General features: G+C 33.3%; 104 protein-coding genes and 2 tRNA genes (2 of these 106 only partly in view). 45 read left to right on the forward strand and 61 right to left on the reverse strand.

Translation table 11 applies throughout. The features are described 5' to 3' along the window. On the reverse strand, nt 1-224 hold the 5' end (the start) of the coding sequence (locus ABTV69_RS09165; protein WP_433835640.1) for a hypothetical protein. 598 nt of this gene lie to the left of the window's left edge; only the first 224 of its 822 coding nucleotides appear in the window; it begins with the start codon at nt 222-224; its stop codon lies off the left edge, out of view. A gap of 377 nt (nt 225-601) precedes the next feature. Between ABTV69_RS09165 and ABTV69_RS09170 the strand changes: the two genes are divergently transcribed. Beyond that, nucleotides 602-1,066 (forward strand): lysostaphin resistance A-like protein, encoded by a 465-nt coding sequence (locus ABTV69_RS09170; RefSeq protein WP_433835642.1) that lies wholly within the window; start codon nt 602-604, stop codon nt 1,064-1,066. Nucleotides 1,067-1,244: 178 nt separating this feature from the next. Here the strand turns inward: ABTV69_RS09170 and ABTV69_RS09175 are convergent, their stop codons facing one another. Further along, the gene (locus ABTV69_RS09175; protein ID WP_433835644.1) at nt 1,245-1,724 is read right to left on the reverse strand and encodes a hypothetical protein; all 480 of its coding nucleotides are present in this window, start codon (nt 1,722-1,724) and stop codon (nt 1,245-1,247) included. A gap of 318 nt (nt 1,725-2,042) precedes the next feature. Between ABTV69_RS09175 and ABTV69_RS09180 the strand changes: the two genes are divergently transcribed. Continuing rightward, nucleotides 2,043-3,035 carry a phosphotransferase gene (locus ABTV69_RS09180; RefSeq protein ID WP_433835646.1) on the forward strand — a complete coding sequence of 331 codons (993 nt, stop codon included), beginning with the start codon at nt 2,043-2,045 and terminating at the stop codon, nt 3,033-3,035. A gap of 709 nt (nt 3,036-3,744) precedes the next feature. On the opposite strand, the gene ABTV69_RS09185 is transcribed toward ABTV69_RS09180, so the two are convergent. From ABTV69_RS09185 to ABTV69_RS09230, 10 genes are all read right to left on the reverse strand, one after another. After that, the gene (locus ABTV69_RS09185) at nt 3,745-4,755 is read right to left on the reverse strand and encodes a DNA/RNA non-specific endonuclease (protein ID WP_433835648.1); all 1,011 of its coding nucleotides are present in this window, start codon (nt 4,753-4,755) and stop codon (nt 3,745-3,747) included. Nucleotides 4,756-4,758: 3 nt separating this feature from the next. Then, the gene (locus ABTV69_RS09190; RefSeq protein WP_433835650.1) at nt 4,759-5,607 is read right to left on the reverse strand and encodes a hypothetical protein; all 849 of its coding nucleotides are present in this window, start codon (nt 5,605-5,607) and stop codon (nt 4,759-4,761) included. Next, nucleotides 5,589-6,182 (reverse strand): hypothetical protein, encoded by a 594-nt coding sequence (locus ABTV69_RS09195; protein WP_433835652.1) that lies wholly within the window; start codon nt 6,180-6,182, stop codon nt 5,589-5,591. The genes ABTV69_RS09190 and ABTV69_RS09195 overlap by 19 nt, the downstream gene beginning before the upstream one ends. Nucleotides 6,183-6,733: 551 nt before the next feature. After that, nucleotides 6,734-7,819: a hypothetical protein gene (locus ABTV69_RS09200; RefSeq protein WP_433835654.1), complete on the reverse strand. Its 1,086-nt coding sequence runs from the start codon at nt 7,817-7,819 to the stop codon at nt 6,734-6,736. Between the two features lie 77 nt (nt 7,820-7,896). Then, nucleotides 7,897-8,640, reverse strand: coding sequence for a hypothetical protein (locus ABTV69_RS09205; protein ID WP_433835656.1), 744 nt, complete (start codon nt 8,638-8,640; stop codon nt 7,897-7,899). An 86-nt stretch (nt 8,641-8,726) separates the two neighbouring features. Continuing rightward, nucleotides 8,727-8,948: a hypothetical protein gene (locus ABTV69_RS09210; RefSeq protein ID WP_433835658.1), complete on the reverse strand. Its 222-nt coding sequence runs from the start codon at nt 8,946-8,948 to the stop codon at nt 8,727-8,729. A gap of 433 nt (nt 8,949-9,381) precedes the next feature. Further along, entirely contained in the window at nt 9,382-10,317 is a 936-nt protein-coding gene (locus ABTV69_RS09215; RefSeq protein WP_433835660.1) for a hypothetical protein, read from the reverse strand. A gap of 16 nt (nt 10,318-10,333) precedes the next feature. Beyond that, on the reverse strand, nt 10,334-12,169 hold the full coding sequence (locus ABTV69_RS09220) for a DUF262 domain-containing protein (RefSeq protein ID WP_433835662.1): 1,836 nt from the start codon (nt 12,167-12,169) through the stop codon (nt 10,334-10,336). A gap of 39 nt (nt 12,170-12,208) precedes the next feature. Then, nucleotides 12,209-12,682 (reverse strand): exonuclease domain-containing protein, encoded by a 474-nt coding sequence (locus ABTV69_RS09225; protein WP_433835664.1) that lies wholly within the window; start codon nt 12,680-12,682, stop codon nt 12,209-12,211. After that, nucleotides 12,682-13,581 (reverse strand): helix-turn-helix transcriptional regulator, encoded by a 900-nt coding sequence (locus tag ABTV69_RS09230; protein ID WP_433835666.1) that lies wholly within the window; start codon nt 13,579-13,581, stop codon nt 12,682-12,684. Before ABTV69_RS09230 ends, ABTV69_RS09225 begins: the two co-directional genes overlap by 1 nt. 408 nt (nt 13,582-13,989) lie before the next feature. Between ABTV69_RS09230 and ABTV69_RS09235 the strand changes: the two genes are divergently transcribed. After that, on the forward strand, nt 13,990-14,409 hold the full coding sequence (locus ABTV69_RS09235; RefSeq protein ID WP_433835668.1) for a hypothetical protein: 420 nt from the start codon (nt 13,990-13,992) through the stop codon (nt 14,407-14,409). A gap of 352 nt (nt 14,410-14,761) precedes the next feature. Here ABTV69_RS09235 and ABTV69_RS09240 read toward each other — a convergent pair whose 3' ends face one another. Then, entirely contained in the window at nt 14,762-15,226 is a 465-nt protein-coding gene (locus tag ABTV69_RS09240; RefSeq protein WP_433835670.1) for a JAB domain-containing protein, read from the reverse strand. Between the two features lie 628 nt (nt 15,227-15,854). Between ABTV69_RS09240 and ABTV69_RS09245 the strand changes: the two genes are divergently transcribed. From ABTV69_RS09245 to ABTV69_RS09255, 3 genes are all read left to right on the forward strand, one after another. Next, on the forward strand, nt 15,855-16,346 hold the full coding sequence (locus ABTV69_RS09245) for a hypothetical protein (protein ID WP_433835673.1): 492 nt from the start codon (nt 15,855-15,857) through the stop codon (nt 16,344-16,346). A 158-nt stretch (nt 16,347-16,504) separates the two neighbouring features. After that, nucleotides 16,505-17,314, forward strand: coding sequence for a hypothetical protein (locus ABTV69_RS09250; protein WP_433835675.1), 810 nt, complete (start codon nt 16,505-16,507; stop codon nt 17,312-17,314). Between the two features lie 164 nt (nt 17,315-17,478). Next, the gene (locus ABTV69_RS09255; RefSeq protein WP_433835677.1) at nt 17,479-18,273 is read left to right on the forward strand and encodes a DUF1444 family protein; all 795 of its coding nucleotides are present in this window, start codon (nt 17,479-17,481) and stop codon (nt 18,271-18,273) included. A gap of 328 nt (nt 18,274-18,601) precedes the next feature. Here the strand turns inward: ABTV69_RS09255 and ABTV69_RS09260 are convergent, their stop codons facing one another. Further along, the gene (locus ABTV69_RS09260; RefSeq protein WP_433835679.1) at nt 18,602-20,398 is read right to left on the reverse strand and encodes an ATP-dependent nuclease; all 1,797 of its coding nucleotides are present in this window, start codon (nt 20,396-20,398) and stop codon (nt 18,602-18,604) included. 311 nt (nt 20,399-20,709) lie between these two features. On the opposite strand from ABTV69_RS09260, the gene ABTV69_RS09265 reads away from it, so the two are divergent. Next, nucleotides 20,710-21,684, forward strand: a complete 975-nt coding sequence (locus tag ABTV69_RS09265) for a DNA cytosine methyltransferase (protein ID WP_433835681.1) — start codon at nt 20,710-20,712, stop codon at nt 21,682-21,684. After that, nucleotides 21,674-22,420 carry a hypothetical protein gene (locus ABTV69_RS09270; RefSeq protein WP_433835683.1) on the forward strand — a complete coding sequence of 249 codons (747 nt, stop codon included), beginning with the start codon at nt 21,674-21,676 and terminating at the stop codon, nt 22,418-22,420. The genes ABTV69_RS09265 and ABTV69_RS09270 overlap by 11 nt, the downstream gene beginning before the upstream one ends. 53 nt (nt 22,421-22,473) lie before the next feature. Here the strand turns inward: ABTV69_RS09270 and ABTV69_RS09275 are convergent, their stop codons facing one another. Both ABTV69_RS09275 and ABTV69_RS09280 read right to left on the reverse strand, forming a co-directional pair. After that, nucleotides 22,474-23,724 (reverse strand): relaxase/mobilization nuclease domain-containing protein, encoded by a 1,251-nt coding sequence (locus tag ABTV69_RS09275; RefSeq protein WP_433835685.1) that lies wholly within the window; start codon nt 23,722-23,724, stop codon nt 22,474-22,476. Further along, on the reverse strand, nt 23,709-24,104 hold the full coding sequence (locus ABTV69_RS09280; protein WP_433835687.1) for a plasmid mobilization protein: 396 nt from the start codon (nt 24,102-24,104) through the stop codon (nt 23,709-23,711). The genes ABTV69_RS09275 and ABTV69_RS09280 overlap by 16 nt, the downstream gene beginning before the upstream one ends. Before the next feature lie 451 nt (nt 24,105-24,555). Here ABTV69_RS09280 and ABTV69_RS09285 point away from each other — a divergent pair, with 451 nt between their 5' ends. Together ABTV69_RS09285 and ABTV69_RS09290 are read left to right on the forward strand one after the other, a co-directional pair. Continuing rightward, nucleotides 24,556-25,017, forward strand: coding sequence for a hypothetical protein (locus ABTV69_RS09285; protein ID WP_433835689.1), 462 nt, complete (start codon nt 24,556-24,558; stop codon nt 25,015-25,017). Between the two features lie 41 nt (nt 25,018-25,058). Next, complete coding sequence (locus ABTV69_RS09290) at nt 25,059-26,096, forward strand: hypothetical protein (RefSeq protein ID WP_433835691.1); 1,038 nt, start codon at nt 25,059-25,061, stop codon at nt 26,094-26,096. Nucleotides 26,097-26,308: 212 nt separating this feature from the next. Here ABTV69_RS09290 and ABTV69_RS09295 read toward each other — a convergent pair whose 3' ends face one another. Further along, nucleotides 26,309-26,701 carry a helix-turn-helix domain-containing protein gene (locus ABTV69_RS09295; protein ID WP_433835693.1) on the reverse strand — a complete coding sequence of 131 codons (393 nt, stop codon included), beginning with the start codon at nt 26,699-26,701 and terminating at the stop codon, nt 26,309-26,311. Between the two features lie 173 nt (nt 26,702-26,874). Between ABTV69_RS09295 and ABTV69_RS09300 the strand changes: the two genes are divergently transcribed. The 5 genes from ABTV69_RS09300 to ABTV69_RS09320 all read left to right on the forward strand — a co-directional run bounded on the left by ABTV69_RS09300 (nt 26,875) and on the right by ABTV69_RS09320 (nt 30,433). After that, nucleotides 26,875-27,732, forward strand: a complete 858-nt coding sequence (locus ABTV69_RS09300; protein WP_433835695.1) for a hypothetical protein — start codon at nt 26,875-26,877, stop codon at nt 27,730-27,732. An 11-nt stretch (nt 27,733-27,743) separates the two neighbouring features. After that, nucleotides 27,744-28,091 (forward strand): hypothetical protein, encoded by a 348-nt coding sequence (locus tag ABTV69_RS09305; RefSeq protein WP_433835697.1) that lies wholly within the window; start codon nt 27,744-27,746, stop codon nt 28,089-28,091. 19 nt (nt 28,092-28,110) lie between these two features. Then, entirely contained in the window at nt 28,111-28,428 is a 318-nt protein-coding gene (locus ABTV69_RS09310) for a hypothetical protein (RefSeq protein ID WP_433835699.1), read from the forward strand. Nucleotides 28,429-28,647: 219 nt separating this feature from the next. Next, nucleotides 28,648-28,920, forward strand: a complete 273-nt coding sequence (locus tag ABTV69_RS09315; protein WP_433835701.1) for a hypothetical protein — start codon at nt 28,648-28,650, stop codon at nt 28,918-28,920. Then, a complete protein-coding gene (locus ABTV69_RS09320) occupies nt 28,877-30,433 on the forward strand; it encodes a recombinase family protein (protein ID WP_433836687.1) in 1,557 nt (518 codons plus the stop codon). Before ABTV69_RS09315 ends, ABTV69_RS09320 begins: the two co-directional genes overlap by 44 nt. Here ABTV69_RS09320 and ABTV69_RS09325 read toward each other — a convergent pair. From ABTV69_RS09325 to ABTV69_RS09335, 3 genes are all read right to left on the reverse strand, one after another. Next, nucleotides 30,393-30,465 (reverse strand) — tRNA-Met (locus ABTV69_RS09325). The genes ABTV69_RS09320 and ABTV69_RS09325 overlap by 41 nt on opposite strands. Before the next feature lie 91 nt (nt 30,466-30,556). Next, nucleotides 30,557-31,081: a DUF4269 domain-containing protein gene (locus ABTV69_RS09330; RefSeq protein ID WP_433835703.1), complete on the reverse strand. Its 525-nt coding sequence runs from the start codon at nt 31,079-31,081 to the stop codon at nt 30,557-30,559. Beyond that, nucleotides 31,074-32,606: an ArnT family glycosyltransferase gene (locus tag ABTV69_RS09335; RefSeq protein WP_433835705.1), complete on the reverse strand. Its 1,533-nt coding sequence runs from the start codon at nt 32,604-32,606 to the stop codon at nt 31,074-31,076. The genes ABTV69_RS09330 and ABTV69_RS09335 overlap by 8 nt, the downstream gene beginning before the upstream one ends. Nucleotides 32,607-32,835: 229 nt before the next feature. On the opposite strand from ABTV69_RS09335, the gene ABTV69_RS09340 reads away from it, so the two are divergent. Beyond that, nucleotides 32,836-33,255, forward strand: a complete 420-nt coding sequence (locus tag ABTV69_RS09340) for a hypothetical protein (RefSeq protein ID WP_433835707.1) — start codon at nt 32,836-32,838, stop codon at nt 33,253-33,255. Between the two features lie 66 nt (nt 33,256-33,321). On the opposite strand, the gene ABTV69_RS09345 is transcribed toward ABTV69_RS09340, so the two are convergent. Beyond that, nucleotides 33,322-33,870, reverse strand: coding sequence for a DUF4494 domain-containing protein (locus ABTV69_RS09345; RefSeq protein ID WP_433835709.1), 549 nt, complete (start codon nt 33,868-33,870; stop codon nt 33,322-33,324). A 398-nt stretch (nt 33,871-34,268) separates the two neighbouring features. Between ABTV69_RS09345 and ABTV69_RS09350 the strand changes: the two genes are divergently transcribed. Then, nucleotides 34,269-34,511, forward strand: a complete 243-nt coding sequence (locus tag ABTV69_RS09350) for a hypothetical protein (protein WP_433835711.1) — start codon at nt 34,269-34,271, stop codon at nt 34,509-34,511. 28 nt (nt 34,512-34,539) lie between these two features. On the opposite strand, the gene ABTV69_RS09355 is transcribed toward ABTV69_RS09350, so the two are convergent. Together ABTV69_RS09355 and ABTV69_RS09360 are read right to left on the reverse strand one after the other, a co-directional pair. Further along, complete coding sequence (locus ABTV69_RS09355) at nt 34,540-35,478, reverse strand: hypothetical protein (protein WP_433835713.1); 939 nt, start codon at nt 35,476-35,478, stop codon at nt 34,540-34,542. 88 nt (nt 35,479-35,566) lie between these two features. Next, nucleotides 35,567-36,106, reverse strand: a complete 540-nt coding sequence (locus tag ABTV69_RS09360) for a helix-turn-helix domain-containing protein (protein WP_433835715.1) — start codon at nt 36,104-36,106, stop codon at nt 35,567-35,569. Between the two features lie 187 nt (nt 36,107-36,293). Here ABTV69_RS09360 and ABTV69_RS09365 point away from each other — a divergent pair, with 187 nt between their 5' ends. Then, a complete protein-coding gene (locus ABTV69_RS09365; RefSeq protein ID WP_433835717.1) occupies nt 36,294-37,760 on the forward strand; it encodes a glycoside hydrolase family 130 protein in 1,467 nt (488 codons plus the stop codon). A gap of 140 nt (nt 37,761-37,900) precedes the next feature. On the opposite strand, the gene ABTV69_RS09370 is transcribed toward ABTV69_RS09365, so the two are convergent. Together ABTV69_RS09370 and ABTV69_RS09375 are read right to left on the reverse strand one after the other, a co-directional pair. Continuing rightward, a complete protein-coding gene (locus tag ABTV69_RS09370) occupies nt 37,901-38,677 on the reverse strand; it encodes a TIGR03915 family putative DNA repair protein (RefSeq protein ID WP_433835719.1) in 777 nt (258 codons plus the stop codon). 5 nt (nt 38,678-38,682) lie between these two features. Continuing rightward, nucleotides 38,683-39,939: a putative DNA modification/repair radical SAM protein gene (locus ABTV69_RS09375; protein ID WP_433835721.1), complete on the reverse strand. Its 1,257-nt coding sequence runs from the start codon at nt 39,937-39,939 to the stop codon at nt 38,683-38,685. A gap of 294 nt (nt 39,940-40,233) precedes the next feature. Between ABTV69_RS09375 and ABTV69_RS09380 the strand changes: the two genes are divergently transcribed. Further along, nucleotides 40,234-40,479 carry a hypothetical protein gene (locus tag ABTV69_RS09380; protein ID WP_433835723.1) on the forward strand — a complete coding sequence of 82 codons (246 nt, stop codon included), beginning with the start codon at nt 40,234-40,236 and terminating at the stop codon, nt 40,477-40,479. On the opposite strand, the gene ABTV69_RS09385 is transcribed toward ABTV69_RS09380, so the two are convergent. Together ABTV69_RS09385 and ABTV69_RS09390 are read right to left on the reverse strand one after the other, a co-directional pair. Further along, on the reverse strand, nt 40,476-41,237 hold the full coding sequence (locus ABTV69_RS09385) for an alpha/beta fold hydrolase (RefSeq protein ID WP_433835725.1): 762 nt from the start codon (nt 41,235-41,237) through the stop codon (nt 40,476-40,478). The two genes, ABTV69_RS09380 and ABTV69_RS09385, sit on opposite strands and share 4 nt — an antisense overlap. Continuing rightward, on the reverse strand, nt 41,231-42,133 hold the full coding sequence (locus tag ABTV69_RS09390) for an EamA family transporter (protein ID WP_433835727.1): 903 nt from the start codon (nt 42,131-42,133) through the stop codon (nt 41,231-41,233). Before ABTV69_RS09390 ends, ABTV69_RS09385 begins: the two co-directional genes overlap by 7 nt. A gap of 161 nt (nt 42,134-42,294) precedes the next feature. Here ABTV69_RS09390 and ABTV69_RS09395 point away from each other — a divergent pair, with 161 nt between their 5' ends. Then, a complete protein-coding gene (locus ABTV69_RS09395; RefSeq protein ID WP_278022657.1) occupies nt 42,295-42,753 on the forward strand; it encodes an Lrp/AsnC family transcriptional regulator in 459 nt (152 codons plus the stop codon). Between the two features lie 73 nt (nt 42,754-42,826). Here ABTV69_RS09395 and ABTV69_RS09400 read toward each other — a convergent pair whose 3' ends face one another. Then, on the reverse strand, nt 42,827-44,407 hold the full coding sequence (locus tag ABTV69_RS09400) for a tetratricopeptide repeat protein (RefSeq protein ID WP_433835730.1): 1,581 nt from the start codon (nt 44,405-44,407) through the stop codon (nt 42,827-42,829). A 436-nt stretch (nt 44,408-44,843) separates the two neighbouring features. Here ABTV69_RS09400 and ABTV69_RS09405 point away from each other — a divergent pair, with 436 nt between their 5' ends. The 8 genes from ABTV69_RS09405 to ABTV69_RS09440 all read left to right on the forward strand — a co-directional run bounded on the left by ABTV69_RS09405 (nt 44,844) and on the right by ABTV69_RS09440 (nt 52,283). Beyond that, entirely contained in the window at nt 44,844-46,067 is a 1,224-nt protein-coding gene (locus tag ABTV69_RS09405; RefSeq protein ID WP_433835732.1) for a DcaP family trimeric outer membrane transporter, read from the forward strand. A 43-nt stretch (nt 46,068-46,110) separates the two neighbouring features. Then, complete coding sequence (locus tag ABTV69_RS09410; protein WP_433835734.1) at nt 46,111-47,559, forward strand: aspartate ammonia-lyase; 1,449 nt, start codon at nt 46,111-46,113, stop codon at nt 47,557-47,559. 24 nt (nt 47,560-47,583) lie between these two features. Further along, nucleotides 47,584-48,651 carry a type II asparaginase gene (locus tag ABTV69_RS09415; RefSeq protein ID WP_433835736.1) on the forward strand — a complete coding sequence of 356 codons (1,068 nt, stop codon included), beginning with the start codon at nt 47,584-47,586 and terminating at the stop codon, nt 48,649-48,651. Nucleotides 48,652-48,767: 116 nt separating this feature from the next. Next, nucleotides 48,768-49,247 (forward strand): YybH family protein, encoded by a 480-nt coding sequence (locus tag ABTV69_RS09420; RefSeq protein ID WP_433835738.1) that lies wholly within the window; start codon nt 48,768-48,770, stop codon nt 49,245-49,247. 64 nt (nt 49,248-49,311) lie between these two features. Beyond that, nucleotides 49,312-49,965 carry an outer membrane beta-barrel protein gene (locus tag ABTV69_RS09425; protein ID WP_433835740.1) on the forward strand — a complete coding sequence of 218 codons (654 nt, stop codon included), beginning with the start codon at nt 49,312-49,314 and terminating at the stop codon, nt 49,963-49,965. A 24-nt stretch (nt 49,966-49,989) separates the two neighbouring features. After that, nucleotides 49,990-50,469: a hypothetical protein gene (locus ABTV69_RS09430; RefSeq protein ID WP_433835742.1), complete on the forward strand. Its 480-nt coding sequence runs from the start codon at nt 49,990-49,992 to the stop codon at nt 50,467-50,469. Between the two features lie 61 nt (nt 50,470-50,530). Continuing rightward, on the forward strand, nt 50,531-51,595 hold the full coding sequence (locus ABTV69_RS09435) for a hypothetical protein (protein ID WP_433835744.1): 1,065 nt from the start codon (nt 50,531-50,533) through the stop codon (nt 51,593-51,595). Between the two features lie 397 nt (nt 51,596-51,992). Then, nucleotides 51,993-52,283, forward strand: a complete 291-nt coding sequence (locus ABTV69_RS09440; protein WP_433835746.1) for a hypothetical protein — start codon at nt 51,993-51,995, stop codon at nt 52,281-52,283. A gap of 31 nt (nt 52,284-52,314) precedes the next feature. Here the strand turns inward: ABTV69_RS09440 and ABTV69_RS09445 are convergent, their stop codons facing one another. The 7 genes from ABTV69_RS09445 to ABTV69_RS09475 form a co-directional block, all read right to left on the reverse strand. Further along, complete coding sequence (locus tag ABTV69_RS09445; protein ID WP_433835748.1) at nt 52,315-52,734, reverse strand: arsenate reductase ArsC; 420 nt, start codon at nt 52,732-52,734, stop codon at nt 52,315-52,317. Beyond that, nucleotides 52,735-53,208 (reverse strand): DUF6428 family protein, encoded by a 474-nt coding sequence (locus ABTV69_RS09450; RefSeq protein WP_433835750.1) that lies wholly within the window; start codon nt 53,206-53,208, stop codon nt 52,735-52,737. Nucleotides 53,209-53,266: 58 nt separating this feature from the next. Then, on the reverse strand, nt 53,267-53,593 hold the full coding sequence (locus tag ABTV69_RS09455) for an ArsR/SmtB family transcription factor (protein WP_290973630.1): 327 nt from the start codon (nt 53,591-53,593) through the stop codon (nt 53,267-53,269). Nucleotides 53,594-53,724: 131 nt separating this feature from the next. Next, complete coding sequence (locus ABTV69_RS09460; protein ID WP_433835753.1) at nt 53,725-55,128, reverse strand: DUF1254 domain-containing protein; 1,404 nt, start codon at nt 55,126-55,128, stop codon at nt 53,725-53,727. 213 nt (nt 55,129-55,341) lie between these two features. Next, nucleotides 55,342-56,634 carry a nucleoside hydrolase-like domain-containing protein gene (locus tag ABTV69_RS09465; protein ID WP_433835755.1) on the reverse strand — a complete coding sequence of 431 codons (1,293 nt, stop codon included), beginning with the start codon at nt 56,632-56,634 and terminating at the stop codon, nt 55,342-55,344. Between the two features lie 142 nt (nt 56,635-56,776). Beyond that, nucleotides 56,777-57,874: an exopolyphosphatase gene (locus ABTV69_RS09470; protein ID WP_433835757.1), complete on the reverse strand. Its 1,098-nt coding sequence runs from the start codon at nt 57,872-57,874 to the stop codon at nt 56,777-56,779. Nucleotides 57,875-58,203: 329 nt separating this feature from the next. Beyond that, nucleotides 58,204-59,706 (reverse strand): hypothetical protein, encoded by a 1,503-nt coding sequence (locus tag ABTV69_RS09475; protein WP_433835759.1) that lies wholly within the window; start codon nt 59,704-59,706, stop codon nt 58,204-58,206. Between the two features lie 128 nt (nt 59,707-59,834). Here ABTV69_RS09475 and yiaA point away from each other — a divergent pair, with 128 nt between their 5' ends. Further along, nucleotides 59,835-60,308: an inner membrane protein YiaA gene (gene yiaA, locus ABTV69_RS09480; protein WP_433835761.1), complete on the forward strand. Its 474-nt coding sequence runs from the start codon at nt 59,835-59,837 to the stop codon at nt 60,306-60,308. Nucleotides 60,309-60,425: 117 nt separating this feature from the next. On the opposite strand, the gene ABTV69_RS09485 is transcribed toward yiaA, so the two are convergent. From ABTV69_RS09485 to ABTV69_RS09515, 7 genes are all read right to left on the reverse strand, one after another. Next, a complete protein-coding gene (locus ABTV69_RS09485; protein ID WP_433835763.1) occupies nt 60,426-60,962 on the reverse strand; it encodes a porin family protein in 537 nt (178 codons plus the stop codon). Nucleotides 60,963-61,070: 108 nt separating this feature from the next. After that, on the reverse strand, nt 61,071-62,207 hold the full coding sequence (locus tag ABTV69_RS09490; protein ID WP_433835765.1) for a helix-turn-helix domain-containing protein: 1,137 nt from the start codon (nt 62,205-62,207) through the stop codon (nt 61,071-61,073). 273 nt (nt 62,208-62,480) lie between these two features. Beyond that, nucleotides 62,481-62,777, reverse strand: a complete 297-nt coding sequence (locus tag ABTV69_RS09495) for a hypothetical protein (RefSeq protein ID WP_433835767.1) — start codon at nt 62,775-62,777, stop codon at nt 62,481-62,483. A gap of 324 nt (nt 62,778-63,101) precedes the next feature. Then, nucleotides 63,102-63,524, reverse strand: coding sequence for a GNAT family N-acetyltransferase (locus tag ABTV69_RS09500; protein ID WP_433835769.1), 423 nt, complete (start codon nt 63,522-63,524; stop codon nt 63,102-63,104). A gap of 60 nt (nt 63,525-63,584) precedes the next feature. Next, nucleotides 63,585-64,163 (reverse strand): Crp/Fnr family transcriptional regulator, encoded by a 579-nt coding sequence (locus ABTV69_RS09505; RefSeq protein WP_433835771.1) that lies wholly within the window; start codon nt 64,161-64,163, stop codon nt 63,585-63,587. Between the two features lie 131 nt (nt 64,164-64,294). Then, nucleotides 64,295-69,145: a RecQ family ATP-dependent DNA helicase gene (locus ABTV69_RS09510; protein WP_433835773.1), complete on the reverse strand. Its 4,851-nt coding sequence runs from the start codon at nt 69,143-69,145 to the stop codon at nt 64,295-64,297. A gap of 338 nt (nt 69,146-69,483) precedes the next feature. Beyond that, nucleotides 69,484-69,556 (reverse strand) — tRNA-Met (locus ABTV69_RS09515). Between the two features lie 115 nt (nt 69,557-69,671). Here ABTV69_RS09515 and era point away from each other — a divergent pair. From era to ABTV69_RS09530, 3 genes are all read left to right on the forward strand, one after another. Beyond that, complete coding sequence (gene era, locus ABTV69_RS09520; protein WP_144215214.1) at nt 69,672-70,553, forward strand: GTPase Era; 882 nt, start codon at nt 69,672-69,674, stop codon at nt 70,551-70,553. Nucleotides 70,554-70,782: 229 nt separating this feature from the next. Next, nucleotides 70,783-72,096: a ribosome biogenesis GTPase Der gene (der, locus tag ABTV69_RS09525; RefSeq protein ID WP_433835776.1), complete on the forward strand. Its 1,314-nt coding sequence runs from the start codon at nt 70,783-70,785 to the stop codon at nt 72,094-72,096. 157 nt (nt 72,097-72,253) lie between these two features. After that, nucleotides 72,254-75,001 carry an outer membrane beta-barrel protein gene (locus ABTV69_RS09530; RefSeq protein ID WP_433835778.1) on the forward strand — a complete coding sequence of 916 codons (2,748 nt, stop codon included), beginning with the start codon at nt 72,254-72,256 and terminating at the stop codon, nt 74,999-75,001. Nucleotides 75,002-75,320: 319 nt separating this feature from the next. Here the strand turns inward: ABTV69_RS09530 and ABTV69_RS09535 are convergent, their stop codons facing one another. The 8 genes from ABTV69_RS09535 to ABTV69_RS09570 all read right to left on the reverse strand — a co-directional run bounded on the left by ABTV69_RS09535 (nt 75,321) and on the right by ABTV69_RS09570 (nt 82,818). Further along, complete coding sequence (locus tag ABTV69_RS09535; RefSeq protein WP_433835780.1) at nt 75,321-76,061, reverse strand: DUF2490 domain-containing protein; 741 nt, start codon at nt 76,059-76,061, stop codon at nt 75,321-75,323. A 151-nt stretch (nt 76,062-76,212) separates the two neighbouring features. Then, nucleotides 76,213-78,759 carry a TonB-dependent receptor gene (locus ABTV69_RS09540; protein WP_433835782.1) on the reverse strand — a complete coding sequence of 849 codons (2,547 nt, stop codon included), beginning with the start codon at nt 78,757-78,759 and terminating at the stop codon, nt 76,213-76,215. 250 nt (nt 78,760-79,009) lie between these two features. Next, the gene (locus ABTV69_RS09545) at nt 79,010-79,423 is read right to left on the reverse strand and encodes an RrF2 family transcriptional regulator (protein WP_008467009.1); all 414 of its coding nucleotides are present in this window, start codon (nt 79,421-79,423) and stop codon (nt 79,010-79,012) included. Nucleotides 79,424-79,516: 93 nt separating this feature from the next. After that, the gene (locus tag ABTV69_RS09550; protein WP_433835784.1) at nt 79,517-80,353 is read right to left on the reverse strand and encodes a TPM domain-containing protein; all 837 of its coding nucleotides are present in this window, start codon (nt 80,351-80,353) and stop codon (nt 79,517-79,519) included. Between the two features lie 3 nt (nt 80,354-80,356). Further along, entirely contained in the window at nt 80,357-80,794 is a 438-nt protein-coding gene (locus ABTV69_RS09555; RefSeq protein WP_433835786.1) for a TPM domain-containing protein, read from the reverse strand. Between the two features lie 47 nt (nt 80,795-80,841). Beyond that, complete coding sequence (locus ABTV69_RS09560) at nt 80,842-81,426, reverse strand: LemA family protein (protein WP_095928713.1); 585 nt, start codon at nt 81,424-81,426, stop codon at nt 80,842-80,844. A 34-nt stretch (nt 81,427-81,460) separates the two neighbouring features. Further along, nucleotides 81,461-81,793, reverse strand: coding sequence for a MerR family transcriptional regulator (locus ABTV69_RS09565; RefSeq protein ID WP_012023968.1), 333 nt, complete (start codon nt 81,791-81,793; stop codon nt 81,461-81,463). A 47-nt stretch (nt 81,794-81,840) separates the two neighbouring features. Further along, nucleotides 81,841-82,818 carry a peptidoglycan DD-metalloendopeptidase family protein gene (locus ABTV69_RS09570; protein WP_433835788.1) on the reverse strand — a complete coding sequence of 326 codons (978 nt, stop codon included), beginning with the start codon at nt 82,816-82,818 and terminating at the stop codon, nt 81,841-81,843. Nucleotides 82,819-83,098: 280 nt separating this feature from the next. Here ABTV69_RS09570 and alaS point away from each other — a divergent pair, with 280 nt between their 5' ends. After that, a complete protein-coding gene (gene alaS, locus ABTV69_RS09575) occupies nt 83,099-85,729 on the forward strand; it encodes an alanine--tRNA ligase (RefSeq protein WP_433835790.1) in 2,631 nt (876 codons plus the stop codon). A 388-nt stretch (nt 85,730-86,117) separates the two neighbouring features. On the opposite strand, the gene ABTV69_RS09580 is transcribed toward alaS, so the two are convergent. Then, nucleotides 86,118-87,863 (reverse strand): ABC transporter ATP-binding protein, encoded by a 1,746-nt coding sequence (locus ABTV69_RS09580; RefSeq protein WP_433835793.1) that lies wholly within the window; start codon nt 87,861-87,863, stop codon nt 86,118-86,120. Nucleotides 87,864-88,139: 276 nt separating this feature from the next. Here ABTV69_RS09580 and ABTV69_RS09585 point away from each other — a divergent pair, with 276 nt between their 5' ends. The 5 genes from ABTV69_RS09585 (at nt 88,140) to ABTV69_RS09605 (ending at nt 98,312) form a co-directional block, all read left to right on the forward strand. Next, nucleotides 88,140-88,913, forward strand: a complete 774-nt coding sequence (locus ABTV69_RS09585; protein ID WP_433835795.1) for a hypothetical protein — start codon at nt 88,140-88,142, stop codon at nt 88,911-88,913. A 92-nt stretch (nt 88,914-89,005) separates the two neighbouring features. Continuing rightward, nucleotides 89,006-89,956 carry a GSCFA domain-containing protein gene (locus tag ABTV69_RS09590; RefSeq protein WP_433835797.1) on the forward strand — a complete coding sequence of 317 codons (951 nt, stop codon included), beginning with the start codon at nt 89,006-89,008 and terminating at the stop codon, nt 89,954-89,956. 203 nt (nt 89,957-90,159) lie between these two features. After that, nucleotides 90,160-95,271, forward strand: coding sequence for a translocation/assembly module TamB domain-containing protein (locus tag ABTV69_RS09595; protein WP_433835799.1), 5,112 nt, complete (start codon nt 90,160-90,162; stop codon nt 95,269-95,271). After that, the gene (locus tag ABTV69_RS09600; protein WP_433835801.1) at nt 95,255-97,570 is read left to right on the forward strand and encodes a BamA/TamA family outer membrane protein; all 2,316 of its coding nucleotides are present in this window, start codon (nt 95,255-95,257) and stop codon (nt 97,568-97,570) included. The genes ABTV69_RS09595 and ABTV69_RS09600 overlap by 17 nt, the downstream gene beginning before the upstream one ends. Nucleotides 97,571-97,682: 112 nt before the next feature. Beyond that, the gene (locus ABTV69_RS09605) at nt 97,683-98,312 is read left to right on the forward strand and encodes a DUF4230 domain-containing protein (protein WP_433835803.1); all 630 of its coding nucleotides are present in this window, start codon (nt 97,683-97,685) and stop codon (nt 98,310-98,312) included. 199 nt (nt 98,313-98,511) lie between these two features. Here ABTV69_RS09605 and ABTV69_RS09610 read toward each other — a convergent pair whose 3' ends face one another. From ABTV69_RS09610 to ABTV69_RS09645, 8 genes are all read right to left on the reverse strand, one after another. Next, on the reverse strand, nt 98,512-100,281 hold the full coding sequence (locus ABTV69_RS09610; RefSeq protein WP_433835805.1) for an aromatic amino acid hydroxylase: 1,770 nt from the start codon (nt 100,279-100,281) through the stop codon (nt 98,512-98,514). 137 nt (nt 100,282-100,418) lie between these two features. After that, complete coding sequence (locus ABTV69_RS09615; protein ID WP_433835807.1) at nt 100,419-100,865, reverse strand: hypothetical protein; 447 nt, start codon at nt 100,863-100,865, stop codon at nt 100,419-100,421. A gap of 76 nt (nt 100,866-100,941) precedes the next feature. Beyond that, nucleotides 100,942-101,352, reverse strand: a complete 411-nt coding sequence (locus tag ABTV69_RS09620) for a group III truncated hemoglobin (protein WP_433835809.1) — start codon at nt 101,350-101,352, stop codon at nt 100,942-100,944. A 79-nt stretch (nt 101,353-101,431) separates the two neighbouring features. Continuing rightward, a complete protein-coding gene (gene ilvA / locus ABTV69_RS09625) occupies nt 101,432-102,676 on the reverse strand; it encodes a threonine ammonia-lyase IlvA (RefSeq protein ID WP_433835811.1) in 1,245 nt (414 codons plus the stop codon). A gap of 259 nt (nt 102,677-102,935) precedes the next feature. After that, nucleotides 102,936-103,475 (reverse strand): DUF4136 domain-containing protein, encoded by a 540-nt coding sequence (locus ABTV69_RS09630; RefSeq protein ID WP_433835813.1) that lies wholly within the window; start codon nt 103,473-103,475, stop codon nt 102,936-102,938. Nucleotides 103,476-103,504: 29 nt separating this feature from the next. Then, nucleotides 103,505-105,481, reverse strand: coding sequence for a urocanate hydratase (locus ABTV69_RS09635; RefSeq protein ID WP_433835815.1), 1,977 nt, complete (start codon nt 105,479-105,481; stop codon nt 103,505-103,507). A gap of 590 nt (nt 105,482-106,071) precedes the next feature. After that, nucleotides 106,072-107,046, reverse strand: coding sequence for a 2-hydroxyacid dehydrogenase (locus ABTV69_RS09640; RefSeq protein ID WP_433835817.1), 975 nt, complete (start codon nt 107,044-107,046; stop codon nt 106,072-106,074). 11 nt (nt 107,047-107,057) lie between these two features. Then, complete coding sequence (locus ABTV69_RS09645; protein WP_433835819.1) at nt 107,058-107,237, reverse strand: DUF5522 domain-containing protein; 180 nt, start codon at nt 107,235-107,237, stop codon at nt 107,058-107,060. A 114-nt stretch (nt 107,238-107,351) separates the two neighbouring features. On the opposite strand from ABTV69_RS09645, the gene ABTV69_RS09650 reads away from it, so the two are divergent. The 4 genes from ABTV69_RS09650 to hemL all read left to right on the forward strand — a co-directional run bounded on the left by ABTV69_RS09650 (nt 107,352) and on the right by hemL (nt 110,877). Beyond that, nucleotides 107,352-107,687, forward strand: coding sequence for a hypothetical protein (locus ABTV69_RS09650; protein WP_433835821.1), 336 nt, complete (start codon nt 107,352-107,354; stop codon nt 107,685-107,687). Then, nucleotides 107,684-108,592, forward strand: coding sequence for a 1-aminocyclopropane-1-carboxylate deaminase/D-cysteine desulfhydrase (locus tag ABTV69_RS09655; protein WP_433835823.1), 909 nt, complete (start codon nt 107,684-107,686; stop codon nt 108,590-108,592). The genes ABTV69_RS09650 and ABTV69_RS09655 overlap by 4 nt, the downstream gene beginning before the upstream one ends. Then, nucleotides 108,585-109,484 carry a glucosaminidase domain-containing protein gene (locus ABTV69_RS09660; RefSeq protein ID WP_433835825.1) on the forward strand — a complete coding sequence of 300 codons (900 nt, stop codon included), beginning with the start codon at nt 108,585-108,587 and terminating at the stop codon, nt 109,482-109,484. Before ABTV69_RS09655 ends, ABTV69_RS09660 begins: the two co-directional genes overlap by 8 nt. Before the next feature lie 106 nt (nt 109,485-109,590). Next, nucleotides 109,591-110,877: a glutamate-1-semialdehyde 2,1-aminomutase gene (gene hemL, locus ABTV69_RS09665; protein WP_433835827.1), complete on the forward strand. Its 1,287-nt coding sequence runs from the start codon at nt 109,591-109,593 to the stop codon at nt 110,875-110,877. Nucleotides 110,878-110,923: 46 nt separating this feature from the next. Here hemL and ABTV69_RS09670 read toward each other — a convergent pair whose 3' ends face one another. Together ABTV69_RS09670 and ABTV69_RS09675 are read right to left on the reverse strand one after the other, a co-directional pair. After that, nucleotides 110,924-111,655, reverse strand: a complete 732-nt coding sequence (locus ABTV69_RS09670; protein ID WP_433835829.1) for a hypothetical protein — start codon at nt 111,653-111,655, stop codon at nt 110,924-110,926. 153 nt (nt 111,656-111,808) lie between these two features. Further along, the gene (locus ABTV69_RS09675) at nt 111,809-112,225 is read right to left on the reverse strand and encodes a hypothetical protein (protein WP_433835831.1); all 417 of its coding nucleotides are present in this window, start codon (nt 112,223-112,225) and stop codon (nt 111,809-111,811) included. Between the two features lie 321 nt (nt 112,226-112,546). On the opposite strand from ABTV69_RS09675, the gene ABTV69_RS09680 reads away from it, so the two are divergent. From ABTV69_RS09680 to ABTV69_RS09690, 3 genes are all read left to right on the forward strand, one after another. Continuing rightward, entirely contained in the window at nt 112,547-114,016 is a 1,470-nt protein-coding gene (locus ABTV69_RS09680) for an MFS transporter (RefSeq protein ID WP_433835833.1), read from the forward strand. A 6-nt stretch (nt 114,017-114,022) separates the two neighbouring features. Then, nucleotides 114,023-115,072 (forward strand): MFS transporter, encoded by a 1,050-nt coding sequence (locus ABTV69_RS09685; protein WP_433835835.1) that lies wholly within the window; start codon nt 114,023-114,025, stop codon nt 115,070-115,072. An 88-nt stretch (nt 115,073-115,160) separates the two neighbouring features. Next, nucleotides 115,161-115,343: the start of a molybdopterin oxidoreductase family protein gene (locus ABTV69_RS09690; RefSeq protein WP_433835837.1), read on the forward strand. The gene runs 2,034 nt beyond the window's last position; 183 of the gene's 2,217 nt are visible here — the first part of the coding sequence; the start codon lies at nt 115,161-115,163; the stop codon falls past the right edge of the window.

Below are 115,343 nucleotides of genomic sequence, written 5' to 3' on the forward strand. Positions count from 1 at the left end.
TTAAATGTAAAATCAGAATTAAAATTTGACATATCCGATTCCATAAGAATGATATCAGGTTTTAGATTTTCTAAAACAGAATAAATGGTGTCCGAATTGATCTGTTTTGTTGGAAAATGTACTGTTCCAATAACGGTTAGTTCTGTTTTCTGTTTTTTATCATTTATTTGAGCATGGCAAAATAGCGAAGCTAAGCACAGAGGAATAAATAAGAATGTTTTCATGAAAGTTTGTTCGATTTTTATTGATTGATTTAAATGATTGAGAAATTTTTATGACGATATGCCATAAGTAGTTTTTTACAAAATTTGTTACACAGGGATATTGCTTAAATTATATTTGTTGAACAAACGCAAAGTCAGTCCGCGAAAGCTTACGGGATTGCGTAGTGCGTTTATAAAATAAAATCCTATTTTTGAAAGTAAGAAAATACTGAAATTATCAGATATAGCATTCACTCTGTAAAGAGTTCTAAAACTGAAAAACTTTCGGGATTACGTAGCGTGAAGTTTGGAGGAATGATAAGGAGTACATAATAAATTTTTAAATAATTTTTAAAATTAAGAAGCGTTAATAAGCGTCTTTATTATAAAGGAAATGTATGATCGCAAAAATTAAAAATACTATACTTGGTCTTAGGCAGTGGGAATTAATATTGCTAATAGTTCTTTTAAATTTTTTAAACAGTTACATATTTTCTATCATTTCCGATTTTTTTGGAATCGCTTTGAACAAGGGTTTTAATGATCAATACACTATCAAAGAAAAAATAGTTTTATTTGTTATAGTTGCACCGTTAATGGAAACTTTATTATTTCAATACGCCGTTATAGAAATTTTTAAAAGTTTGAAAGTGAAATTGAAGTATTGTTGCTTTATATCTGCCTTGAGCTTTGCGTTAATGCATTTGTATAATATTTTTTATTTTTTATATGCTTTTGCAGGTGGTTTATTGTTTGCGTTTTTATATATAAGAGGCAAAAACCAAAAAAATGCGATAGTATTGCCGTTAATAGCCCACACTATATATAATGGAATAGTTTTTATTTTGAAGATTTATTTTTGATAAAATAATTTAAACAAAAAACGTCGCTCTGCAAAAAGCTCAAAACTGAAAAGTTCTGCAATCCCGAAAGCTTTCACGGACTGACTTTCCACAATTTTTTCATCTTGTTTTGAATAATAAGATTATGGAAAGTCTCTGACTTCGCACCCACAATCTGAATCGAGCCCTCGTTAAAAAGTCAGTTTTCTGGTTTTATTTTCCCATTTGAAAAATCCGTAATGAATTGAATAGGATTTGCAACAAACTTTAGAGCACTACTATTTTCAATACTCGGTCTAAAATTATCTATCTGAGGCTCAAATAAATTTTCATTTTGGTCTAAAATTAAAAAATCAAATTCTCTGCAAATTTCAAGAAAGGGCAGAAGAAAAGAATCTATTTCCCCTCTTAAATCGAGTCGAAAACTAATATGAATAATTATATTTTTGTCTAAGTTACAAGTAATGCCAATATCCGATTGATCACTAGGACCCCAACTTTGAAACTGACTCATACCCCATGATCTTTCGATAAAAGAATCTAGTTTGCTAAAGAAAAAGTCTTTATCAATGCGCATAATACTTGACCAGTCATCTTCATAAAGGTCTACTTGATTACTTTTGGAATATTCGTAAAAACTCCTTGGAATTGCGTTATAGTGTACTTGCCAAAGTGCCATATAATTTTATCTAAAAATCATTGGTTTATGATGCTGTAGCAATATAAAAAAGTCTCCCAACTTTTGCGAAAGGGTGTAAAAAGATTGTAATAACGATAAATTTACTTAAAACTAAAAAGCTTTAGATTTCTTTGAAGTTTTTTGGCTTAATAAGCAGGACGCATTCATTATTTAAACAGCTTTTTTTGTTGAGTATTATTAGTATTTGAATAGAATATTCTTTTTTAAAACAATCTGAGTCATTTGTCATGTATTTCTTTTCTGAATAAATTAATATAGATTTGTTTGCTTCAAAAAAAAATACCAACGGATTTAAAAATGAAACAAGAATTTTCAGTTATAAACAGTACTCTTTCTGCAAATAAACTTTGTGAAGTAGTACAAAATAAATATAATCTTGGTCAAAATACAGATTGTAAGCTTTTCAGAGCGGCAATGAATCATCTCTATGTAGTTGCTGATGGAGTAGAAAAGTATGTTTTTAGGGTATACACGCACGATTGGAGGACTAAAGTAGAAATAGAGGAAGAATTAAGACTTTTATTGCATCTAAAAAGGAGCAATACTTCTATAGCATATCCAATAGCAGATATCTCTGATGAACTAGTTCAAGAGTTCGACGCTCCTGAAGGAAAAAGATATGGTGTGTTATTCTCTTATGCAAAGGGGGTTAAAATAGCAAAATTTAGTGCAGATGCTAGTTTCATTATAGGAAAAGGATTGGCGAAGGTCCATAAGGCATCAGAAAATTTTACTTTAAAGAGGATAAATTATAATGAACAAACTTTACTAGATGAATCCTTGATTAGAGTAAAACTCTTTTTTAAAGATACATCTGATGAAATTCAATTTTTAGAAAGTTTGTCACGTTTTCTTAAGACTAAGTTTAAGAATGTAAATAAAGAAGAAATAAGATCTGGAGCTGTCCATCTGGATGTTTGGTTTGATAATATGCACATTGATCAAGATAAGGAAGCAACTTTTTTTGATTTTGATTTTTGTGGCAATGGTTGGTTGTGTCTCGATATTTCGTATTTCTTATACCAGCTTTTTTTAACTAATCTTAACGAAAATGACTATCTAATAAAAGCAGAACAATTCCTAAAAGGATATGAAAGTGAAACTGCTATATCAGAAGAAGAAAAAAAGGTATTGCCATATCTCTGCCTCGCTATTATGATTTACTATATTAGTATTCAGTGTGATAGATTTGATTACTGGACAAATATATTTTTGAATGAGGATCATCTAAAAAGATTTGTGACTAATCTGAAACGTTGGTTAACTCATAATAAAATTGAACTTATATAGGTATAATGGAAAAAAAAGTTTCAGATAAATCTTGCAAACTAAGTTTTTAAATAAAGAAGAGTTGAATGTTGAAGGACATGGCAAAAAATATAAATATGGGGATGATTTATTCCAATTATTTAATAACTGAAAAAGAAAAACTTCGAAGGCTTGCAAAAGCATAAAAAATCAAATTTATAACAGTTGCTAAAAGGTATTTAGGTGTGAACTACAAAAAACAAAAAAAGCTCCAGATTTCTCTGAAGCTTTTTGTTAGTAGCCCTAACGGGACAATTCTCGAACCGTTTTGTAGGTGATTTAAAAAGAATTAATGTTATTGAATATAATTTTTTTCGGTTCAAATAAAACCTTGAGTAATATTTAAAGTAAAAAATGCTTTAGTGAGGGAGGGGGCTGAATCCTTGACCTCAGGATTATGAAAACTGTTTTATTGATTTTTAATTTTTGTAAAATATTGATTTTTAATTGATTGTGTTTTTGTTAAAATTTGGTTTTATGGTGTTTTTTGGGTTTTCCTCACTTGAGTTCCTCACTTGAGAATTGCTGATGATTTAAATTCTACATTTAGATTTTCCAATTCGGAAATTTAATAAAAAGATTTGTTTGATCAAGCGACATCCAGTTTCTTATATAGTTTTTTAGCAAATCTAAACCATTATAAGTAAACACATCAATAACGTGCTAAAACTTAAATATGTAATTCTTTTTCTTAGTTATTAATAATTTGCTTAGAAAAGTATTCACCGTCAATTCGATAAGAGACATAAAATTTATCAGGTCTGCCACTTTTTCCGGTATACTTGGGAATAACAGTATAGTCTTTTACTGTTTTACCTTGTAAAATAGCTTTAGAAATGTTATTTTCAATTTCTCTGAAATGAACCTTATTAGCATTACTAGTCATAGGCAGAACATTAATCTGTTCTGAAATTCCACCGTGAATATTGGCTAAAAGATGTCCTCCATCATCACTATATCTGTAATAACCTGCTTTTACTCTAATTGGATTTCCTAGTTCATTAATTACTATCTTGCCATCTTTTAGTTTCTTAGAAAGACCTTGTTGAATTGGACTTCTTTCCACTTTTGTTAATTTTGACATTAAGGGACATGTCATTTTTTCGATTCTTCCAAAATTATCACTATAGGTTGAATTAATACCTATTTTGTATTGGGTATTGGGGATTAAAGGGTGAATATTTAACAACGGATTTAATTTTTTTCCACCTTCTCCAGCAAAAGCAGTGATCTTATCGTTCTCAAATATACCAAGTAATTTATTGGTTTTTGTATCTAAAATATTCACGTTTCCATTGACGTTCTTTAAAGTGAATTTTTCATTTTCTAGCATTCTGTGTATCCAACTTAATTGGTTAGGATTTGATCCAAACTGAGTTTCCGAAAATATTTTCCAGGTCTTAAGGAATTTTGGGTTTCTTTTTACCGTATTTATAAAATTCTTGTTTTCGGAGGCAACTTTTAAAAATTGTTTAGCTAAATCGTCGTCAAAATTATTAGCGATAAATTTAGAAGCTTCCTTAGATAATCCTAATTCAGCTATTTCTTTTGCTGAATTTTTAGTTAGTTTTTCTAGAACTTCAGTTCCGGCTTCTTTTAAAACAGTCTTTTCAATAAAATCTGTCGAAGTTTTTCTACATGATGAAACTAAAAACAAAAGCGATAATACAAAAAAAGAGAAAGTATTATTAGATAACGTCATCATTTATTTTTTTAATTGTGAATAATAATCAAAAGTATTTTTGTTTAAGTGATCTAAATAATCAATTCTGGTGCTGCTTATAACTTTATTGCATTCCAATTTTAAAATTTCTCTAATTTCGTTTTGACGAATATGTGATCTCCAAAAGAAGATACCAGCAATAATAATAAAGACAACTGTGGATATTGGCCAGGGTAATTTTGCACCGATCACACCTATTAGTCCTAATAGTACTATTATTATTTCTGGTGTAAATCCCAAGACTGCATCGGATAACTGATCAATTATTTCCGTATTAATTTTATTAATGATTTCTTTAACTGTTTTGTCTTTACTATGGAAAGAATCTATTGATGCAATAGGCAATCTCAAAAAGGAAGGATTTCTTACGCCTAATATTTTTGAGATACCATTGTTGCGCTGATTATTAACTCCGTCTGTATAAATTTCAACTTCGTTTCTGATATAGGTTAAATATGATGTACTTCTAAAATGGCGATCAATTTTTAGTTTCCAAATTACTTTTCTTGTGTTCTCGGATTTGAATGGAATGTCCCACAATTCACCAAATAACCTTAGAAAACTTGTCTCATTTTCAATAAATTTTTCAATAGTGTTTTCATAATATTGTTTAGATTTTATTTGTAGCTCCTCTTGAAAAAGTTCGTTATGCTTCAATTCAAACTCTTCGGATTTTTCAATTAAATATAGTGATTCTTCTTTATTTATTGGTTTTCGGGAAAGATTGAATTCTTGTTTTGATTTTACTAATTCGGTTTTGTTTTTATTGCAAGAAGAGAGAATTACAACAATAATAGCACAAAAGAATAATTTTACTTTAAAATTTCCCATATAGGATCATATGTGTTTTTGAATTTATCAACCAGTAGAGGTGGATCAGTAAACCATATAAAAGCCATGTCAATAATATAGATTAAAATGGCTAATAAGATTGCTATGGAAAATGCGATAGCAATAATTGAGAAAAAATTAATTTCTACCAATTCAATAGATACCAAAAGAAAGATAATGCATAGCATTATAATCAGCCAGATATAGTGGTTTTCAATAAAAAATCTACTTTTAAAGATCCAGGATTGTTTTGACGGATCTATTTCATCTAAAGTTTTTTCTTTTGCAATTAAAGTTTGATTCAATACATTTTTAAATTGTTTTTCTGCTTCAGGCGTATTAATTGTTTCACCATTTAGTATTCTAATTAAAGAACTTGGTGAACAATCAAAAATTCTTGCTAACTGATTTATGTCATTATCATTTTTAATTAGTAATTCCCTTATAATTTCCTTTCCGGTCATTGAGTCTAGTTTTTCTTCGATCAAGGAATCTGTGCCATTGTCTTTTGAGCAGGAAATTGATATTAAGCAAGATAAAATTGTAAAAAGTAATAAATATATTTTTTTAGTCATGTTAAATTTTTAAAGTTCAAATATAACGCTTTATAACAATCTTTTTTTTGATGAGACTCAGTTTTTCTGCTATTCTTAATTAAAAGTATTTTGCCCTTTTATAATCATATTTTTATTTCTTCTTCAAATTTAAATTGTCGAACTGCCATTTAGTGTCGGTATTGTTTGTTTTCCAATTTTATTTTAGAGCGACACAAAATGACAGATTCAAGTGCTAAAATTGCATCATAACTAAAAAAATCAAACATATGTTATTTCAATTTTTATTAAACATTGTAGCATTTATTATAAAATGCATAGCCTGGATAGTTGTCGCATTTTTGGCAATTCCATTTGGAGTCTATTATTTTCTCATGAGCTATTTTCCACAATTTACATTGGCCTATGATTTTTCTTTTTGGACAGTGTTCTCAATTTTATCAATTATCGGTTTTGTTATTCTTTGGAAACCAATTGTATGGACAGTTGGTATTATCCAAACGTTGAGAGCAGGGGCATAACTTTTAGAAGAGGTTTCGGCTTAAACTGAAACCTTTTATTTTGCTTTAAAGTTATTTAGCATCTAATATTTCATCGTGTTTATTTACTAATGGATCTAGCCAATCTGCTTTATCATTTGCCCATTTTAGCCATTCTAATTTTTCAGCTGTCAAATTGTTGTTAGAAATCAAGTTTTGATGTTCCGCTTTGATGTATTCTCTAATTAATAATGACTGATTATATTGTCTGGAAAGTTCGACAAGTTTATTAAATTTTTGAATTTCCTCATCTTTTCGTTTTTTTATTTGATTATTTCGCTCTTTTTCTTCTTCATATCTCAACCAGTAAATTCGAGATTCTTCCTTTCGAATTATTTCTTTGTCGGCATCGATTTCGAGTTTTGCTACTATTTTTGCTAGCTGATTCTCTAGTTTGACTGTTCCATCTCTCCATTCTTGGGCTCTGAAACTTTCTCCAATTTTTAAAACTAGTATTCCGGTAGGAAGATATGTTGAACCGTATGAGCCTTTTTCAGCCGGAATTCTCTTTTGTGCTTCTCGCAAGCTAAAGGGGAAGGGAATTTCTTTGATCATAATATGAGGGCCATCTCCATTAATATCTCTTTTGAATGAATGTCCTCTATAACGGAGAAGTTTTACGAACATATCCATAATTATTAGAGCTCGAGTGAAATGTTCTTTTTCAATTCCGTAAATTGATAGTAGATTTATTTTACTTGTTCGGTAGTTATCATGACTATACTGCCCTTTTGTTTTATATTCTCTTGTTTGGGTTATTAAAATATCTGGTTTTGTTAGTTTTTCGGGAACTTTCAAGGGGGCATTTTTATCACTAAGAATTTGTTTCGTCAATATGGTTAAGGGAGTTTGATCAATATTGATAATACTTCCTTCTTCTCGTATTGTAAACTCAATTTCATTTTCACCATTAAAATTAAGATTTAGAATTTCTTTTTTGAAAGGTTTGTTATGTTTTAATTTTAGCCAGTATCCATTTCCAGGAAGAGGAATTTCGTACTTCTTACAGATTTTCTTAAATCCATCATTTGATAAAGCATATTTTTCCAAAATTTTTGAAATAGTAGTCGACCAAACTAAATCGTATAGTTCTGTTCTAGTCAGTTTAGTAGTTTCCATCTGTCAACAGTTTATAATTAAAAGTAATCATAAAATTGAAAATTGAAAAGGGATAATTGTATTGCTGTAAACTAATATTAAATTGATTTATGAGCCATTTTACTTAGTTTGTTGTGACGTTCTTTTGTAGCTACTAGTAATTCGAGTTGAATTGTAATTTCTTCAGTTTCTTTTTTACTTTCTAATTCTAATTCGATCATTTTTATTGTTGCCGGATTAACTAGTTTTTTTAGGAATTGAATGAATTTTGAACCTGATTTTTCAGACCTTAGTTTATCTTGTAAATTTTCTATTTCGGATGTATAATAATTATGAAAAAAATCTACTATCAAATTATACTCGATTATTTGTTTCTCATTAAATTTTGCATTTAAAAATAGTATTAAATTAGTTAGCTCAAAATAAATTTCTTCTACTGTAAATATAAGTTTTTTGATTTTTTCTTTTATTTCTAAAACATGATTTAGATGTAATGAAGAAAAAATCCATAAGTCATTTTTTAGTTCGTCATAGTCCTTTATAAGTTGTTTTAAGCAATATAGCAAATCATCTGCAATGTTTTTGGTTTGATACGACTTCTTCAAAAAAACTAATTTTTCACCGTACAACTTACTTTCAAGATGATTGTTTTTAATCTTCTCTTGATAATATCCGATATAATTTAAAATTTGTAATTCTAAAAGTTGCTGTTGTGATAGTAGTGTTTTTGCATTCGCAAAATCTAATTTAAAAATGTGTTTTTGTTGTTCTTTTTTTAGTTTAGAAATTTGCTTTTCTATGTTTGTTATGCAAATTATTAATTCATTATAATTTCGAATCATAGGTAAAAATGGTTAGTTTACTTTGGAGTAAAAATAAAACGACACACTGTCAAAGTATGTCGCTTTTAATAATTCGGGAAGAGGAATTAGTTTCTTTTATGCCAACTTCTTCCATTTGTAGTTGAATAGTAAAGGCCTTTAGAAGTAGTAGCAAGGATCTCTTTGCCATTGTCTGTTAAATCTTGAAAATTACCGTATGAAGATCCAGAATATCTTACATGCCATGACCTGCCAGATGTTGTTGAGTATTCGATCTTATTAGTGTTGCTAGGGTTAATTCTAATTAATTCATTGTCTTTGGTAATCATTTGTGACATAGTTTTTGTTTTTTAGTTGATGCCTACTTTAGATTTGGTTTTCGGCTTTCCCACTAACAAAGAAATGATATTGGTGTGCCAAAGTGTGACTGTTGAATTATTTATCAAATGAATATTTAATTGATATTGCTTCAAATTTTTTATCATTTAATGATTTTGCTTGGGTATGAATAGTTTGCTGATGCAATTAGTGTTACAGCTAATTTGTCACACAGTATATAATCGACATTTGTAGGTATTGTGATAGCAGCATTATAATTTTTCTTTTTTTAAAATATATTTATAATTGTAATTTTTTTGTAAAAATATTTTTGTGCTATGCCGAATCGTATCTGTGAAATTTTATAAAAAAAAACTGTTACGGAAGTAACAGTTTTTTGAGACTCAGCCTATAATAGATATATACTTAATTGTTTAAATAAGATTATTTATCTTCTAACTTCATGTAGCTGTGCAAAGTTCTTTCTAAAATATCTTTATTGATTTCTTTGCTTTCTATTACAGGGGATTTATTTTGATCATTATAGTATGTCTTCATATGTACCTGCTCGTAGATGTCAGCAAATCTTTTAAAGTTAGTTAATTGGAGCTCTTGATTGTGTGCCCAAGCTTTCATAAAAATATTAACCTTTTCAATTTCAAAATTTATCATTTCTTCATCATCAGAAATACCATAGCGACTTTTAATGTCGACAAGAGCAGATCCATATTGATCAGCAAATACAACTGCGTATTCCTCAGATTTAGCTTCACTTATTGCTTTGTCGTAGGCGTAAGCATACTCCTCGCAGTAGATTTTACTGAATTCTTCGTTTGCTATTAGATCAGCATACTGATGGGCATAGATTTTTGATTTTCCTTCTGTCAATTTTTTTTTATAGATTTCAGAATACTTTCTAGCTCTTTTTGCATAATTAAAATAATCACAGCCTTTTTCAAACTTAGAAATGAAATATTTTTCAAAAAAATCATCACCTGAATATGATTTGCAAAGAATCAATAGTTCTTTTTTAGCCAATTCAGGATTTATATTTTTTAATTCATTGTAAACAAAAATATGGGCTCTTTCATCTTCTTCTGTGCAATTAGCTATTGCAAATGCCCATTCATCTCCATGACCTTTTGAAATTTCTTTCATGACTAACTCGATGTGTATCTTTGTGACAATAAGAGCGTCTGATTGAACAGATTCTCCTTCAGCGAAATCCTCATCTCTATATTGTTCATTCTCTTTCAAAAAATCCTTAAAGCAAGTTTCATAATACATTAAAAATTGGTCAAAGTATTTTTCAGGCATGCCGCTTTCTTCAAAAATTGCTGTTAATTCAGTTGTAGTGTGTGCTGTTCTTAAATGACTCATGTTTTTTAATATTAACTTACTTCCAGATACCTTCTTTGTTTATTATGCGCTCTTTTACAAACTCTCTAATAGATTCGTTTCTTTCTGTTATTTTTTGAGCAAATTCATTTGGATCTGTCCATGTTTCAATTTGTTCTACAGTCTTGACCAACCCAAATTTCCTGAAGGAATGTAAATGTTTACTTGGTGATCTATTTGAATCAGATGAATTTGCACTTGAGGTGGATAAGGAGAGGTTTCCGATACCATTGATAACATTGTTAATCTCTTTCCATATTAAATCTGCCTGGTCTTTATTTTCTGAATAGTTTTCAATTCCTAAATCCTTCCATTCAATACTTCTAGCAACAATATGGTCTATTGAAATGGAATCTTTTTTATAAATATTCTTTCTTATATCTTTGTAATCTGCACCATGTTCTATTTCAAATTTATATAGAAAATAGGCAGTTTTATTCCAGCCATAAGCATGCTTGACCCATTTCTTTTTCTCAACTTCAAATAACTTATTTGCATTATTTCCTAGGTGCTCCCAGTGGTATGAAAATTTTTTTTCTCCTCTGTAAAAGCTTGATAGTAAATCATTACATTTATTTAAATCAGATCCGTTTTCAATTGCTTTGTAAATACTTTGAAATGTACTTCTAAATGCTTTTGCATTATAATAATATCCATTCCAGTATATTATTTCATAACATATTAGAAAATTTTCCCAACGTTCGATTAATTTATTTTCAATTGGATTTCCCGACCTGAAAGCTCGAAATAAAAATATAATGCTTCGGTTTTTATCTAATAACAATACATCTCCAATTAGAGGGTTTTCTTCATCAGCTTTTGGTATTTTATTTACCAGAATATCCATGGATTTTCCAAATTGCTCAGCTACATTTATCGCATAATCAACAATTTTAGTCTTTTCATTTCTCTTAGTTAGTGCTTTTTTTACATATTCAAACGAACCATTGTCGCCAGCTACTCCTTGAGGTAAGCTAAATTCTTCATTTTTATATCCGTCTTCAACAGCTTGTAAATGATACATCAAAATATTGTCTAAGGATAAATCCCCACGTAGCCATACATCACTTGCTTTCTCTTCCATTTCAAAAATACGAGCAAAAGCATTTTGAATTTTCTCAATGTCTTCATGTGGGTTTTGTGAGTTGATGTAAACATTTTTCATCAATAAAGCCTTCACTTTTTCAGTCTCAGAAAGTGCTATCCCACGTGTATTATGTAATTCAAAAATCTGTGAAGCAACCGCTTTATCATTATAGATGGCAACAGAACAATGCGCTTTGTCTATTACTGCTACATATTTGTCAATTTTATCAACATTCAATTTTGGCAACTTTTTCTCCCCTGAAAAAGAATCAATAAATAATTTGACGGCTTCGACCATTCTGATGAAAGACATGGTCTTTGTTTTGGTATCGTTTAGTAATTCCGTTAGTTTTTTATTTATATTTTCTCCACTTGTTTCTAGAATGTTTATAATAATATTTAAACCATTTTTGTCATAAGAAACGGGTGTCAAATTAATCTGTTTATAGTATTCACAGTCTTTCTTCAGGTGATTGCATACTAACAAAAATAAATAAACAGTACTGATACGTTGTTGTCCGTCTATTAGTTCATAATTATTGGATCCAAGTTCTCCTTCCAAAATATAATGACCCAGATAATAATTTTTATCTGCAGATTCCATGTCATTTGTTTTATCGTAGTATTCCAATATATCATTAATGAAAGGTATTATTTGCTTTTCACCCCAGGAGTAAGCTCTTTGATAATCAGGAATTGTAAAGAAATAAGGCTTAATTATCTCGCCAAATGTTTTTTGTAGCTCCAAAATTCTAGTTTTTTTTAGGTTAATGTTTTTTTCTTTTTATTAAATATTGTAACATCTTAAATACAACTCCGCACAAGCCTTAGCATCACTCAGTGCATCGTGATGGTTTAGCAGAATGTTATGTTGCTTGCATAAGTTTGATAAGTTTGATCTGTAAATTTTATAAGTACAGATTTTATTATAGTTAGGAATAGGTAAATTAAAATGCAGAAGTGTTTTTTCTAGAACAGGAAAATCAAATCCAAAACCATTATGAGCCACTACATTTTGATTCTCTATAAATGGCTGTATGAGTTGCCAGATTTGATTAAAACTAAGAGCGTTAATTGTTTTCTTTGATGAGATTCCATGAATGTCACTAAATTGGCTCCAATAGAAATTTCCGGGTGGTTGCACTAGTAAATCTATTTCTTTAGAAGTTATTCCATTTTCAATTCTAACCAATCCGATTTGACAAATACTATTTCTATAACCTGTGGCAGTTTCAAAATCTATCGCAGTAAATGTGTTCATTAAATATAAAGATTAGTCATTTGTGAAATTCTATTTTTTATCTCTTTCTGAAGTCTGGTAGGAGAGACGACTTTTACATCTGCACCGTATTTCAATAGTTCCATTACAATATCATTAGTGGTATGTAAGTAAATTTCTACAAGTAGCGTATCATCATTTTCTGTTATAATCTTTTGAGATTCATGAAGAGGAAAGGTTTTAATGTAATTACCTTGTTTGTTAACAAATTCGAGAACTACTTTTTCTGCTGGAGAATAAGTTTCTACACCGAAGGCGTGCTGAAATTCTTTTTCCACATTATATTTAATCGGTTTAAACTTAGTGTCCGTAACATTTAAATTTGAAATTCGATCAAGTCCGAAAGTTTTCACTTTATCGTCTTTTTTATCTAAAGCGATTAAATACCATCGCTGATGAGATTCTTTTATAGCAATAGGATAAACTTCACGATTAGTGCTAAAGTCATCCCAATGCTTCTGGTGAGTGAATTTTATAATATAAAGATTCTGTATGGCATGAATAATACCGTGAATGTTTTCCGTACCGGATGATTTTCTTTTTTCTAGAAAAACACTAGGGGATAACTTGTTTCCTTCTTGCAAAGCATGATGAATAGAAAAAGCATCCATTATTCGTGTAACCGATTGATCTTCTATTTCTTCTTCATCAATACTATAGGTTTTGTCTTTTCGGTTGTAATTAATTACAATTCCAAAAATATCTAGTATATCTTTTTTGTCACGCTCAAACGTTCGAACGGAATATTCAAAATTAGTGTCAATGTCTTCATTTTCTAATTTACGAATAATATGCTTTTGTAAATCTTTAAAGTCACAGTTGTGGCTTCTTAAGCGATCTATAATATACAGATATCTTTTGAAATAAATTAATTTGGACATAGTTGTTTGGTTTTATTTTTCAAAAGTAAATCACATGTCTGTCATTTTGTGGCAGAGCAATATAGATGTGAAAATAAGAAATAAGATACTGAGTGAAGTACGGTTTTCCGTAAAATAGTATATTTTTCTATAATAAGACCTTGTATTATTAATATCAACAAATTTCGTAATTCCGTCATTTGCATTTTATAGTAAAACTACCTGATTTTAGATCATTATGTAAAAAATAAGTCAGACATCATAAAGGTATTTATATAATAAAACACAAATTGACTCTCGAAAGTGAAATTAAATGAAACAATGTAGTTTTTTTAAATATTCAAATATTTTTACTCCGACGTATTATGGCAGTAAATGTTGTTTTATTTGTATTATTAGTTTTTATCAAAATCATTTAAGATTATAATTATGCCAGATTTAGTTTATGAGATGAAAGAGCATCAGACATTACATTGGTTGCTTCAAAGTAACGAATTTGCTTCGTCTTTGGTCTATTTAGTTTGCGGTATACAATATGACAATTTGTATGTAATTAGCGGTCATAATTCAATAGAAATTTTCAATGACGAAGTGAAGGTCGTTATTCTTTTCTCAGTTGGTTATGTAAATAAAAATTACCTTAAAATTAAGGATGTACGACGCGTGTATTATATTATCTTTTCTCCTCTCTTTAAATATGAATCGTTGCTTAATGGTTTAGATATTATTATGATAAGTCTGAAAGAGTGGTTTTATTTGATTAGTCGTTCTAAAAACGAAGATGCTAATAGATTGCACCGACTTAGTAATTTGGAAATTAAAGTGATAGTGGAGGACTTACCTAGTTGAGGAAATTAATGTGATAATTATTTAGATGTTAATTACCATACCTTAAATAAATATACTTAAATATTGTGCAACTTCATGATATCTGTCTTTGTGAAATGGTTAGCCTAAGTATAGAAGATCGTATAGTAGACGACGTTTGAGCAAATTTAGATTATAACTATATAGTTCAAAATTTAAACAAAATAATTTCAATAAAAAGGCACTATTCTAATTTATCATCATTGGATGAGCAGAGCCAGCAATGGATAATTTGGCCTGAAAAAAAATCAATTGGATGGATCACCATATCTGTACCTCTGGTGAAATCTTTATAGAACATGACTTGAAGCAATATAAAAATGGTAAATGGCGCCTACAAGGCGCCTTCATCCGCAAAGGAGTAATAAGTCTCCGAGGTGATGATCAGATGATCCAATAGTTTTATATCAAGCAGTTCGCCTGCCTGTCTGATCTTTGCAGTCATATGTTTGTCTGCTTCTGAGGGATTTGTATTGCCTGAGGGATGATTATGTGCAATCATAATGTTTGTGGCATTTGCTTTCAGAGCTGCCGAAAAGATCATCCGAAGATCTACTATTGTTCCTGTAATTCCTCCTGAGGACATTTCGTAAAGCCCTAAGACTTTGAATGAATGGTTCAGGAATAGTATTTTAAACTGTTCAAAGTAATCTATCTTGTCCTGATCCCATGAGGAATTCAAAAGATGGTAAACGTCTTGAGAGGATTTGATGTGTGGCCTTTCTGAATTTTTTACCTTTGATCTGTAGACTAATTCAATTTCCGATACGATCTGCCAATTTTGATTTAAGGTTTCCATAATTTCTAAATTTTAATTAATTATGGAACATCAATCGGGATTCATCCAGCAAGCGCAAAAAGCAACGCAATAAAGCAGGATTTTTATCCTGCATTTATGGGGGAATTTTTTGCAAGCGCCCGCAGGTGATTCCCGAACTTTGTGACGAAATTAAATGAGATATTATAATAATGTGCCTTTTGTACAGTCAAAAAACAAATTCAATATAACGATGGTTCGAATCCCTCCACGGTCACATTTAATAACAAAAGTCTAGCCGTTATTAAATTTGTAGATTTTTAAATTTCTAGTGACCTTGACGGTACAGAATTCGAACCATTTAATGCAAGATTTAAAGATTTTAAATGAGGATTAATTTATGATTCGGGGAGTAAATATATTCCCAACCAAACATCTAGAGGAGAAAAAATAAAACAATAAGATGGTGGCTGAAATTTTAAATCGCAATAAAAGCTATAAGTTAACAACTCTTTGAACTAATTTCTGGATTTAGTGGAGTTATTATTTTTATTCCTATTTTCGTTTAGCCGAAAATACTCGGTTTCATAACCAGCAAACCGCTTGTAGCATCAACATATTTGCGGTATTCCTAAGAAGAAAGAAATTCAATAATTTAACAATGTAAATAATGCTTACAACTGGGAGAACAATTTATCTAGATTCAAAAATTGTAAAAGGAAAAAACGAAATAAGTCTAGATTTTCAAGATAAACTTAAATTTATTGGAGTTCATCTTTATTTTGATTCCAAACCAGAAATCTACTTATTTTCCTCTGTCAATGATATACTTTCCCACGCCGAAAATAAAGACAACTATTATTGTTATTTAGAATACGACGAAAAAATAGCTTTCATCTTAGAAAAAATAGACGATCAAACTGTTATTGGTGGTAAAAATGTTTATTCTGATAGTGGTGAATGGAGACTATTTATCAATTCAAAAACAAATATTGTTGTTCAACAAGATAAACCCACAATATCAAATACTTATTTTAGACATTTTCCTTCTAATATAAATTTTTATATAAGTCTGAGTTATCTTTATTATGTTCTTAGAAATTATAAAATTGATAACAATTTAATTATTAAATCAAAATTTGAATCACTTACAAAAAAATAAGATCTGTCGTCAGCTGCCTTTATAATCGATTTTCGGATTCAGTGAAATTACCATTAAAAATAGTATTTTAGTTACCCCTAAAATACTCAGTTTCAAAATCCCAAAATCGCCCATAACATCAGTACGTTAGAACTCATTATCACAATTACATAACTAAAATGACAGCAGAATTTGATATAGAAAAAATAGTGCAGTATTTAGATAAATATAAATCTGAATTGCCGAATTTGTATAATTGGAATGCGAAAATTGAACGATTAGTCGAACTTGAAACCTTGACAAAAGAACAAATCACTGTTATTAACAAATTGTCTCCTTATGAAAAAGAACTTCAGCTTAAAAAAATCGTTGGACAAAAATTAAACGAAACTCTAAAAACAAATAAGACTTTATTTAACCAACTATGTCTATGGGTTATTAAAGATTGGGGAGGAATCATAACCGCTAACGATAATGACACTATAAAACTTATCGAAAAGTTTTTAAACCAAGATAAGCCCGATTTTAACAGAATTGCAAGCTCTTCAAAAGTTGGAGCTTACTTGTTTCCTAATAAAAATATAATCTATGATTCTCGCGTTACATATTCACTAAATTGGATTATTCTTTCCGAAAATGCTGGTCGCCAATTCTTCCCTATTCCAGAAGGCAGAAATTCAAAAATGTCAGCTTTTGACTTAAATGTTCTAATAAGACTAAAAAATATTTATGCATTTCAACCGACAGACATAAAACAATTAGACAACAGGCTTTTTATCAAAAATGCAGACAAAAGGCTCTTCATAGACAAAAAGGTAGCTTATTATGAGTTGAACCAACTGGTAAGACAGATAAATCGAAAATTATGGGAAGGTGACAGTGAAAAAGAAAAAGACTTATACTATACCGAGATGTTACTGTTTTCAATCGCAGATCGAGAAATATTTATAGACATAACGAAAAAGTGGAAGGAACTGAAGGAAAAATAACTAGTGCAAACAGTAGTTACAATCCATTTATGGATTTAGTAAAATTATCGTTCTTATTCCTATTTTCGTTTACCCGAAGATATTCAATTTCATAACTCGCAAACCGCTTATAGAGTCAGAACGTTAGTTTCAATATCACATATCACAAAAAACTTAATTAGTAAATGTTTTTCAAAAAGAAAAAAATTACACCTAAAGAATTTTCTCAAAAATTTTTTAAAACTCTAAAATCAAAAGTTGATAGATTAGAAATAATTGTAATTACGGATTGGGAAATAACAACCAAATGCGGTGAAAGAGAACATACTCATTTTATGAATAATGCATATTCTGAATACCAAAGAGAACCAAATGAACTTAAAGATATTTTAAATAGATATGTTAATGCCACCGCAAGTCTATATGAAGAGGAAAAAGCAATTACATTAGAAAACATAATTCCTATTGTGAAAGACATTAGATATATCGCAGAGCTTGAGCGTTTAAATTCTGATTATAAAAGCAAACATGTTTTCGAACAATACAATGAAAACCTATATATATTTTATGCAGAAGATAACGAATTAAACATAAAATATTTGACTCAAGAAGCTTTTAATAATTTAGAAATTCAATTTGATAAATTGAAAGAATTAGCGATTGAAAATTTAAAGCGCATATTGACAATTGAGAGACATGGTGAAAATGGTTACTTTATGCTAACTGCTGGCGGAAATTACGAATCAAGTTTAATTCTTTTGGATATTTGGACTGAAGAAAATTTCGACGTAAAAGGTAATATTATAATAGGTATTCCCTCGAGAGATTTACTGTTAATAACAGGCAGTGATGACATTGAAAATTTAAAAAAAATTATTGAAACAGTCGCTGAAATAAATGCCGAAGGTGATCATTTAGTTTCAGAAAAAATATTTGAATATATTGATGACCGTTTTGAAGTCTCTGAGTTAGGCCGTTAGTCACCTTTTTTAAATTTGAAAATAAGCGCTAGAAAAGATTTTAAAAATGATATTAACTACAAAATTGATATAAAAGAAAGCCTTGACGGGGTTCGAACCAAAATTTCCTTTAAATATGGCTGTTTTCAAAATATAGAATAAAATCTTAAAATCTTCGAACCATAAAAAAGCCTGCAAAATATACGCTTTGCAGGCTTTCATTTTTTATAGTGACCTTGGCGGTACAGAATTCGAACCTTTTACTAGAAGATTTAAAAATTTTAAATAAAAACTTTTAAACTGGCAATTTGAATAATTCCATTAGCATATTTGGCATTTAAAAAAAAAATTAATCTTCATCTTTTCCAATAAATGGAGGCAAAACTATTACAGCTGCTAACATTTCATGTAAATTGTCAATATCATTCCATTCTGTACAATTTTGAGGTAATTCCTTTTCATGATCAATTAATGCATTAAATAATTTTTCAACTAACTCTCTCTTACCAGAATCTGTTTTTATAGTTTCTAAAGCATTATAAGGTTTATCCTTTTTAACTTCTTCTCCAAAATATGCCTCTTCAAAGTTTGGTAACGAAGCAATTAATCTAACACGTACATTAACAGGCTTTTTTTCTACTTCTGCTAGAATGTTTGGGTTATTTCCCCAAGCGGGACTGCGTTTCGTTCCTTCTTCGTTCCATGGTCTATCGCTATCATGTAATATAGAGTAATTTGTGCCAAATTGGTTTAAAATTTTAATCAAAGAAACAATAGTGGCTTTACCCCTCGCTCTAATAATATGAATATTATTATACTTGTCAGGATTTAGGTTTTTAATATAGTTAAAAGCTGTATATTCGGTATCTCCTTCTACGATTACTACTGAACCACCGAAGAAAAATTCGGCTACATAAGGATCGCAGATGTTTAATAGCTTTAAGTTTTCCTTATCATCTTCACCTAGTTTAATTTTATCAGGTCTAAAAACAGTTGTTCCTTTAACAATTCCTTTTTTGTTTTTTTCTACCCTTATGATAGTGGTATTATCTCTGTCGAAATTAATAAAGATTGGAGAATGAGTAGTTGCCATCACTTGCCAATTACTATTTTTTGGTAATTCATACAATACATTACTTGCTTCTCTAATTGCATTCGGATGTAAACAAATCTCAGGTTCGTCAATAAGCAGTAAATGTGGTCTTGTTGGTCGCCCATCAACTGAATTTCTGTTTGATTCTGATAAATACTTTAAAGCAGTCCATAATAGTGTTCTTCTAGCCCCACTTCCTTGTTTATCAATAGAGCTTTTATAGCCATCCTTAGGTCCCATCAATAAATTTGTTGTAACAGATTTAAATAAAGAGATAGATTTATCAATATTGTTGTTGGCATCTAATTCAAAGTCGATAATGTAATTCGGAAAAACTTGAGATATCAATTTAGACAGCTCTTCATTTGCTGTTTTTATTTGTTCTTGTGACTCGTCGATTATCTTATTTTGCAACACTTTTAAACTATCCAAAAGTTTAAAATATTCGTTTTCTTCTCCGTCAGATTGCAAACCCAATACCTTTTCATTGATTGCTGTCATTAGCAGATCTGCAATTGCTTTTGCCTGTACATCTGGATTATCAAAAGCCAGCACGGGATGAGGTTCGGGTCTTCTTAGATTTGCAACATTTGCAAAACCAAAGGGAGCTTTTGTATCCCAATTCTGAATATCAACATTATATCCAACTCTATTTGGTAATTGTCCAGGTCCATTCCAGGTCCATTTTTCTTTTACTAAAAGTTCATTTTTTTCTGTTTTATGTAACCAATGTGCGCCGACTCTTTCTTCAAATACAATTGAATGCAGTTCAACCTCTGGTAGATTTTCCGGATCGACAACATTGTTTGGGAAATCATCAATACCTAATATAGACTTTTTTGAACCATCATGCATTACTGTTTCGTATGCTTTAAGAATTGAACTTTTGCCAGCATTATTAGGACCTACTAATACAACGATATCATTTAAATCAATATGCACTCCCTCAGCCCCAATACTTCTAAAATTTTTAATGATTAATTTGACAAGCCGTGGATTCGGCATTGAAAGAATTATTTTTTCTTCTTCTGATATTTCATTTTTTTTTGCCATGTGTTTGGTTAGTTAGATTATTAATTAGTTACAGGATTATTAACAAATTTGATATAAATCATTGGATTAATTATCAGTGTTTTTACGTGATTTAATTAATGTTTTTATTATTAATTTTAATTCTTTAAAGGGTAATTCCGTAATTTAGATTTTTTTACTCAACCACAATTTCTTGAAATTTGAGAGTGGATGTAAAAAATGAATAGTAAATTTGCATCTTAATTGCTCAAAACAATCATAAAGAGTTAAACATTCTGTTCAAAAAGGTAAGAAAATCAACATTTGAATAGGTAAGAATCATATAAAAAGACATGGAAAAAATTAAATTTATAGATCTATTTTGTGGAATAGGTGGTTTTAGAACTGCTATGGATCAATCATGTATAGAAAACAATATTATTCCAGAATGTGTTTTTTCATCAGATATTGATAGTTTTTGTCAAGATAGCTATGAGGCTAACTTTGGAGAACGACCATTTGGAGATATTACAAAAATTGATGAGAATGATATTCCTGATCATGATATATTGTTTGCTGGTTTCCCTTGTCAATCATTTAGTATAATAGGTAAAATGAAGGGCTTTGATGATGTTCGCGGAACGTTGTTTTTTGACATAGCAAGGATATTAAAACATAAAAAACCGAAGGCTTTTGTGTTAGAAAATGTAAAGCAACTCCTAGGTCACGATGGAGGGAATACTTTGAAAACTATTGTAGATGTTTTAGAAAAAGAATTAGGTTATAGCGTAAGATTCGCCGTCCTAAATGCACTTGATTATGGTTTGCCTCAGAAAAGGGAAAGAATAATAATCGTTGGACATAAAGAGCCTATTTTATTTAATTTTCCTTCACCAATAAAACCATTTAAGCCACTAACTGAAATTCTGGAAAAAAAAGTTGATGCAAAGTATTTTGCTTCAGATATGATATTAGAAAAAAGAAAAAACAAACATAAATCTGCATATAATTTATCCATTTGGCACGAAAATAAATCAGGAAATATAACTTCATATCCCTATTCTTGCGCCTTACGTTCTGGTGCTTCACATAATTATTTACTAGTAAACGGAGAAAGAAGATTAACTCCGCGAGAAATGTTCCGTTTACAAGGTTTTCCAGATAGTTATAAGATTGTTGTGTCAGATGGACAAGCAAAAAGACAGGCAGGAAATGCTGTGCCTGTAAATCTTGTTAAAGCAGTTATACTAAAACTTTTGCCGTACGTCGCAAATAATATGGATATGACATCAGTATTAAGAGATTATGAAGTAGGTTATGGAGAGTAATCGATCGCCAAAACTAAGAACTGTCAATAAATCAGTATCAGCATTTCCATTAAATGATTTTCCGAAACAATTTCCTTTTTTATTAGGAAAAGAAATTATTTATCTTCTTGCTTCAAAAGGGAAACCTGAACTAGAAGGTTCTGAATGGGAGTGCATTTTTGCTAATTGCATCGGAGCTGACTGGAAGCCCTCAAATGTTGGTTTAGATGATGTAGTAATGGGCAATACTGCTTGGGGAGCAAAATCAATTAAGTCAAAGTATCCCTCAAAACAAAAGAAGGTAAGATTAATTTCGGGCAGAAATTCACCAAATTATTCTTTTGGAGAACGAAGTGATCATAAAGCTGATCCTAAACTAATTGGGGAGCTTGTATTAGAAATTTGGAATGAGAGAGTGTCGTCAATTCGTGAAAAATATAAGCACTTAAGAACAGTTGTGCTTATGAAATCCGAAGATTTAACAGAAGTAGTGGTCTTTGAATTTGATACTATTAGATATGACCATGAGCTTTATAAATGGGAATGGAATAAAAATGGCAATTTAACAGGGTATAATATCAAAACAAATGAACACTGTTTTACTTGGCAACCCCATGGCTCTCAATTCACGATTATTGAAGACGTTCCAGAAAAATGTTTGGTTATTAAAATCAAGCAACCAGAAAAGTTAGATAAAAATGTTATTTTAGAAGCATTAGGATTTGATCAATCTTGGGTTACTGTTTCAAAAAAGTGATCTAAAATGAATTTAAAATAAAAAGGAGACAGATAGTTAATCTGTCTCCTTCTTTAATTCTTCATCCCTCTCATAATTCTCTTTTTCTTTTTTTGTTTAAACTGTTTTGAAACATAGTCATTCATTTTTTCACCACGCAGCAATATATCTGCGAGATTTTCTTTCACATAATCTCTTAAGTCAATATTTTGAAAGTTTTCTGAGTTTGCGGAGAGGGAATTTTGATGCTTTCTTTCAAGTGAAAGAATGTTGATAGCAAAGCTTTCCTGAATTCCTTTTGCACTGAATTCTTTTCCTATAGTGCTTCCATTGACAACCGTCTGTGTTTTGAAGTCGATAAAAGTAATTCCATAAAGTTTTCCCTCACTGCTTTTTCTTAAAATAGTATGAATCGCTTCATCTTTGAGCCTTTCGGATAATCTCTCGACAGAAGTCATTCTTTCATTAAACAGAGCCTGTCTCAAAGCATTTTTAACGTGGCTTTTGCCGTATTGTTTTTTTGTTTCATTTATCCTGAATTTTTCCTCCAGAAATTTTAAGGTAGGTCTGCTATAGAATTCGCTGGCTTTTATCGGCACACCTATCGGTTTTGAATTCTGGTCAAGTATCTTGTAAAGCAGTCCATTGTTTTTAAAAACTCTCGATTCTTCACTTCCTCTGTCAGCATGAACATTATAGAGGTTTAAAACCGCGTTGAGTTCAGGCAGACTCGAATATTTATAATCAAATAAAACCTTATTTAAAACTGAATTTATTGCCTTTCTGGACTCTGCTTTTCCATATTGGACTCTGCCGACATCTATCGGATTTAATGAAAAGTTTTCTTTCTGTTTTCTTCCTACGGCTTTTACCAGCCCGAAAAGCTCTTCAATTTCTTTTCTCGCAGGCTCTGATTTTTTAACGCCTATAAGGTGCAGATCAATTCTTTTTCCGTTTCTCTGAATGTTGTTTGTCACTATATGGCAGTGAGGATGCCCCGCATCATAATGCTGATATACCAGATAAGGCTGTCTGCCGAATCCCAGTTTTTCCATATAGGTGTCTGCAATTTCAATCAGCTTTTCTTTAGAATGATTTTCCGACGGGTCAAAATTGAGCGATATGTGAACACTGTTCCGCTTTGCATTTTCATTCAATGAAGACAGTTTTAAAAAACGGTTCAGCTTCTGGGTAAAGTTTAATTTCTCTAATTCAAGAGGATAGTTCACGGCGTTAATGCACTCAGCCACTCCTTCCTTAACTTTATTTTCGTTATAGTTGAGAATGCTGTTTATCGAACGGCTGGTTTTTATGACTGCAACCATTGTTCCGATATTTTTTGGGTATGACTGCTGATTGCTTCTAATTTATTAGAAAGTGCTTTTCTTTCCAGATCAAATAAAAACAGCTGTGTCTTAAACTCAGGAATCATTTTCAGCGTATTTACTTTTCTGGCAATCTGGTTGATGTTGTTTCCAATTGAACGGAGTTCTGAAGAAAGCACGACAGTTTCTTCCATTAAATCATCTAAAGACTGGTTGCGGTAAGTGCTTGTGATTGGTCTGCTGAATATGTGCCTACGGATATAGTCGCTTAGTTTTCTGCAAGTGCTTGCCTTGAACTGGCTTTCAATTTTTGCATACTCTTTCTCTGTCAGGCGCAGGGTTATCCTGCGTGATCTGTTTGAATTTTCTCTTTCCATCATTTTTCCTTTTCATTGTTTTCAAACTCTCTTCTTTTAAGATTCTCCACCGTCGAGTTCCGAGGCAGAAGGTGGCAAGATAGGCGGTTGTCAGACAACCGTACATCTTGCTGATTGCAGGAACGTGGCAATCTTTGGAGATTTTTAAAAGCAGGCTTCTAATTTAAATAAAATATTTGAATCGATCATGCGCAAAATATGTGCATGATGGCTGTAGAATGTGACAATGGATAAATGCTTAAAAAAAGAAAAAGGAAAAAAAGAAAGCAGTCTTCCATTGGACAGTCAGACAGTTGAAGTGCTATAAGTCCCGAAGGGCATTTTTTGAGGAACGAAGAAAAATGTTATGCGCACTTCTATGGCTATGTCCAATACCTTGCTTTACTTTTTTTTTCTTTTAAAGAACTTTATTAGAATTTTAGTTTATTTTTATAATCGAACATTACAGGAATTTATGGAAGAATATAACGATTTTGATAAACTAACTTTAATATTATCTGAAAACAAAATATCTTCATTAGTTGATGATTCAAATGGATCAAATATGAAATCATTTCATAAAAGATTGACAAAAAAGAATATTCCAAAAATTTATGTAATTAAAGAAGGCGATTTATTTCTTTATATTGGCGTAACATCACAATCTTTAACCTCTAGATTTAGATATGGTCTAAATGCTAATGGGAAAAATGGTTATCATGGCTATAAGTGGAAAACAAATGAAAGAGTACAATTATATGTTTGGTGCTTAGAAACATTAAACAAGGAACAAATTGAAAATATTGAGTCAGAACTGGTCTTTATTATAAGAACAAAAACTGGAAAATGGCCTTTAAATCAGAAAGAAATTCACTTTAATAATGAATTTGATGATGGAAAGGTAATCGCGAAAAAAATATTTAGTCAAATCCAATAATGCATTTAGTATAAAGTAATAAACATTCAAAAGATTAATAGATGAGTAGAAAAGGACGAGAATTTGAGATTGAATATGAAAAGTATTACAGAATGCTTGATCCATCAATATATAAAGTTGAGTCTCCAAGCTTCTTAATAGATAAAATTACAGGAATCAAAAGGGAGGTTGATATATTAATTAGCTTTAAGGATGAAAAAAATATTGAAAGAAAGATTTCCATTGAATGTAGGGATCGACCAAACACAGTGCAGGATGTCACGTGGATTGAGCAACTTGCCACAAAAAAAAATGATTTAGGTATAGATATTACCATAGCGACAACAACAAATACATTTACTAAACCTGCAATTTTGAAAGCACAAGCTTATGGGATTGTTGTCCAGACATCTATTAAAGTAGATGAAAACTTTATTAAAAAGTTAGCTCAGGTTCATTATTATACTGTTTCATTTTTAAAAGTAAAGGCTATTGATCTGATGTTTTTTGATGATTCAGGTTTAATGAGAGACAAAAATTCTATAAAACTTAGTACCACACAAGAGGAAAAAAATACTATTGAAGAATATATTAATGAGTCGTTTATGTGGTCTAACTTTATAAATACAAATTACCAGAAAATATATAGCTTTACTGAGACTGGTATTGAATGTTTTATGAACAATCATAAAATTGATATTGGTGTAGATCATAAAATCGCAAAAAGGATATTTAAACACAAGACAATTGCAAAAATTAATCTTGAATTGGGAATAAAAGCAGTTAACATTGAGATACCTTTACTTGAGGGGTTAATAATTAATGACCCCATTTCAGAATCTTTATCTGGTTATAGGAAAGAATTTGAGAATTTGGATTTTAATATAGAAGAAGTTAATTCAAGTGATCAGGATTTATTTAAACTAAAAATAGATTATAAAAGTGTAATTAATGAATATTTAAAACTTGTTTCCATTTTATCTCCCCCAAATTTGGAAGATCTTATGATGAAAGAAGGGACTCAGATACAAATGATTATGGATAATTTTAAAGGGGATTATTTTTTTGGAAAAGTGATTTTTAAAGAAATCTGGACATAAACAGTCTTATATAGCATAGAATAATTTTCAATGGATATTATAATGCAAAGACATGAATTCCTAAAAAGGTTACTTAATTCTTTATCCAATTATTTTACCCGTCAAAAATAAAACTACAATAGAATTTGATATAGATAAAATTGTGAAAACAAAAAATAAAGAGACTAACGAGTCTCTTTATTTTTTTGAATTAATATATCTTTAAAAAAAACTTATTTGTCTTTTAGTAATTTTTCCAAATATTCTACTTTGTCTTTTTCTGCTTGAACCAAACGTTCATAAAGCTCAACAACCTTATCTAGCGGATTAAAGTTAATAGTATCTTGTCGCCCAAAATTATTATTTGCAACAGCTTCATTAAAAGTGTTGAAATAATTAATTACACCTTCATCAGAAAAATTCTTAATTGCTTCCACACTTACATCTAAAGCTTTTGCTACTTCTTTTAATTTTTCATCATCAATGGTTTCGCTGTTTTCCAAAATAGAAACAGCCTGCTGGTTTGTTCCCATAGCCTGCGCCAGCGCTTCCTGCTTCATGTCTTTCAGTTCACGGATACGGCTGATCTTGCGCCCCATGTGATTTGGTTTTGTTAGTGTGCTCATAGCTCAAAGGTAATAATTAAGAATAAAAAAGCCAGATTTATGTATGATACATATTTTCTTATGTACGGTACGGAACAATTTGATAGCGTACCATACGGGTAATTGCTTACTTGCCAGTGTGTTTAGCAAAAATACAATTTTTCAGACAAGTATTAACTAAAATGAGTAAAATTATGAAAGCAATTCAAAACACCGCATCCGATTTAATTTATCGAGTTATTTCACAGAACATCGATCCGATAGGCATTTACTGTTTTGCAGAGAAGAAAAGCAGTTATACTTTTAATGAGCCTTTCCAGAAGCCCAACCAGAAAGAAAAGCATGTCCATCTTTATCTGCTGGTCATAGCAGAAGAGTTCGAAGATAATATCGGCAATGACATCACCGATAAAATAAAGAGCAGATCAAGAGGTAAAATATCCGTAACTATTCTGCTTCATAGAGTGAGAAATATTATAAAACTATATGGAGACCAGCAGTATTTCTTCTGGAATATTTTTAAGAATGCGCAGAGAATCCATATAGACGCATATAGATCGCCTATAATCTGGGCTAAGAATCCAGAAAAGAGATATGTGAAAAGCACTTCAGCTTACGCAGGAGATAGAAAAAATGTTACTGAATCGATCTGGGATCTTATCTATAATAACGACCAGTATTTTTCATATGAAGTCAGAATGTGCTCCCTTCATCAGATAGTTGAACAGACCTGCCTTTCCCTTATAAGGGTATTTCTGGGATATACGCCTAATCATTTTTCTCTTGGCTACTTATTTGAGCTTTGCGAATACTTCACGAGCTTGACTTCCGAATACTTTCCGAGAAACAGCAGGGATGAAAAAAATATGTTCAAGCTTCTGAAAAAGAACCCAAACACGCTTCGATTCAGCAGAAGGAATAGTTTTGATTATCTGTACTATGGGCTGATGGAAGACAGATGCCGTGATTTTATGAAAGAGGCAGAAGTTCTGATTCAGAAAGAACTGGAGAGGCTTGAGAGAATTCATCTGGAAGAAGCTTTATCAGCATAAAAGCCGAAGTTATGGAAACCGATGAAATCAAAAAACTGGAAGACATCAGGAGGTTAAGCGGAAAACTGCTTAATACCCTGAAAAAAGCAGAGGATAAAAGAGGGATGTATAATGCAGAGATCAGGGTTTATGGCTATTGCGAACTTGGTTCAGTTGTTAGAAACCTAATGAAGCTCTGCATTATCGCTTTAGATTACGACAGCGCAGAAGTTCCGCCTACGATTCAAAACCAATACATTGATGTTGGACTTATACTGGGTATTGCATTGCAGTTATTTCCAGTTGACGAACTTGAATTTTTAAATGAGATTACGGATCTGTTTTCAGAAAATAAAGAAGAAACAGAATGTCAAGATTAAGATTTAATATTTGAAAATTATGGAGACTGACAAAATAAAAACACTGGAAGAATTTAAAGATTTTGCATCCTATCATTTTAAGCTTCTGAAACCTGCTGAGGAAAAAGATGGGGTATCAATACGAGAGATAAGATTTTATGGTTATGCAGATATGACTTGTCTTGGAGTGAATCTGATTAGAATGTGCCTGAACATTGTTTATTCGGATGAACTGGATAACAGGGATATTTACATAGGTTCAGTTCTGGAACTTGCACTTCAGCTGATTCCAAGTGCAGAAATAGAAGTTCTGGATGAAATATACAGAATGCTCAATGAAAAAAAAGAAGATAAATGAATACTGGGCATATCAATGGTTTAAGTACCGTTTTCATGAACATATTATGTCCATGACATTGAGAGAAAAGCATTTTATCTTTGTTAGAATCAAAAATTGGATTGAGTGATGATAGGTAAATTTTACTTATGATTCTCAGTTGATTAGATTTTATATTTGTATTATCCTGCCCAAATTTTGCATAGGATAAAATGAAAAAAGTGTTTTAACTTTATAGCGATGAATGATTGTGGAACAAAAAAGACCGAGACTCGGTCTTTTTTTAATGAAGAGGAATTTCAAATGGAGAAGGATGGAAGAGAAGAAAGAGGAAAAATGACGGCAGAAAAGACCAGAAAAATGCTGAAAGATGAAGGAGTGGAAGTGACGCTGGAACAGGCGGAAATGATTTTAGAATTTTTAAGAAAACTGGCAAACATGGCAGTTTCAAACTATTTAAAGAAAAAAGATGAGAAAAATAGCAGACCTATACGTGAGAGTGAGTACCGATGAGCAGGCTGACAGGGGCTACTCACAGAGAAATCAGGAAGAAATGCTTCGCAAGTACTGCGGAATAAATGCAGTTGAAATAAGACACGTTATTTATGAAGACCATTCGGCAAAGACATTCAACCGTCCGCAGTGGAAGAAACTGCTTGCGGATTTAAAGAAGCATAAGAATAAAACCGATCTTCTCCTGTTTACCAAATGGGACAGGTTCAGCAGAAATGCAGGAGATGCATACCAAATGATCAGTATCCTCAGAAAATTGGGAGTTGAGCCTCAGGCAATAGAACAGCCTTTGGATCTATCAATACCTGAGAACAAAATGATGCTGGCTTTTTATCTGGCTGCTCCCGAGGTGGAGAATGACCGTAGAGCCCTGAATACCTTTCACGGAATGAGAAGAGCTAGAAAAGAGGGAAGATACATGGGAATTGCTCCCATTGGTTATGTTAACCGAGTAAAAGAAGATGGCACAAAATATATTGCATTCGATCAGCCAGAAGCCTCTATTTTAAAATGGGCTTTTGAAGAACTTTCCAAAGGAATTTTCAATACGGAACAGGTGCTTCACATGGCAAAAGAAAAGGGGCTTAAAGCAGGCAAGAACCATTTTTGGAGAGCGATCCGCAATCCTCTTTACTGTGGAAAGATAGAAGTTCCTAAATATAAGGATGAGGAACGCACTTTAGTGCGAGGACAGCACGAAGCTTTAATTTCGGAAATACTTTTCTATAAAGTTCAGGATGTGCTTGACGGGAGATCCCGCAAGTATCTTCCAAAAGCTCTTTCAGCCAAGCCTTTTCCGCTGAGAGGTTTTTTTATCTGTCCCGACTGCGGGAAAATCTTGACTGGAAGCATATCTAAAGGACGACATAAATATTATCCGTATTACCATTGCAGTGGAGGTTGCAGATACAGGATTAATTCGGAAACAGCCAATGAGATATTTATACAAAATCTGAAAAAGTATATACCGATTCCTGAAATCAAAAATATCTATGCCAATGTTATAGGCGACTGTTATAAAGAACAGATTAAGGATGTGTTGGAGGAAAAAAATAAAATCATAAGCCAGATCAAAGATTATGAGACAAGAATTTCAAATGCACGAGATCTTCTTGCAACAAAACAGATAGATGCCTCGGACTACCGAGATATGAAGTCAGATTACGGAGAAATGGTAAGAAGACTTGAATTAAAATTATCTGGTATCGACGATGAGAATAAAGATATTCAAGAACTTTTAAAAGCGGGAGTAGACAACCTGATGAAGCTTAACGAATATTATGAAAACGGCAACTGGATTGAATCGAGAGATTTATTAGGTTCGATTTTTCCTGAGAATTTTACGATCTCAGAAAACGGGTTTCGAACCGCTAGAGTAAACGAAGTAGTGCATCTCATCTACAGTATTAACAGGCTTATAGGGCTAAATAAAAAAGGGACAAAGAAGAAGTTTTCTTCTTTGTCCCAATTAGTAGCGGGAACAGGACTCGAACCTGTGACCTTCGGGTTATGAGCCCGACGAGCTGCCTACTGCTCTATCCCGCGATGTTTCGGGTGCAAAGATACACACTAAATACGGTTATGCAAGTTATTTTGGGATTTTATTTTTTTTAATTTAAAAAAAGAACGTTCATTTTTACAATTTATAATCTAATAATTCTTCGTAAACGTTTCCTTTTAAGCCTAATAGCAAGCCAAATGCAGGTTCGGTTTTTATGCCATTTTCTTTTAGTTTTATGATCTCTAAACGGAAGTTTTCGTCTTTTGAGCATAGAATTTGGTGTTCAATTAGCATATGTCTGTAGCCGTTTTGAAGTTCGGTTGGCGTATTTTGTCCGAAGATTTCGATTTCAAAAGTGTCTATGAAGAAATTTGCAATAACAGATTCTTGGTTATTTATCAGATCTTCTCGAATCGAAAAACGATTTTCTTTTCCGAAAAGCTGTTTTACTTTCGCAATAAAATCAGCTTTGTTTTTCCAGTAGCAGACAACATCCAAATCGCTATTTTCAACATCAATATTTATAGGAATCGTGCCAACTAAAATAGGATCAAATTCGGCAAGATTTTCTAAAACTTTATGTTGGGTTAAAACAGCAAATGCGGCTTGCTGTTTCAAATTTCCCGTTTGTAAATAAGATAAGTCTTTGAAATTAATCATTTATGATTTCGTTTTTTTCTTCGTTGATTTCTTGTTCTAACCTCTTATTGATATCGATTTTGGCATTCCTAAAAACAAAAATTGTAGCGCCATATCCTCTAGCATATTGATTGGTGACTTGACCACCCATAACCGCCGTTTCAAAATACGGACTCGTTTCTTTCATTTCTTTGTCGTTTTCTTCAAAATCCTTAACACGAATCAGGTTTTTATATGTAATGCTGAGGTCAAACCAATTGAGATAATCGGCATTAAAAGAAACGGCTTTGATTCCTTTTTTAGAATAATAGTTAATCGCTCCAGCTTGTCCGTAATTATCGCAAATCACAATAGTTTCTTTTTGATTTGGAATTAAGGCATAAAGCGAGTCTGTTTTTCTAGCCAATTCTTTCCATCCCAACATGTCGGCAAAATCCTGTGGCAGATGATGCTCTTTTCCGTCTTCCCAGCGAAGCATTCCAAGTTTTTTATATGATTCAGAATGTGCGACCATATATTCAGGACTTTTATTTGGAAAAGCAACTTTGTAAATCGGAATAAAAAGCAATATCGGAATCAAAATAAAAACAGGTTTTAGATAACGTTTCCATCCATTGTTTACAATGTCTGAAATATAAACAGCTCCAAAAGCCAGATAAATAGGATATAAACCAATCGCATAATACGCTTTTGCTTTGAAATAAATAAATATCAAAAGTGTGAAAACAAACGAAGCAAAAAACAGCTGGTATTTTTTGAAAGGCTGATAAAATAAAACGGCATAAAGTCCGGCTAGAATCACAAATAAGCCACCAATGAAAAATAGAATCTGTTCTTTTAGAAAATCGCCTAGATTGACATTCACCAATTGTGTTTTGGTCAATTCTTTCATGTGATGCACAATAGGAAAATGATTGCTGTATTGCCAATAAAGATTGGGTAAAATAATAAGGAATCCGAGAATCAAGGCAAAATAAAACTCTTTTCGGGCTAATATTTTTCGCTGTTTCGAAAGTAAAACCGCAGGAATTAATCCGAGAAGCAAAAAAATGATGTTGTATTTATTCAAGAAACCGAAGGCAAAAATTATTGCGCCATAGTAAAACCATTTGGTGTTTTCTGAAGTCAAATATTGTATTAAAGCATAATAAAGCGCCGTCCAGCATAAAATGTCAAAAGAGTTGGGCTGATAAAGCATGTTTAAACGCAACAAACACGAAAGCAAAACGCATATAGAACCCAAAATTAAAGCATAAAGATTGCCTTTAAGAAGCTCAATAGTTTTCCAGACAATTAAAAGGGTCAAAGCACCAAATAGGGCAGGGAAGAACTTTACCCAGAAAACTGAATTTCCAAGCTGCAGAATAATATACGAAAACCAAGATGTAACAGGCGGAACCGATAAATAACCCCAAGCCAAATGATGTGCTTGATCCAGATGCAGATATTCGTCACGCTGTAAATCGTATTCGGGACTAATTAAGACATATTGAAGAATGAATTTCAGAAGTATAAATCCGAATAGAATCAGGTTCTTTTTGGTCATGTAGCTTTTGGTTTTTTAGGTTTTTTAGGCTTTTGTGTTGCAAGTGGTTTCAAATCAATGCATATTCTGTAGCTAAGATAGAATTTATTTTGATTTTTAATTATCAGGATTGTTTCTTAGTAAAATGATTAAAGTGCAGGTATTTAAGTGTTTATAGTTTTAGAATGTGAATCGAATTAACATTTTTATTACCTTTAGTATCAAGCAAATAACTTTAAAAGAAAATACCATGAAAAAGAAATTATTGATTTTAGTTGTCTTTTTAGGGACAATTTCACTTGCCAATGCACAAAGTATAGGAGACGTTACCAAGGCGGCAAGTAAAGCATCGACAACAGCAGTGCCTGCTTTTGATGTTGCTAGTATTGCCAATCAAGTTATGGGTGTGCTATCCCCAAAACTGAAATTAACCGATGCTCAAAAACCGGCTGTGAATACATTGGTAAATGAAACGCTAAATAAAAAGAAGAATATTTTGCCTACAATGGCTACTGATAAAGCTGGTTATACCTCTAAAATGACGACTACAAGAGAGTCATTTATATCTAAAATGAAAAAAACGGTCAGCCCGACACAATTTGATGCGTTAACTGCTTTATTGCCTAAATCGGCTTCGGCAGTAACACCATTGGCAAAAATGCTTTATTAAATGGTTTAAAACAAAAAAGCTTCAGATTGTTCTGAAGCCTTTTGTTTTTTGATGCATTTAAAAATATTATTCTTCTGCAGCAGTTTCAAATTCCATGTGGTCGATCATTTCGGCCTCTGGTTTTTCTGGTTTAGAAGCTTTTAATGCATTGAATCTTTCCAGCATTTCTGTTTCCCCTTCTTCACCGCTGAAATAAGGAAAAACATCCATAATTGCTGTTTCTGTAATAGCAGGAATAGAATATTCTCCCATAGTATTTTTCATGATATGAAGCGTGTTGTCAAAAGCTTCACGAACATCATTTGCCTGAACCAGCATGTACATGCTCGTTTTTCTTTCCTTTCCGCTTTCTTCATCATAAGCAATCAACGTGATTTTAGATTTAAACCATCTGTCTGCATTTTCAAAGGGATGAATTTCGGCATAATTTGCCACTTTAATAGCAGTGATTTTAAATTCTTCGCTAGTATACGCGGCCATTTCTTCGGTCATTCTTTTCTCCGCTTCTGTATAAGACAAAGCATCAACCAAATAAGGTTCGGTTAAAACTTTTTGTCCGCCGGTTTCATCTGTTTTTCTATATTTTACTTTGCATTCGTACCAAACTGCGCTCATCTCTTTTTAATTTTTAAGGATGTCAAAGATAAATCATACTGCAAAATAAACAGTTAAAACTTCAAATAGATATTCACAATTTTAGCTGATTTTTGGTAACATTTTGAGATTCTGAAAGTTGTGTTTTTATTAAACAATTGAGAACGATTCAAAAAATAAAAATATTTTGTTTTTAGTATTTTGAATTTAAAATACTGGATAACAGGTTTTTGTTTTTGTTTTAAACGGAATATTGGAAAAATATGATTTTTCTTAAATCCAAAAAAATCATTTGCTCGTAAGTGTCAATACCAATGGCTGGGAATGAGGTAAATTCAAATGATAGTAGTTTTTGGAGCATATTGAATCTTACCGCATTTCTAGCTATTGTTTTTTTATAAATTATTAAAAATATAAGTTTGGGGAAATTAAACGTTCAGAAGTTACAGGAAACTTTAAAATATTTGGAAAGCAAACAGCGCGAATTAAAAAGACAAAATCAAAACGACACCAGAAGTTTAGAATCGATGATTAAATATTTGAAAAAAGATATGCTAGAACAGCATAATTTATCAGAACATCATCAGCTTATTAAAAAAGAAATCAAAGACACTGAAAGTTTTATCGAGAACGTCAAAAACATCATAAAAATCAATTCTTAAAACAGTTTACTATTGTAGAAAATTACTTTTATTCCAACTTGAATTTTTCGTTTTTGCAATCTAAAATCAATTTGTGATTTAGGAAAAGTTTATTGCCTATCATTCCCTGCATTCCAGAATGCTTCATCAAGAATTTCTGGAGATCAGACGTGCCTTCTATATGCGTAACTTCAGAAAGGTCGAGAGTCAATTGGGCAAACTGTATTTTCTTTTTCGCGGAGGCGGAGTAAATGCTCAATGTATTTCCCCACGAATTTCCTTTTTCAGTTTTTACAGCGCTGTTTTCAATTTTGTATTGCTGCCAAATTTCTTTTGTGGTGATTAGTTCGTAACCGCTAGCTCCAGAATCATAAAGCAATTTTAAATTTTGATTTTCAAGAAGGGAAGGAATTAAGATTTTACGTTTTTTGAATTCAAAAGGAGTAAAGTCATTTTCTTGAATTTTCTCTATAAAGGAAACTTTACTGTTTTTAAAATCTAAAACAGCAATTCGTTTTTCTAATAAATCAGTTCCAATTGTGCCAATGATATTCTCTGCTTTTGGATTGTCAAAATCGACCTTTTGGCCATAATTCAAAACTTCAAAAGTGTTTGAAATAATCTTCATTTTTCCTAATGTAAAAGCTGTAGAAATTGTATTGTTTGAAACATCAATTTTCTGCTGATTTTGAAATTTTTCAGCAATTGATTCTAAAGATTTTTTATAGAAAACAGTAGTAGAAGAACCTGAATCAAATTGCATGAAAAGGGTTTGATTGATTCCGTTTATTTTTATTGGCAAAAGCAAAGCAGCATGCGAATTTTCGTCGCTAGAAATCCATTGTATTGGAATGTTCTCGGCAATTCCAGAAACCTTCAAATAGTTCTCCGGCGGACTAAATTTCTTCTGAAAATAAAAATATCCTCCTAACAATAATAAAACGAGGCTGACTAAAAATACGATGGCAATTTTCTTAAATAATTTCATGGTTTATTTTTTCTGCAAGATTCGGGTTTCGATTCCGATTTTTGTGAAAAAACCATACGACAGTTTTACGCCATTTTTATGACTTTAATTATAAGAATTTGTTTTTCAGTTTTATAGCTAATTCTTGTTTTTGGTTTAAACTAATTCCGTTTAGAATAACGATAAGGAGTTTTAGGCTAAGAATTGTAATTAATGGAACAATAAAAATTGGGAATTTTAAAATAAAGGCACTTTGAAGAAATGGACTCGCAATCATTAAAACGGAAAGTAAAAGGCTTAAAACAATTTGAATGCTTACAATTTGTTTTCCTAATTCTTTGTTCGCAGCATCTTGCGTTTTGTACGTTAAGAGTAAAGGAAAAATAACGCTCCCAAACGGAATAATAAGTCCGGACAAAACAGAAAGATTAATGAGTTTGGCTCTTTCTATTTGAATGGTTTCTTTTTTAACGATGAGGTGTTCTGAAGTGGTTTCTAGCGCCGCAGCAATAGTTTTTAAGGTAAAACCTTTCAGAATATTTCCCGCCTCAATTCTCTGAATAGTTCGCAAAGAAAGACCCGATTTTTCAGCAAGTTCATTTTGAGTCATGTTTTTTTCTTCTCTCAAAAATTTAACTTTATTCTTCATGTTTTTGCGTTAGAAGTTTAAAGACGAAATTAGGAAAAAAGTTTAAATCTAAACAGCACAAAAAATCCTTGAAATACTGGCCAATTCGAAGTTTTAATAAAAAATTAAGTTTTTTTCTTTAACAAAAATTAGTAACTTGTTGTGTAATACAAGATTCCTTAAATGTTATAGTTATAAATTTCCAGTTATGCGAGTATCTATTGTTCGAAAAAATATAAAGTTATTACCAGATTCCAGAAGAGTTGTTGCCCGATATTTTATGAATGGGCAAGAAAGAACCCAGCAAATGGTACTTCGGATAATGATGCTGGATGAAAAACAGGTCCTGCAGACTTTAGAGCAAACACTTCGTGAGTTTGCGAGACGACACAGAAATATATCAGCAGTATTTTTTAGACACTGCGAAAAAATACGACCGATAATAGAAGAAATGCAGATCGATTATGAAGCGATGTCTTTAGATCGAAAAATGCTTATCGGATCGTATTGTACGATGGAATATGCGATAGAATCTGCGGCAATTTTTAATCCGTCAATAGTAGAAGATTTTGATCAGACAGGGTTGGAAGTGGGAGAAAAGAGAGTGATTATTTCTTTTCGCGCAACAGGAGAAGGCCATATTTCGTCGATTGTTTTTAGAAGAGCAATTTTAGATCGCGACAATAATCTGCATATCATGAAAAACGGAAACCATATTGATCAGGCAGAAATTGAACATAAAACTTTATTTAATAAAGAGCGATTTTTAACCAAGTTGTATGAAATGCATACGACTGACAAATATATTGCTCAAATTATGCAGGATCTTCCTGAAGAATTTGAATTTGCAGTTCTTAAAAATATGCTGATTCAAGCGTTACAAGACCCATTAATTCGTGAAGAAAGAAAAGTAGCCTTAGAAGAAATATTATGGTTAGCCAATTCTTTTTACGATTTGCAGTTTAAACATGATTCCGATATTACAGAGCGTGTTATATTTCCGATTTCCGATTCTGAAAGCCGCGGAATAGAAGATGCACGTTTTGTACGTTTTACAGATGATAACGGTTCTGTGAGAGTTATGGCAACTTATACCGCTTATAACGGGCATACAATTTTACCGAAGTTAATTTCTACCGAAGATTTTTATAGTTTTAGAGTGATGCCACTTCATGGAGAAGGGGCACAGAATAAAAATCTAGCCTTATTTCCTAGAAAAGTAAAAGGCAAATATGCTATGCTGGCCAGAATTGATGGTGTTAATAACTACATTATGTATTCTGATCGAGTAACGCAATGGAATACGCCAATTCTTTTGCAAAAGCCTAAGTTTACTTGGGAACTAACTCAAATAGGAAATTGCGGTTCTCCATTATGGACCGAAGAAGGCTGGCTTGTTATCACACATGGCGTTGGTACCATGAGACGCTATTGTATTGGAGCTTCGCTTTTTGATCTCGACGATCCTTCGAAAGAAATAGGAAGACTTACAGAGCCACTGCTTTCTCCTTTAGAAGATGAACGAGAAGGGTATGTGCCCAATGTGGTCTATTCTTGTGGAGCGATTATTCATAACAACAGTTTAATTCTACCTTATGCCGTATCAGATTATTGCTCAACTTATGCGGTAGTAGATATGGTAGAATTGCTTGATGCGCTTAAGAAAAGCAAATAATAATCTCGATTCAATTTTACTCGACAGTTTAATATAATCTGCGCAGATCTGCTTTAATCTTTTTAAATCTGCGTGAAAAATCATTGCGCAAAAAGTATTTCACGCAGATTTAAAAAGATTTCGGCAGATTAAATTAGATTTTATCTTTTATTGAGGTTTGGAATTTTCTCCGTCAGGTTTTTCCAATACCGTTTTGGCATATGTTTAATGTGAAGTTTGGTGTTTTTTCTCGATTCTATATTGACACTGCTGAAATAATTGCGCCATAAATTCTGGAAAAATTCCTCGTTTTCATCATTGATTTCGGCTAAAAAGCTGGACGAAGGATTCGATTCAAATTGCATTTCAACAGTTGAAACATTTTCAAGATCGTAGTAAATTCCGTATTTGCGTTTGGAGTCGTAAATAAACCAGCGTTGATCTGCATAACGGTTTTTAAAATGCTGTTCGATCAACGGTAAAACATCGCAATCCGGTTCGACAATGGCATAATATAATTTGTCTTTGGTTAGTTTAAAACGAACAAAAGCTTTCATTCTATGGCTTTCTTTTCCCGTTAAATGCGCAGCTTTTTTTACATTCAAAACTTCGCTTCGGCTTAAATTTCCTTCAATGTTAATTGGACTTGCAAAAACATATTTTACAAATCGAAATAGAGTTTCTTCTATCTTCTCTACTTCAGATAAAAAAGCAAAATAAAGATTATTAAAACCATGATAAGAAAGTCGTTGGCGTAATCCATTTTCAACTCGGTTTGCTTTTTCGTTATTTGTTATTACAGAATGTGTATGGGAGAAAAGTAACGAATTTGAAATCTCTTCTTTGGCAAAAACAATATCCTTTAGTTTATATTCGTAGATTTCAAAAACAGCGGTTAGCCAGCCTTCATAACTTCCATCATAAATTATTTGTGTCATTTGAATTAAAATAAAGAAAGCTGGTTCGAAAAATTATTCTTGTATTTACTGTTTTGCAAATCCAAAATCTGATTTTTTATTTGCATGGGAGTGAGGTCTTTCTGCAGATAAAAAGGAGAAGAGAAAGCCAAGAAATACTTCGATCGGCTGTAAGCAATTCCTAATTTTTTTAAATCTTCAGGCTGTAATTTTTTGTAATTTCTTGTGGCTACAATTTTTTTAGCACCCAAAAATCCTATTCCCGGAATTCGCTGAATTAATTCTAAATCGGCGGTATTAATATCTACCGGAAACTGATGCAGATTTCGCAAAGCCCACCCTAATTTAGGATCAATATCTAAGTCAAGATTGGGCTGATCAAAACCAACAATTTCATTGACATTAAATCCGTAATAGCGAATTAACCAATCGGCTTGATACAGTCGGTTTTCACGAATCATTGGCACGGGAGTTCCAATGGCAGGAAGTCTATTGTCGTGGCTTATTGGCACATAACCCGAATAATATACACGGCGCATTTTCATTTGCTCGTAAAAATAATTGGCCATTCCGAGAATTTCCAAATCATTTTCTTTTGTTGCGCCAATTACCATTTGAGTACTTTGTCCTGCGGGAGCAAAAAGAGGTGTTTTGAAATTGGATTTTTTCTCTTCTTGATAACCAATGATTTCATTTTTAAGATATTGCATTGGTTTAATAACATCCTTATGATTTTTGTCTGGCGCCAATAATTTAAGACTTTGTTCTGTTGGCATTTCGACATTTACACTCAAGCGGTCAGCATAAAGTCCCGCTTCTTTCAGAAGCTCTTCACTAGCTCCCGGAATCGCTTTTAGATGAATGTATCCATTAAAGTTTTCTTCTAATCGCAGTTTTTTGACAATTCTGACCAAACGTTCCATAGTATAATCGGCATTATCAAAAATCCCCGAACTCAGAAACAATCCTTCAATGTAATTTCTTCGATAAAAACCAATCGTTAAATCAACCACTTCTTGCACAGTAAAAGCGGCACGTTTAATATCGTTGCTTTTTCGGCTCACACAATAAGCGCAGTCAAAAATGCAATGGTTGGTAAGCAGGATTTTTAAAAGAGAAACACATCGTCCGTCTTCTGTAAAGGCATGACAAATTCCTCCTCCAGTATCTCCTAAACCTTTGTTTTTGTTTTTACGAGTGCTCTGTCCCGAAGAGCAAGAAACATCATATTTGGCTGCATCTGCTAAAATTGCCAATTTCTCCATCACTCTTTCCTGTGCCATTTTGCTCTTTTTTAATTGTTTTTGAAACGAAAATTCATTCTTTCAAAACTAGGAATTCATGCTAAAAAAGTTGCGATAGAAGCTGTTCTAAATTGTATCAATTTTTTTTTGAAAGGTTATTTTTACATTAAAAAAATGACTATATTTAAAATTCTAAAAACAGGTATAAATACGGGGTTGTAAATTGTCAAAACTTTATACATTCGCCGAAATAGAAAAACTGATTTCCCCCCTTAACATTAGTTTTTCAAATTTAGAAGTGTTAGCAAATATTAGGAACTAAAGGCTAAAACAATGAAATTTGTAAAAGGGCAAGATGTTTCCTACACAGCATTGAGTGGGAGATCTTATAAGGGAACCATTATCGAAAGGAAAATGGATTTTAAAAAGGGGCTTATCATAAAATCGACTTCGAAAGAAAGAGATTTTCATTACCTCATCGAAATACATAAGAACGGCACGACCGAGAAAATTCTATGTGCCGAAAATCATCTTAAATTATTAGAAAAGAAAAAACGAGTTGCAAAGAAAGTGGCTTAGTTGTTAGCTGCAATAAATGTTGCAATTTTCACAACTATCATTTCCGGCATTTCCTTGTGAGGAGTATGTCTAGCGTTTGAAATTATAAGCTTTTCAGACACTCCAGATACTCCATTTATAGTTTTTTCGACCTGACTTAAAGTTCCGTATTCGTCATTTTCGCCTTGAATAAATAATACTGGAATTTGGATTTCAGAAAGAAGATGCTCTATATTCCAATTTCTAAAATCGTTTCGTAACCAGGTTTCTGTCCAAGCTTTGAAAATGGTTTCGGTTTTATTTCCGTGATATTTCTGAAGTCTTTCAGGCAAGTTTGTGGTTTGATACGCTATAACAGCTTCACGAATACCGTTTAAGGTAATTTCTTCAACAAAAATATGGGCCGCTTCGCAAATTACCATTTTTATCTGATTGGGATATTTGCTCGCTGCAAGTAATGCGATTGATCCGCCATCGCTGTGGCCAAACAAAATGGCATTTTCAATTTTTAGATTTTCGAGAATGGTGTTTAAAACGTCGGCTTCTACTTCTAAATAATTTACAGGACGAACATAAGTTGGCATTGCATCCGATTTTCCGTAACCCAAGCGATCATAAATTAAAACGTTGCATTGGCAAATGGTTGCGATTTTTTTGGGAAAGTCTCTCCAAAGTGCTACGCAACCTAAAGAATCATGTAGAAAAACGATAGTAGGACGATTTTTAAAATCGTTATAATATTCAATGTAGAGATTATTGCCGTGTAGCTCGATTAACATATTGCGGTTTCGTTTTGAATTGCTTTTTCTTTTTTAGCTTTTGAGATGTTTAGATAAACAATGGAAGCCAGCATGATGGCGATTCCTATAATTTGCATAAAAGTAACTTTTTCACCCAAAATAATGTGTGCGCAAAAAACAGCGGCTGGCAATTCTAGTGTCAAGAGAACAGAGCTCAAACCCGCTCCAATTTTAGGCATTCCGACCGTAAAGCAGATGGGCGGAATCACAGTCCCGAAAATGGCTAAAAAAGTTCCCCATTGCAATAATCCAAAATCTAAATGCGTGCTTGTCGTAATAGCTTCGCAGTTAATTAAAAATATGATCATGGCAGAACCGCTGGTCATTAGAGCGCTTTTTTCGAACATTGGCGTTTCTTTGCCAATTTTGCTTGTAAAAACAATATAAAGCGTGTAAAGCAAAGCAGATAACAAGCTTAAAGCGATGCCTGTAAATGAAATAGTTGCATGGGTTATGTCTAAAAGATTTCCTGCCAAGACAGTCCCTAAGATGATGAAAAATGCCGAGCCCATTTCTACCGTATTGGGTTTTTTCTTGAAAAATATCCAGTTAACTAGAATGCTTAGCCATGTAATTTGCATTAATAGGACAATGGCCAAAGAAGCAGGAATGTAAGCCACAGCTAAATAATAAGTAAAAGCAGAAGACCCCATTGTAGTTCCTGCCAGAAGCAATTTCCAGTTTAATGCCACTTTATTGCCATTTTTAAGTTTTCTGAAAATTACAATGGACCATAAAATTAAGGTTCCTGCAAGTGCTTGTGTCAAAGTAATTTCGGCTGGCGAATAACCTTCTCCGTAAGCGATTTTAGCAAAAGAAGATAGCATTCCGAAACTTAATGCGCCCAAAGCAACAATGATGATATATTTGTTCATTTTTTATTCTTGAAATATGTTTTGTACAGTCAAAATTATAAATTCAAGAATAACGGTCGATATTTTTGGTTTAAATATGCATTTAATCTTTTTAAATGGATTTATTTGTGTGTTTTGTCCGAAATTGAGTTATTTTTTATACTTTAACTGGAAAAAATCCGATGCAAGAATTAAGCAAACAAGAAATAGAATTACTTCGAATCCTTCAGGAGAATGCAAGATTTGATATAACCGATTTGACAGAGCGACTTAATATGTCAAGAACTTCTGTTTACGACCGAATTAAGAAATTGGAAAATGAAGGTTATATTAAAGACTACGTTGCGATAATTGATCCGAAAAAAGTGGGATTAAATTTTACGGTAATTATAAATCTTTCTTTAAACAGTCAGCGTTTAGATCTTGTCGAAGAATTTTCAAGACAAGTTGCCGCTTTGGATGAGGTGGTTGAAGGATATGTAACAGGAGGAATTTTTGATTATGTTTTGAAAGTGGTAGTAAAAGATCCAGAATCATTTAATGATTTTATTAGAAAGCTTTCCGATATTCCGAACATTAGCAAAGTGCAGAGTTCGTTTGTAATGAGCTATATCAAGCAATCTACTAAATTGCATTTTTAATTTTCAAGTAAAAAAAGTGCGCAAAAACTCGATTCTTCTAAGTTTTTGCGCAATTTTTTTATTTTGGTCAAAATCAGATATCATCTTTTAGCCCGATTCTCTTCAAACTGTTTACCATTCTAAAAATAATTTCATCAGAGAACATAAAACTGGAAAATATGTCTTTGATCTCTGATGCCGTTTGAGGTTGTAGCTCTAGAAGGTTGGCTAAATATGTTTTTGCTTTTTCGTCTTCGCTTAGAAGAGAAAAGGAAACGGCTTTTAGAAGAGAATCCCAAATGGTTTCGCTAAAATCCATTTTCTCCGCCCAATACAATGACTTTTTATATTCTTTTTTATGGATGTAATAGTAGCAATATCCAATAGAAATCCACCAAGGATGAGAAGGATTTATGCGCGTTGCGTTTTCTAGTAAATTAAAACCTTTCTCAAAATAACCCGCAAAAATAAGCATACAGCCTATTCCTGAAGAAATGCCAGAAGAATTAGGGTTTATTTTGATGCATTGTTCTGCGGCTGCAAGACAATTATCCTGGTCTTTTTTAAAGCAATTTATGAGCGTTAATGAGTACCATGCCTGCTGGCAATTAGGATCAATTTTTAATGCTTTTGAAATGCAATGACTGCTTTTTTCGATTGTTTTTTTACAATTGTCTAATCCTAGAGCGATAGATGCCAAATACATTTCGCCCAACATTGCCCAAGAAATGGCATGATTTGGATCTAACTCTACTGCGTCATTTAAATTGGATAATGCATTTGCATAATTTTCGATCGAATAAGAACATTGGTATTCATGATAACTGCAGATCGCCTTTAGAACTCCAGAATTGTTGGATATTTTAGAAGGTACCGTTTTTACCATTTCTTTAAAAATAATGCCATAATAACCGCCCATTGAAGAAACGATCTCTTTTACTATTTCATTCTGAATTCGAATACCGTCATCGATACTGGCAGGCGTAAAGAGTTTCGTTACTATAAACTTTCCTGAAGAAGAATTTACCAGATTGACTCTAATCTGCACTTTATTATCGATAATTTGAATATGTCCTGTTATTATAAAATCGGCTCCCACTAGACTGGCGGCTTCCAAAATATTTTCATTGATTTTTGAAATGACACCAGAAGCAAAATGCCCTATTACAGAAATGTCTTGAAAACGGGAGAGCTCTGCACTTATTTCTTCGGAAAGAATTTGTGAAAAAACTTCTAAATCTGGTCTTTGGGTGGTGGACTTAAAAGGGAAAACCGTAATAACCGGAATTGTTTTGCTGTTAGTGATAGGGAGATCAATATGTCTCATTTTGTTGTTATGAATAAATTCAGGAACGTAACCACCTTTTGGGACATGAATAATCACCGAATTGTCTTTTCCGTCGGTAGAGTAATATTCATTAAGTAATTTTCTTAATCTTCCTGCGTGAATGCGAACCATGGCATCATCGTGAGGATTAAAATGAGAGGGCCTGCTTAAAGCATTTACAGCTATGGAATACTCTTTAATGTACTGCTGTCTTTCATCAATAGTTTCTTTGACAATATATCGCAGAAAATTGCTCAACAGCATTGAGTTCTTAAATGAATAAAACTTTAAAACATTTTCCAGTTCATTATAAATGGTATCCGGGGGGATTTTTTTTATAGACTCCATAATGAATTAATTGAAATTATTAACGTCAAAAAAAAAAGTCACTGGGGCGTATAAAATGTTAAATATGATGTACTTACAAAGTTATAAAATTATGTGAATATTTAACATATTAATATTATTAATCTTATGTTTTAACCGTTAAATGTAACGGTTATTAACCCTAAACGTGCATTAGCATTGACTATATTTGTTTGATAATCAGCTGGTGTTGCGTCATTTTTCTGCTCTTTTAACAAAAAAATGATAGGCATTATGAAGTTCTTGATTTTTTTGCTAGCCCAAAACATGAAAATTTCAGGAATATTGAAACGACTTTCGGAGCCAAAAGCCAGTGCTGAGAAATACAGATTTTTAAAATAACGTGATTTTATTTTAAGCCAGAATGTAAAAAACAAATGAATAGTACGTATCCCATAATAAACAAACTATAATCATTATGAAAAAAAGGTTTTTACAAATGGTAACGATGAGGCATCGGGCCATTATAATTTGTTTTCTCATTTCCGCTTTTGCTCAGGCTCAAGATGAAGGGGCTAAAAGCATGGAAATCTATGGTTTCATTATGACCGATATTGGTTATAATTTTAATCAGATCCAATCCGATTGGTATGATGTGGTGAGGCCAACCAAACTGCCCTCTTTTAAGAACGAATACGGACCAGATGGGAGTTACTATGCTTCTGTTCGTCAGACCAGACTTGGTTTTAAAAATTATTTTGATACAGGACTTGGAGAATTAAAAACCACATTTGAATTTGAATTATTTGGTACGGGGGTAGATGCTGGACAAACTACTTTTCGTTTGCGTCATGCTTATGCCGAGTTAGGAAAATTTGGAGCGGGACAAACATGGAGCCCCTTTATGGATATTGGCGTATTTCCAAATTCGCTGGAGTATTGGGGACCGACCGGAATGGTTTTCTTCCGTAATATTCAAATTCGTTACATGCCGATTCAAGGCGATACCCGTTTAACCATTGCATTAGAAAGACCTGGGGCAAGTGCCGATCAGGGCGATTATGCTAACCGTGTTGAGTTGCAAGGCGTAAAAGCGCGATTTCCTTTGCCTGACCTTTCAGCAGAATATCATATGGGAACCAAATGGGGTTACATCGAATTGGCGGGTATAGTAAGAAAAATTGAGTGGAAAGATCTTAATAATGACCAATATGATTTATCTGGAGATGCTGTAGGATGGGGACTTAATTTAAGTACGAATATCAATTTTAGCAAAAATGATGTTTTTAGAGGTCAAGTGATGTATGGAGAAGGAGTACAGAACTACATGAATGATGCTCCTGTAGATATTGCTATTGAGAATACTCCTAATGATATCAACAGACCGATAAAAGGTGTCGCGCTTCCTTTGGTGGGTGTTGTTGCATTTTTAGATCATACTTGGAGCGATAAATTCAGCACTGCAATAGGATATTCTATGATTGATATTGATAATTCAAACGGACAAACAGACGATGCTTTCAAAAAAGGACAATATATTTTAGGGAATCTTTTATATACTCCTGTTAAAAATTGTATGGTCGGTGTCGAATTTCAGTGGGGGAACCGCGAGAATTACAACGACGGATGGAGCACTTCTATAAACAAGCTGCAGTTTTCTTTTAGATATAATTTCTCTCAGGCGTTTTATAAAAAGAATTAATAAAAAGCTTTCAGTTTTTTAATCATCAAAAAAAGAAAAAAATATGTATAAAACTGTACAATATCTGCTATTGTTCGGGTTGTCTATAAGTGTTCTTAATGCTCAAACCCGAACAGAAAAAGATCTTCTGGGAGAAAAACAACTTCCTGCAAATGCGTACTACGGAGTACAAACCGCTCGCGCATTAGAAAATTTTCAAATCAGTGGCATGACCACACAATTTTATCCGGATTATGTACGAGCTTTTGCAATGGTTAAACTTGCCGCAGCTCGCGCTAATGCCGATGTGGGCCGATTAAAAAAAGACCGATTAGCTGCTATAGAAAAAGCATGCCAAGCGGTAATTGATGGCAAATACCACGATCAATTTTTGGTCGATTTGTATCAAGGAGGTGCAGGTACTTCTGCCAATATGAACGTGAATGAAGTTCTAGCGAATATCGCACTGGAACTAAGCGGACATAAAAAAGGAGAATATCAATACATTGAGCCTCACGACGATTTGAATATGGGGCAGTCTACCAATGATGTTTACCCAACTGCTATAAAAGTGGCTTTATTGCTTCATAACGATAAGCTAGTAAAAGAAGCCGATCTTCTGGCAAAAGCTTTTCATAAAAAAGGAGATGAATTTAAAGACATCATAAAAATGGGACGCACTGAAGGACAGGATGCCGTACCAATGACTGTGGGCCAGGAATTTCATGCCTTTGGAAATCAGCTCGATGCTGAAATAGCGGCATTAAAAAAATCGGAAGTTTTTTTATGTGAACAAAATATGGGTGCCACAGCAATCGGGACAGGAATTACCGCTTCTCCAGGATATGCTGAAAAAGTGGCGACGCATTTGGCTAAAATTACAGGAAAACCAATCGTGATGAGCAAAGATCTTATTGCGGCTACTACCAGTCAGCAAGGATTTGTAATGTATTCTTCTACACTAAAGAGTATGGCTGTTGCCGTGTCCAAAATTAGCAGCGATCTAATTATTTTGGCTTCTGGTCCTCGTACTGGACTTTTCGAAATTAATCTTCCAGCACTTCAGCCAGGATCTTCTATTATGCCAGGAAAAGTAAATCCGGTTATGCCAGAGCTTATGAACCAGTTGTGTTTTAAAGTGATGGGTAACGATCTTACGGTGACGCTTGCAGCGCATTCTGGTTTATTGCAGTTAAATGCTTACGAGCCTGTAGAAGCCATTGCCATGATGGAATCTCAAGGCTTGTTTTTTAAAGCATTTCCTCTTTTTAGAAAAAATTGTATAGACGGCATTACGGTAAATAAAGACATTTTAGCACATTATATGGAGAGAAGTGTTGGTGTTGTAACGGCGTTGAATCCAATTTTGGGCTATGAAAAAACAACCGAATTAGCAAAAGAAGCCCTTGCAACCAATAAAGGAATTTTGGAGCTTATTCGCGAGAAGAAATTATTGACAGAAGACCAGATTAAAAAGCTTCTTGATCCGGCAACTCTAACAGGACAAAAATAAACTCAAACCAAAAAGAAAAAAATTATGAAATCATATATAAACTTTTGTAGTAAGATATTTTTATTATTGATGCTTTCGCTAAGCATCAGCATGTTCGGACAGGCTAAGCCTAAAGTATTAATCTTGGCAACAGGAGGAACAATTGCCGGTTCTGCCAAAAGCGGGGTGCAATCTGGATATACTTCTGGTCAGGTTACAATTGATGCAATGGTAAATGCAGTTCCAGATGCAATGAAACTGGCAGACATAAAGGGGGAACAAATATCAAATGTCGGATCTCAGGATATGTCATTTGAAATTATGCTAAAAGTAGCCAACAGAATAAACGAATTGGCTGCTAGCAAAGATGTTGATGGTTTTGTGATTACACACGGAACCGATACGATGGAAGAAACCGCATATTTTTTAAATCTAGTGGTAAAAACAGATAAACCTGTAGTGCTAGTAGGTTCAATGCGTCCATCGACAGCAATTAGTGCAGATGGGCCTTTAAATCTTTATAATGCAATCGCAGTGGCTGCAGATCCTAAAGCAAAAGGACACGGAGTGCTTTTGGTCATGAACGATTGGATTCATTCTGCGCAATCTTTAACAAAAGTAAGCACAACTGCGGTACAGACCTTTATGTCTCCAATTCGCGGACTTATTGGTACAACTGCTTATGGAGTAAATGATTTCTTTCATTATCCTGATCAAAAATTTGGGAAAGCTTCAGAATTTGATATTAAAGGCGTAAGCTCTTTTCCTCGTGTAGATATTATTTATGCTGATGCAGATATGAAACCAGATTTAATTGATGCTTCGATTGAAAAAGGAGCTAAAGGAATTGTAATTGCTGGAGTTGGAAACGGAAACATGAACAAGGCTTCTCTTGACGCTTGTGCAAGAGCCAGCAAAAAAGGCATTATCGTGGTAAGAAGTACACGTGTGGCTACAGGAATCGTAGGACGTAATGTAGAATGTAACGATGATGAATTGGGATTAATTGCATCTTATGGATTGAACCCGCAGAAATCTAGAATTCTATTGTCAGTTGCTTTGCTTAAGCAGAGAAATTTGGCAGAACTTCAAAAGATTTTCGAAGAGTATTAAATCTTTAAGTGTTTCATATTCCGAAAGGATTAAAAATAATAACTGGTATTTACGAACGTATTTTGAGCCTGTTTGTAAAAGGAATAATCTTATATCAACTTGAAAATTAAATGTGTATGAAAAATAAAATGGTTACAAGAGCGGTTCTCGCAGGGTTCTGTGTTTTATTGGTTTCCTGCAATACAAAAAAGGACGATAATACTGTGATTGACTTAAAGCAAATCAAGAAAGAAATTCAGGCAAAAGAAAATGAATATGCTGCAACCTACAATGCTGGTCAGCTGAAAGAGATTGGGTACTATGCAGACGACGCTATTACTTTTTATCAAAACAGACCGCCAATTATTGGTAAAGATGCGAGGTATAAATTTTTAGAAGAGGATTTGGCAAACAATACCAATGTAATCTCATTTGAAACCAAAGAAGTGTTTGTTTCTCATGATGGTAATCAAGTAGTAGAAGTAGGGTATTATAAAGTAACCGATTCTACCAATACGCCAATAAATACAGGGAACTATATGAGCCTTTTCGAAAAAAGAGATGGAAAATATGTTTGCTTGAGAGATATGAGCGCTTCTGATGGATTGACAGAATAAAACAACGTCCAAATTTTACAACCAATTTAGGTCAATAAAATATAATCATTAAAAAAATACAATTATGAAAAGCTTATACTGGATACTCGCTATTTTTTTACTAACAGCAGGAGCAGCAAATGCTCAAACTGCCAATTCATTTTTGCTTAATTTATATGGAGGTTATACTTTTTCTGATAGAGTAGATTTTGATTCTTCATATGGAAAAGTAGAAGATGGTTTTGAATATGGATTAGGTTTGGAATATTTTATAATGGATAATGCTTCTATAGAATTAAAATATAACAGACTTGATACACATATGCCATTGTATACTAAAGGTTATATAGCTGATGGAAATATTCCTCCTGGAACGCAAGTTAATGCTGGAGATGATAAAGGAGCTATTAATTATATTTTAGCAGATTATACGTATTACTTCGGTTCAAGTTCTCAAAAGGCACTTCCATTTTTGGGTGCAGGATTAGGGGTTGCCATTCTAGAGTCGCCAAAAAGTGGCAGTGGAACTTATTTTGCATGGGAAATTAAGGGTGGTGTAAAGGTAAAAACGAATTCACCATTATCTATTAATCTTCATGCTTATCTGCAGTCGATGTCGGCAGCTGTAGGATATGATTATTATTGGGATTACTATTGGGGGCCAGTAGCAGTTACTGATTATGCATCAACATTTCAATTTGGACTTGGTGCTTCTTTAAGCTATGACTTTAGCAAGTAGTAATTAAACTTATAGAATAAAATTATGAAAAAGATACTCTTTATACTTTCACTGGTTTTAGGATTGAATGCCGCAGCACAGACTTCTGTTGATGAAATTAATTTGATCCAAGACCTTTATGGAAAATCGAAAGCAGATGTAGTCAAAGAATATTTGGGTTTATCTGATGCGCAAGCTGCTGCATTTCAGCCTATTTATGATAAATATGAAACAGAGCGTAAAGCCTTAAGTCAGCAGAAAATTAAAATCTTGGAAGACTATGCAAACAATTATGCGGCCTTGAGCGATGCTAAAGCGACAGAATTGACCTCAGCAAATTTAAAATACAATCAAGATTCTGAAAAGTTGCTTGCCAAAACACATTCAAAGCTGGTAAAAGCTATTGGCGGAATCAACGCAGCAAAATTTGTGCAGCTTGAGTTGTATCTGCAAGTAACCATAAGAGCCGAAATTCAAGATGCCATTCCGTTTATTGGCGAATTGGATAAAACCAAAAAGCACTAGACGATTTCTGGGTACAGAGTAGAATTTTCTACTCCGCTTATTAATATTTTATACTCTTACTATGATAAAGAAATTTACAAAATATTTGACAGTTGCCTTAATCATGTCTGCCCAGCTAATTTTTAGCCAGTCTGATAGTGACGGTAAAGAACTTGGACTTCCAGGGGACAACCTCGACTTGTACGCTGTAATGACGCTGTTTCAGAAATCAAAAACCATTGAGGAATTTGAAAAAAACTTGAATCTGGAGAAAACAGGAATCAATAATCTTGATTTGAATCTGGACAAAAAAGTAGACTTCATAAAAGTGAATACTAAGAAAGATGGTAATTCTTTTACGTTTGTTCTTCAAGTTGCTGTAAACAAAAAAGAGAACCAAGACGTTGCGGTTATTTTGGTCGATAAGGACAAAAATGGCAAAGTGAAAATGCAAATCGTGGGCGATGAGCTGCTTTACGGAAAAGATTATGTTATAGAACCTGTAACCAAATCGACACCTGCAAAAACAGCAAATCCTGGATATACAGGAGAGGAACCTGTAGCTAGCGCACCAGCGGTAACAGCTGTTGTAGTAGAAACAGTGCCAATCGTACAATATGTGTATTCACCAGCTTATGTACCGTATTATCCCCCTTATTACTACGGATTTTATCCGCCATACTTTGCTGCTTTTACTGTAATGGCAGTAGGCATTTATCGTCATAACCATTATTATCATCATCATGGTTATCATGGCGGACATTATCATGGCGGAAACAATGTATATATTAATAACAGAAATAGTTTTAATAATTACAACAATAACAAAATGCGATCTAATACGGTGCGAAATAATACGTCCAATAATCGATACGGAAATTCTCGTAATTCAGCAAGCACAAGACCGTCAGCTGGAAATACTGCTGGATCGGGAAGAACACGTCAAAGCTCAGCACCGAGTGCAGGAACTTCAAATCTTAACAATAATAGAGGAAGTTCTTCCAATTTTAATAATAATAGAAGTAGTTCTTCAAACTCCAATTTCAATCGAGGCAGTTCTTCAAGACCAAGTGCAGGTCAAATGGGAGGCGGTTCTCGTGGTATGGGAGGCGGAGGCTTCGGCGGTGGAGGCGGAAGAAGAAGATAAGGAAGATTGGTAAAACCAAAGTCCCCTTATTCAATATCTCATTCTGCCCTCGATATTCGAGTTTCATTCTTGGTTATTATATGGCGTTTTATAATGCTTCATCAAAAAAATGCGTAAGTCCATTAGGGCTTACGTATTTTTTTTACCTACGAGATATTCCTACGGAATATAATCATGATTTCCATTTAAAAAACATTCCGTAGGAATATAATATCGGTAAAATATAAATATGCGTTCTGAATGGACGTTTGGTTGGTATACCAACGTAAAACGACACATTTTTTTACCGACACGATATTCTTACAGAATAATCGTATTGTTATCATATAAGATAACCTTTTTTCAAAAATATAATGTGAATTTTGAGTTGTTGAAAATGAATTAATAATGCTATAAAATGAAAGAATTAATAGACTTAAAATACATTAAAAAACAATCAGCTCAATATTTAAATATTCTAAAACCAAACGGCAATAAAAGCTGTAATGTTGAGGTAAAGGTTTTAAATTATTCTGAGTTAGGCTGCTTGATTACAAACACCTTAAAACTTTGTATTATGGCTTTAGAAAACGAAAATAAAAACCCTTCAATAGATGTTGGATTGGTTCAGGAACAAGCGCTTCATTTATTTCCGACTGACGAAATGGAATTGCTGGATATTATTAATGAAATGTTGGTTAAGGAATAAAAAAAGCTTCAGATCAATCTGAAGCTTTTTTTTATGCTAAATTTTCATCAACAAATCTTTTGCAAAATTCTTTTATGAGTTCTCTAACTGTTCTAAACTGTTCTGCTATTTCAGCATCTGTTCCAGTTGCTTTTGCAGGATCTGGAAAGTTATAGTCGAATTTGATTGCGTTTGTTGGGAAAAACGGACAACGTTCTTTCGCATTATCACAAACTGTAATTACAAAATTAAAATCAATATTGGTGTATTCGTCAAAATTGTTAGAAGTGTGGTTTGAAATGTCAATTCCATCTTCTTTCATTATCGAAATAGCTTTTGGGCTAACGCCATGAGTTTCTACTCCTGCGCTATAAACCTCAGCTTTGTTTTTGGCAAAAAATCTCATGTAGCCTTCTGCAATCTGACTTCTGCAACTATTTCCTGTGCAAAGTACTAGTATTTTCTTTTTCATTTAACAGCATCCTGAATTTGGTGTACAACAAGACGCAGCATTGTCATTCAATTGAATCAAATTGATCTTTTGCTTTTCTGCTGGAATTCCACAAGAATCTTGTGCTAAGCAAGCTGTTGTTTTGTTTTTTAAAATGAATGTTTTTCCGTTAAAAGCCAAATCATATTTGCCAATGGTTTCGTTTTGATATTCGACTTCAATTTCCAAATCTTCAATATTTAATTTGTTTTCTGATAGTTCGATTATATGCAATAATTTGCCAGGTTTCAATCGATGCTCAAAATCGTTGGCATTCCAAAGCTGAAAGTTTGCGACTTTTTCATTTCGAATCACGCCACCACAATCAATAAAATGCTTTGTGATTACTCCAACTTCTGTAACGTGAAAATGCTCTGGTACAAAAGTCCCGTTTTCTAATTGAAATTCAACATTGTCTAATGTTGGTAAAATCTGTTTTACTTCTGATAATTTCATTTCTTTAGGTTTATTTGTTTAATGCAATATTGCGATATACTTTATCGAAAAAAATGCTTTAGCAGCATTTTGATTTTGAAATAGTTTGTGTGATGTTTAAAAAATAGGAGTTTAATATATCAATTGTTTTTTCGTCAATGCAATAGCAAATCGCATTTCCAGAAATATTTCCTTTAATTATTCCAGCATTTTTCAGCTCTTTCAAATGTTGAGAAACTGTAGGCTGGGCGAGTGGCAGTTCGTTAACGATATCTCCGCAAATACATTCATTCACTTTCAATAAATATTCTATTATAGCAATTCTTGCAGGATGACCAAGAGCTTTAGCAATAACAGCGATTTGATTTTGTGCGTCTGTAAAATGTTCTGTTTTAGTTGCTCCCATTTCAATTTATATTAATATTGCAATATTACGATATTGATTTTGATTGATGAAATTTTAATAGAATAATTTTGAACAATAAAAAAAGCTTCAGATTCCTCCGAAGCTTTTCAAGTTATTTACTCTAAAAAATATTATTTTACTTTTTCTGGCAGTGGCATTTTCCAAACATTATTAATCACATCTGGTTGAGGTCCGTAAATTCTTAACACGAAATTGAAATCTTGGTTTTTAGGAGTTGGCAACCAATTGCTTTCTTTGTCTTTTCCTGGCGATTCAGAATACAAATAAATAATCAAATCTCCATTAGGTTCAAATTTAAGACCTTTAGTTTTAGCTCCTATAGAATATCTATTTATTGGGTTTAGAACCAAAAAGCGTTTAGGCAAATTGTACATGGTGATACTCCAAAAGTATTTAGCCTCTGGAAGCTGACCTTTTGGGAATTTTAAAATGTATTTGTTATTTCCATTCAATGGTTGCTTGTCTTTATCGGTTGCGCTTCCTGTATAAACAGCTTCTTCTTTTGTATTTCCGTAAAGACCAGCCGCTGCTGCAATTGCACGATTAAGGTAATTGTTTTTGAGCGAGGCTCTTGTGCCAAACAGACTGCTAGAATCCAAAAGTCCGTTTAATTTAGAATCTAATTCTTGTTTTGCTTCTGCAATTCCTTTTTCAATGGCTTTTATAGTTTCTGGCGAATATTTAGAACTGTCGAAAGGCACTCCTGGTACAATTCCAATTTTGGCAAAATTGGCTCTAAGTTCTTTTTCACTGCTATCTTCACTTGTATATTGAAGCAAAGCATTCAGAACGTTTATGAATTCTACAGAACTATAGTCGGCTTCTTTCCATTCAGGCAGTGGCATATTGTATTTTTTTACCTGAGGAGCTGGCTGTTTAGTATATTCGTGCAACGGAATCAATTTATATTGTTCCTGTATCTTTTTTAAATTTGGAACATCGCTTGGGCTGTCAAGTTCCGTGCGGCCAATTAAGAAAATCAAATTCGTTTCTGAATGAAGAACTTTGTCAATTCCTTTTGGAGTTTCTCCTTTCCAATCAGGACCGGCTACAAGATATTTTCCGCCTTGATTTCCTGTGACACGTGAGCCAACATATTCAAAATTAAAAGTGTAAAGGTCTGTAAACTGCATTACAAAATACCTGTCTCCTTCAATTTTAGGAACTTGTAGAATCACTGGTTCGTCTGAAACGTCAATTGCAGCAGTTGAATATGGTGTGTCATTATTTATCGTAACTACTAAAGTGTCTGTTGGTGTCGCACTGTTTGAATAACTTTTAAATTTGTTAAAACCTACATATGTTTTTGCTCCTTTAGCAATAGCGCTGGCATACATAGTTTTGTAATTATAGAACATTGGATATCCATATATCCAAGCTTGTTTTGCAATAGCAGTAATAGAGTCTGAAGAAATACCAGCGTCTGCTGTATCTTTAGTATTTTCAGACTGATTTTTCTTGCACGCTGTTACGCTTAAAAACAAGACAATTAAAAGGAAAACTGAGTTTTTCATAATTCAAAAAGAAGTTAAATTATACAAGAATCTGTTCTTAATTTAGGTCTCCTAAAATTAAATTATATGTCGGTATCTCCATTTTTTTTCAAATGAAAGCTGGTTTCAAATTATAACTTGAAACCATTTTATGTTTTTATGAAGTATATAAAAACGAAAAAGCTCCAGATTTCTCTGAAGCTTTGTATGATATAAAAATGCTTTTAAGTTTAATTATTCATTAAGCCAGTTCCATCGCTTAGCCCAATCTACAAGAATTTCTTCTTTCCATTTGGAAACTGTTTTTCCTCCTTGAATTTTTCCAAAATATAGATCCTTGTCTTGTTTATCAGTGAACCAATTATTTCCCAATTTATAATCAGTTTGGCTTTTTTTGCCCGGCCATAAATTGGTTGCCACAATTGTGCCTTCTTTTCCGTTAATTTCAGAAAGGTCAGACGTTAATTTATAATTTAAAACTTCTGCTTTTTTCGGAATATATCTAATGGCATAAACATCGTTTCCGATATAATAGCCAGGCCATTTCTGAATGTTTTTTCCGTAAGGCACTTCCATCCAAAAATAGATAGATTCTTTTTTAGCATCGGTTTTTGGTATCTTAAAACGAAGTTCCATGATAGAACAATACGCCACTGTATCTTGAATCGTTGTGGTACGATCTAAGACGGTTCTCGGACTATAATTAAATTTTTCGAAACTCCCTCCCCAGCTTTCGCGTGTTGGATCGTTTGGGTCCCCATCCATCATATATAAGAGAGAAGGAGTGTCTCCCATTTTGACTTCGCCTTTGTAATAGTTTATAAAGTCCTTTCCTAGGGCACTTTTGTCTCGAATATGTTGGGTATAATAATTTGAAATCACCACACTGTCTGGTTCGTCGCTATGCGAAAATAAACCGTAATACGAAGAATTATTTTCTATAAACCAGAGTTTCGGAAAATTGGCTACAATGTAAGCATAACTGTTTGCGCTCCATTTTTTGTTAGGGCCGCCAATCCAATACACTTTAATTTTGTTCTGAATTTCAGGAGCATCGTGCAGAGCCTGTGCAAGATCTTCTAAACCTCCCCAAACTAAAATCCATAAAGGTTGAGAACTTTTCTTTTTGGCGCATTTTACAATCCAATCGGACCCTTCTGTCGCTTTAGAATAGCCAATATAAGAGACATTTCCGCGATAACCTTGTTTGGATATTGAACGCAGGTATTCTGGAGTTGCAAAACCCGTTTGGTGCTTTTGCAATTTCGGAAGATCTTTTTCGTAAAGATCAATCATTCGAATTATTTCCTGTTTGCTTCCGTTTCCATACGAAGGTGAAGAAACCAATCCTTCAATTTGAAATTTTTCATTGTACATTAACAAATGCGCCATCGATTGATTGTCGTCTGGATCTGTTCCTCCGATATCGGTACTAATCAAAATTCGAGGTTTCTCGGGCGTTGGTTTTTGAGCATAGACAGCTAGAGAGCAGCTGAAAAAGCAAAGCAGATAGAAATAAATTCTCATAGCAAAATTGATTTTTGGTTTAATGTAATCGATTGCAATCTTGCTAAGATATAAAATTTTGGTTCAAAGTTGTTAAACAGAATAGAAAACAAAAAGCTCCAGATTTCTCTGAAGCTTTAAAATATTTAGAAAAAGGAAATACTTAAAAATTAGTATTAATCTTTTTTGAACGATCTGCAATGTAAGAGATCAGCCAGATTACTTGTCCTTCTTTTACAAAGTAAATTTTCTTTGTTGCATAATCTGGAATACTTTCAAGGCAGGTTACCAGAATGTTGTTTGCCGAAATAAGGTATTTTTGATCGTAAGTGCTTAAAACTCTAGCAGCCTCTTTATTTGTTTTTGCAAGATTGGTAAACTTACTGAAGTTGTTTTTCAGAATAGCATCATAATCAATAACATCTTGAAGTGTTAACGTAACATAGTGCTCTTTGTTAACCGTTTCGTCAAAGAAAAGAGTAGAAAATGCCCATACAGCACCACCAGATAAGTATAATTTATCTTTTTTTGCTAAAGGTGGATTGGCATCAAATAATTCTTTGGTTTTTTTACGTAGAATTACATTGTAGTCAAAAGATTTTTCTTGGTAAGTTGACATATCGTTTACCTGACTTTTGTTTACCACTGTTTTTTCTACGGCGTCAGTAAGTGTCATAGTCCCGAAACTTAATTCTAAAGGAATAAACTCTAGTTTACCGTCTTTAAGTTCGTCAATATAACCCCCTTTTGTAGTTTGAGCACCAATATCTAGTAAGAAAGCATTAGCAAAGTCAACAGGCGGAATAGCACCTTTAACAAGTGTTTTTGCTTCTTCGTTAACATCTAATACCTCTAATTGTTTTCCGGTCAAAAGAGCAATTTTGTTTTTTAGAACATCTATATTGCGTGCTTGTGCAAAAACAGGAGCAGCAACGATAAAGATGTTTTCTTCAAGAAGTTTGTTCTCAGCCTTAATTTTTTGCAGTTGGTTGGTTACCGTAACACTAGTTCTAGTAATGTCTTCTTGAGTAAGTTCGCCTGTAGCGCCAATATGATCAGCAAACGGAATTCGCTCTGTCCAGAAAGAAAGGATTTTATAATCGGCTTTTCTGATGTTGTTTACATCAATAACTGAAACTTTTATAGCTCTACGACCGATTTCGATTCCGGCATAAACGCTTTTTTGAGAGAATAAAGTAACAGAGAAAAATAAAGTTAAAAGGCTAATAAATAAGAGTTTGGGGTTGTGTGTGTTTTGCATTGTGTAGATTTGCGGTTATTATATAATTAAAGTACGTTCTAAATGTTTTAGTAGGATTAAATGGAAATAGGCTGTCAAACCTAAAAATACGAGGAATAAAACCTACGAATTTTAAAGCCGCAAATTTATAAAAAATAGCTGCTAAATAGAAAGCCTGCTATTAAGAAAATATTATTTTAATCGACGAAAATACTATTGAAGATGCTGAAAATTGAAAATTATAGTCGGAAATCGAAGATTTGTATTGTGAAATTGTCGTTGAGAACTATTTTCATGGCTTAAAAAATATGGATAATAAAAAGCTTCAGAGGGATCTGAAGCTTTTTTATTTAAAAATACGTTTCCAGAAGATTTAAAGTTGTTTCATAGACTGTTTTTCGTCTTACTTTAGCAACAAGCCACGATAAGAAACTCATAATTAAAATGTCTTTAGGACCATTTTGTGCCGAGATGATAAAATCTTCTATTGTTTTTTGAAATTTTTCAGTCTGTATAATTTCGGGTTTCAGAACATATTGCTCCACGAATAAAAGATAGTGAACAACGCGTTCTTCATTTACCGTTAAAAGGTATTTTTTATAGCGTCTTTTAAAGCTTCTTAATCGGGATAAAGCCAACTCGGTGTTTTCTTGCTGCGAATGTAAAAGGATTTCAACCAGAGATTTTTTTATGGTCCAATCCATTCCCATTTTCTTTTCGTACCAACTGTCTGTATGATTCAGTTTTGCCATTTCTTTTAGGGCATTGCGTCCAGCATTTTGCTGTATGTAAAAAACGACAAGCATAAGACGAATGTCGTTGCTATCGTTAGGATCTGCTTTTTTGTTTGAAGAAAGCGCTTTTTCTGCAATTTCTATTGCTTTTTGCGAATTCCCAAGATAATTTTCATTGAAAGCCAATAACAAGAAATATCTAAGACAGAAACGCTGATAATACTTTCCAGATTGTTTCTGAAGTTCGGCAGACATCAAGTCAAGATAATGTAAAGACTTTGTAAACTGTCCGTTGCGAAAATAGAAATTGGCTAAAAAGTATAAGATGTAAATGTGATAGTACAAATGCCGATCTGAAAGATCTATTTTTTTGCTAATAAACCGATAGCTTTTGACTACAAAAGGCTGTATGAGTGAGAAATTGTTATTTATAGAAGCATATTCGTTGGCAATAAATAATATTTGATACAGCGATTTAAAAGTTAATCCTTGTTTTAAAGATATTCCATGCGTTTCTATAGTGTTTTTTATAAGAGCCTGAAAATCTACAATTCTGCCTTCATGATAAATCGCAGCAAGTTCACGGCGTAAAATGGCATACCCCAAATTGAGATGTTCTTCATATTCGGCCTTTTTCTTGTTTGCTTTAAATTTCTGGATTATTTCTTCAACTGGTTCCGATAAATTGAAATGTGCAAATTGTATTTGAATCAAATAGATTTCGTTGAGAAGACTAAAATGCTCAATGCTCAGCGCAATTTCTTCGGCTTTAGCCAAACATTTAAAAGCGGTTTTAATGAGTTTATGTTCAAAGAATAACCGACTTACCACAATAAAACGAAGGATGACATTTTCTTGCGAAGTATCATTTTCAAAACTTCGATTCGCCATAAAATCGATCATGTTATCATAAAGCCTTTTTCTAAGAGCATGATAAGCGTCGGTGCTTTTTTTATCTTTTAAATCATTATTTATAAAGTTTATATCATCAGTTTTTAAAGAATTGAATAATTTGATATTTGCTACGTCTTTTCGTTTATTCTTTTTCGATAAATAATGTATGAATGCCTTTTTATCAGCTTCATTCATCATATTTGATATTTCTTCCAGAGCATTCATAAATCCTACTTTATGAGCATAAAGATAAATAAATCAGTTTTTATATCATCAGTTTTTAATGTAAATTGATTTTCACAATTTCCTATTCATTCTGACATTTGCCTCATAATTATAAAACATAAAAAATTATGGAACCGCTAAAATCAAATGAATCAAACAACAGTTTAGAATTAAAAAATGGAAGATCAAATAATGGAGGTAGTCCTCTAAAACCAAGTGCCGCTTTCATAGGCGCATCTTGGATGACGCTACTTATTGGTATGACTTCCTATTGTATCGGACTTTACAATTCGGCAATGGCTTACAACGAAAAAGGATACTATTTTACGATTCTCCTTTTCGGACTTTTCTCTGTAATATCAGTGCAAAAAAGCGTGAGAGACAGACTAGAAGGAATTCCTGTAACCGATTTGTATTACAGCATAAGCTGGTTTAGCACCATCGCTTCTATCGTATTGCTAATCATTGGTCTTTGGAATGCAGATTTATTGCTGAGCGAAAAAGGATTCTTCGGAATGTCGTTCGTTTTAGGATTGTTTTCTGCCCTTGCCGTACAAAAAAATACGAGAGACTTAAAACAATTTGAATCGACTGCGATATAATTTTTAGCGGGCCTCATTACTGTCACTTAACGGTGCAGTTTTGGGGTTTTCTAAACTCGAAATGACCAAAAACACCACTCAAATAAGTGGTGTTTTTGGTTATTACTTATTAAGATTTTAGAAAAAGAAATAACCAACAGATGCTTGAAATGATGCATTTCTGATGTCAGTATCAGCCTTAGTTACGCCTAGATTATATCTTGCGCCAAAATTAAGTCCGTTTTCTAGTTTATAGCCAACGCCAAAATTAAAGCCAAAATCAAAAGTAGTGAATGAATTGGTTACTTTCACGCCTTCATCTTTAGCAGAAAGTAAAAAGCCTATTTGCGGACCAGCTTCCAAACTCAACCCTTTTGTTACATAATATTTTCCCATTAACGGAATGTTCAGGTAATTCATAGCTATTAAATCATTATTAAAGGTATATCCTTGACGGGAATACATGATTTCGGGTTGAAAAGAAAACTTTTCAGAAATTGGAATTTCAGATACAACGCCAACATGATAAGAGGTCACATAGTTAATGTTACCAGCGTTGCTTCCGTTAACAGTCGAAAAGTTTAAACCTGCTTTAGCTCCAAATTTAATTTCTTGAGCATTAACACTTGCAAATCCTAAAACTGTAAAAACAGCTAGCCATAAAATTTTTTTCATAAAAATTGATTTGAATTATTTGAAGCCAAAATTGAGATAAGAAAAATTAGAAAAGGTATCAAAAGCTTAAAAATGGATAAATCGGTACTTAACTGTATAAATCGGCACTTACTTTATACTATTTTTATATTCATTTGGTGTTTGACCAGTAGCTTTTTTGAAGGCTTTATAAAAAGTGGTTTTAGAAGTAAAGCCAGATTCTAAACCCATTGCTAGTAAACTGTAATTTTCGTATTCAGAATTTAAAATCATTTCCTTGACAGCTTCAATACGATAATTATTGATATAATTAGCAAAGTTGTCTTCTGTTATGGTATTAACAATGTGAGAGAGATATCCAGGACTAATGCCTAATTTTTCGGCAACTTTTTCTCTGTTTAATGTACTGTCGGTATAAAGGTGCTGTTCTTTGCAGAGAAGTTCTAGCTTTTGAAAGTAAACGTTATTTGCCGTGATCGATTCTGTATATTCTTCGGGTTCGTCATTTTCTATAATTGGGATATTGGCGGGCAGAATCGCTAAATCTTTATTTAAAAAATTGTAAACTGCTTGGTGATCTTTGGCCAATTTGTACTTGTAAATGCCAATATAAGCAGCCCAATGAATTATAAATGTGGCACAAAAAGCCAAAATACTCATCGCTGCAGAAAGGTCAAAAGGAATAAATAAGTTGGCTACAGCAATAATAAGAAAAGCAATTAACGATGAAGAAATGATTGTTAGCAGGATAAAGATCCATTTTTTGTCCTGCGCATCTTTTAAGTGCTTAATCATAAAATAAGAATAACATAGCAGAAACGGAATGAATGTAACGGCCAAAACAAGATGAAGTAAACCAAGTACTTGGAGTAGACCTGCAGCTGCATTGGGAATAGTATAAATTCCTGCGACACGATCAAGATCCTGTGAAACACAAAGTAGGGCAGAATAGGTAAATGGAATAAAACATAAATAAGAGTTTTGCTTGCTTTTTACAGCATCATCAATTCGGTTGATAATAAACAGAAATAAAAAAGCAGGTATTAGAAATGTCCATTCGATATGATCAATAAAACGCAAGAAAGGGTAGGGAGTAAATGCGTCTGTGACCTCAAAAACATGATTCAGTAAAATAATAGAAAGCGTAAATAATAAGCCTGCCAGATATTTGTTTGAATTGCTATTGAATAAAGAAGACTTTAAAATAATGAAGCCTAAAATTATTCCCTGAAAAACCGCAATATTTAAAAGTGTGGTATAAATCACGTTTTTGGTATTAAGTTATTTTTGAGGTGCTATCCTTTAAAAATATAGCTTATTTCATACGAATTAACAGAACGAATTTATACTAATGCAAATAATTTCCTTAACAGATTAAGAAATGATTAACTAAAATGATGAAAGAATTAAAGAGATGTTTTTGTTTAGCAGAAGAAGTTTGCTCGAAAATTTGCGCTTGTAAAACAAACAAAAGTTTCAGAGGAATCTGAAACTTTTGTTTAAATGGCAGGAATAGCCTTGAACTTAGAATTTTTGCGATTAAAAATAAGTGGACTCCAAATACGGGTCATAGATATCGACATCCCATTGATTGTCATTATATAGATCTGCAAAATCTTCATCAGTTTCTGCATCAATTGTATTTTCGGTTTCTTCGTTATAGCTAATACCATGCAGAAATTCGCAGTCAAAATCTGGTTCGTCCTCATGCTTGTGGTACAAGTCTAAAGAAGTTGATGCTTGTCTTTCAGAATGAAATTCAGCATCTATCATATTTGCATTAGATTGAATAGTATTGGAGTTAAAATTTGCGGATGTAGTTATAGTTGATTGCATGATTTTTATTATTTATTGGCTGTACAAAAACATATTTTTCTTAATCCAAAAATACATGGCGCAACAACATTTTTGTTTATAGAATTTTGTTATGAGTTTACATAATTATTGTAGGATATGATTTTTATATGAGTAGTGTTTTTAGAGTTTATTTAGGTTATATTCAGTATTTAGGTATAAAAGCTATATAAATCTAGTTGAATTTGAAGAAATTATCATAAAGCAAAAAGCTCCAGATTTATTTGAAGCTTTTATTTTAATAGCGATAACAGTAATCCAATCTTGATATGTTTTTTAACAAATAAGATTGTATTTAAAAGTAAATTATAATTCCATATGTAATATAGGATATTCTTTGCCTTTTTCATCTAGCGCTGATCTTTTTACAACTTTGAAACCTGCATGTTTGTAGAAACCAACGGCTTGTGTATTTTGTTCATTCACATCAACTTTGCTTACGTTTAAATTAGCTATTGCAAATGTGATCAGTTTTTTTCCTATTCCAATTCCTCGAAAATCATTATCAATAAATAACATTTCAAGATTTTCATTTGAAGTTCCTATAAAGCCAACTAATATTCCGTCTTTCTCAAATCCAAATAAGGTAACATGTTTAAAGTAGGTAGGAAGCTGTTCCTTGTAATATAAAAAATCTTCCTCTTTAAGAAAATCATGTGTATTTAGCACCGCACTTTGCCAAATTTCCATTAATCGCGGATAATCCATTTCTGTAATTTCTCTAATCATAACTATGAATTTTAAAAGTGCAAAGTTCCAAACTAATAAATAAATAACACTGAACCCAAGTTAAAAAATGCGACGGCGTATTCTGCTCAATGCTTGTGGCGTAATGCCCAAATAGGATGCTATATCTTTTAACGGAATATGGTTTAAAGCGGTGCCATATTCATCAATCATTTGCAGATAATATTGTTCGGGAGGGTTTTTGATGATGTCGATATTTCTTTTTAATATTCTATTCAATAATATAGCAGTCAAATCTCCAAAAACTGTTTTTACCTTCGGAATGGAAGCATATAGTTCTGCTGCTTGTTCCTTGCTGATTCTATAAACAATACAATCTACGATTGCCTGCACATTAAAAGCTGATTTTTCTTGTAATGTAAATGAGATATTTGACATAGAAAATGTTCCTGGTTTACAGAACCAAAAAGTTTGTTCTTCTCCTTTATTATTTAGTAGCCAACAACGCAATACACCATCAAAAACAAAATAGCTGTAATTTTCTGTTTCTCCTTCTCTTATTAAAAAGGTGTTCTTTTTGACGGCTATTTGTTCAAAGTAGTTATCATATAAATTAGACTCCTCTTCACTAAAAATATTGGTGTCTACATTAAACTCGTCAAGTAATTTTTCTAAAAGCATAATTTAAATGTAATAATTCTTAGTGTATTTTATCACAAAGTTTAGAGTACCAAAACCTGATATGTAATAAGTTTTAATTTTTCAATTGACAGAAACAGGAATTTGAACTTAAAGTTTCAAATATTAGCTTTTTACTTTAGCTCAATAATTTCAAAATAAAGTTCAGGTAAAATAATTTTGATGTCCTGTGAAGTTTCTTCCTTAAACCAATGTAATATGAAATTCACATTTACACTTCTGAGCTGATAGTTTTTTGATTTCATTATCTCAATTTTTTCAATGAATTGCTTTGAGAATTTTAAGACAGATTGTCCGTTAGAATTTAAGCATTCATTCCCATCAATATGCAGTCTGTCTCCACATTTGAGTTGAGAAATTAAAGGCTGTCTGTTAATGAAGTAATCTAGCCAAATATCTTTGAAAGTGGCATGGATTGCAATTTTATCAGGTGCAGAATACATTTCTATATCAGTTATTTGTTCGAGATTTTCAGCGGTCAAATGATTCAGATAGTCTGCATTTAGATGAATATTTAAATTGCTTTTTGCTCTGGTCATTGCTACATACAATTGACGCTTAGCTTCGTCTGTGTCCATATTAAATTTCTCAAGGAGAAGAAATACATTGTCAAACTCTTTTCCTTTTGCTTTATGAACGGTTGAAACAAAAATGGTTTCGCCATTTTCACTATAAAAATCCTCCAGTTTAGATTCTCGAATTAAAACTTCTAAATCAGATTTGTACTTTCTCGTAGGATTAGTAGTTTCAAAATCTTTGATAATGTTGAGGCAGATTTCCAACTTATTGCTATTACAAAAAGTATTATTAAGCTCTTTTTTGGCATTATTCCAGACTTCATCACTAATTGTATAAATATCAACTCCACAATCTACTTTATTTAAAAAGAAGCGAACTTCTACAAGATTGTATAAATTAAAGCCATCATTAGATTGTATTAATTTTGCTTTTATGCCATTCATTAAAAGTAATCCTGTAACTTTTACAGCCTCTTCGTTAGTTTTTGTAATTATGCAAGTAGTTCCAGAGAGTTCTGCATTTTCAATATTTTTTACGAGAGGAGTAATTAGATTGCAGTTTTTATAATTGATAACTTTGATTTTTCCATTATCTGTTTGATTAGCAATAATGGGCGTTTCTTTTAGGCGGTGCTGTATTTGTTTGAGAAATTGGTTAGAGAAGGTGACGAGATTACTTTTACTGCGATAGTTTTCGACTAATTCGTATTTTATAGCTTTGTTTTCATAAATAAACTGCTCTAGATATTTAGAACTGGCTCCTCTAAATTCGTAAATGTTTTGGTCGTCATCTCCTACAGCAATAACTCTCATTTCTTCATTCTGATGCATCAATGCATTTATTAGCGCAAACTCATCTGCATTCATATCTTGGGCTTCGTCAATTACCAAAACGGTCTTAGTAATTTTATTCGCTTCGACATCGCCATTTTTGATTCTTTCAACCGTCAGGTTTAAAATATCTGTCGATTTTTCTAAAGAGCCAACTTTGCCCAAAAGGTCAAAACAGTACGAATGGAATGTTTTAATTTCAATAAAGTTTGCGGCATTGCCAATCAGTTGTAATAAACGCTTTTTGAATTCTATAACCGCAGCTCTAGAAAATGTCAGCATCAATAATTGTTCATGCTTAACATCTTCCATTAATAATAGTGAAGCCAATTTATGTACTAAAACCTTTGTTTTGCCACTGCCTGGGCCCGCGGCTACAACTATGTGTTGTGTTTCGTTGTCTTTTATAATTTTTAGTTGGGATGGAGAAAGTTCTCCGAATAACTGTTGGAATTTTCGAGGGGTAATATTTCTTCTAATTTCGTTCTGTCTGTCGCTGCCTTTAAAATATTTGTTTAAAAAGGAGTTATAATTGAGCTGAAAATAATCTTCTACAAACTGAAGAGCGTTCCTATAATCATCAATCATTCTTTCGGCATATTCGCCAACAATATGGATTTGCTGGATTTTACTTTCGTAAAATTGGTTAAGCTTTTGATAATCGTCTTTCGTATATCGTTTTTTATTATCTTGTTCAGTTCGCTCGATGGTTAAAGCATTATAAACAACCAGAAAACCGCCTTCAATCTTTATTGCTTCAATTCGAGAAAGATAGAATAAAGTGTCTTCAATATCGTAGAAAGTTATCTCTTTTTTGAAAAAGTTGAGACTATTATCATAAGCAGTCTTTAATTCGTGAACTGAGAACTCTACCAAAATTTCATCTTTCTCTGTCTGCACTTTTGCCTGCTCAGTAATTGTTTTGTTATAAAAAAAATCAACAATAAATTTTGCAAGTTCGTGTCGTATTTCAAGCTTATCTATTAATTGCTTTTTGCTTTGCAGACAGAGCACAGCAATATGATTCTTAAAATGATCTAAATTTTTTCCTTTAATCCAGTTTTTAATAGACCAAAAGTTAATTATCGTTTTTAGTTTATTTATGCTTACTCCTTCATAGCCTTTTTTTTCAGCAAACTCGTTTAGTTCTTTCAAATGAAAAATACTTTCTTCTTCTTTTAATACTGAGAGTAGAAAGTTTTCAATTTTGCTGTATGAATCTACAATGGCAAGAGAGCGGTTTTTATTGTCTGTATTTTTTATAAATGCAGTCAAGTCTTTGGCATCGGCCAAAATATTTTCTTCTCTTAATAAGTTTACAATGTTTATAACCTCTTCTCTTACAATGCCTAAATGATCACTAATATAGTCTACTCTTGATTCTGGAGTTTCATTGTTGTTCTCTTTTCTACTTTTACTAGAAAAAAGTTTTTTTATAATGCGTACACCTTGTTCTTTCTGCTTTTCTTCAAATTTTTTAGAAGAGTTTATTTTATCAATAGCTTCCTGAGCATTTTTAGATAAAATGCTGCTGGCAAAAATTCTTGGCATATTCTGCCCACGTTTTAAATATCCAGCATCTTCTAAAGCTGCTATTGCGGTAGTTACGCGTGTTTCTATTTCTGCAACATTATCGTCCCAACCCGCCTTTCGGGCAATTTCTAATGCAGAATTAGATACTTTCGATCGGAATCTTGTAATATCTTTTATTGCTTTCCATATCTGCTGAATTTCTTTTATGGATAACTTAGTCTGATTAAGTAAGATAAAGTGCTTGCTGAGGTCCTCCTCGTTAAACAATACAAAACAATCAGCCGAAATATTTTCATCTCTGCCTGCGCGTCCAGCTTCCTGAACATAGTTTTCAAGTGAATCTGATATTTCATAATGAATAACTAGGCCTACATCTTTCTTGTCTACGCCCATACCAAATGCAGAAGTGGCGACCATAATTTGTGTGTCACCGTTTAAAAAAAGATTCTGGTTTTCAGTCTTTTCCTTTTTATCCATTTTGCCATGATATGGTTTGGCATTAAAACCGTCTTTTAATAGTTGTTCGGCAAGTTTATAAGCTCTGAGGGTTCTAGATACATAGATAATTGTCGGACAATTTTTTTCCTCAATTAAATCTCTGACGGCGAGATATTTTTCGTCTTCATTTTGCTTTTTGAAAACTTTGTAATTAAGGTTGGTTCTTGATGCTTTTGAAGTAAAAATTTCGAGATCCAACGAAAGTTTCTCACGAAAATAATCTCTAATATCTTCGATTACTTTTTGTTTGGCTGTTGCTGTAAAGCAAGATACAGGTATGCTGTCTTCAAGATTTTTCTTTTCCTGAATTAATCTTATAAAATCGCCAATATACAGATAATCGACCCTAAAGTCCTGACCCCAAGATGAAAAGCAATGCGCTTCATCAATTACAAAGCGAGCTGTTTTTCTGCCTAAAATGAGCTTTTCGATAGTTTTTGAACGCAGTGATTCGGGCGAAATGTATAGGATGGAAGCAGAGCCATCTTCAATCCTTTCAATAGATTTGGCTCTTTCAATTGGATCTAATAATCCGTTGATTGTTACAGCTTCGGTTATTCCGTTTTTTTCAAGATTGTCAACTTGATCTTTCATTAACGATTGAAGAGGAGAAATTATAATCGTTAATGCTTTAGAGTTTTCTGCACTCATAAGTGCTGGAACTTGAAATGTAATTGACTTTCCACCACCAGTTGGAAAAACAGCCAATACCGATTTATTTTTTACAGCAGCTTTGACAGCTTTCTCCTGAAGCGGTTCGCCACCATAAGTTCGATACGAATCAAAACCAAAAAACTTTTTTAAACCTTTGTGAATGTTTAAGGCATTATTACAATAATTACAGCCGGTCAAACAAGGCTTGCTTCGTAATAGCAGCATTATTCGCTCGACCTCGGGATAATTTTTTAACACCCAAGGAGGTGTGATTGAATGAACCTTTTTATGGAGAATAAATGAATGTATCAAAGAAATGCAATACGCCAATTCAATAGGGTTCTCAGATATTAGTTTGGTTAAATTTGATTGCTCGCAAATTTCGCCTTGAAACTTTAATCTGATTTTAGATTCTACATTCGAGCTTCTATTTTGATAATTGACAAATCGGAAAAAAGCTCCAAATTCTTTTGTACGATTTAAAAGCAGATATAAAATTTCTTTTAGAGTTTCGTCAGTTTGCCAAAAAGTGGCAACTTCACTATTAAATAAATCTTGTGCTTTAATTGAATCGTTTAAAGGATTGTTTAGTTCCTCTGTCTGAAGTTTGTCGTCTTTTACTAGTGAATGGTAAGGTTTTGTTGGGAATAATAATGGAGATAAATGTAATGTGTCAATGATATTCGAAGGGTTAATTCCTGCATCATGAATTGTTTTGCCAATATATTTAATGTCGTGATTTAAAATATTATGGCCACAGATATATTCGCTACCTTTTAAGAATTCGGTAAAATATCCTAAAGAAGCATCGTGAAAATGATTGCCGTCTTCTTTAATTGCACCTATATCAAGGATTTTACCTTTCACCGATTCGATTTCGGTATCTATAAATGTAATTAACCGATTATTATTTTGTTTGTTTACCAGCATTAAACTTAACTAAGATTATGGTTTGGTTTTTCTACGGGGATTTATATATGCAAATAATTAAAGGCGAGGATGATAGTTAGCTAATTTAGCATTTAATTTCTAAATTGAGAGCACTTTTAAAAATTAAGACTTTTTATGTTAAATAAAATAGCTGGAATAGAATGTCAATGAAGGTTTGTTAAACAAAAAAAAGCTCCAGATTTCTCTGAAGCTTTTCTCTTAGTAGTTCGCCGCAGCGAAGACTCGAACCTGTGTCCGCCGTGGCGGATATGAGCCTGAAGAGCTGTTAAAATTTAGAATAAAAAAAAGCTCCAGATTTCTCTGAAGCTTTTTACTTGTAGCGGGAACAGGACTCGAACCTGTGACCTTCGGGTTATGAGCCCGACGAGCTGCCTACTGCTCTATCCCGCGATGTTCGGGTGCAAAGATACGCCGATTTTTGAGAATTCCAATGAAAATTTTAAAAAATCTTTTATTTTCCGTATTCGGTTGATATGACTACCTTTGCAAATTAAATATTATGCAAATGTCACATAAAGCAGGTTTTGTAAACATCATCGGGAATCCAAATGTTGGAAAATCAACATTAATGAATGCATTCGTTGGAGAACGATTGTCGATCATTACATCAAAAGCACAAACTACACGTCATAGAATTTTAGGAATCGTAAACGGAGAAGACTTTCAATTGGTTTTGTCTGATACTCCTGGAATTATAAAACCGGCATACGAAATGCAGGAATCGATGATGAACTTTGTAAAATCGGCTTTTGAAGATGCTGATATTTTAATTTACATGGTCGAAATAGGCGAGCAGGACCTTAAAGACGAAGATTTTTTTAAGAAAATCATTCATGCTAAGATTCCGGTTTTATTACTTTTAAATAAAATTGACAATTCCAACCAAGAGCAATTAGAACAACAAGTTTCTTTCTGGAAAGAAAAAGTGCCAAATGCAGAGATTTTCCCAATTTCGGCTTTGCAGAATTTCAACGTTCCCGAAGTTTTTGGAAGAATTATCGAATTATTACCAGAATCTCCGGCTTATTATCCTAAAGATCAATTAACAGATAAACCAGAGCGTTTCTTTGTAAACGAAACGATTCGCGAGAAAATCTTATTGAATTACAGCAAAGAGATTCCGTATGCGGTTGAAATCGTGACAGAAGAATTTCATGAAGATGAAAATATTATCAGAATCCGTTCGGTAATTATGGTAGAGCGCGATACGCAAAAAGGAATCATCATCGGACATAAAGGTGCTGCTCTTAAAAAAGTTGGAACAGATGCTCGTGCTGATTTAGAGAAATTCTTCGGAAAACAAATTCATATTGAACTTTACGTAAAAGTGAACAAAAACTGGAGAAGCAACGCTAATATGTTGAAGAGATTCGGATATAATCAGTAGTCTTAATTGTTTCAAGTTTCAGGTTTCAAGTTGAATACAGAGCTTAAAAACTTGAAACTTTGAACATGAAACAAAATAAAAACTTAGGTATTTAGAATCTTAGCGACTTAGTCACTTTTTTAACTACCTTTGCAAAAAATTAAAACAAAGCATTTTGGATTACAGGTTATTAGCATTTTAGGAAACTAAAAATCTAAAATCTGAAATTTAAAATCTAAAATTCAAAAAAATGAGTAATAACATTGTTGCGATAGTAGGAAGACCTAACGTAGGGAAATCGACCCTGTTTAATAGGCTGATACAAAGAAGAGAAGCTATTGTAGATTCAGTATCTGGGGTTACCCGTGATAGAAACTATGGTAAAAGCGAGTGGAACGGAAAAGAGTTTTCTGTCATTGATACAGGTGGATACGTTCGAGGGTCTGATGACGTTTTCGAAGGTGAAATTCGTAAACAGGTAGAACTTGCTATCGACGAAGCCGATGTTATTATTTTTGTGGTTGATGTAGAAGAAGGAATTACGCCAATGGACGAAACCGTTGCAAAATTGCTTCGTAAAGTAACAAAACCAGTTTTATTGGCTGTAAACAAGGTTGATAACGCAATGCGCGAAAAAGACGCAGTGGAGTTTTACAATCTTGGTTTAGGCGAATACTACACTTTTGCAAGTATTTCTGGAAGCGGAACAGGAGATTTGTTGGATGCTTTAATTGAAGCTTTCCCAGTAAAACCAGAACCAGTTACACCAGAAGTTGTTTTGCCTCGTTTTGCTGTAGTTGGTCGTCCTAATGCTGGAAAATCAAGTTTCATCAATGCATTAATTGGGCAGGATCGTTTTATGGTAACCGATATTGCTGGAACAACTCGTGATGCAATTGATACGAAATTCGATCGTTTTGGTTTTGAATTCAATTTAGTTGATACTGCGGGAATTCGCCGTAAAGCAAAAGTAAAAGAAGATTTAGAGTTTTATTCTGTAATGCGTTCTGTTAGAGCAATTGAGCATGCAGATATTTGTATATTGGTTATCGATGCAACTCGCGGATTTGAAGGTCAAGACCAAAGTATTTTCTGGTTGGCTGAGAAAAACCGTAAAGGTGTTGTTATTTTGGTAAACAAATGGGACTTGGTAGAAAAAGATACGATGTCTACTCGTGATTACGAAGAGAAAATCAAAAAAGAATTGATGCCTTTTACAGATGTGCCAATTTTATTTGTTTCTGCTTTAACAAAACAGCGTTTATTGAAAGCATTAGAAACGACAGTTCAAGTTTTCGAGAATAGACAACAAAGAATTTCAACTTCAAAATTCAATGAATATATGTTGAAAGTAATTGAAGGTTACCCGCCACCAGCGACGAAAGGAAAATATGTAAAAATTAAATATTGCATGCAATTGCCAACAGCAACGCCGCAATTTGTATTTTTTGCTAATTTGCCTCAATATGTTAAAGAGCCTTATAAGCGATTCCTTGAGAATAAAATTAGAGAGAAATGGGATTTTGCAGGAGTTCCAATCGATATTTATATAAGAGAAAAATAAAAAAAGAATCCCCTCGAATAGGGGATTTTTTTATGTTCGGTGTCTATGATAATTATAAGATCAATTTTTTATTGGCACTATATTTGAATAAATGTAAAAAATACAATTAAACCTTTTGTGTTTTTTTAAGTCTTACCAATCTAACTAACCCAATTTTATGACCAAGATTTATTCATTTCTATTGTTTTTAGCTTTTGTTTATTCAGCAAATGCCCAGAACAATGTTGTTATTAAAGGAACTGTAGTAGATATAAACTCGCAGCTTCCGCTAGAACTCGCTACCGTTTATTTTACAGCTGTAAAAGATTCTACCATTATCGAATATGCTACTACAGATAAAAATGGAAACTTTATTATCAATACAAAAAAGTATGATAAACCAGTTTTCTTAAAAGTAAATTATACGGGATATCAAGCGTATTACGAAGAACAAAAAGGACTGACGGAAAGTAAAGACTTCGGTAAGCTGTATATGCTTGAAAACGCAAATGTCTTAAATGAAGTGGTAATTAAAAGCGAAGCGCCGCCCATTACCATAAAAAAAGATACTTTAGAATTTAATGCAGGCTCGTACAAAGTGCGTCCAGATGCAAATGTGGAGACTTTACTGAAACAGTTACCAGGATTTGATGTAGATAATACAGGGAAAATTACGGTAAATGGACGAGAAGTCAATCAGGTTTTAGTCAACGGAAAAGCATTTTTTGACAAAGATGGGGCGATTGCCATCAAAAATCTTCCAGCAGATATTATTAAAAAAGTTCAGGTTTCTGATTTTAAAACCAAAAAGGAAGAACTTTCTAAGCAGGAATCCACTTCAGATTATTCGAGTATTAATATTACCATTGACGAAAAGAAAAACAAAGGATATTTTGGAAAAGTTCTTGGCGGATATGGTTCAGACGAACGCTACGAAAGCAGTTTGATGATGAACTTCTTTAAAAATAAACAAAAAATTAGCGTTTTAGCTTCCTCCAATAATATCAACTCAACTGGGTTTTCTATGGATGAAGTTTTTGATAATATGGGAGGTGGACGTAATGCAAAAGGCAATCAAGGCGCAAGCAGTGGCGGAAAAGGAATTACGCAGTCTACTTTGGCTGGTATTAATTATTCTGATGATTGGTCAAAGGATTTGGAGTTTATGAGCAGTTACAACTTTACGAATGCGGTGACTAAAAACGAAAGCAAATCGAATCAGCTTAGCTTGTTGCCGACAGGAAATATTTTGACAGAAGCAGACGCTAAAACCAGAAATGAAAACACTGGAAATAAAGTCAATTTTGAGCTAGAATATAAAATCGATCCTACGATGCAGATCGTTTTTGCTCCAAAACTGAATCTGTCAGAATCAAACAACAGCTCTTCGTCGTCGTCTTTCTCTGAAAATGAAAATGGCGAAGCATTGAATGAAAGTACGGCAACATCGAATACTGAAAGTTCGAATACGAGTTTTGCCAACAGCATTAATTTCAATAAAACTTTCGAAAAGAAATCTCGAAATTTAAGTGTGGTTTTTAATAACAATAACACTAAAAATGATTCGAATGCTATCAATATTTCTGAGACAATTTTCTATCAGGATGCAAAACCAAATGATGAAAGAAATCAGAACGCGAAAAATACTTCGAAAAGTGATGCTTATTCGCTTGATTTAGAATATACAGAACCAATTACAGATTCCCTTCGTGTTCGTTTTGGAACCGATTTCGACTGGCAAAGTTCGATGAACGATCAAAAGACATACAATTTTGATGATGCTTCGCAGGACTATTCAGATTTAAACTTATCGTTAACGAATTATACAACATCAAAACAAAATTCGATAGCGCCAAAAGTGGGTATCTCTTGGCAAAAAAGCAAGTTTAGTCTTAATATCAATTCAAGAACGTCAATTGTAGAGTTTGATAACCATTCGTTTTATTTAAATCAAGCAACTGATTTGAATAAAAGATATATGCTTCCATACGGAACGGCTCAGCTTCGCTATAAATTTAACCGTTCTAAAAATTTGACGTTTAAATACGATTATTCTAATACGCTTCCGTCGGCAACACAATTAATGCCGGTTGCCGATTTGAATAATCCGTTGAATAGTGTTATTGGTAACCCGAACTTAAACCCTATCGAAAAAAATACTGCTGGTATCGATTTTAAAAATTTTGATTTTAGAACACGTTCTGGCTACAGTTTATTTCTTAGAGGAGATTACTATAACAATGATATCGTTTCGACTTCTATTTATGATGAAAGTGGAAAAAGAAATACAACTTACGTAAATATTTCAGGAACTTATTCGGCTTCAGTTGGAGGAAACTGGAATCAGCAGATTAAAAAAGATGCGCACACGCTTCGATATGGCCTTCGTTTAAGCGGTAATTACAATTTTGATAAAGGGTTTACAAACGCAGTTATGTATAATGCCAAATCTGTCGTAATTACACCAAGCGTTTATGCTTCTTACGATTATGGAGAAGTACTTTCGATTGCGCCTTCTTACAGCTTATCTTATAACGAAACGCGATACGAGAATTATTCTAGAGACGCTACTTCAAACGTGATTCATAGAATTAATATGCAAACCACTTCGTATTGGCCAGCCAATTTAATCTTCGGAAATGATTTTGGATATACGTATAATTCGAATATTTCAGACGATTTCAAAAAGGACTTTTTTCTTTGGAACACAAGTTTGTCTTACGGATTCTTGGATAAAAAATTATACGCAAAAGTAAAAGTATATGACGTTTTAAATCAGAACCAAAGCGCAACAAGAACTATATCGCCAACATCTATTCGTGATGAAGAAAACACAGTTTTAAAACGATATGTAATGTTTTCTCTAGCTTATAAAATTGGAAATTTTGCTGAAAGCAAAAAAGGAAGAAAGCAAAGAGGAGCGTAGATTTTTTTTAGGTGCTAAGGTGCTAAGGTGCTGAGGGACTAAGTTTTTTTAGTAGTAAAGAGACAAAGGAAGAAAGTCTTTAAAAAAATGGCAAATCAATTTTGATTTGCCATTTTTTTAAAGAATCTTAGAATCTTAGAATCTTAGAATCTTAGAATCTTAGAATCTTAGAATCTTAGAATCTTAGAATCTTAGAATCTTAGAATCTTAGAATCTTAGAATCTTAGAATCTTAGAATCTTAGAATCTTAGAATCTTAGAATCTTAGAATCTTAGAATCTTAGAATCTTAGAATCTTAGAATCTTAGAATCTTAGAATCTTAGAACTTCCGATTAATCTTGTGGTAAACTGTAAGTCGAATAATATCACGATCGTAAAAATCTACACCGCTGGCACGTCTTTGAAAGTTCTTTAAATAGCCCAATTCCACACCAATATTTGGATTGAAATGATAACGTAACGCAACATAAAAACGGTTTTGGTCGAAAGTATTTCTGCGATTGTCTTTTCCGAAATTGAATAAAATTTCGTCAGAGATAGTTCCTTTTATGCTTCTGCCTTCTTTTTCCCAAAGCGTAAACATGGATTGCAAACGGTATCGAAATCTAAAAGCATAAGAGAATTCGTCTAGCAGTTCTGTTTTGTTTGCTTTTTGAATAAAGCGTTCTTCCAGCTGAAAACGATTATGAAAAGTGATTTTGGCAATATCATTAATCAAAGTCACATCTTGCTGGCCTCGATATTCGGGAACAGAATAATCAGGATCAACATTTGGATTTTGAGTATTCACACTGAAAAAAGCAAATCCAGCGCCTAAATCGACCATTTTGTTGGCTCTGTATCGGGCCTGTGATCTAATGACAAAAAGATTTTCATGAACAGGATTTACAAAACTTCGATTGTCAAATTCAGAATGCAGTGCCCATTTCTCAGATAATGGCAAGATATTGTAATATCGAATCCAAGTCAGAGTTTGTTGGTCGATATTTCTTTGATTTTGCCCTGCAATTAGCTGGCTAATAAAGAGTAAAGCAAAAATAAATTTAAGAGTTCTGTTCAATTGTTATAAATTCAGGCTGCGAATTTATACAAATGATCTCATTCCTAGATTATTTTAAAATCTGTTTTATGCTTTTTTTTGTGAAAATAAAAAACGAGATGCATTTTTAAATACATCTCGTTTTAATGCTAAAACTAACTAACCTAACCGCTTACAGAGAATACTTAAATGTAACTCCGTAAGTTCTTTGATCACCAATAACCCCAGCGTATTGTCCTGAGTTACCACCTGCAGGCAATAATTGCTCGTAGTAATCTTTATTGAAAAGGTTTCTTCCCCAAATGTGAATAGATAATCCTTGAGAAGCACGGAAACCTAAACGAGCGTTGAAGATGGCATAACCTTGAACTACTAAATATTTTGAAGCCGAAGGGCTTGAAGAAAATTCAGAACGAGCATATCCGTCAGCTGCGAAGAAGATTTTTCCAGCATTACCAAAGAATCTTGCATTATCTGATAGTTCACCACCAAGAGAACCTGCCCATCTTGATGCACCCGGCAATTCTGTTCCAGAAACATCTTTGAAGGCAACCGGCGCTCCAGTTTCTTCTAACGGAAGTGGTGCATTTGTAAATTTCACATATTTACCATCTGTATACGTTGCAGCACCATTAATTGTTACGTGCGAATTAATTACAAAACTTGCATCCAATTCAGCACCTCTTACACGCACTTTATCTGCATTGGCAAGATAGCCGCGGTTTACGCCCAATTCAGCTGCCTGAACATTTGTTTGGAAATCTTTGATGTCTGTATTAAAGAACGTTAAGTTGAAGATTGAGTTTTTAAACGGAGATGTTTTTACTCCAACTTCATAATGGTATACTTTTTCTGGCTTAACCACTGCAAGATCAGTCATTGGTTGCCCTGCTGCATTTGTTGGAAGTCCTGCTACGTTAACTCCAACTGGTTTGTAGCTTTTAGCAGCTGTTGCATAAATATTGATTTTGTCTGATGCTTTGTATGTAAGCGTTATGTTTCCAGAGAAGTCTGTATTATCTGTATTCGAATCAAATGCTTGATCTGAGTAAACCGATTTTTTCAAAGCCAGTAAGGCAGGATCTGTTGTTTGAAGACCACCATATGTTTTACGAGAATAACTAGCGTCTTTTTTATCAAAATTATATCTCAAACCTGGCAAAATGTGGAATCGCTCTGTAACTGACCAATCCAATTGTCCAAATACTGCCGCACTCGAAGCTCTAATTCTTGCATCAGTATGAATTCCGTAACCTTCAAAAAGACCAGGCGTTTTCCATAACGGGCTTGTTGTACTTTGAGAGAATCTCCATTGTGCATTTCCAGATTCTTCAGTTCCATCAGTCTGAGAAGTTTGGTCAATAAAGAATACGCCACCAACACCGCTAATCTTTGAAGTTATTTGTCCAGCATAACGAACTTCTTGTGTAATTTGTGTTTGTCTTGTAGGGTTTTGAGATTTGGCTAAAACCTGTAATCCTGTAAAATCTCTATCATTTGAAGGGTCCCAGTTCCAGAAACGCCATGCAGTTGTAGAAGTAAGCGTTCCACCTCCAATTTTGGTGTCAATGTTAAGAGAAACTCCTCCTAAATCTTGTCCAGAACGCCAAGGTGTGTCATGATCTATCTTACGGTCAAAAGCATTTAAACTTGGCAATTGATAGTTTAAATCGGCAATAATAGCATCAAACTGACGGTATGCAGCCCTTTGAGTAGGGGCAACACCAGCAACAACCTGTGCATATCCGTCAGGACGCTGTGTTGTAAGATCTCCCGCAAAAGTAATATTTGTATTTTCTGTAGGAGTCCATAATAATTGTCCTCTAAAACCTTGGTTATTCAAAGTATTGGTTGCTCTTCCTGTTGCAACGTTATCGATTAAACCATCGCGTTGTGTTCCTGAGAAAGAGATTCGTCCTGCTACTTTTTTTCCTAATGCGCCAGTGATAGATGCTTTAGCTTGTAAAAAAGCATAATTTCCATAACTAAGCTCAAAATCGGCACCGGTTGTAAAACTTGGTTTGCGAGACGTAATATTAAAAGCTCCAGAAGTAGTGTTTTTTCCAAATAAAGAACCTTGTGGCCCACGTAATACTTCAATTTGCTCTACATCTATAAAATCTAAAGTTGTCGCTGCAGGACGTGCATAATAAACACCGTCAACATAGAAACCAACTCCAGGATCGATACCATCATTTGTAAGTCCGAAAGGCGAACCTAAACTTCTAATGTTGATTCCAGTATTTCTTGGATTAGAAGAATACAGTTGAACAGAAGGAACCAATTCTTTAATTCTGTTTACGTTAAACGCTCCTGCTGCCTCAGCTTGTTTTCCTGTCACAACAGAAACAGCAATTGGCACGTCTTGTACTTTTTCGATTCTTCTTCTTGAAGAAACCACAACTTCAACAAGTTTGTTTTCTTCACGTAACGTAATCAATAGAGGCGAAGCTGGGATAGCTGTAATTTCAAGTTCGGCAGTGTTATAGCCTATGTATTGAACTAAAAGTGTAATCGGTAATTTTCCTTGAGATTCTATCGAAAATCTTCCTTCAGAATCTGTTATTGTACTAAAAGTTGTTCCCTTAATTACCACATTAGCTGCTTCTAAAGGAGTATTTTGATCTGTTGTAACAACCCCTTCTATTTTTTGTGCGAATGAGATTGAGAACGTTAAAACTGCAAGTATTGTAAATATATTTTTTATAGATGTTTTCATTTTTATATTAAGTATATATGATTAGTAGAATTTAAAATTAAATTTTTTTTACCAACACATACACATCATAAATGAAGCAGTATTCACAGTTGTGAATTTATAATTATAGTTTTTTTGCAAAAGATTTTTTCCACCTGATTTACTAGAATGTACTTTCATGAGTTAAAATTTTGTAAATGATTAGTTAATTATTTTTGGCAAATATATATAATTAATTCTATCGATTTACTAGACTTTATAAAATATTTTTTTATTTCTTCACTAATGAAGCGATTGTAATGCCTTCCATAGCCTTCAAAGTTTTGTCTCTAATAAGCATTAAACCGTGACGCAGACTGCATTCAGACTCGGTTTTGCAATCAGAGCATGGCTCGTAAAAATTTAGAGAAGCACATGGCAAAAGTGCAATTGCACCGTCAAATAATCGGTGAATTTCTGCCAAAGTAATGTCATTTTTAGACTTTATCAGATAATATCCGCCAAATTTTCCTTGCTTACTGCTTACAAAACGACCGCGTTTTAGATCTAACAAAATCTGTTCTAGGAACTTTTTAGGAATATTTGCCCCTTCAGCAATTTCCACTGTTCTAGAAATGTGATTTTCGTCTTGTTCTGCTAAATAAAGTAAGGCCTTAAGGGCGTATTTTGCTTTATGTGATAACATCTATATTAAATTGTAAAATGTAAATGTATGATATTTTACTATTGAAACCTAAAACTTGAAACGTGAAACCAAGAAAACTTTAAACAAAATGTTTTACCAGCCTCCGCTAGATCCTCCGCCAGAGAAACCTCCGCCGCCAAATCCACCGCCGAAGCCTCCGCCTCCGCCGAAACCGCCGCCAGATGATCCGCCTCCGAAACCTCCAAATCCGCCGCTGCTTCTTCCAAGATTACTTAGAATAATGGCATCCAGTAGGCTAGGACCACCACCGCCATTATTGCCAGAATTTCCTCCACCGCCTCTTTTGTTTCGAGAAAGCAGAATTAGAATAATTACAACAATTACAATGAAGGGCAAGAAAGGAAAGTCCTGTCCTTTATTGGTTGTTTTGCGTTCGCCTTTAAATTTTCCTTTAAAAACATCAATTATAGCATCAGTTCCTTTATCAAGACCGTTGTAAAAGCTTCCAGCTTTAAATTCTGGTATAATAATATTTCTGATGATTGTTCCGCCAATACCTGCCGTTAAACGATCTTCAAGACCGTAACCAGGATTGATGGCAATTTTCCTCTCATTTTTAGCCAAAAGAATGACAACTCCATTATCATCTTTTTCGGTTCCTCCAATTCCCCAAGTCTGTCCCCATTTTGTAGCTAACTGACTTACATCTTCACCTTTTAAACTTTCGATCGTTATAATAACAATTTGAGTAGTAGTAGAATCAGAATAGCGAATTAGTTTTTCTTCTAATTGTGCTTTTTCTGTTGAGCTTAAAATATTAGCGTAATCGTAAACAGAAGTCTGAAAACTTGGTTTTGGCGGAATCTCAAATTGCGCAAAAATAGCATTGCTGATAAATAATGCGATAAACAAAAAAGTAATCTGAAAAATTCTATTGGAATTTGGGATTTGAATTTTGGAATTTTTCATTATTTATCCTTTTGAGATTTCGTTAGATAGTTCGTTTACATCATCTTCCTGAGAAGGAAAATACTTTTTAAGCTGTTCTCCGGCATTCAAAATACCGTCAACAATTCCTTGTTTAAAATTTCCAGCTTTAAAATGATTGGTCATAATGTCTTTGGTACAATCCCAAAAATCGTTGGCTACCAAATCATTAATTCCTTTGTCTCCACAAATCACGAAGTTTTTGTCTTCAACTGCAAAATACAGCAATACGCCATTTTTGAGTTTAGTTTCATCCATTCGTAATTCATGAAAAACTTCTAAAGCCCGATCAAAATGGACTTTAGAAGTTGTTTTTTCTATATGTACTCTAATTTCACCAGAAGTATTATTCTCAGCCATACGAATAGCTTCAACAATTTCTTGTTCTTCTTCTTTGGTTAAAAAGTCTTCTACTTGTGACATCTGATTAATTTTAGAGTTTAGATTGCTGATTTTAGATTTGAAGCCTATTAGAATTTTACTTCAACAGGTTTGTCTGCTCCAGTAGAAGCTTCAAAATATGGTTTTTCTTTGTATTCGCTCAAGAACCAGTTGTTAGGAATCTTTAAAACATATCCGTTGTAAACTTGTACAGCTTCGTTAAAACGAGTTCTAGCAGTTAAAATTTGGTTTTCAGTACTTGCCAATTCGTCTTGTAATTTCAAGAAATTCTCGTTTGCTTTTAAAGTTGGATATTGCTCAACAGAAACCAACAATCTCGATAAAGAAGAAGATACTCCGCTTTGAGCTTGGTTAAAAGCTGCCAATTGTTCTGGTGTGACATTGCTAGGATCAATAGTTACAGAAGTCGCTTTTGCACGAGCTTCGATTACAGCAGTTAAAGTTCCTTTTTCAAAATCTGCAGCACCTTTTACAGTGTTTACTAAATTCCCAATAAGATCATTACGTCTTTGGTAAGCCGTTTGAACATTTCCCCATTCTTTATTTACAGCTTGGCTATGTTGCAAAGCAGTATTTTTAATACCAATCGACCAAAATGCGATAATAGCAATAAGTGCTACAATAATTCCTACAGGGATTAACCACTTTTTCATATTTGTTTTGATTTAAGTTTATTTCAATTTTTAATTACAATTCATTTTTAATGTCGTTCAATTGCGTTTTTATCGACTCTAATTTACGTATTATTTCGAATTTATCTAACGTTTTCTTCTGACCCTCTTTTAAGTGTGTTTTGGCACCTTCAAGCGTAAATCCCCTTTCTTTTACTAAGTGATAAATCAGTTGAAGGTTGGTAATGTCTTCTGGTGTGAACATCCTATTTCCTTTGGCATTTTTTTTAGGTTTTAGAATGTCAAATTCGCTGTCCCAAAATCGTATCAAAGAAGCATTGACATTAAAAGCTTTGGCAACTTCGCCAATACTGTAATATCTTTTGTCTTTAGAAAGTTCAATATGCATGGTTCGTTTTTTTCTATTTTATTTCAAAAATAGTATTTTTTGTACTATTAATCTAATGATTGGTTTTCTTGGTTGGCCATTTGTGAAATCGCCACATATTCTACAGCTGAAATATTTCCATAATAGAAATTCAACGGATTGACCACTTTTCCGTCTTTATGAACTTCATAATGACAATGTGGACCTTCAGATCGGCCTGTACTTCCGACAAATCCAATAACATCGCCGCGTTTTACGTGCTGTCCTGGACGGCAGTTGTATTTGCTTAAATGCGCGTACAAACTTTGATATCCAAAACCGTGCCTGATGACAATATGATTTCCATAACCCGAAGCGGTATTGTCAGCTCTTTCGATAACGCCATCTCCTGTTGCATAAATTGGAGCGCCTGTATTGGCGGTGAAATCCATTCCGTTATGCATTTTTCGCACTTTCGTGAAAGGGTCAATTCGATATCCAAAGCCTGACGCGACACGTTTTAAATTTTCATTTCGAACTGGCTGAATGGCAGGAATTGCTAATAATAAATTTTCTTTGGCTCCAGCCAATTTCAAAATCTCATCTAATGACTTAGATTGAATTGCCAATTCTTTTGAGAGTTTATCAATTCTTTTTGTGGTGTTTAAAACCAATTGCGAATTGTTATATCCTTCTAAAAGTTTGTATCGGTCAGAATTTTTAAAGCCAGCTTTTCTGATAGAATCTGGAATTTCAGCTTTATTAAAATAAACGCGATAAATATTATTGTCACGTTCTTCGAGTGCATCTGCGGTCTCATCAATTTCGTCCAGCTTTTTGTTTAAAATGGCATATTGCAGTTTTAAATTTTCAATTTCTCGGGCTTGTAAACGATCTTTTGGAGTTTCGAAATAAGGAGTGTTGATTAAAAGCACAAAAACTAAAAAGCCAAATAGTGCAGAAGCCAATAAAAACAGGAATGCGTAACCAATTTTTATTCTTTTTCTGGTTTTTATTTTTGTATAAGCCAGATTTTCTGGGTCGTAATAATATTTTACTTTCGCCATATTTTAAAATACGCTATTTTTGCAGCTTGTAAAACAACTTAGACGAAGAATATTAAGAAATGTTTCAGTCGTTTGGGGTGTTTTTACAAGAACAAAATAATTTGATAATTTGGGGAGAATTACTTAAATTATATAATGCGCAAAATAGCGAATTTATTGTTGTAAAGCATAAGTTTTTAACTTTCAATTTTAAAATTCAAGCATCATTTAAATAAGTAAATTATCTAATTGCCTAATTATCAAATTGCCACATTTAACAGACACATTTTCTAATTAAAATATGAAATCACAAGACGTACGTAAACAATTTTTAGATTTTTTTGAGAGTAAAGGACATACTATTGTTCCATCAGCTCCTATTGTCCTTAAAGACGACCCAACCCTTATGTTCAATAACTCGGGAATGGCCCAGTTTAAAGAATTTTTCTTAGGGAACGGAACTCCAAAAAGTCCAAGAATAGCCGATACGCAAAAATGTCTTCGTGTTTCAGGAAAACATAATGATCTTGAGGAGGTTGGTATTGATACCTACCACCACACAATGTTTGAAATGCTTGGAAACTGGTCTTTTGGCGATTACTTCAAAAAAGAAGCAATCAACTGGGCTTGGGAATTATTGACAGAAGTTTATAAAATTCCAAAAGAGAATCTTTATGTTTCTGTTTTTGAAGGAAGTAAAGAAGATAATGTTCCGTTTGATCAAGAAGCTTGGGATATCTGGAAAACATTAATCGACGAAGACCGAATTATTTTAGGAAATAAAAAAGATAATTTCTGGGAAATGGGAGATCAAGGACCATGCGGACCTTGTTCTGAAATTCACGTTGATTTACGTTCTGAAGAAGAAAAAGCTTTGGTTTCAGGAAAAAGTTTAGTGAATAATGATCACCCTCAAGTTGTTGAAATCTGGAATAATGTATTCATGGAATTCAACCGTAAGGCGGATGGTTCTCTAGAAAAACTTCCTGCACAGCACGTGGATACCGGAATGGGATTTGAGCGTTTGTGTATGGCATTGCAAGGAAAAACATCTAATTATGATACAGATGTTTTCATGCCATTAATTAGAGAAATCGAAACGATTACTGGAGCAAAATATACTGTAAAAGCATCAAACGAAGCTGAAGAAAAAGTAAACATCGCTATTCGTGTTGTAGCAGACCACGTTCGTGCGGTAGCTTTTGCTATTGCTGATGGTCAGTTGCCTTCTAACACTGGAGCTGGTTATGTAATTCGTAGAATTTTACGTCGTGCTATTCGTTACGGATTTACTTTCTTAGGTACAAAAGAACCATTTATTTTTAAATTGGTTGAAACACTAAGCGAGCAAATGGGGGATTCTTTCCCAGAAATTAGAACGCAAAAAGCACTTGCTTCGAATGTAATTCGCGAAGAAGAGAATTCTTTCCTTAAAACATTAGATCAAGGATTGATTCTTTTGGATGCTGTAATTTTAAATAATGCTGGTGACACAATCGATGGTAAAAAAGCTTTCGAATTGTATGATACATACGGATTCCCAATCGATTTAACCGCTTTGATCCTTTCAGAAAAAGGATTGAAATTGGATGAAAAAGGCTTCCAAGAACAACTGCAATTGCAAAAAGAAAGATCTCGTGCAGCTTCTAAAGTAACGGCTGGAGATTGGCACGTAATTGTTGAAGATGATGTTCAGGAATTTGTTGGTTATGACAGATTGTCTCAACAAGTTAAGATTACAAAATACCGTAGAGTTGAAAGCGCAAAAGATGGAGAGATTTTCCAATTGGTTTTCAATGCAACTCCATTTTACGGAGAAAGCGGAGGGCAAACTGGAGATAAAGGATATTTGGAAGCGCAAAACGGAGATATTATTTATATCATCGACACTAAAAAAGAAAACAACCAAACGATACATTTGGCAAAATCATTGCCAGAGAATCTTACTGGAACTTTCAATGCTGTTGTAGATGCGATTCAGAGAGCTAAAACTTCGTCAAACCACTCGGCTACACACTTGTTGCACCAAGGTTTGCGTAAGATCTTAGGAACGCATATTGAGCAAAAAGGTTCGATGGTAAGAAATGCTTCATTGCGTTTTGACTTTTCTCATTTTGCTAAAGTTACAGATGAGGAATTATTAGAAGTGGAGAACTTTGTAAATGCAAGAATTCGTGAGAGTTTGCCATTAATCGAAAAAAGAGCAATTCCGAAAGATCAAGCTCTTGAAGATGGTGCAATTGCATTATTTGGAGAAAAATATGGCGATTTAGTTCGTACCATTAAATTCGGAGATTCTGTCGAATTATGTGGAGGAACGCACGTTGCTAATACATCTGATATCTGGCACTTTAAAATTATTTCTGAAGGAGCTGTTGCAGCTGGAATCAGAAGAATTGAAGCGATTACAAGTGAAGCAGCAAAAGAATATTTTGAGTCTCAAGCAATTTCTTTTGGAGAAATCAAAGAAGTGCTTAAAAATGCTCCAGATCCTGTAAAAGCGATCCAGGCATTGCAAGACGAAAATGCTCAATTGAAAAAACAATTAGAAGCTCTATTGAAAGATAAAGCTAAAAATATGAAAGCTGATTTGGCTAAAGAATTGCAAGAAATCAACGGAGTTCGTTTCTTGGCTAAACAAGTAGATTTAAATCCAGAAGGAGCAAAAGATTTGGCTTACGAGTTGGGTAATGCTTACAACGATTTATTTGTTGTTTTGGCTACAGCACACGAAGGTAAACCAATGTTAACATGTTATGTTTCTAAAGAAATTGTAGCAAGCAAAAACTTAAACGCTGGACAAGTTGTTCGCGAATTAGGTAAATACATCCAAGGTGGAGGAGGAGGACAGCCTTTCTTCGCAACTGCAGGAGGTAAAAATGTTGACGGAATTGGTGAGGCTTTAGCTAAAGCGATCGAGTTTGTGAAATAAAAAGATTCTAAGATTCTGAGTTACTGAGAATCTAAGTTTTTTATAATTCAAAAATAAACCCGACAGGTTTTAAAAATTTGTCGGGTTTTTGTTTTTTTCTCTCATTTTATGTCATTTCGACTGAAAGGAGAAATCGCACTAGAAACTCCGCAAAGAAAATCGCCAATCTTTGGAGCTTCTGGCGGAGATTTCTCCTTCGTCGAAATGACAAATAGTGCGTTTATTTGATTAAAATATAAAAAGTACGTTTCTAAAAAGTTAACCCGACAGGTTTTAAAAACCTGTCGGGTTAATATTTTACTTTCAGGATTAATCAGTTTAATCTTTTAATCGGTCGCAAAAAAAAATTTAGCAACTTAGAACCTTAGCATCTTAGTAGCTTGAAAATTTATTTACGTTCCCCAATTTGCTGACGCCACATTGCATAGTACAATCCTTTCTCGACAATCAAATCCTCATGTTTACCTTGTTCGATGATTTTTCCTTGTTCCAGAACAAATATTTTATCAGCATGCATTACAGTTGATAAACGGTGCGCAATTAAAACGGTAATTCTGTTTTTATCAGAGATATTTCGAATTGTATCGTTGATTTCTTCTTCGGTAATCGAATCCAAAGCAGAAGTTGCTTCGTCAAAAATCAATAAATTCGGATTTCTTAAAATTGCTCTGGCGATAGACAAACGCTGTTTCTCACCACCAGACACTTTGATTCCGCCTTCTCCGATTGTGGTGTTTAAACCGTCTTCTGCACGTCTCAGAAGTTTATCGCAACTTGCACGTTTTAAAGCGTCGTATAAATCCTCATCCGTTGCATTTGGCTTAACGAATAGTAAGTTTTCGCGAATGGTTCCAGAGAATAATTGAGCATCTTGAGTGACAAAACCAAGTTGTTTTCTTAAGTCTAATAAATCAACATCTGTAGAATCTATGTCGTTATATAAAACATGTCCTTCTTCAGGTGTATATAATCCAACCAATAGTTTAACCAAAGTTGTTTTTCCAGATCCAGACGGACCAACAAAAGCAACGGTTTGCCCTTGTTTGATTTCGAAATTGATGTTTTCAACCGCCTTAAATTTGGCTGTTTTGTGCTGAAAACTAACATTTTCGAAAAGTAATTTCTGAATCGCACCAATATGTTTAGGCGTTTTTGGACGAAATTCTTTTGGAGCATTTAATAAGTTTTTGAAATTCTCCATTGAAACTTTCGTTTCATTTAAAGCAATAATGAAGTTTCCTAATTCCTGTAAAGGTCCAAAAATAAAGAACGTGAAAAATACCATTGTCAATAAATCACCAACTATGATTTTTCCTCCGAAAAGGAAATAATAAAGCGCAAAAACAACACAAGTTCTCAAAAAGTGAACAGTGGTTCCTTGAATAAAACTTAAACTTCTAATAAAACGGATTTTCTCTAGTTCTAACTGAAGAATTTTAAAAGTATTTAAGTTCAAACGTTTTTCTTCTTGATACGTTAAACCAAGACTTTTTACCAACTCGATATTTCGTAAACTTTCTGTTGTAGAACCCGCAAGAGCATTCGTCTGATTTACAATCTTTCTAGAAACGATCTTAATCTTTTTACCCAAATACAAACTCACCAAAGCGATAATCGGCGCTGTAATTAAAAAGATAATGGAAATTCTAAAATCGATTCTCGCCACATAAACGATTACGAAAATGAATCCGATAATAGTTTGAAAGATTAGTGAAATAGAAAGTGTAATCAGTTTTTCAGAATCAATTCTAACTTTTGTCAGTTTGCTCAACGTTTCTCCGCTTCGCTGATCTTCAAATTCTGCATATGGAAGATCAAGGGATTTCTTAATTCCGTCCGTATACATTTGAGCACCAGTGCGCTGAATGACCACATTGGTGAAATAATCCTGAAAGTTTTTGGTGATTCTGGAAATCATTGCGGCGCCAAGTGAAAGCCCGAGCCAGAAAGACAATGATTTGATAAATCCGATTTCGTTTCCTTTATATTTTGCCAAACCAACCCCGCAATCCTGCATCAATTTTCCGGTAATTACTGAGTCTGACAAGCTGAAACAAATGTTGATAGTAGCCATAATCAAAGCAAAAAATAAGAGCATTTTATGTTTGACAATGTAAGTATATAATAATTTCATATAAGATTTTAAAAAAATGGAAGATGCAAAAGTAAGGAAATGTTTTAGTTTGTGTAGTTGGTTTTTGTTATTAAAAATGTAATTTTTTTTTATCCTAAATTAAACATTGCTATAATGGTTTTAATTTTTAGGAAATAAAATTTGAAATAAAATTGAGTAGCAATCAATGTATAAAACCTTTACTGCAATTTAGTAAATAGAAATAAAGGTAAGAAATTATTGCTAATTATATACTTTTAGTATATTTTTGGCCAACCCAACTTAACCTTAATTAAAATGAAAAAACTTGTATTGCTTTCTGCTATTATTTCCTTAGTTATAACGTCTTGTTCGAGTGACACTGATTCTAAAAAGGAAAATTTAATACTGCCTAAAACTATTACGTATACCTATCCTCCAGAAACTGAAAAAGCCATTGAGATAGGTTTAGTTAGATATGATGGCAACAAAATTAACAGTATTGTAGGAGCAAATAAAAGAACGTTATTTACTTATACAGACAATCTTATAACAAAACAAGTGGTCTACGAAAAAGACAAACAAGGAAAAGAGTTTAAATCAAAAGAAGCTTTTTATTCATATAAAAATGGAAAATTAGATACTAAGATTTCCCATACAAGCGATGCACTCAGTCCTGATTGGGTATTTACTCATAAAACAGTTTACATACATTCTTCAAACGAATTAATTTCATTCGTGACTTATTCCATTAATAATGATACGAAAGTAGAGACTAAGACCATTGAAGGAACGCTAAACTATGAAAATGGGAATCTTGTGCGACGTGCAGGAAATATATGGTCGTATGTTTATGAATATGATAATAAAAACAATCCGCTAAAAAATATTGTTGGCTTAGATTTATTGTTAGACGATATTAGAGAAATTGGTAAAAACAATGTTGTGAAAATTACCAATAAACCATCTCCGAACTCTACTCCTGTGATTTTTTTGAGAGACTACACTTATGATGACAGTAATTATCCTACTAAAAATACATCATATACCAATAGCGGAACAATTGAATTTGATATAGAATACACTTATTAATAAAAAGTGATTTCTGAAAAACCAAATACTTATCTGTATTTGGTTTTTTTATTGCCCGATAATTAACGAAATTCGTGTTCAAATAAAATCTTATGCAATTCAGAACCCAAATAACAATTTCAAAAAGTAACAATCCCATCGATTATAATTCGAAAATACTTTCTATTGGTTCCTGTTTTGCAGAAAATATGGCGGCCAAATTCGATTATTTTAAATTCCAGAACGAAACCAATCCGTTTGGGATAATTTTTAATCCAGTTTCTATCGAGAAATTATTTGATCGAGTTTCTAAGCAAGATTTGTTTGGCGAAAAAGACGTTTTCTTTCATAATGAACGCTGGCATAGTTATGAGGTACATTCTGATTTGAGTAATTCAGATCGACAGGAATTGCTGGAATCATTAAATAAAGCGATTACAGAAACTCATAAACAAATAAAAGAAGCCACGCATATCATTATCACTTATGGCACTTCTTGGATTTATAGAAATCTAGAAAGTGAAGAAATTGTAGCCAATTGTCATAAAGTTCCTCAAAAGCAATTCTCAAAAGAATTATTATCAGCAGAAGAAATTCAGAAAAGCATTCAAAATACAATTGAGGCTATTCAAGCTTTAAATCCAAACATCAATTTTATATTTACGATTTCTCCAGTTCGTCATATTAAAGATGGTTTTGTAGAAAACCAATTAAGCAAATCACATTTGTTTACAGCTTTGCATAAGACTTTCGACTTTCGACTTTCGACTTTCGATTATTTCCCTTCCTACGAAATCATGATGGACGAACTTCGCGATTATCGTTTTTACAACGAAGATATGCTGCATCCTAACCAAATTGCGATAGATTATATTTGGAAGCTTTTCAGCGAAAGCCATATTTCAGAAGATAGTTTTTCTGTTATGAAAGAAGTAGACGAAATCCAGAAAAGTCTGCGCCACAGAAGTTTCAATCCAGAATCAGAACAGCATCAAAAATTCCTTTCAAAACTGCAGCAAAAAATTGAAATCTTAGGACAAAAACTGCCGCATATTAAATTTTAGTATTGCTTTTTGCAGCTTTCCACAGCGCTAAAAAGAAAACTTTGTGTCTTTGCGCCTTCGAGGCAAAAGTAATTTCGCAGTAAAATTTTAGAATAATTCCTCATAATTATGTAAATTGTTAAGGTTTAAATTTTACATTTTTGTAAGATGTCTAATCCTGCTTTTTTCAGAAGCAATTTTAATCTTAATGATTTTATTGGCGTATGAATAAGAAATCCATTCATTATTTAAAAAAAACACTTCGTATACTGCTTTGGTGTGTGGGTTCTGTTATTACGCTTTTATTACTTCTCATTATTTTAATTCAAGTTCCGTCAGTCCAGAATTTCGTTAAAGATAAAGCGATCACGTATCTTCAAGGCAAGATCAAAACCAAAGTTTCTTTAGATAAAATCTTAATCAAGTTTCCAAAAGATGTAGTGCTGGAAGGTTTCTATTTTGAAGATCAAAAGAAAGATACTTTATTGGCAGGCAAACGATTAGAAGTTGATGTTGATCTTTTTAAATTGGTTAGCAGTGAATTAGAAATCAATTCGGTTTCATTAGAAAATGTAAAAGCTAATATTTCAAGAAACAAAGACGGCGTTTTTAATTTTGATTATATCATAAAAGCATTTGAATCTAAAGAACCAAAAGTTGAAGATCCAAATGCTAAACCGTTCAAAATTTCTGTTGTAAAGGTAAATCTCGATCAAGTTAAATTTAATTTTAAAGATGATTATTCGAAAAATGATATTCAAGTAAATCTTACGCATTTTGATACCAAATTCAAGCAATTCGATTTAGACAAAATGGATTTCAATATTCCAACGATCAATTTGAATGGACTGAAAGTGGTTTTAGATCAGGATGTTGTGGAGAAGATTGCAGAAGTTTCAGTTAAAACGGTTGATACGGTTTCGAAACGTCCAGATTTCAAACTGAAATTGGATAAAATAGCTTTATCTAAAATTGATATTTTATATGATAATAAAGACTCGAAATTAAATTCGGGCATTAATTTAGGAAATTTAAATTTAGTAATAAATGAGATTGATCTTAATAAACAGTTTCTGGATTTTGATACTTTTGAAGTTAAAAATCTTAAAGGAAATTTACGTCTGGGTGCAAAAGATAAGCAGATTCAGACACCAGATTTAGATACAACGGCCATAAAACAAGCAGGCTGGAAAGTAAAACTAGATGAAACCAATCTAGAAAATATCGCTTTTAAGTTTGATGATATGCAGTCAAAACCGAAAACAAAAGGTATTGATTATGCACATTTAGATTTGAATAAATTCAACTTTAAGGCAGAGAAATTGTATTACGGAAACGATACTATTTCAGGGAATATTAAAACTTTGACCGTAAATGAAAAAAGCGGTTTGCAGATTCAAGCTTTAAAAACAGATTTCTTCTACGGACCAAAAAATGCCTCTTTGGAGAATTTGTATTTAAAAACACCGCAAACACTTGTACAAGACAAAGTTAAGGCACAATACAAATCACTCGAATCACTTCAAAAAGATTTAGGAAATCTTGCGATTGATGCTAATTTAAAACAGTCGAAAATTGGTTTTAGAGACATTTTGCTTTTTGTTCCAGATTTGCAGAAATCCAATCCGTTTAAAAGCAATCCGAATGCGATTTTGTATGTCGACAGTCGTGTGAGCGGAAAAGTAAAAGATTTGACTATTTCGAAATTTGAAATGAGCGGAATCGGGTCTACAAAAGTTTCCCTTTCGGGGAAGATTGCGGGACTTCCTGATGCTCAAAAAGCCTATTATGATCTCAACATCAAAAAGATTTCGAGTACGTCAAAAGACATCAATATGTTTGTGCCTGCAGGAACAATTCCGAAAAATATTCAATTGCCTTCGCAGTTAAGTTTGCAAGGAAAATTTAAAGGTTCGGTTCAGAATTTCAAAACCAATTTGGCATTGAACAGCAGTTTCGGAAATGCAAAAGTGGATGCTTTATTTGATCAGCGAATTAAGAAAAGAGAAAAATACGATGCAAATGTTTCGTTGCAGGAATTTGATTTAGGCCGATTAATTAAAAACGATTCAATTGGAAAAATTACGCTTAAAGCGAAAGTTAAAGGAAATGGTCTAGATCCTAAAACCGCAAATGCAGCGATTGATGGTTTGGTACAGAAAGCGGTTTTTAATCGATATACTTATAGAGATTTAGCTTTAAAAGGAAATATCGAAAATGGTTCGTTCGCCGTAAAATCAGGAATGAAAGATCCAAATCTGAATTTCGATTTAGTTGCAAGCGGAGATACAAAAGACAAATATCCAACGGTAAAATTAAAACTGAATTTAGATATTGCCGATTTAGAAAAACTGAATCTGCACGCAGGCCCGATGAAACTTCGCGGAAATGTTGATGCCGATATTACCAACAGTAATCCTGATTTTCTTAACGGAAAAGTATTTTTATCCAACATTCAGATTTTGCAAGATGTTGAACCGATTGTTTTAGATTCTATTCGCGTTTTTGCTTTCGCGGATAAAGACAGCAATTCGATTAAAATTTCGTCTCAGTTTCTAAAAGCCGAGGTAACCGGAAAATACAAACTGACAACTTTATCAAATTCAATTCAAAAATCATTATCGAAATATATTGATCTTAAAAACCCAAAAGTTAACGCAGAATCAGACGAGCAAAGATTGGCGTTTATGCTGAAAGTGGATAATGATCCTGTTCTTTTTAAATTATTGCCAAAACTCACAGGTTTAGAGCCTTTTACGATTAATGGAAAATACAATAACCAAACTGATTCTTTGGAAGTAAAAGGAACGATTCCGAGAATTGTTTACGCAAGCAACACCATTTCTGATGGGAAAATCAATATTGAAGCTAAAGAAAATGCTTTAGAATATTCGGTTTCTGTGGCGACAATTGAAAGCGGTTCTTTAAAAATTCCGTTTACCAGTTTAAGCGGAGAAGTTCAAAACAATATTTTGACTTATGCGCTTGAAGTTCAGGATGCAAAACAAAAACAGCAGTATTTTATTGCGGGCGAATTTAGAGCAGAAGATTCTAAAAATATAATAAAACTGGATTCTGAAAACTTCATTTTAAATTATGATAAATGGAATGTTGATCCAGAAAATGCAATTGAAATTGGAGAAAAACGATTGTATGTCAATAAATTCAATTTGAATAATAACGGAAATGAATTAAAAATACAATCTCAAGGAAATCAGGACAATGCACCTTTGCAAGTCGACTTTGTAAACTTCAAAATTGAAACCATTATGAATATGGTTAAGAAAGATGAATTGTTGATGCAAGGTTTGATAAACGGAAATGCTTTGGTTGAAAACGTGATGACGAATCCGACTTTTACATCAGATTTAAAAATTGATGATTTTACTTTTAAAGGATCAAAAGTTGGTGATTTAGAAATAAAAGTTGACAATAAAACTGCTAATACGCTTGCCGCGAATGTGACGCTTAGCGACGAAGGAAATGATTTGAAACTGACGGGAGATTATCAATTAGACGCTGGAAATTTTGATTTTGATGTTGCAATTAACAAGCTGTATATCAAAAGTATTCAAGGTTTTAGTATGGGTAATATTACTGAAGGAGAAGGTTTTTTATCTGGAAATTTTAAATTGACTGGAAACACTTCAGCTCCAAAAATTAATGGAGAATTGAACTTCAATGATGCTGGTTTTAGAGTGACGCAACTCAATTCATATTTTAAAACTAAAAACGAAAAAATCACTTTTAGCAACGAAACGATTTCATTTGACAAATTCTCTCTTTTTGATGAAAATGACAATGAATTATACGTAAACGGAACGATTCAATCTCCTGATTTTGTAAAATACAATTTCAATCTACTAGTTGAAGCAGAAGATTTTAGAGCGATTCATTCTCAAGCAAAAGACAACGATTTGTTTTATGGCGATTTATTTTTAGATACAAAACTAGACATTAAAGGAAATCTCGATAGTCCTGTCATAGACGGAACCATTAAAATCAATAAAGAAACCAAGTTTACAGTTGTGATGCCGCAATCAGATCCATCTATTGCAGATCGCGAAGGAATTGTAGAATTTGTCGATGAAGACAATGCCTATCTTAAACAAACGGTTGATCTGCAAAACAAATTGAATCAGTCTGAGTTGAAAGGAATGGATGTCAATGTTGCCATTTCTATTAATAAAGAAGCAGAATTGACTTTGCTAATTGATAAAGGAAATGGCGATTATTTGAATTTGAAAGGTGAAGCGGAATTAGTCGGCGGAATCGATCAATCTGGAAAAACGACTTTAACTGGGAAATATGAATTTTCAGATGGTTCTTATCAAATGAATTTCAACGGAATCAAAAGAAAATTTGACATTCAGAAAGGAAGTTTCATCACTTGGAATGGCGAGCCAACAATGGCAACTTTAAATATTACAGCCATTTATAAAGTTAATACAGCACCGATTGATTTATTAGGAAGCCAATTGAAAAATCTAACTCCAGCAGTTCAAAATACATACAAGCAAAAACTTCCTTTTCAGACTTTATTGAAAATGAATGGAGAATTGCTGAAGCCTGAAATTTCATTTGGAATTGTGCTTCCAGAAGGAAATTACAATGTTTCTACAGATGTTGTCGATATGACGCAGACAAAATTGAAACAATTAGAACAAGATCCTGCAGAATTGAATAAACAGGTTTTTGCACTTTTATTATTAAACCGATTTGTGGGCGAAAATCCGTTTGCGAGCGAAAGTGGTGGCGTAAGTGCAGAGTCTTTTGCTAGACAGAGTGTGAGTAAAATTCTTTCACAGCAATTAAATAATCTGGCGGGCGATCTTATCGAAGGATTTGAAGTGAATTTTGACTTAGAATCGACAGAAGATTACACAACAGGGACGATGCAAAACAGAACCGATTTGAATGTTGAAGTTTCTAAAAAACTATTAGACGATCGATTGAAAGTTACCGTTGGAAGCAGTTTTGGAGTAGAAGGACAAGAGCGCGCCAACGAAGAAACAACCAATATTGCAGGCGATGTTGCTCTGGATTATCAATTAACAAAAGACGGCCGTTATATGGTTCGCGCATATCGCAAGAATCAATATCAGGTTGCCGTGGAAGGTCAAGTAATTGAGACAGGAGTTGCTTTTGTTATCACGATGAGTTACAATAAATTTAGAGAGCTTTTTCATCGCACAGAAGCAGAAAAAGAATTGATTAGAGAAGAGAAAATCCGCAAGGAAAAAGAAAAACAGAAAAAGAAAGAGCAGAAAGAAAAGGAAAAATTGCAGGAGAACGAAGACGAAAAAACAATAGAAGGAAATGAGCAGAAAACATAATCATATAAACCCATTTTATATAAAGTGTATCGCACTGTTTTCCTTATTTTTTGTGGTAGGATGCAGTAATACAAAATATCTCCCAGAAGGCGAATTGCTTTATACAGGCCGTTCTGTAACCATAAAAGATTCGATTATGAAAAAGAAAAATCGAAAAGCTTTGGAAAAGGAACTTGAGGGCTTATTGCGCCCAAAACCAAACAAACAATTTTTAGGATTGCGTCCAAAATTATTGATTTACAATCTTGCTGGCGAGCCTAAAAAAGAGAAAGGAACAAGATATTGGCTAAGAAATAAAGTAGGGGAACCACCTGTACTTTTTAGCCAAGTCGATTTGGATTACAATGCTTCTGTTCTTCGAAATTTTACAGAAAACAGAGGTTATTTTAAGACACGCGTAAGCGCCGATTCTACTGTCCGAAACAAAAGAGTTACTGCCGAATATACTGTTACGCCAAGAAAACAATACATTATAAAAAGCGTGATATTTCCAGACGATTCTTTAAAAATGTCTAAGATTATCGCAAAAAGCCATAGAAGAAGTTTGCTTAAAGTCGGTCAACCTTATGATTTGGATATTATAAAAGCAGAAAGAGAAAGAATCGATGCAAGATTGAAAGAAAAAGGATATTTCTATTTTAATCCAGATTATATTTTAGCAAAAGTGGACAGCAGCAAAGGCGATCACGAGGTGCGAATAAGATTGGTTATAAAAGACGATACGCCAGTAAAAGCTTTGACGACATACAAGATTGATAAGATTTTTGTGTACCCCAATTATTCTCTCACAAATGATAGTGTGGTGTATCGAAAAAGAAATATGACGCAATACAAAGATCTCACGATAATTGATACTGCAGAAACTTTTAAACCAAGAATTTACGATCGAACCATTTATTTCAAAAAAGGAGATGTTTACAACAGAAAAGATCATAATTTGACCTTAAACCGATTTGTAAATTTGGGGACTTTCAGTTTTGTAAAAAACGAATTCAAACCTTCAGATTCGATTCCGAATGCATTAAATTCGTATTACTTTTTGACTCTTTTACCTAAAAAGTTTATTCGTGTTGAAGTGATTGGTAAAACGAATTCTGCAAGTTATACAGGTACAGAATTAAATTTAAATTGGAACAATCGAAACTTTTTAAAAGGAGCAGAATTGTTTACCGCATCTGTTTTTGGAGGAGCCGATTTTCAGCTTGGTGGAGTAAACAAAGGCAAAAATATCTATAAACTTGGAGGTGAAGTAAGTTTGACTTGGCCAAGATTTATAACACCTTTCAATATTGAAGGAAACAGCGAATATGTGCCTAGAACAAAAGCAACTTTGCGCTACGAATACCAAAAAAGAACACAGCTTTATGCTTTGAATTCTTTCAATACTTCGTTTGGATATATGTGGAAAGAAAACATTCGTAAAGAACATCAATTGAATGTTGTCGATGTGACGTATGTTAGTCCAAATCATGTTACAGCCGAATATTTGGAAGATATACAACAAGATCCAGCATTAGGAAAAGTAATTGAAAAACAATTGATTTTCGGTCCAACTTACAATTATACCTATACCAATACGATGCAAAAGCGAAAAAGAAACACCATCTATTTTAATGGAGAATTAGATTTGGCTGGAAATCTAACAGGTTTGGTTACAGGTGCAGATTACAATAATAATCTAAAAACGATATTCGACGTTCCATTTAGCCAATATGTAAAAATCAGATCCGATTTTAGACATTATTTAAAGTTAGGGAAAGAAAGCGAATTAGCCAGCAGATTGATTGTTGGAGCAGGTTTTGCTTACGGAAATTCGAGAACGCTTCCTGCGTCGAAACAGTTTGTAGTTGGAGGAACAAATAGTATCAGAGCTTTTAGAGCCAGAACTTTAGGTCCGGGTAGTTATGTAATTCCGCCAACAACAACGGATAACTATACACCAGATCAGTCAGCCGATTTGAAATTGGAATTCAACACTGAATATCGCGCTAAATTATTCAGCATTGTGAGAGGTGCAGTATTTCTAGATGCAGGAAACATTTGGCTTTTACATGCCGATCCTGATAAACCAGGAGCTGAAATTTCGAAAGATTTTATGAAAGAGATTGCGATTGGAGCAGGAGCAGGTTTGCGCTTCGATTTGTCGTTTTTGGTTTTAAGAACCGATTTAGCCATTCCGCTTAGAAATCCAGCATTGCCAGATGGACAAAGATGGGTAATTGATGATATTAATTTCGGAAGCAGTTCTTGGAGAAAAGACAATCTAATTTTGAATATCGCTATTGGATATCCGTTTTAGTTTTTAGCTTGGATTTTTTTCGCTATCGCTCGAGTCGTGGCGAAAAAAAAGAAACAATTTCGTGGCAGAGAAAAGAATAAAAAGAAGTAAATTGGTCTAAAATATTTAAGGAATGCAAAATTTGATCAAAAGAATTATAGGTGTTGGTGCGATTGTTTTACTTATTGTCTTGGGTTTTAAATACTGCCAATTCAAAAAAGAAGATGATTCAGATATAAACTATAATACTAATTTGATTCAGCAGCAGATTCTTAACGTCGGAAAATTGGTCGTTACCGAAGGGCATTTCTCCGAAGTGATTACATATAAAAACCAACAGAAATATTTGATGGACATGGTTTCTTTTGAAAAGAAAGCATTAGTTGTTGTGAATGCAAATGTTACTGTTGCCTACGATTTGCATCAAATGAAATATGATATTGATGAAAAAAACAAAACCATTACGATTTTAAATATTCCAAAAGAAGAAATTACCATAAATCCGGATATTCAGTTTTACGATGTAGAACAAAGTAAACTGAATCCTTTTACGGGAGATGATTACAACAAAATCAATAAATCGGTAAAAGCGAATCTGGCAAAAAAAATAGAAAAATCTACGCTTAAAACTAACGCTCAAAATAGATTAATCAGTGAGTTGTCGAAGATTTTAATCATGACCAATTCAATGGGTTGGAAACTCCAATACAACGGAAAAACTATTGAATCGGAGACTGAGTTGACTCAGGATTTGAAGCTTTAGGATTTGAGTTTCTAAGTGACAAAGTAACAAAGGTTCAGAGTTACAAAGGCTTTCCACAATTTTGTCATTTCTCCTTCGTCGAAATGACAAAACAAGCAAAATAACTTTGCGACTCTGCGCCTTTCCGAGATTAAAAAAATCAGCACAATCAGCTTAAATCAACAAAAATCTGCGTGAAAAAAAATAAAACCTTCGCGTCTTAGTGGCTTTGTGGCAAATGAGAACTATTAAAAATCAAATCCAATCCGCCAGAAATTAGATGCGCTATTTCGGGACGTCTTTCTTTCAATTGATCCAAATAAACCAGGACTTCTTGTAAAAGCTGTTTTTCGCTAGAATCTTTCAAAAGCTCAGCGATTTCAATACTTAATAGCCAATCGTTTGCATGGTTGCTTTTTAATTTTTCAAAAACAGATTGTAATTCGTTTTGAGAATTTTTATTATTTCGAATGTCACGAACAGTTGCATATAAATGCTCCAATTCGTCGCGTTCCTCTGTATGTTTTGCTTTAATCGTTTTAGTCGAAGGAACGATATTTATTAAATCAAAACTATTGACATCGGCAGGGCCAGAAAAAGCAGAAACCACTTTTTTACCAATTGCCATGTCATAATTGCCCCATTCTGGCTGAAACAAAATCGTTTCTCCATGAGTTACCGTGCAATTTCTAAAACTAATTAGAATGATTTCTCCGTGTAAGTTTCTAGAACCTGTAATGATTTCTCCTTCCACAATAATATTGCCTTCAAATTCCAATTTAACCGTTTCGTTTTCTACAATTCGGTAAGCTTGTAAATCCTTCGGACTCATGTCTTCAATCGCTAGATTAAAACCTTTCAGTTTCCCAATCGGACTTCCAAATCCGTGTGGGTGTGTTAAAGTTCCGTGTCCAACTAATTCTTTTTCGCGATTTGAAAGTGCAGTTTTTCCAGTTGTTTGAATGTAAACTGGTTTTCCTTCTTCTTCAATTACATTGGTAAAAATTCCAGAAATTTGTAAACCTGTACTTAATTCAATCGTTCCTAAAGCATTCGATTGAATCAATTTCTGGATTCCAGATAAACCTCCAGTTCGTAAAGCCATTTTATTGGCAAACTCTTCCAAAATCAAACTCAAATGAGAAAAAGTTGGCGTTACATATAGTTGTGGCTGTAATTGCGTAATATCAAAATTCTGATTCGCCGCAGTAATATCATAAGGGATTTTCTTCACATTATCCGTCATACAGTGCGCACTTTCACCAATAGAAGAAAGCAATCCTGCGCCATATATTTTTGGATTTTCAACGGTTCCAATCAAACCGTATTCTACTGTCCACCAATGCAGGTTTCGGATTTGAGCCATTTCAGACAATTCGCCCATGTCGTTTTGCAAATCGGCAACTGCTTTTTCAGCTTCATCGATTTTTTCTTGTGGCGTATCTTCGGCTTCTTTTAAAATAGAAAGCAGACGAATCGCCTCGTACATCTGATAGTCTTTATGAGACGAAATGGCTTTACATCCTATTTCGCCAAAACGTCTTAAATATTCAGCATATTCTGGATTGGCAATAATAGGAGCGTGGCCTGCACCTTCGTGAATGATGTCTGGGGCAGGAGTATACTCAATATGTTCTAATTGTCTGATGTCTGAAGCAATAACCAAAACGTTATATGCCTGAAATTCCATAAAAGCATTTGGCGGAATAAATCCGTCAACAGCAACTGCTGCCCAGCCAATTTCGCTTAGAATTCGGTTCATTCCGTACATGCTAGGAATAGAATCAATTTCGATTCCTGTTTTGCGTAAACCTTCCAAATAAGAGTGATGCGCTACTTTAGAAAGGTAATCTACATTTTTGCGCATAACATATCGCCAAACCGCTTGATTGATAGGAGTGTAATCGCTATAATTTTGAGGTTTAATAAATTGCTGTAAATGTTTAGGCAATCGCTCTAATAACGGATTGGTTTCAATATTTGGATTCATTTCGAAAACGATGTAGATTAGATTGTAAAATTACGAATTTACAGCTCGATTTTTTATCATCCATCGTAAAATTTTTATTCGAAAGTGAGTTTTATTGCGTTTTTATTGATTTTAGAGCTTTAGTGAAAAAGTGTTTTTTAACAGTCGTGATTTTCGTAATTTACTTTTTCCATTGTGCTTTCGTGGTTTTCAATTTCCTTTTTAGTCATTGTAGCCTCTTTTAAATCTACCTTGAGCTGTTTTTTAGCATCAGGACTAATCCATAAACCCGAAAAAGTATTGCCTGTTTTTTGTAAGATGAAAACACCGCTAAAGCCGTGTTCCACCATTACAAATTCATTTTCTTTTTTCTTGTTTTGGGTAATATCAAGCTGAGTCCAATTTTTAGATTTATTTAAACGATACATAGAAGTATACATCAAATCGGCAGTACAAGGATTTTCTTCAATTTTAATATAGATGGTTACTGGTGTTTTTCCATCGAGAGTTCCTTTATATAAATTAGAAGCTGAAGTTTGAGATTGTGCAGTTAATTGATTTAAAAATGAGAAACAGATTGCAATAAAGAAAATTACTTTTTTCATAAATAAAAGAATGTAGATTTGGGTTTAATTCATTTAATCAAATATAAAGTTCTGCTTTTTATTGGAAAGAAATTCTTTAAGATTTTTTTGCAGCGTTTCTCAACTCATTTTCTGCGTTTCTAAAATATTCGATTTTGTGACTAAACATAAATGCCATATTGGTTGCGCGCATTTTGGCTTCTTCAGTTATTGGTCCAGCAAATTGAGAGTCGATTGTAGAGTTAAAAATGGCAATCCAGCGGTCAAAGTGTGTTTTGTCTACTGGCAATTGCTTGTGTGGAGGAAAAGGAGTTCCAGAATAAGCACGAACATCAAATAGAATGGTCTGCCAAAAATTGTACATTTTCTGCAAATGCGGTTCCCAGCGATCTTGAAGTTTATCATTAAAAATAGGACCAATTAAATCGTCTTTTCTAACATTAGCATAAAAGCTGTTTACCATTTGCTGAATGTCTTCGATGGTAGTAATATCTTTAAGAGTTGCCATTTTTTTAGTATTAAAAGTACAATGCAAAAATACGATAACTTGTTTTTTGTTTAATGATATTTATCAGTATAAGAAAACGCTAGCCAATTAATTGTGTAAACAAATCCTGATTGTCATTCAAATATTGAAACTCAAAACCATTTTCGGTCATTTTCAGTTTAATTGGCATAATATCATTTTTGTTTTTCAATTCTAAGCCAACGACTACAGAACCAACTTCACGACTGTTTTTCTTAGCAAATTGAAAATAAGTGATGTCATCATCTGGGCCTAAAATATTATTCACAAACTCTTTTAAAGCACCCGGACGTTGTGGAAACTGAATCATAAAATAATGCATCAATCCTTCATAGAGTAGAGAACGCTCTTTTATTTCGGCAGTCCTTTCAATATCATTGTTGCTTCCGCTAACAATGCACACCACATTTTTTTCTTTAATTTTATCTTTATAAAAATCTAGAGCGGCTATGGTCAAAGCTCCAGCTGGTTCTACAACCATTGCTTCTTCATTGTACAATCTTAAAATTGTCGTACAGACTTTTCCTTCTGGAACCAGAATTATATCTTCTAAATTATAACGGCAGATTTCAAAAGTCTTGTCACCAACTTGTTTTACAGCTGCACCATCTACAAATTTGTCAATTGTTTTTAGTGGCGTATTTTTATTTTCTTCAATAGATGTTTTCATTGAAGGCGCACCTTTAGGTTCAACTCCAATGATTTTAGTATGAGGACTTAAATGTTTAAAAACCTCAGATAAACCAGAAGCCAGTCCGCCGCCGCCAATTGGAACGAAGATATAATCAATAGGTTCTTTAAAACTTTCTAAAATTTCTAAACCAACAGTTCCTTGTCCTGCAATTACTTTTTCATCATCGAAAGGATGGATAAATGTTTTGTGATTTTTAATAGCGTCCGCAGTTGCCGAAGCATAAGCATCATCAAAAGTATCTCCTGTTAAAACAATTTCTACAAACGATTTTCCGAATAGTTGAACCTGTTTTACTTTTTGTTTTGGAGTAGTTTTAGGCATATAAATTTTACCATTAATCTTCAGGAGGTTACAGGAATAGGCAACTCCTTGAGCATGATTTCCAGCACTAGCACAAACAATTCCATTTGCTTTTTCTTTTTCGTTTAACGAAGAAATCTTGTTGTATGCACCACGAATTTTATACGAACGTACAATTTGTAAATCTTCTCTTTTTAATAAAATAGTAGCTTCAAATTCGTCTGAAAGATTCAAGTTTTGTGTAAGGGGAGTAGCCGCAACGACATCTTCGAGCTGCTTTTTTGCATTAAGTACTTCGTTAAATAAATCCATAATAAGTTGTTTTTGTTTTTTTTGCCACAGATTAAAATGATTAAATGGATTTTTTTTAATCTGTGAAAATCCTTTAATCTGTGGCAAATAATTTTTAAAATAAAAAACCTCCCAATTGGGAGGTTCTTATAAATTATATTTTACAAACTTATATAACACCTCGCCATTATTGCTGAATTGCAATAATGCTAATAATAGCGATAATAATGTTAGTATAGTTTTTCATTTTTCTAGCTGATTGAATAGCAAATGTAAATAATTATTTTTTTACTGGCGGATATTGAGCTAAAATTTTAGCTACGAATTCAGCAATTTTTTCATCTTTTTTATCGATGTTTCTTGTCAAAGTCCCAATTCCTTCACCTTGCCAGATCATTTCTTTCTTTTTAGCATCGATTAGATCAATGTACAGAGTACCTTCAGTAGAAGTAGAAACGGTTGTTTGATTTCCGTACATCATATAAGGATTCCAACCCCAACCCCAGCCATAACCCCAGCCAGCACTAAATTGGTTTACATCTACTTGCTCTCTTGATTTAGTAAAAATATTTACCAATAAATCTGGATTTTCGCTTTTTGTAAAACCTTTGGCTTGCATTTGATCATCGATAGCGCGAAGAATTCTTCTTTTGTCCAAATCTGATATTTCAACCTTGTCAATTCCGGGCTTAAAGTAAGCGTATGTTTTATAAGGCGCAAAATCGACAGTTTTGTCATAGTCAGAATAAACAGTCACACTGCTGCATGAAGTGATAAGCATCAAGAGCAGGAAAAACGGAATTAACTTTAGTGTTTTCATATATTCAAAAATTAAGTGTTCGGTTTTAGTTAAAGCAAACTTTCGTCAACTAGATTGGGCAAAGTCACTTTTAATAAAGGCTCCACTTCCATGGCTCTTTTTATTGCAAAAACAGCCCCTTCATTTCGAGCCCAGCTTCTTCTTGAAATTCCGTTGTTAACATCCCAGAAAAGCATTGAAGCTAAACGCTTTGAAGCTTCAGTAGAACCATCAAGAACCATACCAAATCCGCCGTTTATAACCTCTCCCCAGCCAACTCCGCCGCCATTATGAATAGAAACCCAAGTTGCACCTCTAAAGCTGTCTCCAATCACATTATGAATCGCCATATCAGCTGTAAAACGTGATCCGTCATAAATATTTGAAGTTTCTCTGTAAGGCGAGTCGGTTCCAGAAACGTCATGATGATCGCGTCCTAAAACCACAGCGCCAATTTCGCCTTTTGCAATAGCCTGATTAAAGGCTTCGGCAATCTTGATTCTTCCTTCTGCATCAGCATACAAAATACGAGCTTGTGAACCTACAACCAGTTTATTCTCTTGTGCACCTTTGATCCATTTAATGTTGTCCTGCATTTGCTGCTGAATTTCATTTGGAGCAGTTTCGGCCATTTTTTCTAAAACTTCGCAAGCAATCGCATCGGTTTTTAATAGATCTTCTGGTTTTCCAGAGGTACATACCCAACGGAAAGGACCAAATCCGTAATCGAAGCACATAGGTCCCATAATGTCCTGAACGTAACTCGGGTATTTAAAATCGATATTATTTTCTGCCATTACATCGGCTCCTGCACGAGAAGCTTCTAATAAAAAGGCATTTCCGTAATCGAAGAAATAAGTTCCTTTTGCAGTATGTTTATTAATAGCATCTGCATGACGGCGCAAACTCTCTTGAACTTTTTCTTTGAATAAATCAGGATTTTCAGCCATCATTTTGTTAGCCTCTTCAAATGAAATTCCAACCGGATAATAACCTCCAGCCCAAGGATTATGAAGTGAAGTTTGGTCTGAGCCTAAATCAATTTTGATATTTTCCTGATCAAAACGTTCCCAAACATCAACCACATTTCCTAAATAAGCGATTGAAACAGTTTCTTTATTGGCTTTCGCCAAAGCTACTCTTGCAACCAATTCGTCTGTTGAAGTTACGACTTCGTTAATCCATCCTTGTTCGTGACGAATTTTAGTAATCTTTGGATTTACCTCAGCACAAACCGTAATGCAACCTGCAATATTACCTGCTTTTGGCTGCGCGCCCGACATTCCGCCAAGACCAGAAGTCACAAATAAACTTCCTTCTGGGTTTTGTTTTATTTTTCTGAAACCATTTAAAACTGTAATTGTAGTTCCGTGTACAATTCCTTGTGGGCCAATATACATATAACTTCCCGCTGTCATTTGTCCGTATTGCGAAACTCCAAGAGCATTCATTTTTTCCCAATCATCAGGTTTAGAATAATTTGGTATAACCATTCCGTTTGTAACCACAACTCTCGGTGCTTCTTTATGAGAAGGAAATAATCCCATCGGATGTCCAGAATACATTGTTAAAGTCTGTTCATCTGTCATTTCAGACAAATACTGCATCGTCAATAAATATTGCGCCCAATTTTGAAAAACGGCTCCATTTCCGCCATACGTAATCAATTCATGCGGATGTTGTGCTACAGCATAATCCAAATTGTTCTGAATCATGTGCATAATCGCTTTTGCCTGCAATGACTTTCCTGGATATTCATCAATTGGTCTTGCGTACATTTTGTAATCTGGGCGAAGACGGTACATATAAATACGCCCATAAGTTTCTAATTCTTCTGAAAATTCAGGAAGTAGTTCGGCGTGGTGTTTTGGATCAAAATAACGCAAAGCATTTTTCAATGCCAGCTTTTTTTCTTCTGCCGAAAGAATTTCTTTTCGTTTCGGAGCATGATTTATAGCTGGATTGTAAGCTTGCTTTGGTGGCAATATAGAAGGTATTCCTTGTTGTATTTGTTCTTTGAAAGTCATTTTTTTTTAAAGGTGCTAAGTTGCTGAGGTTCTAAGATACTAAGGTATTTTAGTCAGATTAACAACAGATTAATTTTTAGTTTTAATTATGTCGCCTCGCTGGGGCTTTAATGTGACGGGCTGCTAATTGATGCTATAAATATTTCGCTCCTAACGGAGCGGATAAAATTTTTCAATTCAAATTTAAAGCCTTAGAAAGACGAAATATTGAGAATGAAATAGATCAATAAAAATTATCCAATCCAAATATAAAGCCTTGGAAAGGCGAAATATTTATAGAAAACCGTTATCACCTATAAAAAGCTCCAGCGGAGCGAAATATTATTCGGTGCAATTGGAATTTGGACCCGAGCGACAGCGAACAGGGGAAGCAATTTCAAAAATTTGGAATTTATTTATAATTATCTAATTTTCAAATTGCCACATTTTCTAATTAAAAAACTAGGGATAACGGATATCCGACCTGTGATACGATTTATAAATCGTAATCTTAAACTTTCTTGAACGAATATCCATATATGATATTTTAGATTGTTGATTTTAGATTTTAGATTGGGATTATCTAATTTTCAAATTGGCACATTATCTCATTAATTATAAACCCCTTTGTTAACACAAAACGGCATTTTCGTATCTTCAAAAAGAGCAATGATATTTTGTGCAGCGCAAACCGCCATTCCGTTTCGGGCTTCGTAAGTTGCAGAACCAATATGCGGTAAAACACAGCAATTTGGAAGCGACAATAACGGATTATCAAATTTCATAGGTTCTGGATTTGTAACATCTAAGCCAGCGCCCCAGATTATATTATTTGTTAAAGCATGAAACAAATCATCTTCATTTTGAAATTTACCTCTTGCTGTATTAATGAAAATGGCATTCGATTTCATTTTCGCAAAAGCATCTTTATTGAAAATTTCGTTGTTTTCTTCGCTGTAATTAGAATGAATGCTTAAAACATCACTTTCTGTAAGTAAGGTTTCAAAATCTACATATTTGGCATCTAGTTCTTTTTCGGCAACTTCATTATGAGAACGATTATGATAAATAATATTCATTCCAAAAGCGGCTTTACATTTTTTAGCCATTTCAAAACCAATTCTTCCTAAACCGAAAATCCCCAGTGTTTTGCCGTAAAGTTCCTGGCCTAAATTAGCTAACGGATTAAAACTTCCCCAATCATCATTCAAAATTCTTTTATGATTGAAAAATGATTTTCTGGCCACACTTTGCATCAATAAAAAAGCAACATCAGACGTAGCTCGGCTTAAAACATCGGGCGTATTTCCAACAGGAATTTTTCTGCTATTTGCTGATGGAATATTCACAGAATCAAATCCGACAGAAAATAAAGCGATTCCTTTTAAATTTGAGCATTGCTCGAAAAAATCTTCGTCTAATTTATTTGTTCCAACATTTAGCAGCGCATCATGTTCTTGACAGATTTTTATAAAATCTTCTCTTGATAATACATTTTCTGTTGGATTTATCGTAAGAGTAATGCCTTTGTCCTGAAGCAATTTAATGCCCGCTTCGGGTATGTTTTTATTTATAAAAACCTTCATGTTGTGGTATTCTATTTTTTATTTATTCTTCCTGTTTTTTTATCATATCCGTACGGACAGTGGCGACAGCCGCTTTTGCAGCAATAACCGCGTTTTAAATGATGTTTTTCAGTAAAGCATTTGTAACCTTCGGGCGTATAGTAAAAATCTTCGCCTTCGATTAATTTATTTTCATTACTTTGCTCTTTCATAAATCTGCTTCGAGTTCTTTTTCGAATAATTAAAATCAAAAATATAAATATTTGATTATGATTTTATTGAAATCGAACAATTTTATAGCTACAAATTTATAAATTTTACAGCCAATGTTTCTGATTGTTGCTAAATATTTAATTCCGAAAGGATATAGAGGAATGGCTGTTTTTCCGTTTGTATTAATGAAATATGATTTTGATAAAGCAAATAGAGTTTTTGTAAATCACGAAAAAATACATTTGCGCCAACAGTTAGAAATGTTAGTTCTTCCGTTTTTTACTTGGTATGTTTTGGAGTTTTTTATTCGGTTAATTCAATACAAAAACAAAGATTTGGCGTATCGAAATATTAGTTTTGAAAGAGAAGCTTACGAAAAAGAAACGGATTTAAATTATCTGAAAAATAGATCCTTTTTTCAGTTTCTGCATTATATTAAATTAAAATGAAAACAATTATAAATCAGAAAATCAATCTTTCTTTTCCGAATGAAATTTCGTTGACAATTAAGCGTGAAGATCTCATTCATCCTTTTGTTTCAGGAAATAAATTCAGAAAACTGAAATACAATTTACTTCAGGCGAAAGCCGAAAATAAAGCCACTTTATTAACTTTTGGCGGTGCGTTTTCCAATCATATTGCAGCGGTTGCTTATGCGGGAAAAGAGCAAGGTTTTAAGACCATTGGCATCATTCGCGGAGACGAACTTTTAGATAAAATCGAAAAAAATCCAACTTTGAAATTTGCTCAAGAAAATGGAATGCAATTTGAATTTGTTTCGAGAGAAGATTACCGTTTTAAAAGTGAAGATTCTTTTATTGAAAAGCTAAAAGATAAGTTTGGCGATTTTTATCTGGTTCCCGAAGGCGGAACAAACGAATTGGCGGTCAAAGGCTGCGAAGAGATTTTGACAGACGAAGATTCGGTTTTTAATTACGTTTGCTGTGCGGTTGGAACAGGCGGCACGATTTCGGGATTAATTAATAGTTCCTTACAAAATCAGAAAATTTTGGGCTTTCCAGCGTTAAAAGGTGACTTTTTAAACGATGAAATTCGTATTTTTGCAAAAAAAGATAACTGGAATTTAATTTCTGACTATCATTTTGGAGGTTATGGCAAGATAAATTTAGAATTAATCGAATTTATTAATGCTTTTTTTGAAGAAACAAAAGTGCCCTTAGATCCAATTTATACAGGAAAGATGGTTTTTGGCGTTATAGATTTAATCGGCAAAAATTATTTTCCTGAACATTCAAAAATTTTACTCATTCACACAGGCGGATTGCAGGGAATTGATGGAATGAATATAAAGTTGAAGCAGAAGAAATTACCAATACTCAAAACCAATGATTAAAAAAATTGTATTGCTATTTACGATTCTCGTTTTGGCAAGCTGCTCTTCCAGCAAACCCAAAATCGCGACAACTAAAAAAGCAGCGGCAGTTCAGACCCGAACAGCAGCAGCAAGAAAAACGACTCCCGTAAAACCAATCGGTAAAAATTACCCTTCTACAAATAATACAACTGAAGTTATTCAATCTACTTCCAAAACAGTTGTAACCAGCGATTTGATTAATAATTATGTGTTGCAATATAAAGAAATTGCAATGGGAAACATGAAAACGTACGGAATTCCAGCGAGTATTATTTTGGCACAAGGAATTTTGGAATCGGGTGCGGGTAGAGGAGATTTGGCTGTAGACGCTAATAATCATTTTGGAATAAAATGCCACAATGATTGGTTAGGAGAAAGTGTACGTCACGACGATGACTCGGCTCAGGAATGTTTCAGAAAATATCCGCAGGCATCAGAATCTTATAGAGATCATGCTTTGTTTTTGGTTGGGAAAAAACGATATGCGACCTTGTTTACTTACGAAAAAGACGATTATAAAGCTTGGGCAAAAGGATTGAGAGCGGCTGGTTACGCAACAGATCCGAAATATCCAGATAAGTTAATCAGTTATATTGAGCGTTATAATTTGCATCAATACGATTGTCAGGTTACAGGAAGAAATTATGTGCCCATTAATACTTATGCACCGACAAAAAGCTCCTCTTCTGTAGCGTATTCCGATCCGAAAATTAATATGACTCCGTACGACCCGAATTTGTATGAAGTTCAAAAAGGAGACACGCTATACTCCATTTCAAAAAAATTCAATTTGTTAGTTGAGGATTTAAAAAGAAAAAATAATCTGACTGATAATGCGATTTCTATCGGACAACGACTTAAGGTAAAATAGTTTTCAGTCGCAGTCGCGGTTTTCAGTTCTCTGAGCATAAATCTAGAATCTAAAATAAGTTTTCAGTTTTAATCTAAAATCTGAATTCTAAAATCTAAAATAAAAAATGTTATATAAAAGAAGTAGTCAGCTTTTTGCTGAAGCAGAAAAAGTAATTCCGGGAGGAGTAAATTCACCAGTAAGAGCATTTAAAGCCGTTGGCGGAACTCCGATTTTTGTAAAAAGCGCAAAAGGTGCTTATTTATATGATGAAGACGGAAATAAATTAATCGATTATATTAACTCTTGGGGACCAATGGTTTTGGGTCACGCATATCAGCCTGTTGTTGATGCGGTGATTGAGAAAGCAAAACTGGGAACTTCATTTGGAATGCCAACAGAATTGGAAACAGAAATCGCTGCTTTGGCTGTTTCGATGGTTCCAAATATTGATAAAATACGTTTTGTAAATTCAGGTACAGAAGCTTGTATGAGTGCGATTCGTTTAGCACGCGGATTTACAAAAAGAGATAAAATTATAAAATTTGCAGGTTGCTATCACGGACATTCTGATTCATTTTTGATTCAGGCAGGAAGTGGGGCTGTTACTTTTGGTTCGCCGAATAGTCCTGGAGTTACAGAAGGAACTGCAAAAGATACTTTGTTGGCCAAATACAATGATTTAGAGAATGTAAAAACATTGGTTGAAGCTAATAAAGGAGAAATCGCAGCTATTATTATTGAAGCTGTTGCAGGAAATATGGGATGTATTGTTCCTAAAGAAGGGTTCTTGCAAGGTTTAAGAGATTTGTGTACTGCAAACGGAATCTTATTGATTTTTGATGAGGTAATGACAGGTTTCCGTTTAGCTCGTGGTGGAGTTCAGGAATTATATGGTATTGATGCTGATATCGTAACTTTCGGAAAAGTTATTGGTGGCGGATTGCCAGTTGGAGCTTTTGCTGCACGCGAGGAAATCATGAATCATTTAGCGCCTCTTGGACCAGTTTATCAGGCAGGAACATTATCAGGAAATCCGTTGGCAATGGCGGCTGGTTTGGCAATGTTGAAAGCGCTTGATTCTGATAGAGAAATTTTTACTCGTTTAGAAGAAAAAACAGCTTATTTAGAAGCAGGAATCGATAGAGTTTTAAAAGCAAATAATGTTGTTTTCACCATCAATAGAGTTGGTTCTATGATTTCGGTTCACTTTGATGCAAATCCAGTTACCGATTTTCAAACGGCTGCAAAAGGAGATAACGAAACATTCAAGAAATTCTTCCACGGATTATTGCAAGAAGGTGTTTACATCGCGCCATCTGCATACGAAACGTGGTTTATTACAGATGCATTAACTTACGAAGATTTAGATTTTACAATCAATGCGATTGATAAAGTATCAAAATCATTTTAATACAAAAAGGAGGCTTTAAGCCTCCTTTTTCATTTTTAGAACAAGATTATTTTTTGTCTTTTCTGTATTCTTTCATTTTATCTTTATGCTCTTTCTGTATTGCAGTCCATTTTGTGTATTGGTCAGCAGTCAAAATAGATTTCATTTTAGCGTCATACGCTTTATGATCTGCTTCCATTTGTTTTTTCATGGCTTTCTTTTCAGCATCGGTTAGCTGAGCAGTAGAATCTTTTCTGCTTTTTTTAAGCATTGCCATTTTGGTGCTTCTATCAGATAAAAGTTCGCTAACTTGTTTTTGCTGCTCTGCATTTAAATTCAAATCTGTTGTCAATTTTTGCAAATGCGCTTGATTGTGTTCTTGAGGCGATTTGTGATCTTTACTTTTATGATGATCTTTGCGCTCTTTTTTTAGAGCCGTCCATTTGGTGTATTGATCAGCATTTAAAATCGATTTCATTTTAGCGTCAGTTGCTGCTTTTTCTGCTTCCATTTGTTTTTTGAAAGTGGCTTTTTCTTCAGCTGTTAAAGGCGTTTTACTGTCTTTTCGAGATTGTTTAAACTTTTCAGCTTTGGCACTTTTTTCAGCGATAAGCTGTTTTACCTGATCTTGCTGTTTTTTATCTAAATTTAAATCAGAAGTTAATTTTTGCAAATGTTTTTCGTTACGTTGTTCTGGAGTTAGTTTTTCTCGTTGATCACGTTTCGGCTTCTGATTGATGTCCTGTGCAAAACTTACTATTCCAACAAATAATAAAGTTGCGATAAATAGTTTTTTCATAATTCGTTTTATAAAAGGTTTATAGCAATTAGACTTTGATCGAATTAGTAAGTTTAATGGCATTTGGAGGTTTATCTTTTATTTAACAGAAACTATTAAAGAAAGTGTAAAGAATGCTTAAAACAAAAAAGAGGCAATTAAGCCTCTTTTTATTTAGTTATTATCTTTTCTGTATTCTTTCATTTTCTCTCTCGCTTTGTCTTTGTTTTCTTCCTGAATTGTTTTCCATTTAGTGTATTGGTCTGTATTCAAAATCGATTTCATTTTAGCATCGTTTGCCTCTTTTTCCGCCATCATTTCTTTTTTAAAAGCTTCTCTTTCTGCAGCAGTTGGTTTTGTTCCGCTTTCTTTTTGTTCTTGGCGAGACTCTCTCATTTTTTCGGCTTTAGCACTTCGGTCTGCTAAAAGCTGTTTTACTTGCGTTTGCTGGTTAGCATCAAGATTTAATTCTGTTGTTAATTTTTGCAGTTGTTTTTCATTACGCTGTTCTGGCGTTAATCTCTCTTTTTGCGCTTGTGCAAAACTTGCTATTCCAACAAATAACATTGCTGCGATTAATAATTTTTTCATGATTTAAGTTTTTTAATTGTTATACGAATTAGACTTTTTTCATTAAAACAGGTTTAATTGAACATTAAAAAATTATATTTTTTTTAACAAATTGAAAAACAGGGTTTTCTCATTGAAAATTACGAAAAATACCCTTTTACTATAAGAATGACTTTAAATAAGATTATTATAACGCTAAATGTTGAATTGTAAGTGTTTTACTTTAGATATTTTTTCTAACTTTAGAGAAAGTATTGTTTTTTAGTTGTTTACGGAAAACAATCTTTACGATTACCATATTTCAGTAATAGATTCCAAAAACAAAATTTAATACTTCTCTCTATGGCAGATCTTTCTCAATCTCATCGTATTCTTTTTCTAAACACTCTTGCTTTTGCTATTTGTTTTGCTTGCTGGACACTTAACGGAGTACTGGTTACTTTTTTAGTTGATAAAGAAATTTTCAACTGGAGTGTTGTACAAATAGGATGGCTTTTAGGAATTCCGGTACTTACAGGTTCGATTATGAGATTACCAATGGGAATATTAACGGATAAATATGGAGGTAGAATTGTACATTCAGCTTTACTGATTTTAGCTTCTATTCCTTTATTTCTTTTGCCATTTGCTACTTCATTTACTGTTTTTGCTATTCTAAGTTTCTTATTCGGAATGGTGGGAACCAGTTTTGCTGTTGGCGTGGCTTCAACTTCTGTTTGGTATCCAAAAGAATGGCAAGGAAGAGCTTTAGGAATCTTCGGAATGGGAACAGCAGGAGCTTCTATAACACCGTTTTTAGCGCCTTCATTATTGAGTAAATTTTCAGAAACCGATCCAGAAAATGGTTGGAAATGGCTTCCTGTACTTTACGGTTCCGCTTTATTGTTAATGGGAATTGTATTTCTAATTTTCGCTAAAAACAAAAAAAGCGAAGCACAATCTAAAACTTTAAAGCAATTGGTTCAGCCTTTAAAAAGAGTTCGTGTTTGGCGTTTTGGAACGTATTATTTTTTGGTATTTGGTTCGTTTGTGACTTTCTCACAATGGCTGTTGCCTAATTTTATGAATGTCTATCATACCTCATTAATTCTTGGCGGAATCTTTACTTCTTGTTTTAGTTTGCCAGCTGGAGTTGTCCGCGCTTTTGGAGGTTTTTTGTCTGATAAATTCGGGGCTAGAAAAGTAATGTATTGGGTTTTGAGCTCTTCAGTAGTTTTAAGTTTTTTATTATTATTTCCAAAAATGGATATCACAACTTCAGGAAGCGGATTATTGTCAAGCAAAGCAGGAACGGTTACGTCTGTTGCGCCAGATAAAATAGTAATTGATGGTAAAGAATATCCCATAGCGCAGAAAGACGAAAGTCAGGCGCATTCTCAATATTTCCCATCCAAAAAAACATGGCAGGAAGTAGTTGTAGAACAAAATCAAAAAGTGCAAAAGAAAGATTTATTAGCGGAAGGAATCACGCAAATTCATTTTGAAGCCAATATGTGGGTGTATTTGGTTTTGGTTATTCTAATCGGGATTTCTTGGGGAATTGGTTCTGCAGCTGTTTACAAACATATACCAGATTATTTTCCAAATGAAGTGGGCGTAATTGGCGGAATGGTTGGATTATTAGGAGGTCTTGGCGGTTTCTTCGGGCCAATTATTTTTGGGTATTTATTATCGTTTACAGGATTCTGGACAAGCTCATGGCTCTTTATTTTAGCCTTATCTCTGACTTGTTTAATCTGGATGCACCGCACAATTGTCAAAATGACCAAAGAAAGATTGCCTGAAATGGCGCAAGATATTGATCGAAAATAAAATGTTATGAAAGAAAGAACATTTAATGCAAAAGCTTTATTGATTGCAACGGCAGCTTCGGTTTTTATGGTCGTCTTGGTTTTCTACGGATCAAGAAAACTGCAAAATTTTGATGCTGCTTTAATTACGTATTTATTCGGAACGCTCTTTGCTTTTTTTGGAGTGGTGTACCGATATACCGTTTGGTTACAGCGTCCACCAACATGGATGTATTTTAAACGCGGCATTCATTTTCTGTTTACTGGAAAAGTATTTTCCCATTTATGGTTTTTAGGGAAAGAATCGGTTCAAAATATTGCTTTTCAGAAATTTATTTATCCAAGAGGAAAATACAGATGGATTGCACATTTTTGCATTGCAATTGGCTGTTTTTCTGCTTTTGCCATCACTTTTCCGCTAACATTTGGATGGATTCATTTTACATTGGCTCCAAATTCAATTTCGGTTTACGAAGCACACTTTTTTGGTTTTAAAGTAATGGATTTCGAACTGGGTTCTATAATGGCATTTTTGACATTTCATGCCTTAAACTGGTCTTCGTATTTGGTTATTTTCGGGTCGCTTTATTATTTAAGACGCCGTTTAACCAATCCGGGATTAATTGCCACTCAAACTTTTGAAGGCGATTTATTGCCACTTCTTTTATTAATTGCCATTTCGGTTACAGGTTTATGTCTTACGTATTCTTATCAGTTTATGAAAGGATTCGCGTATGACTTTCTGGCTGTAGTTCACGCCGTTACAGTTATTATGTTTTTGATTTGGATTCCGTTTGGAAAATTTTTCCATATCATTCAGCGACCGGCTCAAATTGGGGCGCATATTTATAAAAAAGAAGGAATGAAAAAAGGAATGGCAATATGTCCCGAAACAGGTAAGCCTTTTACAACACAACTTCATATTGATGATTTGAAAATAGTAACCAAACAACTGGGGTTTGATTTTAGTGATGATGAAGGCAATTCGCATCTCGATTTAAGCCCAGAGGGGAAAAGAGACCGTCTGGCAAAAGCACATTTAAAAGCAAGACTCGAAGGCGGAAATTTATTTGGATAAAAATTTAGTTTCAGGTTTCAAGTTCCAAGTTCACAGTTTGTGAGACAACTTGAAACATAAAACATGAAACCAAAAAAACAATAAAAAAATGGCAAAACTACCTGTATCAGCAGAAAAAATAATTGAAGACTTTGGTCCGCATTTGAATTATACTCCGAAAGAAGGATATGAAGGGCGTGACGAACCAGATAAAACCGTAAAAACACATTGCTGTTTCTGCGGAATGCAGTGTGGCATTCAATTATCTGTAAAAGATAATAAAGTAGTTGGG

This window comes from Flavobacterium anhuiense, assembly GCF_050990855.1.
GTDB lineage: Bacteria > Bacteroidota > Bacteroidia > Flavobacteriales > Flavobacteriaceae > Flavobacterium > Flavobacterium anhuiense_C.

Bases quoted from the DNA above. Each gene is read 5' to 3' on its own strand.
- ABTV69_RS09170 (WP_433835642.1), top strand. From the start codon at position 602: ATGATCGCAAAAATTAAAAATACTATACTTGGTCTTAGGCAGTGGGAA.
- ABTV69_RS09175 (WP_433835644.1), bottom strand. From the start codon at position 1,724: ATGGCACTTTGGCAAGTACACTATAACGCAATTCCAAGGAGTTTTTAC.
- ABTV69_RS09180 (WP_433835646.1), top strand. From the start codon at position 2,043: ATGAAACAAGAATTTTCAGTTATAAACAGTACTCTTTCTGCAAATAAA.
- ABTV69_RS09185 (WP_433835648.1), bottom strand. From the start codon at position 4,755: ATGACGTTATCTAATAATACTTTCTCTTTTTTTGTATTATCGCTTTTG.
- ABTV69_RS09190 (WP_433835650.1), bottom strand. From the start codon at position 5,607: ATGGGAAATTTTAAAGTAAAATTATTCTTTTGTGCTATTATTGTTGTA.
- ABTV69_RS09195 (WP_433835652.1), bottom strand. From the start codon at position 6,182: ATGACTAAAAAAATATATTTATTACTTTTTACAATTTTATCTTGCTTA.
- ABTV69_RS09200 (WP_433835654.1), bottom strand. From the start codon at position 7,819: ATGGAAACTACTAAACTGACTAGAACAGAACTATACGATTTAGTTTGG.
- ABTV69_RS09205 (WP_433835656.1), bottom strand. From the start codon at position 8,640: ATGATTCGAAATTATAATGAATTAATAATTTGCATAACAAACATAGAA.
- ABTV69_RS09210 (WP_433835658.1), bottom strand. From the start codon at position 8,948: ATGATTACCAAAGACAATGAATTAATTAGAATTAACCCTAGCAACACT.
- ABTV69_RS09215 (WP_433835660.1), bottom strand. From the start codon at position 10,317: ATGAGTCATTTAAGAACAGCACACACTACAACTGAATTAACAGCAATT.
- ABTV69_RS09225 (WP_433835664.1), bottom strand. From the start codon at position 12,682: ATGAACACATTTACTGCGATAGATTTTGAAACTGCCACAGGTTATAGA.
- ABTV69_RS09230 (WP_433835666.1), bottom strand. From the start codon at position 13,581: ATGTCCAAATTAATTTATTTCAAAAGATATCTGTATATTATAGATCGC.
- ABTV69_RS09235 (WP_433835668.1), top strand. From the start codon at position 13,990: ATGCCAGATTTAGTTTATGAGATGAAAGAGCATCAGACATTACATTGG.
- ABTV69_RS09240 (WP_433835670.1), bottom strand. From the start codon at position 15,226: ATGGAAACCTTAAATCAAAATTGGCAGATCGTATCGGAAATTGAATTA.
- ABTV69_RS09245 (WP_433835673.1), top strand. From the start codon at position 15,855: ATGCTTACAACTGGGAGAACAATTTATCTAGATTCAAAAATTGTAAAA.
- ABTV69_RS09250 (WP_433835675.1), top strand. From the start codon at position 16,505: ATGACAGCAGAATTTGATATAGAAAAAATAGTGCAGTATTTAGATAAA.
- ABTV69_RS09255 (WP_433835677.1), top strand. From the start codon at position 17,479: ATGTTTTTCAAAAAGAAAAAAATTACACCTAAAGAATTTTCTCAAAAA.
- ABTV69_RS09260 (WP_433835679.1), bottom strand. From the start codon at position 20,398: ATGGCAAAAAAAAATGAAATATCAGAAGAAGAAAAAATAATTCTTTCA.
- ABTV69_RS09265 (WP_433835681.1), top strand. From the start codon at position 20,710: ATGGAAAAAATTAAATTTATAGATCTATTTTGTGGAATAGGTGGTTTT.
- ABTV69_RS09270 (WP_433835683.1), top strand. From the start codon at position 21,674: ATGGAGAGTAATCGATCGCCAAAACTAAGAACTGTCAATAAATCAGTA.
- ABTV69_RS09275 (WP_433835685.1), bottom strand. From the start codon at position 23,724: ATGGTTGCAGTCATAAAAACCAGCCGTTCGATAAACAGCATTCTCAAC.
- ABTV69_RS09280 (WP_433835687.1), bottom strand. From the start codon at position 24,104: ATGATGGAAAGAGAAAATTCAAACAGATCACGCAGGATAACCCTGCGC.
- ABTV69_RS09285 (WP_433835689.1), top strand. From the start codon at position 24,556: ATGGAAGAATATAACGATTTTGATAAACTAACTTTAATATTATCTGAA.
- ABTV69_RS09290 (WP_433835691.1), top strand. From the start codon at position 25,059: ATGAGTAGAAAAGGACGAGAATTTGAGATTGAATATGAAAAGTATTAC.
- ABTV69_RS09295 (WP_433835693.1), bottom strand. From the start codon at position 26,701: ATGAGCACACTAACAAAACCAAATCACATGGGGCGCAAGATCAGCCGT.
- ABTV69_RS09300 (WP_433835695.1), top strand. From the start codon at position 26,875: ATGAAAGCAATTCAAAACACCGCATCCGATTTAATTTATCGAGTTATT.
- ABTV69_RS09305 (WP_433835697.1), top strand. From the start codon at position 27,744: ATGGAAACCGATGAAATCAAAAAACTGGAAGACATCAGGAGGTTAAGC.
- ABTV69_RS09310 (WP_433835699.1), top strand. From the start codon at position 28,111: ATGGAGACTGACAAAATAAAAACACTGGAAGAATTTAAAGATTTTGCA.
- ABTV69_RS09315 (WP_433835701.1), top strand. From the start codon at position 28,648: ATGAATGATTGTGGAACAAAAAAGACCGAGACTCGGTCTTTTTTTAAT.
- ABTV69_RS09320 (WP_433836687.1), top strand. From the start codon at position 28,877: ATGAGAAAAATAGCAGACCTATACGTGAGAGTGAGTACCGATGAGCAG.
- ABTV69_RS09330 (WP_433835703.1), bottom strand. From the start codon at position 31,081: ATGATTAATTTCAAAGACTTATCTTATTTACAAACGGGAAATTTGAAA.
- ABTV69_RS09335 (WP_433835705.1), bottom strand. From the start codon at position 32,606: ATGACCAAAAAGAACCTGATTCTATTCGGATTTATACTTCTGAAATTC.
- ABTV69_RS09340 (WP_433835707.1), top strand. From the start codon at position 32,836: ATGAAAAAGAAATTATTGATTTTAGTTGTCTTTTTAGGGACAATTTCA.
- ABTV69_RS09345 (WP_433835709.1), bottom strand. From the start codon at position 33,870: ATGAGCGCAGTTTGGTACGAATGCAAAGTAAAATATAGAAAAACAGAT.
- ABTV69_RS09355 (WP_433835713.1), bottom strand. From the start codon at position 35,478: ATGAAATTATTTAAGAAAATTGCCATCGTATTTTTAGTCAGCCTCGTT.
- ABTV69_RS09360 (WP_433835715.1), bottom strand. From the start codon at position 36,106: ATGAAGAATAAAGTTAAATTTTTGAGAGAAGAAAAAAACATGACTCAA.
- ABTV69_RS09365 (WP_433835717.1), top strand. From the start codon at position 36,294: ATGCGAGTATCTATTGTTCGAAAAAATATAAAGTTATTACCAGATTCC.
- ABTV69_RS09370 (WP_433835719.1), bottom strand. From the start codon at position 38,677: ATGACACAAATAATTTATGATGGAAGTTATGAAGGCTGGCTAACCGCT.
- ABTV69_RS09375 (WP_433835721.1), bottom strand. From the start codon at position 39,939: ATGGCACAGGAAAGAGTGATGGAGAAATTGGCAATTTTAGCAGATGCA.
- ABTV69_RS09380 (WP_433835723.1), top strand. From the start codon at position 40,234: ATGAAATTTGTAAAAGGGCAAGATGTTTCCTACACAGCATTGAGTGGG.
- ABTV69_RS09385 (WP_433835725.1), bottom strand. From the start codon at position 41,237: ATGTTAATCGAGCTACACGGCAATAATCTCTACATTGAATATTATAAC.
- ABTV69_RS09390 (WP_433835727.1), bottom strand. From the start codon at position 42,133: ATGAACAAATATATCATCATTGTTGCTTTGGGCGCATTAAGTTTCGGA.
- ABTV69_RS09395 (WP_278022657.1), top strand. From the start codon at position 42,295: ATGCAAGAATTAAGCAAACAAGAAATAGAATTACTTCGAATCCTTCAG.
- ABTV69_RS09400 (WP_433835730.1), bottom strand. From the start codon at position 44,407: ATGGAGTCTATAAAAAAAATCCCCCCGGATACCATTTATAATGAACTG.
- ABTV69_RS09405 (WP_433835732.1), top strand. From the start codon at position 44,844: ATGAAAAAAAGGTTTTTACAAATGGTAACGATGAGGCATCGGGCCATT.
- ABTV69_RS09410 (WP_433835734.1), top strand. From the start codon at position 46,111: ATGTATAAAACTGTACAATATCTGCTATTGTTCGGGTTGTCTATAAGT.
- ABTV69_RS09415 (WP_433835736.1), top strand. From the start codon at position 47,584: ATGAAATCATATATAAACTTTTGTAGTAAGATATTTTTATTATTGATG.
- ABTV69_RS09420 (WP_433835738.1), top strand. From the start codon at position 48,768: ATGAAAAATAAAATGGTTACAAGAGCGGTTCTCGCAGGGTTCTGTGTT.
- ABTV69_RS09425 (WP_433835740.1), top strand. From the start codon at position 49,312: ATGAAAAGCTTATACTGGATACTCGCTATTTTTTTACTAACAGCAGGA.
- ABTV69_RS09430 (WP_433835742.1), top strand. From the start codon at position 49,990: ATGAAAAAGATACTCTTTATACTTTCACTGGTTTTAGGATTGAATGCC.
- ABTV69_RS09435 (WP_433835744.1), top strand. From the start codon at position 50,531: ATGATAAAGAAATTTACAAAATATTTGACAGTTGCCTTAATCATGTCT.
- ABTV69_RS09440 (WP_433835746.1), top strand. From the start codon at position 51,993: ATGAAAGAATTAATAGACTTAAAATACATTAAAAAACAATCAGCTCAA.
- ABTV69_RS09445 (WP_433835748.1), bottom strand. From the start codon at position 52,734: ATGAAAAAGAAAATACTAGTACTTTGCACAGGAAATAGTTGCAGAAGT.
- ABTV69_RS09450 (WP_433835750.1), bottom strand. From the start codon at position 53,208: ATGAAATTATCAGAAGTAAAACAGATTTTACCAACATTAGACAATGTT.
- ABTV69_RS09455 (WP_290973630.1), bottom strand. From the start codon at position 53,593: ATGGGAGCAACTAAAACAGAACATTTTACAGACGCACAAAATCAAATC.
- ABTV69_RS09460 (WP_433835753.1), bottom strand. From the start codon at position 55,128: ATGAAAAACTCAGTTTTCCTTTTAATTGTCTTGTTTTTAAGCGTAACA.
- ABTV69_RS09465 (WP_433835755.1), bottom strand. From the start codon at position 56,634: ATGAGAATTTATTTCTATCTGCTTTGCTTTTTCAGCTGCTCTCTAGCT.
- ABTV69_RS09470 (WP_433835757.1), bottom strand. From the start codon at position 57,874: ATGCAAAACACACACAACCCCAAACTCTTATTTATTAGCCTTTTAACT.
- ABTV69_RS09475 (WP_433835759.1), bottom strand. From the start codon at position 59,706: ATGAATGCTCTGGAAGAAATATCAAATATGATGAATGAAGCTGATAAA.
- yiaA (WP_433835761.1), top strand. From the start codon at position 59,835: ATGGAACCGCTAAAATCAAATGAATCAAACAACAGTTTAGAATTAAAA.
- ABTV69_RS09485 (WP_433835763.1), bottom strand. From the start codon at position 60,962: ATGAAAAAAATTTTATGGCTAGCTGTTTTTACAGTTTTAGGATTTGCA.
- ABTV69_RS09495 (WP_433835767.1), bottom strand. From the start codon at position 62,777: ATGCAATCAACTATAACTACATCCGCAAATTTTAACTCCAATACTATT.
- ABTV69_RS09500 (WP_433835769.1), bottom strand. From the start codon at position 63,524: ATGATTAGAGAAATTACAGAAATGGATTATCCGCGATTAATGGAAATT.
- ABTV69_RS09505 (WP_433835771.1), bottom strand. From the start codon at position 64,163: ATGCTTTTAGAAAAATTACTTGACGAGTTTAATGTAGACACCAATATT.
- ABTV69_RS09510 (WP_433835773.1), bottom strand. From the start codon at position 69,145: ATGCTGGTAAACAAACAAAATAATAATCGGTTAATTACATTTATAGAT.
- era (WP_144215214.1), top strand. From the start codon at position 69,672: ATGTCACATAAAGCAGGTTTTGTAAACATCATCGGGAATCCAAATGTT.
- der (WP_433835776.1), top strand. From the start codon at position 70,783: ATGAGTAATAACATTGTTGCGATAGTAGGAAGACCTAACGTAGGGAAA.
- ABTV69_RS09530 (WP_433835778.1), top strand. From the start codon at position 72,254: ATGACCAAGATTTATTCATTTCTATTGTTTTTAGCTTTTGTTTATTCA.
- ABTV69_RS09540 (WP_433835782.1), bottom strand. From the start codon at position 78,759: ATGAAAACATCTATAAAAAATATATTTACAATACTTGCAGTTTTAACG.
- ABTV69_RS09545 (WP_008467009.1), bottom strand. From the start codon at position 79,423: ATGTTATCACATAAAGCAAAATACGCCCTTAAGGCCTTACTTTATTTA.
- ABTV69_RS09550 (WP_433835784.1), bottom strand. From the start codon at position 80,353: ATGAAAAATTCCAAAATTCAAATCCCAAATTCCAATAGAATTTTTCAG.
- ABTV69_RS09555 (WP_433835786.1), bottom strand. From the start codon at position 80,794: ATGTCACAAGTAGAAGACTTTTTAACCAAAGAAGAAGAACAAGAAATT.
- ABTV69_RS09560 (WP_095928713.1), bottom strand. From the start codon at position 81,426: ATGAAAAAGTGGTTAATCCCTGTAGGAATTATTGTAGCACTTATTGCT.
- ABTV69_RS09565 (WP_012023968.1), bottom strand. From the start codon at position 81,793: ATGCATATTGAACTTTCTAAAGACAAAAGATATTACAGTATTGGCGAA.
- ABTV69_RS09570 (WP_433835788.1), bottom strand. From the start codon at position 82,818: ATGGCGAAAGTAAAATATTATTACGACCCAGAAAATCTGGCTTATACA.
- alaS (WP_433835790.1), top strand. From the start codon at position 83,099: ATGAAATCACAAGACGTACGTAAACAATTTTTAGATTTTTTTGAGAGT.
- ABTV69_RS09580 (WP_433835793.1), bottom strand. From the start codon at position 87,863: ATGAAATTATTATATACTTACATTGTCAAACATAAAATGCTCTTATTT.
- ABTV69_RS09585 (WP_433835795.1), top strand. From the start codon at position 88,140: ATGAAAAAACTTGTATTGCTTTCTGCTATTATTTCCTTAGTTATAACG.
- ABTV69_RS09590 (WP_433835797.1), top strand. From the start codon at position 89,006: ATGCAATTCAGAACCCAAATAACAATTTCAAAAAGTAACAATCCCATC.
- ABTV69_RS09595 (WP_433835799.1), top strand. From the start codon at position 90,160: ATGAATAAGAAATCCATTCATTATTTAAAAAAAACACTTCGTATACTG.
- ABTV69_RS09600 (WP_433835801.1), top strand. From the start codon at position 95,255: ATGAGCAGAAAACATAATCATATAAACCCATTTTATATAAAGTGTATC.
- ABTV69_RS09605 (WP_433835803.1), top strand. From the start codon at position 97,683: ATGCAAAATTTGATCAAAAGAATTATAGGTGTTGGTGCGATTGTTTTA.
- ABTV69_RS09610 (WP_433835805.1), bottom strand. From the start codon at position 100,281: ATGAATCCAAATATTGAAACCAATCCGTTATTAGAGCGATTGCCTAAA.
- ABTV69_RS09615 (WP_433835807.1), bottom strand. From the start codon at position 100,865: ATGAAAAAAGTAATTTTCTTTATTGCAATCTGTTTCTCATTTTTAAAT.
- ABTV69_RS09620 (WP_433835809.1), bottom strand. From the start codon at position 101,352: ATGGCAACTCTTAAAGATATTACTACCATCGAAGACATTCAGCAAATG.
- ilvA (WP_433835811.1), bottom strand. From the start codon at position 102,676: ATGGATTTATTTAACGAAGTACTTAATGCAAAAAAGCAGCTCGAAGAT.
- ABTV69_RS09630 (WP_433835813.1), bottom strand. From the start codon at position 103,475: ATGAAAACACTAAAGTTAATTCCGTTTTTCCTGCTCTTGATGCTTATC.
- ABTV69_RS09635 (WP_433835815.1), bottom strand. From the start codon at position 105,481: ATGACTTTCAAAGAACAAATACAACAAGGAATACCTTCTATATTGCCA.
- ABTV69_RS09640 (WP_433835817.1), bottom strand. From the start codon at position 107,046: ATGAAGGTTTTTATAAATAAAAACATACCCGAAGCGGGCATTAAATTG.
- ABTV69_RS09645 (WP_433835819.1), bottom strand. From the start codon at position 107,237: ATGAAAGAGCAAAGTAATGAAAATAAATTAATCGAAGGCGAAGATTTT.
- ABTV69_RS09650 (WP_433835821.1), top strand. From the start codon at position 107,352: ATGTTTCTGATTGTTGCTAAATATTTAATTCCGAAAGGATATAGAGGA.
- ABTV69_RS09655 (WP_433835823.1), top strand. From the start codon at position 107,684: ATGAAAACAATTATAAATCAGAAAATCAATCTTTCTTTTCCGAATGAA.
- ABTV69_RS09660 (WP_433835825.1), top strand. From the start codon at position 108,585: ATGATTAAAAAAATTGTATTGCTATTTACGATTCTCGTTTTGGCAAGC.
- hemL (WP_433835827.1), top strand. From the start codon at position 109,591: ATGTTATATAAAAGAAGTAGTCAGCTTTTTGCTGAAGCAGAAAAAGTA.
- ABTV69_RS09670 (WP_433835829.1), bottom strand. From the start codon at position 111,655: ATGAAAAAACTATTTATCGCAACTTTATTATTTGTTGGAATAGTAAGT.
- ABTV69_RS09675 (WP_433835831.1), bottom strand. From the start codon at position 112,225: ATGAAAAAATTATTAATCGCAGCAATGTTATTTGTTGGAATAGCAAGT.
- ABTV69_RS09680 (WP_433835833.1), top strand. From the start codon at position 112,547: ATGGCAGATCTTTCTCAATCTCATCGTATTCTTTTTCTAAACACTCTT.
- ABTV69_RS09685 (WP_433835835.1), top strand. From the start codon at position 114,023: ATGAAAGAAAGAACATTTAATGCAAAAGCTTTATTGATTGCAACGGCA.